Annotated in this window: 113 protein-coding genes and 4 tRNA genes (2 of these 117 only partly in view); 88 read left to right on the forward strand and 29 right to left on the reverse strand. The window is 43.5% G+C overall.

Features of this window, described 5'->3' with window-relative positions; all coding sequences use genetic code 11:
- The 4 genes from gldA to dnaN all read left to right on the forward strand — a co-directional run.
- Positions 1-293 carry the final stretch of a gliding motility-associated ABC transporter ATP-binding subunit GldA gene (gldA, locus tag G460_RS0116355; protein WP_026956377.1) on the forward strand. 613 nt of this gene lie to the left of the window's left edge, so 293 of the gene's 906 nt are visible here — the last part of the coding sequence; the start codon falls outside the window, past its left edge; it ends in the stop codon at positions 291-293.
- The gene (gldF, locus tag G460_RS0116360) at positions 290-1009 is read left to right on the forward strand and encodes a gliding motility-associated ABC transporter permease subunit GldF (protein ID WP_026956378.1); all 720 of its coding nucleotides are present in this window, start codon (positions 290-292) and stop codon (positions 1007-1009) included. Before gldA ends, gldF begins: the two co-directional genes overlap by 4 nt.
- Positions 1006-2694 carry a gliding motility-associated ABC transporter substrate-binding protein GldG gene (gldG, locus tag G460_RS0116365; protein WP_035464554.1) on the forward strand — a complete coding sequence of 563 codons (1689 nt, stop codon included), beginning with the start codon at positions 1006-1008 and terminating at the stop codon, positions 2692-2694. Before gldF ends, gldG begins: the two co-directional genes overlap by 4 nt.
- A 191-nt stretch (positions 2695-2885) precedes the next feature.
- On the forward strand, positions 2886-4010 hold the full coding sequence (gene dnaN / locus G460_RS0116370; RefSeq protein ID WP_026956380.1) for a DNA polymerase III subunit beta: 1125 nt from the start codon (positions 2886-2888) through the stop codon (positions 4008-4010).
- Positions 4011-4164: 154 nt separating this feature from the next.
- Here the strand turns inward: dnaN and G460_RS0116375 are convergent, their stop codons facing one another.
- From G460_RS0116375 to G460_RS0116385, 3 genes are all read right to left on the reverse strand, one after another.
- Entirely contained in the window at positions 4165-4689 is a 525-nt protein-coding gene (locus G460_RS0116375) for a hypothetical protein (RefSeq protein WP_026956381.1), read from the reverse strand.
- A 132-nt stretch (positions 4690-4821) separates the two neighbouring features.
- Positions 4822-5046: a VF530 family protein gene (locus G460_RS0116380; protein WP_026956382.1), complete on the reverse strand. Its 225-nt coding sequence runs from the start codon at positions 5044-5046 to the stop codon at positions 4822-4824.
- 42 nt (positions 5047-5088) lie between these two features.
- Positions 5089-5487, reverse strand: a complete 399-nt coding sequence (locus G460_RS0116385; protein WP_026956383.1) for a VOC family protein — start codon at positions 5485-5487, stop codon at positions 5089-5091.
- A gap of 65 nt (positions 5488-5552) precedes the next feature.
- Between G460_RS0116385 and G460_RS0116390 the strand changes: the two genes are divergently transcribed.
- A complete protein-coding gene (locus tag G460_RS0116390; protein WP_026956384.1) occupies positions 5553-6710 on the forward strand; it encodes a DUF4221 family protein in 1158 nt (385 codons plus the stop codon).
- A 41-nt stretch (positions 6711-6751) separates the two neighbouring features.
- On the opposite strand, the gene G460_RS0116395 is transcribed toward G460_RS0116390, so the two are convergent.
- From G460_RS0116395 to G460_RS22015, 4 genes are all read right to left on the reverse strand, one after another.
- Positions 6752-8548, reverse strand: a complete 1797-nt coding sequence (locus tag G460_RS0116395; RefSeq protein ID WP_026956385.1) for a serine hydrolase — start codon at positions 8546-8548, stop codon at positions 6752-6754.
- An 11-nt stretch (positions 8549-8559) separates the two neighbouring features.
- Complete coding sequence (locus tag G460_RS0116400) at positions 8560-8922, reverse strand: glyoxalase/bleomycin resistance/extradiol dioxygenase family protein (RefSeq protein ID WP_026956386.1); 363 nt, start codon at positions 8920-8922, stop codon at positions 8560-8562.
- 1 nt (position 8923) lies between these two features.
- On the reverse strand, positions 8924-9871 hold the full coding sequence (locus G460_RS0116405; protein ID WP_026956387.1) for a TIM barrel protein: 948 nt from the start codon (positions 9869-9871) through the stop codon (positions 8924-8926).
- Between the two features lie 157 nt (positions 9872-10028).
- The gene (locus tag G460_RS22015) at positions 10029-11543 is read right to left on the reverse strand and encodes a Gfo/Idh/MocA family protein (protein WP_035464558.1); all 1515 of its coding nucleotides are present in this window, start codon (positions 11541-11543) and stop codon (positions 10029-10031) included.
- Between the two features lie 125 nt (positions 11544-11668).
- On the opposite strand from G460_RS22015, the gene G460_RS22020 reads away from it, so the two are divergent.
- Entirely contained in the window at positions 11669-13324 is a 1656-nt protein-coding gene (locus G460_RS22020; protein WP_245578745.1) for a sulfatase family protein, read from the forward strand.
- Positions 13325-13411: 87 nt separating this feature from the next.
- Positions 13412-14509 (forward strand): alpha/beta hydrolase family protein, encoded by a 1098-nt coding sequence (locus G460_RS0116420; RefSeq protein WP_245578746.1) that lies wholly within the window; start codon positions 13412-13414, stop codon positions 14507-14509.
- Here the strand turns inward: G460_RS0116420 and G460_RS22025 are convergent.
- Positions 14501-15301, reverse strand: coding sequence for a glycoside hydrolase family 25 protein (locus G460_RS22025; RefSeq protein WP_051316083.1), 801 nt, complete (start codon positions 15299-15301; stop codon positions 14501-14503). The two genes, G460_RS0116420 and G460_RS22025, sit on opposite strands and share 9 nt — an antisense overlap.
- Positions 15302-15516: 215 nt before the next feature.
- On the opposite strand from G460_RS22025, the gene pyrF reads away from it, so the two are divergent.
- The 7 genes from pyrF (at position 15517) to G460_RS0116465 (ending at position 25925) form a co-directional block, all read left to right on the forward strand.
- Complete coding sequence (gene pyrF / locus G460_RS0116430; RefSeq protein ID WP_026956389.1) at positions 15517-16335, forward strand: orotidine-5'-phosphate decarboxylase; 819 nt, start codon at positions 15517-15519, stop codon at positions 16333-16335.
- 522 nt (positions 16336-16857) lie between these two features.
- Positions 16858-20265 (forward strand): SusC/RagA family TonB-linked outer membrane protein, encoded by a 3408-nt coding sequence (locus tag G460_RS0116440; protein WP_084421377.1) that lies wholly within the window; start codon positions 16858-16860, stop codon positions 20263-20265.
- Positions 20266-20293: 28 nt separating this feature from the next.
- Positions 20294-21877: a SusD/RagB family nutrient-binding outer membrane lipoprotein gene (locus G460_RS0116445; RefSeq protein ID WP_026956391.1), complete on the forward strand. Its 1584-nt coding sequence runs from the start codon at positions 20294-20296 to the stop codon at positions 21875-21877.
- Positions 21878-22002: 125 nt separating this feature from the next.
- On the forward strand, positions 22003-23298 hold the full coding sequence (locus G460_RS0116450; protein ID WP_026956392.1) for a DUF2851 family protein: 1296 nt from the start codon (positions 22003-22005) through the stop codon (positions 23296-23298).
- Positions 23299-23353: 55 nt separating this feature from the next.
- Positions 23354-23989 (forward strand): NeuD/PglB/VioB family sugar acetyltransferase, encoded by a 636-nt coding sequence (locus G460_RS0116455; RefSeq protein ID WP_026956393.1) that lies wholly within the window; start codon positions 23354-23356, stop codon positions 23987-23989.
- Positions 23990-24082: 93 nt separating this feature from the next.
- Entirely contained in the window at positions 24083-25078 is a 996-nt protein-coding gene (trhO, locus tag G460_RS0116460) for an oxygen-dependent tRNA uridine(34) hydroxylase TrhO (RefSeq protein ID WP_026956394.1), read from the forward strand.
- Positions 25056-25925, forward strand: coding sequence for a nucleoside phosphorylase (locus G460_RS0116465; protein WP_026956395.1), 870 nt, complete (start codon positions 25056-25058; stop codon positions 25923-25925). Before trhO ends, G460_RS0116465 begins: the two co-directional genes overlap by 23 nt.
- A 6-nt stretch (positions 25926-25931) precedes the next feature.
- Here G460_RS0116465 and G460_RS0116470 read toward each other — a convergent pair whose 3' ends face one another.
- From G460_RS0116470 to G460_RS22030, 3 genes are all read right to left on the reverse strand, one after another.
- Complete coding sequence (locus G460_RS0116470) at positions 25932-26207, reverse strand: hypothetical protein (protein ID WP_026956396.1); 276 nt, start codon at positions 26205-26207, stop codon at positions 25932-25934.
- Between the two features lie 85 nt (positions 26208-26292).
- Positions 26293-26928: a response regulator gene (locus G460_RS0116475; RefSeq protein WP_026956397.1), complete on the reverse strand. Its 636-nt coding sequence runs from the start codon at positions 26926-26928 to the stop codon at positions 26293-26295.
- The gene (locus G460_RS22030; protein WP_169817524.1) at positions 26921-28852 is read right to left on the reverse strand and encodes an ATP-binding protein; all 1932 of its coding nucleotides are present in this window, start codon (positions 28850-28852) and stop codon (positions 26921-26923) included. Before G460_RS22030 ends, G460_RS0116475 begins: the two co-directional genes overlap by 8 nt.
- A gap of 321 nt (positions 28853-29173) precedes the next feature.
- On the opposite strand from G460_RS22030, the gene G460_RS0116485 reads away from it, so the two are divergent.
- From G460_RS0116485 to G460_RS0116495, 3 genes are read left to right on the forward strand one after another with little or no spacing between them, the layout of a single operon-like run.
- Positions 29174-31609, forward strand: coding sequence for a TonB-dependent receptor (locus G460_RS0116485; protein WP_026956398.1), 2436 nt, complete (start codon positions 29174-29176; stop codon positions 31607-31609).
- 42 nt (positions 31610-31651) lie between these two features.
- A complete protein-coding gene (locus tag G460_RS0116490; protein ID WP_026956399.1) occupies positions 31652-32368 on the forward strand; it encodes a DNA alkylation repair protein in 717 nt (238 codons plus the stop codon).
- The gene (locus G460_RS0116495; protein ID WP_026956400.1) at positions 32365-32781 is read left to right on the forward strand and encodes a hypothetical protein; all 417 of its coding nucleotides are present in this window, start codon (positions 32365-32367) and stop codon (positions 32779-32781) included. Before G460_RS0116490 ends, G460_RS0116495 begins: the two co-directional genes overlap by 4 nt.
- 329 nt (positions 32782-33110) lie before the next feature.
- On the opposite strand, the gene G460_RS0116505 is transcribed toward G460_RS0116495, so the two are convergent.
- Both G460_RS0116505 and G460_RS0116510 read right to left on the reverse strand, forming a co-directional pair.
- Positions 33111-33338, reverse strand: coding sequence for a hypothetical protein (locus tag G460_RS0116505; RefSeq protein WP_026956402.1), 228 nt, complete (start codon positions 33336-33338; stop codon positions 33111-33113).
- Positions 33339-33502: 164 nt separating this feature from the next.
- Positions 33503-35416, reverse strand: coding sequence for an ABC-F family ATP-binding cassette domain-containing protein (locus G460_RS0116510; protein WP_026956403.1), 1914 nt, complete (start codon positions 35414-35416; stop codon positions 33503-33505).
- Between the two features lie 131 nt (positions 35417-35547).
- Here G460_RS0116510 and xerD point away from each other — a divergent pair, with 131 nt between their 5' ends.
- Complete coding sequence (gene xerD / locus G460_RS0116515; RefSeq protein WP_026956404.1) at positions 35548-36459, forward strand: site-specific tyrosine recombinase XerD; 912 nt, start codon at positions 35548-35550, stop codon at positions 36457-36459.
- Between the two features lie 173 nt (positions 36460-36632).
- Here xerD and G460_RS0116520 read toward each other — a convergent pair whose 3' ends face one another.
- The gene (locus G460_RS0116520) at positions 36633-37778 is read right to left on the reverse strand and encodes an acyl-CoA dehydrogenase family protein (RefSeq protein WP_026956405.1); all 1146 of its coding nucleotides are present in this window, start codon (positions 37776-37778) and stop codon (positions 36633-36635) included.
- Between the two features lie 196 nt (positions 37779-37974).
- Between G460_RS0116520 and G460_RS0116525 the strand changes: the two genes are divergently transcribed.
- Together G460_RS0116525 and G460_RS0116530 are read left to right on the forward strand one after the other, a co-directional pair.
- Positions 37975-39900 (forward strand): tetratricopeptide repeat-containing sensor histidine kinase, encoded by a 1926-nt coding sequence (locus tag G460_RS0116525; RefSeq protein ID WP_026956406.1) that lies wholly within the window; start codon positions 37975-37977, stop codon positions 39898-39900.
- A 90-nt stretch (positions 39901-39990) separates the two neighbouring features.
- A complete protein-coding gene (locus G460_RS0116530) occupies positions 39991-40320 on the forward strand; it encodes a hypothetical protein (RefSeq protein ID WP_026956407.1) in 330 nt (109 codons plus the stop codon).
- Here G460_RS0116530 and G460_RS0116535 read toward each other — a convergent pair.
- The 5 genes from G460_RS0116535 to G460_RS0116555 form a co-directional block, all read right to left on the reverse strand.
- Positions 40290-42407, reverse strand: coding sequence for an outer membrane protein assembly factor BamB family protein (locus G460_RS0116535; RefSeq protein WP_026956408.1), 2118 nt, complete (start codon positions 42405-42407; stop codon positions 40290-40292). The genes G460_RS0116530 and G460_RS0116535 overlap by 31 nt on opposite strands.
- 51 nt (positions 42408-42458) lie before the next feature.
- A complete protein-coding gene (locus G460_RS0116540; protein WP_026956409.1) occupies positions 42459-43292 on the reverse strand; it encodes a Rossmann-fold NAD(P)-binding domain-containing protein in 834 nt (277 codons plus the stop codon).
- Positions 43293-43335: 43 nt separating this feature from the next.
- On the reverse strand, positions 43336-43959 hold the full coding sequence (locus tag G460_RS0116545; RefSeq protein WP_026956410.1) for a sterol desaturase family protein: 624 nt from the start codon (positions 43957-43959) through the stop codon (positions 43336-43338).
- A gap of 102 nt (positions 43960-44061) precedes the next feature.
- Positions 44062-45198 (reverse strand): N-acetyl-alpha-D-glucosaminyl L-malate synthase BshA, encoded by a 1137-nt coding sequence (bshA, locus tag G460_RS0116550; RefSeq protein ID WP_026956411.1) that lies wholly within the window; start codon positions 45196-45198, stop codon positions 44062-44064.
- A gap of 163 nt (positions 45199-45361) precedes the next feature.
- On the reverse strand, positions 45362-48316 hold the full coding sequence (locus G460_RS0116555) for a serine hydrolase domain-containing protein (protein ID WP_026956412.1): 2955 nt from the start codon (positions 48314-48316) through the stop codon (positions 45362-45364).
- Positions 48317-48582: 266 nt separating this feature from the next.
- Here G460_RS0116555 and G460_RS0116565 point away from each other — a divergent pair, with 266 nt between their 5' ends.
- Genes G460_RS0116565 through G460_RS0116580 form a run of 4 tightly spaced genes read left to right on the forward strand, consistent with a single transcriptional unit; the run spans position 48583 to position 52576 of the window.
- The gene (locus G460_RS0116565) at positions 48583-48987 is read left to right on the forward strand and encodes a hypothetical protein (RefSeq protein ID WP_026956413.1); all 405 of its coding nucleotides are present in this window, start codon (positions 48583-48585) and stop codon (positions 48985-48987) included.
- Positions 48984-50855: a DNA mismatch repair endonuclease MutL gene (gene mutL, locus G460_RS0116570; protein WP_026956414.1), complete on the forward strand. Its 1872-nt coding sequence runs from the start codon at positions 48984-48986 to the stop codon at positions 50853-50855. The genes G460_RS0116565 and mutL overlap by 4 nt, the downstream gene beginning before the upstream one ends.
- Positions 50848-51639 (forward strand): rhomboid family intramembrane serine protease, encoded by a 792-nt coding sequence (locus tag G460_RS0116575; RefSeq protein WP_026956415.1) that lies wholly within the window; start codon positions 50848-50850, stop codon positions 51637-51639. Before mutL ends, G460_RS0116575 begins: the two co-directional genes overlap by 8 nt.
- Before the next feature lies 1 nt (position 51640).
- Positions 51641-52576, forward strand: coding sequence for a rhomboid family protein (locus tag G460_RS0116580; protein ID WP_026956416.1), 936 nt, complete (start codon positions 51641-51643; stop codon positions 52574-52576).
- On the opposite strand, the gene G460_RS0116585 is transcribed toward G460_RS0116580, so the two are convergent.
- Entirely contained in the window at positions 52577-53053 is a 477-nt protein-coding gene (locus tag G460_RS0116585; RefSeq protein ID WP_051316085.1) for an outer membrane beta-barrel protein, read from the reverse strand. It abuts the gene before it with no gap.
- Positions 53054-53336: 283 nt separating this feature from the next.
- Positions 53337-54404, reverse strand: a complete 1068-nt coding sequence (rlmN, locus tag G460_RS0116590) for a dual-specificity RNA methyltransferase RlmN (RefSeq protein WP_026956418.1) — start codon at positions 54402-54404, stop codon at positions 53337-53339.
- A gap of 152 nt (positions 54405-54556) precedes the next feature.
- Between rlmN and aroQ the strand changes: the two genes are divergently transcribed.
- The 5 genes from aroQ to rnhA all read left to right on the forward strand — a co-directional run bounded on the left by aroQ (position 54557) and on the right by rnhA (position 57878).
- Entirely contained in the window at positions 54557-54970 is a 414-nt protein-coding gene (gene aroQ / locus G460_RS0116595) for a type II 3-dehydroquinate dehydratase (RefSeq protein WP_026956419.1), read from the forward strand.
- Positions 54971-54980: 10 nt separating this feature from the next.
- Positions 54981-56036 carry an aminotransferase class V-fold PLP-dependent enzyme gene (locus G460_RS0116600; protein ID WP_026956420.1) on the forward strand — a complete coding sequence of 352 codons (1056 nt, stop codon included), beginning with the start codon at positions 54981-54983 and terminating at the stop codon, positions 56034-56036.
- Positions 56014-56730, forward strand: a complete 717-nt coding sequence (locus G460_RS0116605) for a hypothetical protein (protein ID WP_026956421.1) — start codon at positions 56014-56016, stop codon at positions 56728-56730. The genes G460_RS0116600 and G460_RS0116605 overlap by 23 nt, the downstream gene beginning before the upstream one ends.
- A gap of 80 nt (positions 56731-56810) precedes the next feature.
- Positions 56811-57392, forward strand: a complete 582-nt coding sequence (locus G460_RS0116610) for a MarC family protein (RefSeq protein ID WP_026956422.1) — start codon at positions 56811-56813, stop codon at positions 57390-57392.
- A gap of 33 nt (positions 57393-57425) precedes the next feature.
- Entirely contained in the window at positions 57426-57878 is a 453-nt protein-coding gene (gene rnhA / locus G460_RS0116615) for a ribonuclease HI (RefSeq protein ID WP_026956423.1), read from the forward strand.
- A gap of 57 nt (positions 57879-57935) precedes the next feature.
- On the opposite strand, the gene G460_RS0116620 is transcribed toward rnhA, so the two are convergent.
- From G460_RS0116620 to G460_RS22035, 4 genes are all read right to left on the reverse strand, one after another.
- On the reverse strand, positions 57936-59303 hold the full coding sequence (locus tag G460_RS0116620) for a glycoside hydrolase family 28 protein (RefSeq protein WP_026956424.1): 1368 nt from the start codon (positions 59301-59303) through the stop codon (positions 57936-57938).
- 83 nt (positions 59304-59386) lie between these two features.
- The gene (locus tag G460_RS0116625) at positions 59387-60508 is read right to left on the reverse strand and encodes a sugar phosphate isomerase/epimerase family protein (protein WP_026956425.1); all 1122 of its coding nucleotides are present in this window, start codon (positions 60506-60508) and stop codon (positions 59387-59389) included.
- A 49-nt stretch (positions 60509-60557) separates the two neighbouring features.
- Positions 60558-61901 carry a vanadium-dependent haloperoxidase gene (locus G460_RS0116630; protein ID WP_026956426.1) on the reverse strand — a complete coding sequence of 448 codons (1344 nt, stop codon included), beginning with the start codon at positions 61899-61901 and terminating at the stop codon, positions 60558-60560.
- 197 nt (positions 61902-62098) lie between these two features.
- Positions 62099-65410 carry a VCBS repeat-containing protein gene (locus tag G460_RS22035; protein WP_035464562.1) on the reverse strand — a complete coding sequence of 1104 codons (3312 nt, stop codon included), beginning with the start codon at positions 65408-65410 and terminating at the stop codon, positions 62099-62101.
- 201 nt (positions 65411-65611) lie between these two features.
- Between G460_RS22035 and G460_RS0116640 the strand changes: the two genes are divergently transcribed.
- Both G460_RS0116640 and G460_RS0116645 read left to right on the forward strand, forming a co-directional pair.
- A complete protein-coding gene (locus G460_RS0116640) occupies positions 65612-68260 on the forward strand; it encodes a DUF5686 and carboxypeptidase regulatory-like domain-containing protein (RefSeq protein ID WP_026956427.1) in 2649 nt (882 codons plus the stop codon).
- 72 nt (positions 68261-68332) lie between these two features.
- Positions 68333-69748 (forward strand): cellulase family glycosylhydrolase, encoded by a 1416-nt coding sequence (locus G460_RS0116645; RefSeq protein ID WP_026956428.1) that lies wholly within the window; start codon positions 68333-68335, stop codon positions 69746-69748.
- An 83-nt stretch (positions 69749-69831) separates the two neighbouring features.
- Here the strand turns inward: G460_RS0116645 and frr are convergent, their stop codons facing one another.
- From frr to G460_RS0116660, 3 genes are all read right to left on the reverse strand, one after another.
- The gene (frr, locus tag G460_RS0116650) at positions 69832-70392 is read right to left on the reverse strand and encodes a ribosome recycling factor (RefSeq protein ID WP_026956429.1); all 561 of its coding nucleotides are present in this window, start codon (positions 70390-70392) and stop codon (positions 69832-69834) included.
- 10 nt (positions 70393-70402) lie between these two features.
- Positions 70403-71113 (reverse strand): UMP kinase, encoded by a 711-nt coding sequence (pyrH, locus tag G460_RS0116655; RefSeq protein ID WP_026956430.1) that lies wholly within the window; start codon positions 71111-71113, stop codon positions 70403-70405.
- Between the two features lie 132 nt (positions 71114-71245).
- Entirely contained in the window at positions 71246-71740 is a 495-nt protein-coding gene (locus G460_RS0116660) for an acyl-CoA carboxylase biotin carboxyl carrier protein subunit (protein ID WP_026956431.1), read from the reverse strand.
- Positions 71741-71814: 74 nt separating this feature from the next.
- Here G460_RS0116660 and G460_RS0116665 point away from each other — a divergent pair, with 74 nt between their 5' ends.
- From G460_RS0116665 to cysM, 54 genes are all read left to right on the forward strand, one after another.
- Complete coding sequence (locus G460_RS0116665; RefSeq protein WP_026956432.1) at positions 71815-74439, forward strand: M1 family metallopeptidase; 2625 nt, start codon at positions 71815-71817, stop codon at positions 74437-74439.
- Positions 74440-74587: 148 nt separating this feature from the next.
- A tRNA-Tyr gene (locus tag G460_RS0116670) sits at positions 74588-74670 on the forward strand.
- 110 nt (positions 74671-74780) lie between these two features.
- A tRNA-Gly gene (locus G460_RS0116675) sits at positions 74781-74853 on the forward strand.
- 32 nt (positions 74854-74885) lie between these two features.
- A tRNA-Thr gene (locus G460_RS0116680) sits at positions 74886-74957 on the forward strand.
- Between the two features lie 60 nt (positions 74958-75017).
- Positions 75018-76205, forward strand: coding sequence for an elongation factor Tu (gene tuf, locus G460_RS0116685; RefSeq protein WP_026956433.1), 1188 nt, complete (start codon positions 75018-75020; stop codon positions 76203-76205).
- A 113-nt stretch (positions 76206-76318) separates the two neighbouring features.
- Positions 76319-76389: transfer RNA gene (locus tag G460_RS0116690), tRNA-Trp, on the forward strand.
- Between the two features lie 18 nt (positions 76390-76407).
- Positions 76408-76596: a preprotein translocase subunit SecE gene (gene secE / locus G460_RS0116695; protein WP_026956434.1), complete on the forward strand. Its 189-nt coding sequence runs from the start codon at positions 76408-76410 to the stop codon at positions 76594-76596.
- 18 nt (positions 76597-76614) lie between these two features.
- The gene (nusG, locus tag G460_RS0116700; RefSeq protein ID WP_026956435.1) at positions 76615-77172 is read left to right on the forward strand and encodes a transcription termination/antitermination protein NusG; all 558 of its coding nucleotides are present in this window, start codon (positions 76615-76617) and stop codon (positions 77170-77172) included.
- Between the two features lie 3 nt (positions 77173-77175).
- Positions 77176-77619: a 50S ribosomal protein L11 gene (rplK, locus tag G460_RS0116705; protein ID WP_026956436.1), complete on the forward strand. Its 444-nt coding sequence runs from the start codon at positions 77176-77178 to the stop codon at positions 77617-77619.
- 10 nt (positions 77620-77629) lie between these two features.
- On the forward strand, positions 77630-78328 hold the full coding sequence (gene rplA / locus G460_RS0116710) for a 50S ribosomal protein L1 (protein ID WP_026956437.1): 699 nt from the start codon (positions 77630-77632) through the stop codon (positions 78326-78328).
- Positions 78329-78330: 2 nt separating this feature from the next.
- Positions 78331-78870, forward strand: coding sequence for a 50S ribosomal protein L10 (gene rplJ, locus G460_RS0116715; protein WP_026956438.1), 540 nt, complete (start codon positions 78331-78333; stop codon positions 78868-78870).
- Between the two features lie 47 nt (positions 78871-78917).
- The gene (rplL, locus tag G460_RS0116720; RefSeq protein WP_026956439.1) at positions 78918-79301 is read left to right on the forward strand and encodes a 50S ribosomal protein L7/L12; all 384 of its coding nucleotides are present in this window, start codon (positions 78918-78920) and stop codon (positions 79299-79301) included.
- Between the two features lie 156 nt (positions 79302-79457).
- Positions 79458-83333, forward strand: a complete 3876-nt coding sequence (gene rpoB, locus G460_RS0116725; RefSeq protein ID WP_026956440.1) for a DNA-directed RNA polymerase subunit beta — start codon at positions 79458-79460, stop codon at positions 83331-83333.
- Between the two features lie 52 nt (positions 83334-83385).
- Positions 83386-87693, forward strand: coding sequence for a DNA-directed RNA polymerase subunit beta' (rpoC, locus tag G460_RS0116730; protein ID WP_026956441.1), 4308 nt, complete (start codon positions 83386-83388; stop codon positions 87691-87693).
- Between the two features lie 63 nt (positions 87694-87756).
- Entirely contained in the window at positions 87757-88080 is a 324-nt protein-coding gene (locus G460_RS0116735; RefSeq protein ID WP_026956442.1) for a DUF3467 domain-containing protein, read from the forward strand.
- A 98-nt stretch (positions 88081-88178) separates the two neighbouring features.
- Complete coding sequence (gene rpsL, locus G460_RS0116740; RefSeq protein WP_026956443.1) at positions 88179-88565, forward strand: 30S ribosomal protein S12; 387 nt, start codon at positions 88179-88181, stop codon at positions 88563-88565.
- A gap of 20 nt (positions 88566-88585) precedes the next feature.
- Positions 88586-89053: a 30S ribosomal protein S7 gene (gene rpsG, locus G460_RS0116745; protein WP_026956444.1), complete on the forward strand. Its 468-nt coding sequence runs from the start codon at positions 88586-88588 to the stop codon at positions 89051-89053.
- 5 nt (positions 89054-89058) lie between these two features.
- Positions 89059-91182: an elongation factor G gene (fusA, locus tag G460_RS0116750; RefSeq protein WP_026956445.1), complete on the forward strand. Its 2124-nt coding sequence runs from the start codon at positions 89059-89061 to the stop codon at positions 91180-91182.
- A 12-nt stretch (positions 91183-91194) separates the two neighbouring features.
- The gene (gene rpsJ / locus G460_RS0116755; RefSeq protein ID WP_024284766.1) at positions 91195-91500 is read left to right on the forward strand and encodes a 30S ribosomal protein S10; all 306 of its coding nucleotides are present in this window, start codon (positions 91195-91197) and stop codon (positions 91498-91500) included.
- Positions 91501-91748: 248 nt separating this feature from the next.
- Positions 91749-92381: a 50S ribosomal protein L3 gene (gene rplC / locus G460_RS0116760; protein ID WP_026956446.1), complete on the forward strand. Its 633-nt coding sequence runs from the start codon at positions 91749-91751 to the stop codon at positions 92379-92381.
- 3 nt (positions 92382-92384) lie between these two features.
- Positions 92385-93014, forward strand: a complete 630-nt coding sequence (rplD, locus tag G460_RS0116765) for a 50S ribosomal protein L4 (protein WP_026956447.1) — start codon at positions 92385-92387, stop codon at positions 93012-93014.
- Between the two features lie 4 nt (positions 93015-93018).
- Positions 93019-93306: a 50S ribosomal protein L23 gene (gene rplW / locus G460_RS0116770; protein WP_026956448.1), complete on the forward strand. Its 288-nt coding sequence runs from the start codon at positions 93019-93021 to the stop codon at positions 93304-93306.
- 13 nt (positions 93307-93319) lie between these two features.
- The gene (rplB, locus tag G460_RS0116775) at positions 93320-94144 is read left to right on the forward strand and encodes a 50S ribosomal protein L2 (protein ID WP_026956449.1); all 825 of its coding nucleotides are present in this window, start codon (positions 93320-93322) and stop codon (positions 94142-94144) included.
- A gap of 2 nt (positions 94145-94146) precedes the next feature.
- A complete protein-coding gene (rpsS, locus tag G460_RS0116780; protein ID WP_026956450.1) occupies positions 94147-94425 on the forward strand; it encodes a 30S ribosomal protein S19 in 279 nt (92 codons plus the stop codon).
- Between the two features lie 2 nt (positions 94426-94427).
- A complete protein-coding gene (rplV, locus tag G460_RS0116785) occupies positions 94428-94820 on the forward strand; it encodes a 50S ribosomal protein L22 (protein WP_026956451.1) in 393 nt (130 codons plus the stop codon).
- A 9-nt stretch (positions 94821-94829) separates the two neighbouring features.
- Complete coding sequence (gene rpsC, locus G460_RS0116790; RefSeq protein ID WP_026956452.1) at positions 94830-95561, forward strand: 30S ribosomal protein S3; 732 nt, start codon at positions 94830-94832, stop codon at positions 95559-95561.
- A gap of 23 nt (positions 95562-95584) precedes the next feature.
- Entirely contained in the window at positions 95585-96004 is a 420-nt protein-coding gene (rplP, locus tag G460_RS0116795; protein ID WP_026956453.1) for a 50S ribosomal protein L16, read from the forward strand.
- A 9-nt stretch (positions 96005-96013) separates the two neighbouring features.
- Positions 96014-96196 (forward strand): 50S ribosomal protein L29, encoded by a 183-nt coding sequence (rpmC, locus tag G460_RS0116800; protein WP_026956454.1) that lies wholly within the window; start codon positions 96014-96016, stop codon positions 96194-96196.
- Between the two features lie 18 nt (positions 96197-96214).
- Positions 96215-96478, forward strand: coding sequence for a 30S ribosomal protein S17 (gene rpsQ / locus G460_RS0116805; protein ID WP_026956455.1), 264 nt, complete (start codon positions 96215-96217; stop codon positions 96476-96478).
- A 2-nt stretch (positions 96479-96480) separates the two neighbouring features.
- A complete protein-coding gene (gene rplN, locus G460_RS0116810; protein ID WP_026956456.1) occupies positions 96481-96849 on the forward strand; it encodes a 50S ribosomal protein L14 in 369 nt (122 codons plus the stop codon).
- A 2-nt stretch (positions 96850-96851) separates the two neighbouring features.
- A complete protein-coding gene (rplX, locus tag G460_RS0116815) occupies positions 96852-97196 on the forward strand; it encodes a 50S ribosomal protein L24 (RefSeq protein ID WP_026956457.1) in 345 nt (114 codons plus the stop codon).
- A complete protein-coding gene (rplE, locus tag G460_RS0116820) occupies positions 97189-97749 on the forward strand; it encodes a 50S ribosomal protein L5 (RefSeq protein WP_026956458.1) in 561 nt (186 codons plus the stop codon). Before rplX ends, rplE begins: the two co-directional genes overlap by 8 nt.
- Positions 97750-97751: 2 nt before the next feature.
- Positions 97752-98021 carry a 30S ribosomal protein S14 gene (gene rpsN / locus G460_RS0116825; RefSeq protein WP_026956459.1) on the forward strand — a complete coding sequence of 90 codons (270 nt, stop codon included), beginning with the start codon at positions 97752-97754 and terminating at the stop codon, positions 98019-98021.
- Between the two features lie 81 nt (positions 98022-98102).
- On the forward strand, positions 98103-98498 hold the full coding sequence (rpsH, locus tag G460_RS0116830) for a 30S ribosomal protein S8 (RefSeq protein WP_026956460.1): 396 nt from the start codon (positions 98103-98105) through the stop codon (positions 98496-98498).
- A gap of 9 nt (positions 98499-98507) precedes the next feature.
- Positions 98508-99065, forward strand: a complete 558-nt coding sequence (rplF, locus tag G460_RS0116835) for a 50S ribosomal protein L6 (RefSeq protein ID WP_026956461.1) — start codon at positions 98508-98510, stop codon at positions 99063-99065.
- Positions 99066-99071: 6 nt separating this feature from the next.
- A complete protein-coding gene (rplR, locus tag G460_RS0116840) occupies positions 99072-99422 on the forward strand; it encodes a 50S ribosomal protein L18 (RefSeq protein WP_026956462.1) in 351 nt (116 codons plus the stop codon).
- Between the two features lie 5 nt (positions 99423-99427).
- Positions 99428-99946 (forward strand): 30S ribosomal protein S5, encoded by a 519-nt coding sequence (gene rpsE, locus G460_RS0116845; RefSeq protein ID WP_026956463.1) that lies wholly within the window; start codon positions 99428-99430, stop codon positions 99944-99946.
- Between the two features lie 5 nt (positions 99947-99951).
- Positions 99952-100131, forward strand: a complete 180-nt coding sequence (gene rpmD, locus G460_RS0116850; RefSeq protein WP_026956464.1) for a 50S ribosomal protein L30 — start codon at positions 99952-99954, stop codon at positions 100129-100131.
- A 2-nt stretch (positions 100132-100133) separates the two neighbouring features.
- Positions 100134-100580, forward strand: coding sequence for a 50S ribosomal protein L15 (gene rplO / locus G460_RS0116855; protein WP_026956465.1), 447 nt, complete (start codon positions 100134-100136; stop codon positions 100578-100580).
- Positions 100581-100584: 4 nt separating this feature from the next.
- Positions 100585-101904: a preprotein translocase subunit SecY gene (gene secY, locus G460_RS0116860; RefSeq protein ID WP_026956466.1), complete on the forward strand. Its 1320-nt coding sequence runs from the start codon at positions 100585-100587 to the stop codon at positions 101902-101904.
- Position 101905: 1 nt separating this feature from the next.
- The gene (gene map, locus G460_RS0116865) at positions 101906-102679 is read left to right on the forward strand and encodes a type I methionyl aminopeptidase (RefSeq protein WP_026956467.1); all 774 of its coding nucleotides are present in this window, start codon (positions 101906-101908) and stop codon (positions 102677-102679) included.
- A 1-nt stretch (position 102680) separates the two neighbouring features.
- Complete coding sequence (gene infA, locus G460_RS0116870) at positions 102681-102899, forward strand: translation initiation factor IF-1 (protein ID WP_026956468.1); 219 nt, start codon at positions 102681-102683, stop codon at positions 102897-102899.
- A 6-nt stretch (positions 102900-102905) separates the two neighbouring features.
- Positions 102906-103022 (forward strand): type B 50S ribosomal protein L36, encoded by a 117-nt coding sequence (gene ykgO, locus G460_RS23085; protein ID WP_081701372.1) that lies wholly within the window; start codon positions 102906-102908, stop codon positions 103020-103022.
- Between the two features lie 2 nt (positions 103023-103024).
- Complete coding sequence (gene rpsM, locus G460_RS0116875) at positions 103025-103402, forward strand: 30S ribosomal protein S13 (protein ID WP_008202997.1); 378 nt, start codon at positions 103025-103027, stop codon at positions 103400-103402.
- 15 nt (positions 103403-103417) lie between these two features.
- Positions 103418-103816, forward strand: a complete 399-nt coding sequence (rpsK, locus tag G460_RS0116880) for a 30S ribosomal protein S11 (protein ID WP_026956469.1) — start codon at positions 103418-103420, stop codon at positions 103814-103816.
- An 18-nt stretch (positions 103817-103834) separates the two neighbouring features.
- Complete coding sequence (gene rpsD, locus G460_RS0116885) at positions 103835-104440, forward strand: 30S ribosomal protein S4 (RefSeq protein ID WP_026956470.1); 606 nt, start codon at positions 103835-103837, stop codon at positions 104438-104440.
- A gap of 39 nt (positions 104441-104479) precedes the next feature.
- Positions 104480-105469, forward strand: coding sequence for a DNA-directed RNA polymerase subunit alpha (locus G460_RS0116890; RefSeq protein ID WP_026956471.1), 990 nt, complete (start codon positions 104480-104482; stop codon positions 105467-105469).
- A 5-nt stretch (positions 105470-105474) separates the two neighbouring features.
- Positions 105475-106005 carry a 50S ribosomal protein L17 gene (rplQ, locus tag G460_RS0116895; RefSeq protein WP_026956472.1) on the forward strand — a complete coding sequence of 177 codons (531 nt, stop codon included), beginning with the start codon at positions 105475-105477 and terminating at the stop codon, positions 106003-106005.
- 116 nt (positions 106006-106121) lie between these two features.
- Positions 106122-107219, forward strand: coding sequence for a glutamine-hydrolyzing carbamoyl-phosphate synthase small subunit (gene carA, locus G460_RS0116900; RefSeq protein WP_026956473.1), 1098 nt, complete (start codon positions 106122-106124; stop codon positions 107217-107219).
- Positions 107220-107240: 21 nt separating this feature from the next.
- On the forward strand, positions 107241-108524 hold the full coding sequence (gene eno, locus G460_RS0116905) for a phosphopyruvate hydratase (protein ID WP_026956474.1): 1284 nt from the start codon (positions 107241-107243) through the stop codon (positions 108522-108524).
- Positions 108525-108684: 160 nt separating this feature from the next.
- A complete protein-coding gene (locus tag G460_RS0116910; protein ID WP_026956475.1) occupies positions 108685-108972 on the forward strand; it encodes an FtsB family cell division protein in 288 nt (95 codons plus the stop codon).
- Positions 108953-109504: a hypothetical protein gene (locus tag G460_RS0116915; protein ID WP_026956476.1), complete on the forward strand. Its 552-nt coding sequence runs from the start codon at positions 108953-108955 to the stop codon at positions 109502-109504. The genes G460_RS0116910 and G460_RS0116915 overlap by 20 nt, the downstream gene beginning before the upstream one ends.
- A 20-nt stretch (positions 109505-109524) precedes the next feature.
- Positions 109525-110370, forward strand: coding sequence for a serine O-acetyltransferase (locus tag G460_RS0116920; RefSeq protein ID WP_026956477.1), 846 nt, complete (start codon positions 109525-109527; stop codon positions 110368-110370).
- Entirely contained in the window at positions 110357-111235 is an 879-nt protein-coding gene (cysM, locus tag G460_RS0116925; RefSeq protein ID WP_026956478.1) for a cysteine synthase CysM, read from the forward strand. Before G460_RS0116920 ends, cysM begins: the two co-directional genes overlap by 14 nt.
- Before the next feature lie 90 nt (positions 111236-111325).
- Here cysM and G460_RS0116930 read toward each other — a convergent pair whose 3' ends face one another.
- Positions 111326-112237, reverse strand: a complete 912-nt coding sequence (locus tag G460_RS0116930) for a sugar phosphate isomerase/epimerase family protein (RefSeq protein WP_026956479.1) — start codon at positions 112235-112237, stop codon at positions 111326-111328.
- A 111-nt stretch (positions 112238-112348) separates the two neighbouring features.
- Between G460_RS0116930 and G460_RS22725 the strand changes: the two genes are divergently transcribed.
- The 3 genes from G460_RS22725 to G460_RS22045 form a co-directional block, all read left to right on the forward strand.
- Positions 112349-113068 (forward strand): hypothetical protein, encoded by a 720-nt coding sequence (locus G460_RS22725; RefSeq protein ID WP_051316086.1) that lies wholly within the window; start codon positions 112349-112351, stop codon positions 113066-113068.
- Positions 113046-114224, forward strand: coding sequence for a DUF4249 domain-containing protein (locus G460_RS0116940; RefSeq protein ID WP_026956480.1), 1179 nt, complete (start codon positions 113046-113048; stop codon positions 114222-114224). Before G460_RS22725 ends, G460_RS0116940 begins: the two co-directional genes overlap by 23 nt.
- A 108-nt stretch (positions 114225-114332) precedes the next feature.
- Positions 114333-114505, forward strand: the 5' portion of a protein-coding gene (locus tag G460_RS22045) for a hypothetical protein (RefSeq protein ID WP_157366947.1). Its footprint extends 535 nt past the window's final position; 173 of the gene's 708 nt are visible here — the first part of the coding sequence; it begins with the start codon at positions 114333-114335; its stop codon lies beyond the right edge, outside the window.

Here is a 114505-nt window from a genome sequence, read left to right on the forward strand (position 1 = left end):
TTAATCAGGGCAAGGTAAAGGAAGTGGCTTCACTCGAGGACTTGCAAAGTCGAGGAAGTCTAAGTCAATTGAGTCTGGAGACAGAAGAAGACTTGGATTTGACTTGGTTTGAGAGTTTGGGTGAAGTGCAGTTTGGGACAAAAGGTAAAAGTCATGTGCTGATCCGGGTAGAAGATGCTGGGAAGGCCCGGAAGGCTGTGTTGCAGGTACTCCAGGCCCGACAGCTCAATCTGATTTCTCTTCAGCAAAGCAAAAGAAATTTGGAAGACCTTTTTAGAGAAATTACCCAATGAAAAGCCTGTTCCTCAAAGAAATCAACGCCTTCTTTGGTAATCTTTTGGGTTACCTGATTTTGGCGCTTTTTCTAGTGGCGATTGGATTGATTGTTTGGGTTTTTCCTGAATCCAGTGTATTGGATTATGGATATGCGGATTTGGAGCCGCTGTTTACCTATACGCCTTACGTCTTTACATTTTTGATTCCGGCCTTGTCCATGAGGGCCATCTCAGAAGAAAAAAGAACTCAAACTTGGGAGTTGCTTCAGACGTCTCCGCTTTCTTTGTTGGAGATCGTGCTGGCAAAATACTTAGCCTTGCTGGTTTTGGTTCTATTGGCTTTGCTCCCCACCTTATTATACTACTTCAGTATCCTCCAGCTCGGCGATCCGATAGGGAATCTGGATCAGGCAGGTTTTTTTGGCAGTTGGATTGGTTTGCTGATGATAGGAGCTGTCTTCGGTGCTGTCGGAATTTTCTGCTCCTCTCTGACATCTCAACAGGTGGTAGCTTTCGTGCTCGGAGTGTTTTTTTGTTTCGTATTGTACGTAGGATTCACAGCTTTGGCAGATTTGCAGCTGGGGGATGTTTCCTACTGGATAGAAGAGTTGAGCTTGAGTTATCATTATACCAATCTTAGCCGAGGGGTGGTAGATTCCTCAGATGTGTTTTTTATGCTGGGGATGATCTGGTTGTTTCTGGGGCTGTCGATTTTAGTATTGAGAAAAAAATGAAAAACTTCTCAAACCATATCGTCAAGTCACTGGGACTTCTTTTTGGAGGACTACTTCTCTTTGCAGTTTTGGCGCAAGTTCTTCATTTCCGAATAGATCTGACTGAAGAAAAACGCTATTCGCTTCATCCAGCTACAGAAGAAGTGCTATCGGGACTTGAGGAACCGATTCATGTGGAGATATTGCTGATGGGGGAAAATCTCCCCGGAGGCATGAGACGCTTGCAGCGCTCTATTGAGGAGACCGTCCGGACATTTAATTCCTATAGTCCAGAGAAGATTACGTATTCTTACTTCGATCCCTTGAGTTTGCCTGAATCAGAGCAGCAGGAGTTTGTCGTGCAGCTGACTGACTATGGAATCAATCCTACCAATCTCTATGTGAGACAAACCGGTGGGCAGCAGGCTCAATTGATTTTTCCTGGAATTTTGGTCTACAATCAGGATTTTGAGACAGGAGCATTGATCCTCAAAGGTGAGAAGGGAATGGGAGAAGATGAGATTTTGAACCAATCCATCGAAAATCTGGAGTTTGAGCTGAGCAATGCAATCCGAAAATTGACCAGAAAAAATACCGGGGCGATCGCCATGCTGATCGGCCATGAAGAGATGAGTGAGGACGAAGGCTATGGAGTAGTGGAGGCTTTGGATGGGGATTTTGAGATATTCAAAGTGCCATTGGAGCAAGCTAGAACTGTTGCTGATCTTGTCAATTTTGAGACAATCCTAATTCAGGGGCCGAGGGCCTCGTATACAGAGAGGGAGGTCTACCTGCTGGATCAGTATGTCATGCAAGGTGGCAATCTGGTTGTGCTGAGTGACGGCGTAGCGGTAGATGTAGAGCTGGCAGGAGGTGAAGGGACACTAGCCATGCCTTATGATAATGGGTTGGAAAATCTGCTTTTCAAATATGGTGTGCGAGTCAATAAGGATTTGATCCAAGATCTGAATTTCGGGTACTACCCGGTGATGGGAGGTAATTTTGGGAATCAGGAACAAATCGTGCCGATGCCTTGGCCGTTTTATTTCCAGTCTAGTCAAATGCAGCATCATCCGATCACTAGGGGACTGGATGTGGTCTATTTTAGATTTGCCAGTAGTCTGGATACCGTGATGGCTCCGGGAGTTAGCAAGACTCCTCTGTTGTTTACCTCCCGACTTTCCAGGCAACTGAATGCGCCTGTTCGTGTCGCTTTTAGTGATATGGAGCAGGAGCCAAACACGCAGCTATATGATCAGCCCAATTTGCCTTTGGGTTATTTATTGGAAGGTGAATTTACTTCCCTTTATAAAAACCGTTTTCTGCCTGATGGATTTTCCCAAGAAGAATTCAGAGAGTCTGGGACAGGTCGCGTAGTGGTTTTCGGTGATGGAGAGCTTTTCCAAAGTCAAAAAGATCCACGATCGGGGGCTATATTGACTTTAGGTGAGGATCCCTTCAATCAGTTGATTTTTGCAAATAAACTCTTGCTTCGCAATCTGATGCAGTACTTACAAAATCCCGATGGAATCATCGCGAGTAGAACGAGGACTTTTCAGATCAGGCTGCTGAACAAAGCGAAAATAGCTGAACAAAAAACATTTTGGCAAGGCCTAAATGTCCTCGGTCCTGTAGCTGTGATTTTGGGATTGGGAGCCTTGATCTCGGGGGCTAGAGCCAGACGATTTTCGAAGAAAACTAAATAGCCCGAAATTGGATTTTTAGGACCAATAATTTTCCATTATTCCAATTTGCGGCGGTTCTAATTCGATTTTATTTATAAATTTACCCCCATTCCAAAAAGTAAAAACAAATAAGCCCTAGGATATGCAATCGATCTAGACGCTTTGTCTCTTGAAAGATTTCATATGGCCTTCATAAAACAAATCTTAAGCACATGAAATTTATTGTTTCCTCTTCTGCACTTTTAAAGCAGCTATCGGCGATCAATGGTGTGGTGACTACCAATCCAGTGGTGCCTATTTTGGAGAACTTTCTTTTCGAAATCAAAGAAAGTATCCTGACTATTACCGCTTCGGATTTGCAGACTTCGATGATTACCGAAATCAATGTAGAGGCGAAAGAAGACGGAAATATTGCTGTGCCTGCGCGTATTTTGATCGAGACTTTGAAAAACCTTCCGGAGCAGCCGGTGACGTTCAGCATCGATCATGACACCTATGCGGTGGAGATTTCTTCAGATAATGGGCGCTATAGATTGGCAGGTGAAAACGCTACAGATTTCCCTAAAATCCCAACCGTCAGCAATGCGACTACTGTGGATATGTCTACAGAGGTACTTTCCAGCGCAGTGTCCAATACCATCTTTGCGACCAGCTCAGATGAACTGAGACCAGCGATGACCGGGGTTTATATTAATTTGAGTGATACAAACACTACTTTCGTGGCAACTGACGGACATCGTTTGATCAGATACAGAAGAGTAGATGTGGCTTCTTCCAGCCCAGCTAGTTTGATTATCCCTAGAAAAGCTTTGAATCTGTTGAAATCCACATTGCCGTCTGAAAACGTATCAGTCAGCGTGGAGTTTAACCAGTCCAATGCCTATTTCAAGTTTAACAACATCAAGATGATCTGTCGTCTGATCGATGAGAGGTTCCCGGACTACGAAAACGTGATTCCAGTGGAAAATCCAAACATCATGACTATTGATCGTCAGGATCTATTGAGCTCGCTGCGTCGTATCGCGATCTATGCCAATAAGACTACGCATCAGGTGAGATTGAAATTGACCGGTTCTGAGTTGATGATTTCTGCTGAAGATCTGGACTTCTCCAATGAAGCAAATGAGAGATTGTCTTGCGAGCATGATGGAGAAGATATCGAAATCGGATTCAATGCGAAGTTCTTGGTAGAAATGTTGAACAACCTTTCTTGCAAAGAAGTAAGCTTGAAGTTTTCTGCTCCAAATAGAGCGGGATTGATTTTGCCAGCTGAGCAGGATGAAAACGAGGATATCTTGATGCTCGTGATGCCTGTAATGCTCAACAACTACGTATAACACAAACCACCTATAAACAATCGAAGCCCAGGTCATCTGATCTGGGTTTTTTATTGGAAACTCTCCAAGGGTTCAGAACCCTTGGAGGGTTCCTTCAAATTTCGGCTTGTTTATTCTCGTTTTAGGGGGTAAGTCTCAGCGCTCTCTAACCTTACTAAAATCTAAAAAATGCCCCGATTTCATAGCCTACAGAATAGGGCGTGCCAACATCATCTGGAATCTGTGCGTCAGGACTGATATTCTTATAGGACTCACTTAGCCTTATATCAAGTCCGACATCTCCAAAAATGCCTATTTGCTTCGTGATATTAAATTCTCTGCCCACATGGAGGTAATAATATCCCCGCAGTGTTTTGTAATTAGTGGCAGGAGTTACCTGATAGGTAATTGCATTTCTGACATACCATGGTCTTCTGTTGCTAAGGGTAGATGAACCTGCGAAATGGTAGAGAAAATCCACTTGAAAAGAAGTCGAGTTGGAAACTCTATCTTTTTTGCCAATTCCTGGCCAAAATGCCAATCCAAATTGAGATTGGTTTTCTTGGTATCTGGCCCCCAGTTTCCATGAAGTTTTTTTATCGATTCCTCCACGGACTGTCCATTTTGGACTTTCTTGGGCTTGAGAAATAGTAGCTAAAAAGACAAAGCAAAAAAGGGAAATAAAAAATGCCAGTTTCATATTGATAATATACTAGGTATTTTTTTTTCCTAGCTGGTCGGCTTCTTCGGAAGTCGATTTATTTTTCAGTCATGTGGAAACCAGTTAAGGTTCCAATGGATGAAAAAAGGTGATTAATCTTTGATCCGTAGGTTATTTCGAATCCCTCAACATTTTGAGATACAGGCCTTCTACTCGTTCTCTGGCCCAGGGAGTTTTTCTCAAGAAAGTGAGGCTGGACTTGATTGACGGGTTGTGGGTAAAGCAACGAATGGTAATTCGCTCACCGAGCTCCTCCCAGCCATAGTGCGCAACTAATTGTTCCAAAATAGTGTCCAGACGTAAGCCGTGAAGAGGGTTGTTAGGTTGGTGCTCCATAGAGCTTTAAAATTAGGCAAATTTCCTGAGTACTGAGACTGACTATTGCTTAGAGTGAATGGGCTCTATCAAATCCCACAAATTCCCGTATAAATCCTTAAAAACAGAGACGGTCCCATACTCTTCATGGGCAGGTTCTCGGATAAACTCCACACCTCGGGAAGTGAATTTTTCATAATCTCGATAGAAATCATCCGTGTATAAAAACAGGAATACTCTTCCACCGGCCTGAAAACCGACCTGCTTTACTTGGGTTTCATTGGCTGCTTTGGCCAATAGCAGATGACAAGCTGATCCCGGAGGAGCTATTCTCACCCATCTTTTGGTTTCGCTTAGCTGAGTATCTTCCAGGAGTTCAAAGTCCAAAATCTGCGTATAGTAAGTGATGGCTTCATCATAATCTTTAACCAAAAGAGCGATTTGTCCGAGCTGTTGTTTCATTTGTATTGACTAGGAGGATTTTTTTGAAAAAGATTTTATAGTTTACAAGAAACCTTTTCCATTCAATGTCAAAGCTATCGATTCCATTGCTATGTGCACTTTTTATTGTTGGACTTTTTGCCTGTCAGTCAGAGAAAAATGATAGTTCCACCGAGACAAAGACATGGGAATTAGTACCCAGTGGGGAGAAAATTGAAATTGAACTGGATAGCTTGACTGCCAATGTTGCTCTGGCTATGGTATACTATGATGGAGGGGACAGCCCTTTGCTATTCAATGTCAACTCGGACAAAAATGCTCTGCAGATCTATGATGTCGATGCAGGCAAGCTACAGAAGGAGTTGGTGTTCGAAGCAGAAGGCCCAAATGGAGTGCGAGTTGGCTTCTTCCATGTACATAATTTGGACAGTATTTTTATTTTCCCTGAGTGGAGCCAAAAGTTGATTTTGGTAGATAGCGAGGGGCAAATCAAAAATAGAATCGACTATGAATTGCCAGAGAATGTATCAGCTCTTTTTCTCCATAATACTTATTACGTTTCGCCTCCAAAGGTTGTAGATGGGCAATTAATAGCAAAGGCCAGAGGAACAAAACCTCCAATGGATTATTCTCAAAGTGAACTGGATGATCTTCCTGTTTTAGTATCGATTGACCTGACTTCTAAAGAGGTCACTTCTCTCCCATACCATTTTCCGACCGATTATTTCAGTCAGGGTATTAAGATGATGGAAGTGAGTATTGTGCAGGAGCTACATAGGACTGTTTTTTCTTTTGCAGGGGATCATGCGTTGTATTTTTCGGACTCTGGCAATTTGACAAAGAAGGACGGGCCTAGCGCTTTTTTAGATGCCACTCTCCCGGTGTTGCCACAGGATGTGGACGGAAGGATTTTTGCCGAATATGCCTTGACGAAATCCAGATATAGTGATCTGATCAAAGATCCCTACCGTAATGTTCTCTATCGCTTTGCTTTCCCTACAGAGCCAGTCCAGTCTGAAGAGGAATTGAGAGCCTTGAGAGAAAATCCAAGATCCTTTATCTTGATGGTTTTTGATGAAAACTTAGAGTTATTGACTGAAAAGAAGTTTGACGCAGGAACTTACTATCCGAGCAATTCTTTTGTGGGAGAAAAGGGTTTGTATTTGTCCACCAGTAATTCCCAAAATCCTGAGATCAAAGAAGATTGGATGGCTTTTGAATTGATAGAGCTAGTTGGGAAGTGAGCTGTTTCAGCTTTCTGATTTTAGCCTTCTGATTTTTCTAATTATTCTTTTCTTTCACCTCGGAATGTCCCATTTGGCTGGATAAAATTGACAGCGAATATATCTCCATCTTTCTCTTCAAACTTGATCTTAAATCCTTCCAGAGCTTTGAGGTTAAACTCATGCCCACCTAAATAGACCAATTCGTATTCGGGCTGTCCTGGGACAAAAGCATACAATTTTTCCTCCTTGATGTAGATTTTGACTTCCTGAACTCCCATCAGAAGGTAAGCCCCCTCATATTTTTTCAGATCATCTTCGCTGACTTCCACGGTTTTGGGAGTTCGCTTAAACTCGATAGGGTCCAGTGCCGGTTCGAATGCTGCCTTCAACCCTGAAATATCCCCCGTCATATTGCTGACAAACTGGAATTTGAAAGGATTGTCCAAGTTAGGTTCTCCCTGATATACCAAAATCATATCAAAGACATCGTAATGCTGATGTTTTAAAAAACCGCCATGTAGTCCCGTCTGAACGAAGAGCGTGTCATTTTTGAGTTCGATTTCCATCTTTCCATAGCCCGGATGCTCATAAGAACCGGTGTAGTCAAAGAGAATATGCGAAGGCTTGGTATTGGAAATAGCCGTAGAATCTGCTTGTTCTTTGGCTTTTGCCTGAGCCTCTCGCGCTTCGCTCATTCTTTTTACAGTCTCTTCGAGCCACTTGCCATCTTCCAATTCCAGCATGTAATCTGCCACGATATTTCGGACTACTCCCGGCAGAGCTGATCCATTTTGATTGGTTAGTACCATGATGCCGAGACTATCTGTGGGAAAGAAAGAAGCGGAAGCCGAAAATCCATCAATATTGCCACCATGCTCGACTCGGTAATGTCCGCGATAGGAGGAAAGGAACCAGCCATATCCGTAATTGGAGAAATGAGCGTCTGGATGTTCTTTGGAAGGTGTGCCTGAGGAAACGACCATTTGGGCGCTCATCGCTTCTTTGACATAGTCTTCGGGGATGATTTGTTCGTTCTTGAACTTGCCTCCATTGATCCAAGTGATGAGCCAGTTGGACATCTCTGTGACGCTGGAATTGATCGCGCCGGCAGGACCCATGGCGGCGATGTTATAGTAATCCATTTTGCTGGTTTTCCCTTCCAGATCGACGGAATAGCCAAAGGATTTGTCTCCGTCTTTCTCCATGTCAGGAATCCGGAAATTGCTTCGGGTCATTCCCAGTTTGTCAAAAAACAGTTCTTGCACATTTTCCTCCCAACTTTTCCCTGTCAGTCTTGCACCGATCTCTCCCTGAAGGAAAAACATCCAGTTGTTGTAATACCATTGTTGGCGAAGTCCGGTGAAAGGAGCTTGATGGGCGATTCGCTCGATCAATGCTGCTCGGGATTCCGAAGGGAACATAAACCAAGAAAGATCATGTCGCGGCATCCCTGTGCGGTGTGCCATAAGGTCTTTGACAATGATTTGCTCGTTCATCCAGTTTTCTTTGAAGCGAAGCTCAGGGATATATTTTCCGGGTCTCTCATCAAAGTCGATTTTATCATCTTTTCTCAGGACTCCCAAGACTGCAGATGTGAAAGCCTTGGAAGATGATCCGATGGCAAAAAGGGTGTTTTCAGTGACGGGAACTTGATTTTCGTAGTCTTTGAATCCAAAACCTTTGGCGAAAAGGATTTTGTCCTGATCCACAATAGCCACAGCAAAACCGGGTGCTTTGAGCTCGACACGTGCTTGTTCGAGTTTTGCTTCGAGTTCTTTGAGTGATTTGTTGTTGCTCTGTGCATTTGCAGAAATGCTGGTCAAAATTGTAAAGAGGAAAACATAAAAGTTTCTCATAGATGGTTTAGTTAGATTGTTTCGACAAAAAAGATTGCGTTGTTATTTAAATCGTAAAGACCGAATTCGTTAGTCCCCCAAGGAGTGTTGAGTCGAAGTTTTTCCGCTCCAATACTTCCATTTACTACCAAAGATTCAAAATAAGGATGGATGTTATTGACTAATATTCTGACTACGGATCCACCAAGTAAAGGGTCTTCTGGAGTGTCAGCATGCCATTGAAGATGAAGTGTCAGGGATTCAAGTTGAATCCCTGCATACATATCATCTCCGAATAATTTATGAAATCCCAAAGTTTTCTGATACCAGTCCAAATCCCTAGCAATATTTTGAGAGGGCAAAACCGGGATGGTATTCAAAAACTCTGTTTTCAAATCACCTTTCATTTTCCAGCGTCATCCGGACATTTTCCAGGTTTCTGCGAATCTCCTCAATGCTTTCCCATTCACGACCGTCTTCGCCATGCTCTATGCCGACATAGCCATGATAGCCATGAGCCAAGACGATTTTCATCATTCGGGTGTAGTCGAGCGGATGCTCTTTTCCATGATCATCCCAGACCACTGGTTTCAAGGAGACTCCCTTAGCTTTTGGCATGAGTTCGTCTACACCTCGGTAGCTATCGTAGCTGAGTATTTGATCGCCTTCGGCATGCATTCTGAAGTTGCCAAAATCTGGCAAAGTGCCTGCTCTAGGATGGGCTGTTTCTTTGATGAGTTCGGCGAGCCACTTTCCATTGGAAGAGTAGCCTCCGTGGTTTTCGATGATGACATTGATGTCATAATCATGGGCGAATTCGCAGATTCTTCTCAAAGTCGAGCTACAGACATCGATGGCTTCTTTTTCCAATTTTGCATCTTGGCTAAATGGTACAGCAGTATAGGCATTGATGCGAATGGAATGACAACCCAGGAAGTTGGCCGCCTCAACCCATTTTTTATGGTTTTCGACAGTCTGCTGTCTTTCTTCGGGTTTGGCAGCGCCTAGTTGACCCTCTCCATCTACCATGATCAAGACTTGGGTGACTCCTTCACCGTCTGCTCGAGTTTTCATCTCCTGAAGATAGGCTTTGTCTTGGGCCTTGTCTTTGAAAAATTGATTGACATATTCTACAGCATCTATGTTATGTTTCTTGGTCTCAGTGATGAAGTCCAAATGGGTCAATTTTCCGGCAAAAAGCGGTCGAAAAAGTGACCATTCTGCTAGGGAGATTTTGTATAGCGGATCTGCATTCCCTTTTCCAAATGAAAATTGGGGTAATCCCAGGCCGATGGCAGCTGCTGCCAGGCCTGAGTTTTTGAGAAAACTTCTTCTTGTTGACATAGGGTTTAGGTTAATGGTTAAAAATTGGTTGTTATTTTATTTCAATTCAAGGAAACTCAGCTTTTAGGTATTTAGAGAGAAGTGGAATTTCAGATTTCTCACTTTAGCCTTCATCTTTCAAAGATCTGCTTACGGATCGCTGAAACTGCCTACTCAATTAAATCTCCCACCCAGCACGATACTCTCTTGTAAGGTACTGGTTGGCGGTCTCATCATTGGTGATTTTAATCAGATTTGCGTCAAAGTCTACTTTCTTGCCCGCACGAAGAGCGATTGCTCCTAAATTGATCGTGTCTGTGATACAAGTGGCTCTTGTGAAGCTTCCTGGAGTCTGCTTCTTTTCAAGCATGGATTCTACCCAAGAATCAGTCTTTCTTTCTACTTCTCTGGAGTTGATTCTTTCTGAATCTCTACCTGCCATCATTTTTGACTCGGGAAGCAAAACTGGGTCTTCTCCTCGGAAACCTCCCAAAATTTTGCCTTTGGTCCCTACGATCATTAACCCTTCTTCGGGAGTGTCTTTTCCATCCAGTTCCAGCTCTTCTGGAGCAAAAGGCTTCATGCCTCCATCGTACCAAAAAAGGTCAAAAGCTGGAAGATTCGCCTGCTCGGGGAAATTCCATTTGATCGTGCAGCTTGCAGGGAAGGCAACATCATTTTTGACCCACTGATACACCTGATTGATTTCCTCCCGAGTAGTAGTGCCAAAAGCTCTTGCCGAAACCGGACTCTGGTCGATGCCAAGTGTTTCAAAAAGCGGAAAAAGACTATAATGCCCCATATCTGCGACCGAACCACCCCCGAATTCATACCATCCTCGGAAGACATTGTGTGTGTAGTTTTTGTGATAAGGCATGTCTGGTACTGGACCTAGCCATAGATCCCAATTGAATCCATCCGGAATAGACATAGGAGGGCTTGGTCTTTTGGTCCATTGCTGCCAAACGGGGCGATAGGACCAGTTGTGGATTTCTTTGAGTTCGCCGATGAGCCCCGCATCCATCCAAGCTTTGATTTGTCGGTATTCTGGCCGGTCTGACCAGGCGAGCAAGTGTGTGACTACTCCACTTGATTGGGCCTTTTCGATCACTTTTCTTCCTTCGAGTAGTCTATTGGAAATGGGCTTGTGAGTGACTACGTACATTTTTTGATCCATAGCTGCCAAAGCGATGGGAGCATGGGTATGGTCAGGAGTCATGATTTTGACAGCATCGATGCCTGATTCTTTGGCTATAAGCTCTCGAAAGTCCTCATAGCTTTTGCAGCCTTTGTAGCTTCCTGATACGCTATTTTGGGCATAGTATTTTTCTACATATTCCTGACCGACATCTCTGCCTCCGGGGATTCCCGGCTTGCCCTCCCACCAGGAGTCGTCGCCGATCGTTTGACGGATGGAGTCCCTGATGCCATAAGGTGACCAATCAATATAATCTGTAGAAAATTTATTGGAGTCACAGACTGCGACCACTCGGACTTTTGGGTTTTGCAAAAGTCCTCCCATTTCTCTCAGGCCCTGAGTTCCGCAACCGATGTTGGCTACAGCTAATTGGTCAGAGGGAGGAATTTTTCCTAGTCCAGCGATGACATGGGATGGGACGATGGTGAAGGAAGCGGCAAAAGTGGCGGCTGAGGATAAAAATTCTCTTCGGTTGAGTTTATCCGGAGGATTCATAGAATAGTTTGGGTTTTGTATAGAATTGAAGTTAAGCAGGATGGTTCAGTAAAACAATATTTGTTATTTTAATGCGGAATGATTCATTTATTCTGAAATTACCATTTTTAAACCCGATCTATCCCATGATGCCCCGAATAAATCCAGTGATTGTTTTTTGTGTGCTGATCTTCAGTGTTTTTTTGTTTGGCTGTCAGGGAAAAGAAGAGGAAGCACCGCAGTCTATTGACTTTCCGACTCGTCCCAATATCGTTTGGATAGTATGCGAAGATATGTCTCCGGAGCACTTGGAGAGCTATGGGGGTACAGGAGGAAAGACTCCTTTCTTGAATCAATTGGCTGCCGAATCTCTGCAATATGAAAATGCTTTTTCCACAGCGGGAGTTTGTGCGCCGAGTAGAGCAGCTTTGATCACCGGAGCCTATCAAACATCTATCGGAGCCATGCATATGCGAACCACGGGTATGTCAGAGTCTGCCAAAGATGCCTATCCTCCGGGCTACAAAAACTATTCTGCCATCTTGCCCGAAGGGATGTTTCCCTATCCGATTTATCTCCGGCAAGCGGGCTATTATGTGACCAATAATTCCAAGGAAGACTATCAGTTTAAAACTCCCGTGATGATGTGGGATGATAGTAGTCCTAGAGCTCATTGGAGAAATCGAACTAATCCGGATCAGCCTTTTTTCTCTATTTTCAATTTTACCACCACCCATGAGTCTCAGGTGTGGGCCAGAGAGGGAAAGGACAGCTTGCTTGTGGATCCAAAAGATGTAGTTGTACCGCCAATTTATCCGGATGATTCATTGACACGAAGGACATTAGCGCGATTTATTACCAATGTGATGCGAATGGATCAGCAAGTCGGGGAGGTGATCGCTCAGCTGAAGGAAGACGGCTTGTATGACAATACCATCATTTTCTTTTATTCCGATCATGGGGATGGGATGCCTTATTTCAAAAGAGAAGTTTACGATCGTGGACTCAAAGTACCCTTACTGGTCAAAGCTCCATGGCTGGAAGCTGGGTCAACAACCGAGGAACTGGTGAGTTTTGTGGATTTTGGTCCGACGGTACTTTCATTGGCCGGAATCCAGATACCTGAGACGATGCAAGGTCAAGCATTTTTGGGGGCTCAAAAGGCGAACCCCAGAAAATATGTCTATGCTGCAAGGGATCGCATGGATTCGGAATACGATCGAGTGAGGGCGGTTTCGGATGGTCGCTTCAAATACATCCGAAATTACATGCCGGAGAAGCCCAACTATCAAAACATCCGCTATCGGCTACAAAACCCTTTGATGGGGCACTTGCTGAATTTGCATGAAAAGGGCTTGCTGACTCCTGAGCAGGAGCGTTGGTTTGATGAGTCCAAACCCGAGGAAGAATTGTATGATACCCAATCAGACCCTTGGGAGTTTGTCAATGTAGCCGAAGACCCAGAATATGAGGAAAAGTTGCTTGAAATGCGCATGGCAATGGACGAGTGGATGATCCAATTTGGAGATAAGGGTAGCCTGAATGAAGTGGAAATGGTCCAGGATTGGTGGGGAGGTGAAGATTCCGCTCCTGTCACTGCAATGCCAGAAGTAAGTTTTCAAAATGGAAAAGTAAGCTTGAGTTCAGAAACTACAAGTTCGCTGTTTGGGTATAGAAAATCCACGAAAGACCCTTGGCAAATCTATAGTCAGCCATTCAAATGGAATGCTGGAGATTCTCTTTATGTCAATGCCCATCGGATAGGATATGGTCCTAGCGATATTTCACTCATAGTCCAATAAACGCCAACTTTTATGAAAACCTTGCTCAAGTCAATCTTTCCAATTCTGATTTTTTTGATTTCAACATTAGCTTTTTGCCAGGAATCCATGCTCTGTCAAGGCGCCTATTGGGAAGAGGACGAAGCAAATGCTTTTATGAAAGAATGGGCGAGCATGTGGACGACTCAGGCGGATTGGGAAAAAAGAGCGGACATAATTCGCGAGGGAATCGTCAAGGGGATGAAGCTCAAGCAAATGCCTGAAAGAACTCAGGAATTCAATCCAATCATCCATAGTGCCAGAGAAATGGATGGCTATATCGTGGAAAATATTGCCATAGAGAGTTTTCCCGGCTTTTTTATCACTGGCAACATTTATAGGCCTTTGAAAAAAGAGCCTTTTCAGCGAAGTCCGGCGATCTTAAGTCCACATGGGCATGGAGAGGATAAGCGCTTTTGGGAGGATGTCCAACATAGGGCGGCGGTTTTGGCACGGATGGGAGCGATTGTTTTTGTATATGATATGGTAGGATATGCCGACTCCAAGCAAGTGACGCACAAGATGCCGATCGCTTTGACCTTGCAGACTTACAATTCCATACGCGTATTGGATTATTTGACATCAAGAGATGATGTAGATCCGGAGCAGATAGGAGTGACAGGTGGTTCGGGAGGGGGAACACAGACTTTTTTGATCACGGCTCTGGATTCTCGAGTCAAAGTGTCGATTCCTACAGTGATGGTTTCGGCCTATTTCTTCGGTGGATGTGTCTGCGAAAGCGGAATGCCGATTCACAAAAGTGAGCACCATCAAACCAACAATGTAGAAATAGCAGCTTTGGCAGCTCCGAGACCAATGCTATTGATTTCCGATGGTGGGGACTGGACTAAGAATACTCCGAGAATTGAGTTCCCGTATATCCAGCGGGTTTATGCGGCCTACGGCGCCGAGAGCAAAGCCGATAATGTTCACTTGCCAAACGAAAGACATGATTATGGCTACAACAAGCGGACTGCGGCTTATAATTTCTTTGGACACTATCTGGACATCAATCCTAGCAGAGTTCCCTATAAAAATGGATACGATGAAAGCTTTGTGACGATCCTGACACCGGATCAATTAAGAGTTTTTGACGCTGACCATCCGATTCCATCACATGCTTTACAAGGGGATGAGGCGGTGATCAATTACTTGAACTTAAGGTAAAAGCATTTGCTCCAAATCGGTTTGGTCACCTCGCCAGATATTGAGATCGATCTTTTCCTTGATTCCAGCCAATTTTCCCTTCTCAGAAAACTGCCAAATGAGCCATCCATCTGTTTGTGGCTCGCGGATCAAATTGTAGTTAGCCACCCAAATGGGGTAACGATCAAAGCCCTGATCGTGCAGCACCTCCCAGAAAAAGCGATCTCCGGTATAGATGATCGGTTTCACGCCATAGTGCTCTTCTACGATTCTTAGCCAGTTTTTCAAGCCTTCTCGTAACTTGTCTCTGGACTGGATAGTGCTGTGTTTTTCTATGTCTAGGACTGGAATCAAATCGCCTGATCTGAGTTTTGCGGCCTTGATAAAGTTCTCGGCTTGTTTGGCGCTGTTTTCATTGGGACGATAGTAATGATAGGCTCCTCTTTTCACAGGCAACGCTTGAAAGCCCTCCCAATTTTGCTGAAACCGGCGATCGACTCCATCATCCCCCATAGTTGCTCGAACAAAAACAAACTCAACTGGATGCTCTTCAAGCTGAAGTTGCAGACCGGCAAAATCAATTTTCCCTTGATACTCGGATACATCTATCCCCAAAATACCTCCAGGGAAATTTCGAAAGGCATGTTGGACCTTGAGTTCTTCGGTCAGACTAGGGGAGCTTCTGAGGTATGAGCTAAGGTGAAAGCGAATATCCTTTGAGAATCGCACGACCATAGTAATAGAGCCTAGGACAGCGAGCCCTATGACTACTAAAGGAAGAGTCCAGTTTTTAGATTTTTTCTTACGGGGCATTGCAGGGACAAAAATGGATATTTTTTCTTTTCAATGATGAGGGTAAATTGCTCTATTCCTATGGAATTGAGTTCTAGTTTCTTCCTCTGGGTGCTTATTGGCTTAGCTTCAGCGCAATGATGGTTACTGGCTTTCATAGGCAGTTTCCAGAATTTTCACTTCCGGCTAAATGGAACTTAACCTGAATGTTTACCTTTGTTGAAAATCCCATTTCAATGAATAGAGCAGAGCTGTTTTCCCAAATCCAGAAAAAATCTTCGTTTTTATGTGTAGGACTTGATCCGGATTTGACCAAAATTCCAGCTCATTTGATGAAAGAAGAGGATCCAATTTTTTCTTTCTGCAAGCAAATCATTGAGCAAACCGCAGATTTTGCGGTAGCATATAAGCCAAACATTGCATTTTTTGAAGCACTTGGGCCGAAGGGCTGGGAGACATTGCAGAAGGTCCTGGAGGTAATACCAAGTGATATTTTCACTATTGCTGATGCCAAAAGAGGAGACATCGGGAATACTTCCAAGCTATACGCCAAGGCATTTTTTGAGACAATGGATTTTGATTCGATTACGGTGGCTCCCTATATGGGTGAGGATTCAGTGACGCCTTTCTTGGAATTTGAAAACAAGTGGGTCATTCTGTTGGCTTTGACATCCAATGCAGGATCTCAGGATTTTCAGCTGATCCAAGATGCTCAGGGGAAACCACTCTACCAAGCTGTTTTGGAAAAAAGCCAAGAATGGGGAAGTCCTGACAATCTGATGTATGTCGTGGGAGCGACGCGTGGCGAACTTATAGGAGAAGTAAGAAAGACTGCTCCGGAACATTTCTTCTTAGTGCCAGGTGTGGGGGCTCAGGGTGGGAGTTTGGAAGAAGTGGCCCGTTATGGCATGAACTCCACCTGTGGCCTATTGGTCAATTCCAGTAGGGGGATCATCTACGCTTCTTCTGATAAGGACTTCGCGGCTGTGGCCCGTCAGGAATCTCAGAAGCTGCAAGAAGCCATGAAAGAATTGCTAGAGCGGTACCTTGGCTAAAGTGATTTTTTATATTTCTTAGTATTTTCTTTGAGTTCCTTCTTGAAATTTTTTATTCAGAAATCCACCGCACAGCCCGCTCACTTTTCAAAGCTGATAGGACTTTTGGTCCAAACATATCCTATTGTTGGAATTATACGGACTGCTTTATATAGTCTAAAAAGTATTATTAAAACATTAATTATTGACGTTTACGAAACATTCTAATCATCTAGTTTGAGAAATTGAGAGGGTTTTCTTAATAAAACCCTAAAGAATGTCTCTTTTAAAGGCCTACTTAAATACTTGTGCTTTTGACCTAAATCAATTTGAGAGTCAAAGGCTTATAGGTGTTTTTGCTAAAGTAACTCGTTAAACTTCTTTAAAATTTTTATTTTAAATCTCTTTGATTAATCAAATTTTTATTCGTCTTTAGGGCTATTGTCCTAGAATATTTTGAATCTCTTGGGCATTATTCAAAATTCCTAATTCATTAAAAGTTAAAACCCAAAGGCCAGAAAAAAGTAAAAACCCACTCTGAAAATGAAGAAACATTTACACAAACCATGGAAGCCAAAGCTTCTAAGTGGAAGTAAAAGCAGTCTTTTCTTACTTCCAGGTCTCTTCTTAGGGACATTTATTCAAGCGGAAGCCGCGCTTGAGCCTTCCAAACTTACTCCTGTAGGGATGGAAGTAGCAGCTTATCAGCAAGCAGACATTACTGTTACGGGTACTGTTGTAGACGTCAACGGAATGGCACTACCTGGTGCGACGGTGACTGTGCAAGGAACTAATAAGGGAACCGTAACAGACATCGATGGAAAGTACACTATCTCAGCACCAGAGAATGCTGTTTTGGTATTTTCTTATTTAGGTTTCGAGCCGCAATCGATTGAGGTTGGTTCTAGAAGTGTTATCGATATCACTTTGGAAGAGCAGGCTTCGGATCTGGATGAATTCGTGGTTTCTGCATTTGGTATGGAAAAGGCTCAGAAAAAACTGGGTTACGCCACTACTACCATTAAGGCTGACGAACTAATTAAAGTAGGTACTCCAAACGTGGCAACTGCACTTTATGGTAAAGCTCCAGGTGTAAGAATCCAGTCTGGTGCAGGTGGTGCCACCTCAGCAGTGAATATCACGATTCGTGGTCTTAACTCCATCACAGGAAACACCCAGCCCTTGATCATTATGGATGGGGTGCCTATCCGAAATGAAAACGTAACCAATAACAATTATTGGGGTGATCAGCGCTTGAGAGGGAATGGTCTCTTGGATATCAACCCAGAAGATATTGCCAACATTTCCATCTTGAAAGGTGCGTCTGCAGCGGCTCTTTATGGGTCTGAAGCAGTAAACGGGGTCGTTTTGATCACGACCAAAAAAGGAAACTCAGGTAAAAAAGGATTTAGCGTCGACTTCAGTGCAAACGTCGCTAGAGACGAGATCGCCTACCTTCCTCGCTATCAAAACGTAAGAGGCCCAGGTGCTCCTATCCACGTTTCTAACTTGGGACAGGATGATGATGGGTTTTTTACCTATGATGATGGAGTCAAAGGATTGGCAAATACATCGCTTAACTTCGGTCCAGAATTTGACGGCCAGCCAGTTAGAGCTTGGGATGGTGAGATCAGACCTTATGTAGCTCAAGAAGATAACTATGCGGCATTGTTCAACAATCCAATGAGTTCTTCTATCAACGTAGCCGTTGCCAACAATTCTGAGTTTGCAGATTTCAGATTCTCATTGACTCGTCAGGATAACGAAGCCTTGAGTTTGAATTCCAAAAACAACAAGAACATCGCCAACTTGAATGCATCTTTCAGAATCTCTAAAAAGTGGACGACCGATGTGATGGTGAACTATATTAACCAAAATACCAAAAACAGACCCTATTCCATCGACCGTATGATCAATAACTTCGGTGGTATGATGACTCGATTTGACAATGGTGCTTGGTACTTGGATAATTATCAGACTAGTCGTGGATACAAATATGTAGTGGGTCAAAACACCCAAAGTTTGACTCCGGATGAAAACATCATTTACAATGGCTTCATGGATGCCATCGGTGACTATGTATGGAGAGTCAACAAGCATAACCTGAATGAGACTTCTAATCGTGTGATCAGTGTATTGACCAATACCTACAAAATCACCGACGACTTATCCTTGAGAGGTAGAATTTCCACCGACTTCACGAACAGATACTCTGAAGACAAGAGAGCAACTGAAAGACCTTTGGCTTTTGGTAACTCTGGGATGTTCAGCATGAATAATGAGACTTTCAACATCCTCTATGGTGACGTGTTTTTGACCTATACCAAGAGCTTGGCAGAAGATATTTCTATTAGTGCAATGGCCGGTTATACTGGTACCAAAGAAACTAGAAGAGAACTATTCACTAGAACCAATGGTGGTTTGAGCAGTGAAAATCTATTCGATTTGATTGCCTCTAATCAGCAAGTAGTCAGTAATGCTACCAGAACCAACAGAGTGATCGATGCAATGGTAGGTACAGCAAACTTTGATTACAAAGGCTTCTGGTTCTTGGAAGGAACGATCCGTAGAGACCGTACTTCTACCATGAACCCTGAAAACAATTCATTTGTATATCCTTCAGTGAATACCAGTTTGGCAATCTCTGAAATGGTAGAACTACCTCAGTTCATCACCTTCGCTAAATTGAGAGGTTCTTGGGGGATTGTAGGTAACTATCCAAGCCTATACAGAGCAAATATTGCTTACACTCAAAACACCTTGGACGGAGTATTGTACACTGTGATGCCTAATGAGTTTGGAAATGACGGAATCAGACCAGAGCAGAAGCATGAGTTTGAAGTTGGCTTGGACGCAAGATTTTTCAACAGCAGATTAGGCTTAGATCTATCTTATTACAATGCACAGATTCGTGACCAAATTCTACCATTGACTTTGCCAAACACTAGTGGTGCATCATCTGTATTGACAAACATCGGTACGTTGAGAAACAAAGGGATAGAGCTTTCTTTGAATGCGACTATCATGCAGAGCAGCAATTTCATGTGGGATATGACCTTGAACTTGGCTAGAAACATGAACACTGTTGAGAAATTGGCAAATGATGCTACTGAATTGCTTCATGCTGACTATGATGGAGGTGCTGCCCAATTGAGATCTGTGGTAGGTCGTCCAATGGGAGATTTGTATGCTCACCCGATCGAAACAGATGCAAACGGAAACAACATTGTACAGCCTAACGGTTTGTATAAAATCGATGCAAATAACTGGAAAAGAGTAGGTAACTATAATCCGGATGCTGTAGGTGGTTTGATGAACAACCTTTCCTATAAAAACTTCACATTCTCTGCGATGATGGATTTCCAAATCGGTGGTTCTGTGATGCCAACTGGTATCAACTGGATGACAAGCCGTGGTTTGACTGAGGAAAGTTTGAAGTATAGAAACGAGGAGTCCGGTGGTCTTGCTTACTACCGTGTGACTGGTGAAGATGGTATCACTAGAGGAGTGCAAGTAGATCACTCTACCACTGCTGGACCAAATGGTGAGGCTGTTTACCATGACGGGATGCTAATGGACGGTGTGACTGCTGATGGTCAACCAAACACCAATGTGATCTCTCAGGCATTGTACTACAATGCTACCTATAACTGGGGTGGTCCTCAATACTCTCAGTCTCGATATGAATTATATATCCAAGACAACACTTATTTGAAAATGAGAGAATTGTCATTTGGATATACACTTCCTCAAAGCTTCTCTGAGAGAATCGGTGCTAGCAATGTGAACGTTTCAGTATTCGGTAGAAACTTGTTCTTCCTTTATAGAAACATCAAAGATCTAGATCCTGAGGTATTGACTGCTGGATCCAACTGGATGCAGACCATTACCAGTGCGGGTACCAACCCAGCTACTAGAACCATTGGTTTTATGCTAAGAGCTAAATTCTAATTGAGGACCCAACTAATCCAATAAGAAAATGAAATTTAAAAGTTTATATATAGGTGCAATTGTAGCCGCTTCATTGGTGAGCTGTACCGAATCAGACTTTGCAGATAACTATACAGATCCAGCTAAAGTCGCTGAAACTACCGTCGGGAAGCAGTTCACAGGTATGATCTATTCATTCAGGAATTATGTGCTTCCTACGTACGATGACTACTTTATCGGGCAAAGAATTACCAATAACCGATATACTCAAGCGATCGGCTGGGTAAATGTTGAAAACCAATACGTGCCTGGTTCTGAGGCGATCAATAGAAGATGGCGTGCTTTCTATGAGACATTGGCGCAGTATAGAGAGATCGAAAAAATCTTCGAAGGTCTATCTGAAGTTGCCGCTGCAGATCAACGAATCTACATGATCGCTGCGAAAACGTTTCTATACGATCAAGCTCAGAAGGAGATAGATTATCATGGCGATATTCCTTTTACTCAGGCGGCTATGTTGAGCCAAAATGGAGGAGATTATCAGAGTTCTTATGCTCCTTATGACGATGCTGAGACACTATACACCATGATGTTGGACGAGTTGGCTGCTATGGCTGATGAGATGAATACTATGACTGTGAATCCTGGTGTTTTGGCTGAGTTTGAAATCCAAGATGTAATCAATGACGGTGATTTGACGCTTTGGAAAAAGTACATCAACTCTGTGAGACTTCGTATGTTGACTCGAGTAAGTGGTACTAGTACATTCTCTGCAAGAGCTACTGCAGAAATCGGCGATATTCTGTCCAATCCAGCTACTTACCCAGTAGTGACTTCCATCGAGGACTTCATTGCTTGGGATGGTTACACGGCAGGTACTTGGATGCAAGCAAATTCATTCCAGACTGGTTTGGAAGATTGGGATGGAAATATTGCAGGAAAGGTCATTTTGGATCATATGCTAGATAATGAAGACCCACGTTTGACTTTTGTGTTTGAGCCAGGGCTAGAGGCAGAGCCGGGTCAATATATGGGCTTGGATCCACTTCTGAATGCTTCTGCGCAGAATGAGTTGGTACTTGCCGGTACCTTGAGTATCTACAATAGATCTACTTTGTCTAGGAACCAAAATTTCCCTGGAATTATCATCTCTGCTTCGGAAGTTAACTTCCTTGCTGCTGAATATTATCTGAAAACTGGACAGAATGCCATGGCGCAGGCTGCTTATGAGACTGGGATTTTCAATTCAGTTGATCAATATGTGTATCTGAGAAGCATTTCGAATAATGGAGATTCACCTGATCCTGTCGTTCCGACTTTGGCAGACTTTGAATCCTATTTGGAGAAAGACGGTGTTTCTTGGACTGCTGCTACTTCTACGGATGAAAAACTGAAATTGATCGCAGAACAAAAATGGTTGCACTTCAATGTGATCCAGCCAAATGAAAACTGGGCTGAATTGAGAAGATTGGATCTAGTAGATCTAGAATTCTGGACTGATCAATCCAATCAGCAGAGCCAGCCTCCTTACAGATGGGTGTATCCAAGTTCTGAAATCACCTATAACAGCACAAACTACGCTGCTGTACAGTCTGAGGATGTTTTGACCAATAAAATATTCTGGGCAAAATAAGTCCTGCAGAAAATAGATAGAGTATGAAAGCCGCATTCCATTTTGGGTGCGGCTTTTTTCATTATTACCCTACTTGAATATGTTTTCCCGAATGTGTAAATTCCACAAGCAATGTTCTTTTTCACATGGACTTCAGGGAAGATTTTTTACAACTGGTGTGGAAGTATCAATATTTTGAAAAGAGAGATCTCCAAACCACCAATGGACTGAGACTTCAGGTACTTAATCCTGGATTTCACAATCAAGGCGAAGGTCCTGACTTTAGGGACGCTTCGTTGGAAATAGACGGAATAGTTTTTCACGGCCATGTGGAAGTACACCGGCTCGCTTCTGAGTGGAAGCAGCACGAGCATGAAGCCAATCCTGCCTACAATTCCGTGATCCTGCATGTCGTTTGGAAAAATGATCGTCCGGTCTATAGAAATGATCATACATCCATGCCAACTTTGGAGTTCAATGGAAGGATATTTTTGGAAGTGTGGAGGAGATATGAACAGCTTTTGGATTTCAGATCAGAGCTGCCTTGCGCTCATGCCTTGAGTCAAGTGCCGGAGATTATCCGGTTTTCTGCGTTGGAAAAGGCGCTTGTGGAGCGACTGCACTCCAAATCGGAATCTGTTTTGAACCTGCTTGAGCTCACTCAGGGTGATTGGGAGGAGACTGCCTATCGATGGCTTTTTGTGAGTTTTGGCTTTCGCATCAATAGTCAACCCATGGGAGAGCTCGCATCTCAGATTCCCTATAAAATTTTGCAAAAACATCGGACATCGCTACCTACCTTAGAAGCTATGTTGTTTGGTTTGGCGGGTTTGCTGCCCGAGGAGAGTAGTGAGCCATATGTCGGTCATTTGATTCGGGAATATCAATTTTATCAGAAAAAATACCGCTGGGAGCAAAAGCTCTTGAGGCAGCATTGGAATTTTATGGGGGTGCGTCCCAGTGCTTTTCCCACTATTCGGATTGCTCAGTTGGCCTCCATCCTCTCTCAAGCTCCCAGCTTGTTGCAGTCCATATTAGAAGACAGTCGGGATTTTCAGAGTTTTAAAAAAGTGCTGCAAATACCGACCTCTGATTATTGGAAGTACCATTATACTTTTGGTAAAGCTTCTGAGCGGATGACTTCGAAAGGTGTCTCCGGCCCCAGCTTGAATTTGTTGATTATCAACTTTGCAATGCCTTTGTGGTATGCTTACGGGCATTATTTCCAAAATCCGGATTGGAAGGAGCGCTGTTTTGATCTATTGCAAGGGATAGCATCGGAAAAGAATTTTATCACCCAAAAGTTTGAAAAGTGCGGCTGGACTCCACAAAATGCCTTTGACTCTCAAGGTATGATCGGACTCTATCGGGGCTATTGTGAGCCCAAAAGGTGTCTTTCCTGCAAGGTGGCTCAGAGTCTGATCAGGAGCGAAAGCAAATGAAGTTTGGGTATGCACATGAATTCTCCTAATTTTGCAGACCGAATCAGAAAAGACTATGGAAAAACCGGTAATTATTCTGGGTGCCAAGGGGATTGCCCACCCCGCATTGGAAATTTTCAACAGCAACAAAGTCATCGTGTATGGTTTTTTGGAGGAAGATGAAAGTCTCCATGGAAGCGAAATCAATACAGTATCTGTATTGGGCAATCCAGAGGACGACGGTTTTCTCAAACTGATCGGTAAAAAGACAGAAGCTTTCGTAGCAGTAGATGACAATAAGTACAGAAAGTTTCTGGTAGAACTGCTTAATGAAAGAAGAAAGGTGCAGCCGATCAATGCTGTTCATCACACGGCCTACATTTCTACAGATGCTACTATCGGTCATGGCAATTTCATCAATGCCAAAGTGAGCTTAGGTCCTGGCGTGGAAGTAGGACAGCACTGCATCCTGCACACCGGAGCGATAGTGGATCACAAGGTAAAGCTTGGAGATTTCGTCCAAGTCGGTGCCGGAACCATCATCAATGCTGAAGTAGATGTGAAAGAAGGCGCATTTATTGGTTCTGGTGTGACGATCGTATCCGGAGTGACTATTGGGAAAAATGCCCGAATAGGAGCCGGCTCAGTCGTGATCAGTTCTGTGGGAGACAATGAAACCGTGTTTGGAAACCCCGCTGCGAAAGTGAAATAGAGCTTTTACAACTGAAATAGTTTAGATCTAATTCATAAATCAAAATTCATAAATCATCAATCTCTAACACCCTGCCGAAACAGGGCGACAGTTATGGAAGAAAACAAAGAGTACAACATCCTGCTCTATTATTGCTACGCAAAAATCGAAAATGCGGAAGCGTATCGGGAAGAGCATCACTTGTTTTGTGTAGAAAATAACATTCGAGGCCGAATCATCATCTCCGATGAAGGACTCAATGGTACCGTCTCTGGTCTGAAAGACGACTGCGAGAAGTACATGGCGTTTATTCAGGGAGACCCTAGGTTTGCGAAAACAGAATTTAAGATTGATAAGCATGACAAACATGCCTTCACTAAGATTCATGTCAGATACAAGCCGGAAATCGTTCATTCTTCCTTGAGGCATTTGGATCCGAATGTACGGACTGGTAAGCACCTAGAGCCAGAGGAATTTAAAGCGCTAAAAGATCAGGAAGATGTAGTCATCCTTGACGTTAGATCCAATTACGAACATGAATTGGGGCATTTCAAAAATGCCTTGACCTTAGATATTGACAACTTCCGTGATTTTCCGGAAAAGGTAAAAGAGCTTGAGCATCTCAAAAACAAGAAAGTATTGACCTACTGTACCGGTGGGATCAAATGCGAAAAAGCATCTGCATTTCTACTGGAGCAGGGCTTTGAAGATGTCTACCAGCTGCATGGAGGAATCATCAAATATGGCATGGAAGCCGGTGGAGAGGACTTCGAGGGCAAATGCTATGTCTTTGACAATCGTATCGCGGTCGATGTCAACAAGGTAAACCCTAGCGTGGTTTCCAAATGTCACGTATGCGGGACCCCCTCTGACCGTATGGTCAACTGTGCCAATTCTACGTGCAACATCCATGTGGCGATTTGCGAGGATTGTGGCTGGGAGCTGGAAGGAGCCTGCTCACCGGAATGCAAAGAGCATCCTGAGAAAAGACCTTATGACGGTACTGGGTATTATCAGAAAAATACCAACGGCTATAATCCTTACAAAGGCTTGTATCGCGAATCCAATAAAGAAACCAAAACGGTCCATGAGCCAGCAACGAATTCCTGAGTCAGAGTTGATTCTCAATCCTGACGGAAGTATCTACCACTTACACTTGAAGCCAGAACATCTGGCTTCAGTGGTTTTTACGGTAGGTGATCCGGACCGTGTTCCTATGGTCTCCCGCTATTTTGACCAAATCGATTTTCAGACAAGGAAAAGGGAGTTTGTAACCCACACAGGAAGGAAAAATGGTCAGCGCGTGACTGTCATGAGTACGGGCATGGGCACAGATAATATTGAGATCTTGATGACAGAATTGGACGCTTTGGTTAATGTGAATTTGGAAAGTAGAATCCCGAAGAAGCAAACTACTTCCTTGCAGATCATCCGCCTAGGAACCTCAGGTAGTATGCAGGAAAGTATTCCTGTAGGATCTATTCTCGCTTCAGAGGCCGCTGTAGGTATGGACACGCTGATGAGCTACTATCCTGAGTTGGATACGGAGCAGCTGCTCGCTTCAGCAATCCAAACGGAACTGGGATTGCCATTTGCACCCTATCAAGTGCCGGCTTCTGATAGGTTGATAAGACAATTGGATCAGACTTTTTTGAAAGGGATTACACTCACTTGTCCTGGATTTTATGCTCCTCAGGGCAGAGAGGTCCGTCTACGTCCACGGTTTGACTCGATGATTGAGCGACTGGCCGGCATTGAGGTAAATGGCAGAAAGTTGACCAATTTTGAGATGGAGACGGCTGGATACTATGCAATGGGCAAACTTCTGGGACATGAGATGCTCAGTCTCAATGCGATTGTAGCCAATAGACCTTTGGGGCAATTTGATAAAGAAGCTGAAAAAACCGTGGACCGCATGATCCGCGCAGCTATCGAAGTTTTTGTTGCCAAAAAATAATCACCCTTACGCTAAATAGTGTTTGTCGAAAAGGTTTTGCTCCATTTTCAACTTTTCAAATTCTTTGTAATCGATATCCTGAAGCAGCTTGACGAGGAATTCCGCGCATTCCTGTTTGCATAGATACACTCCAAAAAGCTGTTCAGGTTTGTTGACCAAAAAAGTACGGCCACTATCAAATAATTTCACCAAGTCAGCCCAAGTGCCAATAACCAAGAGCTGATCCTTGTTTTGAATCGTCTGGATAATTCTGAAATTTCCAAAAGTGCTTGAGATTTTCATTTAGTTAGGGCTTACGTTAGTTCAAATCTAGGACTGTCCACATCTTTCCGCAATACGTGGTTCCACGTATTTTTGAGTAGAGGTTTTATCCGATCAGGTCTTTATTCTTCTGGGCCCAAATCAATAAAGAGTTGGATTTTTTCTCCAAATCCAGTTTGGAAACCATGTTTGAGCGGTGTTTTTCGACTGTTCGCTCTGAAATAAAAAGCTTCTCGGCGATTTCTTTTGAGGAGAATCCGGTAGAGATCAGCCTGAGAATTTTCTTTTCAGAGGGAGTGAGTTGAGATTTTTGCTCTCCTTTGAGGGGGGCATGTTTTCCTTGTAGGATTTTCTCGCTATAAAAAGTACCTCCCGCCAATATAGTTTCAATTGCTTGAGAGAGGTCATTCAGTGCAAAATCCTTGAGAATATATCCGGCTAAATTGAGATCCTTGGCTTGGTTTAATAGAAACAGTTCATTGTGCAAGGTCAGCAAGATAAACTTGGTAGAGATGTTTTCTTCCTGACAGGCTTCAGCCACTTCCAGCCCTGTCAATCCCGGCATTTCCAAGTCCAGTACCGCAAGTTGGGGGGATTGTGCTTTGATTTGCTCAAGCGTTTCTTTCCCATTGGCATAGGCTCCGATCACTTGGAGTCCTAGGTCCGATAGGAAATCTGCCAAGCCCTTGAGCAGAATAGGATGGTCGTCGGCGATGATGACCTGAATAGCTGCATTAGACATCGATTAAAAATTTTAAGGTAGTCCCTTTTCCTTTTTCGGTGATAATATTCATTATTCCCGAAATGGCAGCTGTCCTTTCCTTGAGGGTTTTCAAGCCTAAGCTTTGGAAGTCGTTGAATTTTTCAGAAAAATCAAACCCTTTTCCATTGTCTGCAATAGAAAGAGTCAGCTTATTTTGGGTAGTTTTTAAGGTCAATTTGAGTGCGTCAGCCTCAGCGTGCTTCAAAATATTATTGATCGCTTCTTGGGTGATGCGATAGAGCTGCAGCTCTTTTTCTTTGGATATCTTCCCTTTGCAATCTTCTATCTCAGCACTGACAAAAATATCTGTCTCCCGATCTATTTGATCTAGCATCTCCTGAATGGCCTGAGAAAGTCCGAGCTTCTCCAGCTGCATCGGATGCAGGGATCTGGCTATAGAGCGTAGTTCATTGATGGCTGTGTCGAGCATCTCTCCGGCATTTTCAGGCTGGTTGAGAGTGACTTTGTTTTTGATCAGAAGCAGACTTTGACCCAAGCCATCATGGAGATCCTTGGATATTCTTTTTCGTTCTTCTTCTTGCGTTTTGAGAAGCTCGCGGGAGAAAGCTTCCTGAAGTTGTTTCTCCTTTTTACTGGATTTGAGCCGCACTAGTAAAAATCCAAATCCCGCCAGTGTCACCATGCCAAACAGAGCAGCTGAAAATAGAGTGGTCTTTTGGCGAGATTCTTTCTGTACAGACTCTAGCTCTACTGTTTTTTCCAGCACTTCTTTCTCTCTCTTTTCAGTCTCATAGAGCGTTTGGTAATAAGCAAAGCTGGTATTTTGATTGGCATTGAAGATAGAGTCTTGATAGGTTTCGCGCATGCGAGCGTAGTCCAGTGCTAAACCCGGCTTGCCTGATTTTTCATAGATCTCCTCCAGCAGATGATAGCACCTGAGCAGGTGATCCATATTTCGGCTTTGTTGGGCTTGAGCAAGTGCTTGCTGACTGATAGTAAGAGCCGATTCTAAGTTGCCTTTTGAAAGCTCCAGTTGAGCTTTGGCAGCCAAGTAGGAAGGGTGGTTTTCATTGAACTCAGAAACTTGCTGCATCAGCTGCTCACCTCTACCAAAGTAAATCTCTGCACTGTCCAGCGGACCATGAATGCCATAAAAGCTCGAAATGGCAAATTGGATATTGGGCAAGAGATATGGCATGATCTCTCCAGTGTGTCTCAGCGAGTCAGCCAAAAGCAAAGCTTTGATCTGCTCATTACTTCTTCCTTCTTTTCGGAGATCATTGGAGCGGTTGTAGAGTTGGGTCACCATGATTTCTACCTGCCCTTGCTCGCGTGCTACTTCCAAAAGCGTCTGGCGAAGCGAGTCAGCTTCCTTGTAGATACCGTATTTGCTGAAAAGAATGGCAGTGCCAGCCCGGACATGATTGACAAATTCCTCATCTCCCAATATCTCATAGATGTCCTGAGCGGCATGGTAGTCTTCCATGGCGGGGATGAATTCTCCGGTATAGTCATGCGCTTGACCTCTAAAAAAATATGCGTCTGCTATGTAGATCGAATCTTCGTCAGAAAACTCCCCGATTGCCTCTGAATAAGACAGGATAGCAGAGTCGAAATCATTGAGGTTGAAATAAGCTCCGGCGAGTTTGAGATACAGGTTGCCACTTAGCTCAGTACTTTCTATATCTGGAACGAATTCGATAGCACGTTGGAGCAGATTTTTCTTGAGGATATCTGTGTCAAAGTCAGGACTTGGCAGGTGGAAAAAATCGATAGTAAGATCTCCGAGTTTTTGAAACTGATGTGTAGAATCATAAAGTCCTATTAATCTTTTGGTTTGTGCAAAACGTAGGGAATCATCAAGATCTTTTTGGGATAAAAGCTCTTCAAGAGGATGAATTTGAGATTCAAAATCTTGCCCGAATGCAAATTTTGAGTCCAAAACACATAAAAAAAACGTCAGCAGAAAAAAGTAAAAAATGCTGACCCAAGGGTGTCGAGTTGGCATAATCAAATATAAGCATTAAGTCACAGGGAATAGCAGTTTGGGAGGGGATTCTGCCACATAATTCCCACTAAAACAGCATTTTGCCTATTCATCTGGCTCTAAATCCAGTAATGGGATATTTGAGTTTTTTTGAAACATGTGAGCCCTTAGGATAGTTTAAAATATAGGAACTCATTGAAAATGAATCTCTTGCGAAATGAATGTTCGGGTTCTGTTCTTTTTAATAAACCTAATAACCAACCAAAAAATCTTAGTATGTCTAAATTTTACGCAATTTCTGGTTTTCTCTTTTTGATGCTTGCAGGGACAGTATCTGCTCAGCAGGTCAATCTGAAAGGGAAAGTGCTAGATGGTACTGACAATCGCCCATTGGAATTTGCCAATATCGCTCTGCTTAGTCTTCCCGATTCGGCGGTGGTGACTGGAGGGATGACGGATCTGGATGGTAATTTTGTCTTTGAAGCAGAGTCTGGAGCGTATGTGTTTCGGGTGGGATTTATTGGATATGAAAGCTATTTCGAGAGGATTACACTTGGAGAGAGAAGCCAGATGAATTTTGGGACGATCAAGCTTCAGCCGGATTCTCAAAACCTGGAAGAAGTTGTCGTAGAAGGAGTGACTTCCATGTTTGAGTCAGATATCGATAAGCGTACTTACAATGTGGAAAATAGTATCGTGTCTCAAGGGCAGACTGCCGCTCAATTGCTTTCGACTTTGCCTTCGATCCAGGTGGATGATGAAGGCGGGATCACGATGAGGGGTAGCGGAAATATTCTGATTTACATCAATGGCCGGCCCTCCAACCTTTCTGGTGATGATACGGAGAGTATTTTGGCACAGTTTCCTGCTAACAGTATCCAATCGGTCGAATTGATCACCAATCCTAGTTCTCGGTACGATGCTACCGGTGTGGGAGGGATTATCAATATTGTTTTGAAGAAGAATGAAAAGCTTGGTTTCAATGGCCAAGTGGATGCTTCTATCGGTACCCGAGAGAAATACCAAGGCGGGATTAATTTGAATTATGGCACAGATAAGGCCAATTATTTTTTGTCATACAACTACCAAAACAGAAGGCAAATCGAACAGGGAGAAGGAACTCGGACGACTGATCTTGAAGGGTTTTCGCCTACATTAAGCCAAGTGCAGGATGGGTATGAGTTGGAAAAAACCCATCTGATCCGTACAGGAGTCGATTATTCGATTTCGCCCAAAGGGATGTTGGGGGTTTATTTCCAGGGAAATTTTGACGATGAAATCGAGTATGCAGATATCGATCAGAAGAATCTGAGTTTGACGGGAAGTCTGGATTCCAGCTTTGTGAGAACCAATGAGGAGATGAGCAAAAGCTCCAATCTAGAAGGAGGAATCAATTATACGTTGAACTTGGATAGTTTGGGACAGCGACTTTACACTTCACTTTCTTATGCCTATGATGACAGAAGTCAGGAGGAATACTACGAGCAGATGTTTCTCACTTCCGAAGGGGCGAGTGATCCGGATAAGCGATTGATCCAGACCAATGACCGGCCGAGGGAAAGCAATTTGGTGGTGTTTCAGATGGATTATGAAAAACCATTTGAATCAGGTGCAGCTATCGAAACTGGCCTGAAAGGCACTTTTGGTAACTGGATTTGGAGCCAGAGATTTTCACAAGGGGATCTGTCCAATGATTTTATCCCTACGGAAGTGGATACTTTGACTGATTCCTTCGATTTTACCGAAAATGTCTATGCAGCCTATTTCACTTACAAAAACAAAAAAGGGAAGTTTGGCTATCAGGCTGGACTGAGAGCGGAATACACCGAAACTCTGGGAGAGACAGTCCGCAATCAGGAAAGCATTCCCAATGATTACTTCAATCTGTTCCCCAGTCTCTTTTTAAGCTACACTTTGGGACAGGAAAATGAATTGACAGCCAACTATACCCGCAGGATTTCCAGACCGAGTATTTGGGATTTGGCTCCCATCTATCGGGTGCGTGATCAATACAATCTGAGCATCGGGAATCCTTATCTGCAGCCGGAATATACAGACAGCTATGAGTTGGGCTATATGAAAGGCTGGACAAGATACTTGCTCAACGCCACGGTCTATCACCGCTATAGCACCAATGTGGAAACGCGGATTACCCGGATCACTGATGATAATGTAGCCATCCAAAGCAGGGAAAATGCCGATACACGCTCTGCGACAGGGTTTGAGCTGGTCAATCAGGTTCAAGTCACCAATAATTTTGATGCGACGCTGACGGGCAATTTCTTCTATTCTGAGGTGAATGGAGAAAATATCGAAGGCGGATTTAGCAATGAGAATTTTAGCTGGACGCTGAGCTTTTTGGGGAATTGGCTGATCCCGAAATGGTTTAGTGTGCAGGCTCAGGGGAACTATCGTGGCCCAATCGTACTACCTCAGGGGCAGATCGAGCCCCAATGGAGTCTGAATATGGGCGTCAGAAAAGATGTATTTAATGGAAAGGGAACTGTCAGTCTCAATGTCAGCGATATCTTCAATACACGTAATTTCCGAATCACCACAGAAGATGCCCGATTTACCCAATACAGGAAATTCCAAAGAGAGACTCGGGTAGGCACGCTGTCATTTACTTATAGATTTGGCGGCTTTAAAGAAAAGAAAGATGAGCGGGGATCCAGACGCGAAGGTGGCGATGATATGGGAGATGACTTTTGAGAAAGAGGCTGGTTGATTGACCAGCCTTTTTTATTTTTGGGTATGAGTGCACTGACTGAGCAAATTATCGAAGCCCTGAAGGATAAAGCTATCCCTGAGAAAGCAGCTTTTTTTCCTAGATTTTTCAAATCCGGTCCAGGAGAGTACGGGGAAGGGGATCAGTTTTTGGGGGTGAAAGTGCCGGATCAGCGCAAGGTGGCCAAGCAGTTTTTCAAGGAAATCAGATTAGATGAACTGTCTGAACTGCTGAAAAGCCCGCTTCATGAAGTGAGGCTTACGAGTTTGATTGCATTGGTCTATCGCTATCAAAAGACTAAGAAAGAGGAGGAGCGAAAGGAACTCGTGGACTTCTACCTGGCTCATTTGCCCTATGTGAACAACTGGGATTTGGTGGATACTTCCTGCCACGCCATTTTGGGAGCTTATTATTTGGACAAGGAAAAGGGCCTGTTCTATGACTTGGCAGAGAAAGATCATCTCTGGAGTCAGCGGATTGCGATGGTGAGTTCCTACTATTGGATCAAAAGAGGAGAGTTTGCCGATGCTTTGGCTTTGGCAGAAAAACTCAAAGATCATCCACACGACCTGATGCACAAGGCTGTAGGCTGGATGCTTCGGGAAATTGGGAATCAGGATTTTGAGGCGGAGTTTGAGTTCCTTAAGAATCACTACCATAGCCTACCCAGAACTGCCTTGCGCTATGCAATCGAGAAGTTTCCGGAAGATTTGAGGCAGGATTTTTTGAAGGGGAATATATGAGGAAAAGTCTGCTATTGTTGATGGTTATTTTATGTGGTTTTTCTTGCTCTAAAAAGAAAGAAACTGTCTTTTCCAACCACGAAGAATTAAATGGGCCAATTACAATTCTCTACCCAAGAACAATTAAAAAGAGTGAAGAATTTGTAGCTAAAATGTTCAGTAATGACCCGAAAAGGAAACTGGTGAATGCAGTAGTTAATTGTAGTGATTTTACAAAAATCAATTCCGAGACATTCAAAATTCAGGGCTGTTCTAAAGAGTTGCTTATTAAAAATGACACGGTTTATTTAGCATTTCAGCCAACTGCAACAGGTGATTTTATTTTTAAAAATGTGAATTTAATTTCGACTATAATTTCTGAAAGCGATATTCAGTTTCATGAAGTGGAATTAAAGTATAAGGTGATAGAATAGGTCACTAAGGCTTCTTTTCTATTGACTCTAAAATGGCCTTAATGAATTGATCAGTCACATTTTCTTTTTCAGATTTGTCATAGATAGAGAGTAGATAAATACTGCTTTTTTCAATTTTGACCCAAGTAATTATCCTGCCTCCACCGCTTTTTCCTCTAGATTTACTTTTGATTGCGAAGCGTATCTTATAACAATTCTTATAGATCTCTACTCCAGAGCTTGGGTTTTGAAGTAGTTGTTTGCTCAATAATTCTAAATCGGACCGAAGGGAAGGATATTTTTTATTCAGTTTTTTAAGTTCCCTTAAAAAATTATCGGTAGGAATTAGCTTAAAGCTCATCCATCAATTCATCGAAACTCGAAAAACTCTTCGCTATTTTTTTACCCGAATCAATCAATTGGGCTTCTTTGTACCCCTCAACTACTTTGTTGGCTCTATCTAAGGCTTTTAGAGTGATATTTTTTGATGAGCTGAAATTTACATTCAAAGTCTTGAGGAATTCCTTTATCACTTTGGAGGTTTCTGAATTTTCCGATTCAATTACTATAGTTTCCATGAGAATTTTGAATTACCTGATTGAAGATAAGGGATTAAACGGATATCTAACACTGATGTCCGTCTTTGCTTGAATTAACGTGGTAGTTTAGCTAAGAAATTGGAATTAAATACATAAGAGGAGAATTCAATCTTCCGTCTTCTAGCTTCAGTCCTATATTCAATTTACCCCTCAATCCCCTCCAGTTCACTCAATTCTAGCCAGACCATTTCAAGTTCTTCCAGTTCATAATCTATCTCAGCGATTCGATTAGAAAGCTTTAAAAGTTCTTCGTGATCCTCAATCCCAGCTGAAATTTGAGCCGTGATTTTTTCCTTTTCACTTTCCAGTTTGGCAATGAATTCATTGGTCTTTTTGAATTCCTGCTTTTGCTTGTAGCTGGCTTTGGCTTTTGAGGAGGAATCCGTAGAGATACTTTTTGTTTCCTGCACTTCAATATTTGGTTCTGAAGTCTTGATACTTGGCTCTAGGCTCTTGCTACTGTTTTCCTTTTCCCATTCTCTGAAATCCGTATAATTGCCAGGGAAATCACGGATGACTCCTTCTCCCTCAAACACAAACAAATGCTCGACCAGCCTATCCATAAAGTATCGATCGTGTGACACGATAATCAAACAGCCCGGGAAGGTGTCCAGAAACTCCTCCAGAATATTCAGCGTCATGAGATCTAGGTCATTGGTAGGTTCATCAAGGATCAGAAAATTAGGATTCTTGATCAGCACCATCAGCAACTGAAGTCTTCTCCGCTCTCCACCGCTCATTTTTCCTATGGGAGTAAATTGCTGTTTGGGTGGAAAACCAAATTGATTCAGGAATTGACCAACGGTGATAGTCTGCCCCTTATTGAGAGTCACGACCTCCGCTACTTCTTTGACCACATCGATCAGTCGCTTTTCTTCATCAAATCGATCTTCTTCTTGGCGATAATAGCCAAATAGCGTTGTCTGCCCTTGAGTGACTTTGCCCTGATCTGGATTGATCAGGCCAGTGATCATTTGCAGAAAAGTCGTCTTACCTGCCCCATTGGGGCCGACGATTCCGATTCTGTCTTTCTTTTTGAAAATATAAGAGAAGTCTTCGACGAGTTTTTTCTCGCCATAAGACTTAGAGATTTTGTCAATCTCCAGGATTTTATTGCCAAGGCGCTGGGTCGAAACAGACAATTCAATATCTCGCTCCTCTCGCTTGGTAAAGGCTTTTTCTTTGGTTTCTTCGAAAGCATCTACCCGATACTTGGCTTTGGTACCCCTTGCTTTTGGTTGACGTCTGATCCAGTCCAGTTCTTTTTTGTAGAGATTCTTTGCCTTCTCGATTTCTATGTCCTCGATTTGCATTCTTTCGGCTTTTTTGTCGAGAAAATAGCCGTAGTTGCCGAGGTATCGATGGATTTTGCCCTGATCGAGTTCGAGTATCTCATTGGTGACTTTTTCCAAAAAGTATCGGTCGTGCGTCACCATGAAAATGGATAGATTGGCTTTGGAAAGGTAGTCTTCCAGCCATTCGATGGTTTCTAGGTCGAGATGGTTGGTTGGCTCATCAAGTAGGAGCAGGTCCGGTTTTTCCAAAATGGCTTTCGCCAAGGCGACACGCTTCCGCTGTCCACCGGAGAGATTGCCCACAGGCAGATCCGTATCGTGGAGGCCGAGTTTTCCCAAAATCTCCTTGACTTGATATTCAAAATCCCAGGCTTGATGCGCATCCATCTGCTCAAAGAGTCGGGCCATTTTGTCGGAGTTGTCTATACCCCGCTCAGAATCCAGCATGGCCTTGTGGTAGTCTTCGATCACCCGAAGTACTTCCGAATTACTTTGATCAAAAATCGTCTGGTAGATGCTCAGGTTGGCTTCGAATACTGGATTTTGATGCACGTAGGCAATTTTGACGGCATTGTTTAGTGCGACTTGTCCCGTATCAGGGATCTCCAAACCCATGATGATTTTCATCAAGGTGGATTTCCCGGCACCATTGATGCCTACCAGGGCGATTTTTTGTCCTTGGGAGATTCCAAAGGAAATATTTGAAAAAAGCTTGCGTTCCCCGAAAGCCTTACTGAGATTTTCAACCGAAAGGTAATTCATGGGGCAAAAGTACATGAATTACCGTCTTTTCACTTTGTATCAATCTAGGTATTATTCAAAAAGTTACTCATGATGCAAAACACTTTGATCTAGGGAGCATAACTTAGACTTAAGTTTGCAAACTTAGCGATATGGAAAAAACTTGGGAATCCTACATCCGACAATTTCGTCATTACCTTAAGCTGGAGCGGGCTTTGAGTGAGAATTCCATCGAGGCCTATTGTAGGGACGTGGGGAAGCTTAGAGATTTTTTCCTGTCGAATCATCCAGAAACAAGTCCCTTGGAAGCCAGTGTGGATCAGATCCGGGCTTTTGTGATGACTTTGGGGAAATTGGAGATTTCGGATTTTACCCTTGCTCGGATTATTTCTGGCATCAAGGCTTTTTACAAGTTTCTGATATATGAAGAACTGATCCAGCAAGACCCCGCTCAGCTTTTGGAGGCTCCTAGGCTAGGGAGAAAACTCCCGGATACCTTAAGTTATCATGAGATCAATCAGATTTTGGAGGGAATTCCGCTCGGTGAGCCTCAGGGACATCGCAACAGGGCAATGTTGGAGCTACTTTATAGCAGTGGCTTGAGGGTGTCAGAACTGATAGGGCTAAAGAAAAGTCAGGTTTTTGAAGATGTTGGCTTCTTGCGGGTCGTGGGGAAAGGAAACAAAGAAAGGCTTGTGCCAGTGGGCAAAGACGCCTTGAAATATCTTCAGATCTATCTCCAGGAAGTGCGGTCTCACTTGGACATAGTTCCGGGAAATGAGGAATATATTTTCTTAAACAGAAGAGGAAAGCAGCTCAGCCGCGTGATGGTCTTCAAGATTATCAAAGAGGAAGTGAAGCGTGCCGGAATCGAAAAAAATGTCAGCCCGCACACCTTTCGACATTCTTTTGCGACGCATCTGATCGAAGGTGGAGCGGATCTTCGGGCTGTGCAGGAAATGCTAGGCCATGAAAGTATCAACACCACAGAAATCTACACCCATTTGGACCGAGATTACTTAAGGCAGGTTTTGACTGATTTCCATCCGGGTAATAAACAATAAGGGCCAATCTCAAAGCTGGCCCCTATTGAAGTATATTTTTTGTAATCAATCCAGAATTAAATGGAAATGGCTAAAAGGAAGCTTTGAGGCTTTCGTCTAGGCTGCTCCTGTCTTCCGGCTCCATAATCAAAGGGAATTTGGGTGGTGGTGCAAAGGCTGAAATGCAGATTTTTTCACTTCTTCAAAACCTCCCTTGCAATCACAATCTTTTGGATCTCGGATGTTCCCTCCCCGATCGTACAGAGTTTGGCATCCCGATAGTATTTTTCGACAGGATAGTCCTTTGTAAATCCATAGCCTCCAAAAATCTGAACAGCTTCATTGGATACTGATACGGCAACTTCAGATGCGTAATACTTGGCTTGAGCCCCTTCTAGCGTAACTGTTTTGCCTTGGTTTTTCAAGCTGGCTGCCTTGAAAATCATCAATTTGGCAGCTTCCACTTGAGTTGCCATGTCGGCCAATTTGAAGGAAATCCCCTGAAATTTGCTGATGGATTGCCCGAATTGCTGACGCTCTTTTGAGTATTGGATGGATGCTTCCAATGCCCCTTCGGCAATCCCTAGTGATAAAGCGGCGATCGAAATCCTGCCTCCATCTAGTACTTTCATGGATTGGATAAAGCCATCTCCGACCTTCCCCAAAACCTGACTTTCGTGCACTTTGCAGTCTTCGAAAATCATCTCGGCCGTCTCTGAGGCACGCATCCCGAGTTTGTCTTCTTTTCTGCCTCCTTTGAATCCAGGAGTTCCTTTTTCGACAATGAAAGCGGTCATGCCATGCGAATCACCCACCTCGCCTGTACGGGCTATGACTACTGCTACGTCTCCAGAATAGCCATGCGTGATAAAGTTTTTTGCCCCGTTGAGGATGAAATATTCTCCCTCTCTTGTAGCCACAGTTTTCATATTGGCTGCATCCGACCCCGTATTTGGCTCGGTTAGGCCCCATGCGCCCAACCATTTACAGGTGGCGAGTTTGGGTAGATATTTTTGCTTTTGTTCTTCCGTACCAAAAGCCAAAATATGCCCCGTACAGAGGGAATTGTGTGCGGCCATGGATAGTCCTACTGAGGGATCCAGTTTTGAAAGTTCTGCGATGGCGGTGACATATTCATCATAGCCAAAACCGGCACCACCATACTCAGTCGGAACGAGCACTCCCATGAGTCCCAGTTCTCCCAATTTTTGAAACAGCTCTTTCGGGAAAAATTGCTCATCATCCCACTTTTTGCGGAAGGGAGTGATTTCCTTGGCGCCGAAGTCGCGGATCATGTCAGCGATCATTCGCTGGTTTTCATTGTGGTTAAAATCAAGCATAATCTTTGGGTTTATTCTGTCTTGTATCTAACTCCAAGATTCATAATTAGTTTGGGTTGAGCAATAGGTCTTTCAAAAAAGCCTTCCTGCCAACCTAGTTTCTTCTTCCCAGATCGACTCTGGACGGTTTTGTGCTGCATTTTTGTTTATATTTCTCTCCGAATGCCACTTCGATTTTACTGATCACCTTTTTCTTATGACTATCAGAGTTCCCTTTTTATTAGTTCTTTGTCTCTGTGCCGGTGCAGCGATTGCTCAGACTCCGAGACAAATAGTAGATAGTTTGCTGATTCGTATCCAAGAAGATCTGGATGCTCAGCAACTGGCCCAGATGTACGGAGAGCTTGGTTGGCAGTATGCCGCCATCAACCTAGATTCTGCAGTTTACTATGGTGAGAAAGCAGTCGAAAAAGCCCAACAAATCGATGATCCCAAGCTTTTGGCCCAATCCTATAGTGATCTGGGAGGAGGGCTTTTGCAAAAAGGAGAATTGGATCGGGCAAGAGAGATGTATCTGAAGACACTTGAAATCCGCCAGGAGATCGGAGATTCTCTAGGGATGGCTAAGATGTATAACAATCTTGGGTTTATCTATCAGCGGAAATATGAGTCGGATTCGGCAATCCAGTTTTTTCTTCAGGCCTTGCCGATTTTCGAAGCCAATCAGGATCTTCTCAATGTAGCTTCAATCAAAAACAATATTGGGGTGATCTACCAGAACATGCCTGACTATGAAAAAGCCATTCAGTATTATCAAGAAGCGGTGGCCATCAGGGAAGCTGTTGGGGAGACCAAATCCTTGATCGGGACCTACACCAATCTTGGAAGCTGCTATAAGTATTTAAATCAATATGAGCTGGCAGAGGAGTATTATCAAAAAGCGATTTCAACTTCTATAGCAACAGGTGATCGGCTCAATCTTGTCATTTCGTATCGTTCGTATGCGTTTTTCTTACAAGAAAAGGGCGATATGAAGCAGCTTGAGGATATTTCGAGAAGAGGGATCCAAGTAGCTGAAGAAGTCAATGCTCTGTATGAATTGGCGACGCTACAGCTCAATCTCGGAATAGCGCTTCAGGCGCAGGGAAAATCTCAGGAAGCCAGGCCTTTGCTTCTTCGAGCAGCTAGCAGTTTCATAGAGCAGGGCTCTGATGATGATGCATTGGTAGCTTATCTGGAAATGATTCCTCTCTATGCGTCTTTGGGCATGCCTGACAGCGCAAGATATTATTCTAATCGCTATCAGGAATTTCTTCGGAATAAGTTTCAAAAAGAATCAAGAGAGCGTACAGCAGAGCTTGAGACGAAATATCAAACCGAACTGAAAGATAGTCAGATAGCGGAGCAGGAGCTGGAGATCCGGAATAAAAACCTGATGCTCTTTGGCTCCTTGGGATTGGCTCTCGTCTTGGCGATTGTGGGCTATCTCCTGTATGCGCAGCAGAAATTGAAAAATACCCAATTGCGCCAAGAAGCTGAATTGAAAGCTGCTTTGGTACAGATCGATACTCAAAGGAAGCTGGATGAGCAGCGTACACTTATAGCCAGAGATCTTCATGATAATATCGGAGCTCAGTTGACTTTTATTATTTCATCGATAGAAAACCTGAAGTATTTTCAGCCGATTCAAGAGCAACTCAGCAAAAAATACGACAGCATTACCTCATTTACCAAGCAGACTATCACCGAGCTGCGCGATACAATCTGGGCGATGAATAGTGGTGCAGTGACTTGGGAGAGTTTGATCCAGCGTGTCCAAGGTTTTTTACGTCAGGCCAAGGAATCTTCAGGGATAGAAATCCAGCTAGACGTATCCTCTCAACTGAATCAGCAGGGGACTTTGCCTTCTTCCGAAAGTATTCAGATACTTCGGATCATTCAGGAAGCTGTGCAGAATGCCGTGAAATATTCCAATGCAAACCATGTGGAGGTTTTGTTTGCAAATCAGCTATCAAAACTCTCCTTGCAAATTTCAGATGATGGAGTTGGCTTTGACGAACAGGAAATTGTGCCAGGACATGGTCTTTTGAATATGAAGAAAAGAGCGGAAGAATTAGGCGGAGAACTCAAGATCCAATCGACTCCGGGAAAGGGCACAAAAGTGATTCTGCTATTGAATTGAAATCCCGATAAATAGGCTTTTTGCCGTATTCCATTCACTAGTCGGAAAGGCTAGCTTTGAGAAAATGCCAGAAAGGTGTAATTCTCAGCTATGCACGCTCTTTTCACTAGTGATTTTGTTTTGGGACTATTGACTGCCTTGGTCCTCTTAGGCTTATTGGCGATGCATCTATTGGTGATTCGTGAGTATCTCAATCAGCGGAAAATTCATCGAAAGTGGCTCGTGGAGCTTGAAAATCTTAGGAAAAAAGAAGAGGAAAGATCACAGGCCATGGACCAGGGGAATGGTTCGCTACAAGAGATTCGGGGAAATACTCAGGAAAAGCTCGATATTATCAAGCTTCAAGTAGAAGCGATGGAGCTCATAGAAAAGAAGAAGTCATCTGGCGATCAGGATCCAGGAAGAGCAAATGCAACATAGGAATCTCCACTTTTTGTGCCTTTTCCACCACCGCAGGCGATGACGAGATATTGCTTTTCGTCGGCTTCATAGATAGCTGGAGTTGCGTGACCCGATGCAGGCAGGGAGGCCTCCCAGAGTTTTTCACCGGTCAGCTTATCGAATGCTCGAATCTTTTCATCTTTTGTCGCAGCGATAAATAGCAAACCTCCGGCGGTGACGACTGGCCCTCCGTAATTTTCCGTTCCCGTAGGAGCAAAACCCATTGCCGAAAGCGAATCAATCTCACCCAGCGGGATTTGCCATTTCTTGAGGCCTGTTTGCATATCTATAGCAGTCAATAGGCCCCAAGGTGGATTGGAGCCATACAGCCCTTCTTTGGTCAGAAGTTTTTTGTACCCATTCATATAGTATCGGGGGTTGAGTGGAGCATTTTCTCCCTCAATTTCCTGTTTGTCTCCTTCTGTGGATTTTCCCAATAAGAAATCTACCAGCACCTTTCTATTTTCAGAAGAGATATGATCAAAAGCTGGCATGGCACCTCTTCCTTTGGTGATCAATCTTTCCAAAGAATCTGAATTGTATTTGGATCCGATTTCCAATAGTGAAGGAATCGTTGGCGGCACTCCTTTTCTCTCCAGCCCATGACAGTTGCCGCAATAATTGGTGTAAACTGCCTGACCTACATTATCAAATTCTGAATTTGGCTTCATCTCGATCAGCCAAGGGATTTGGTTGGCATTGACATAGAAGAGTTGGGTCTCAGGGTCGAAAGCCGCTCCGCCCCATTCTCCACCGCCGTCCATCCCTGGAAAAAGAACGATCGGTTGTTCAGCATTGGGAGCTAGCCAGCTGTCGCCAATAAGAACATCTGTAAGTTGGTTTTGAATGTCTTCCTTCCATTCAGGCTTGAGATTGAGGATGTCTTTTTCCTCAAAGACCATGTTCATAAATGGTTCTGGAAGACTGGGGATCGGTTGGGTAGGAGAACTGTATTCACCGGGTAAGGTGCTTTGGCTGACTAGTTTTTCTTCAATCGGCCAGATAGGCTCTCCTGTCTCCCGATCAAAAACATAAGTCATTCCCTGTTTAGAAATTTGAGCGACTGCATCCACCCATTTTCCGTCTTTTTGAATGCTGATGAGATTGGGGTTGGCAGGGAAGTCTCGATCCCAGACATCGTGATGAACAGCCTGAAAATGCCAGATTCTTTGGCCTGTCTTCGCATCTAGAGCGATCAGGGAATTGGCAAAAAGATTGTCTCCTTTGCGATAGCCTCCCCAAAAATCATAGGTGGCTGATCCGGTAGGAATATAGACAATCCCTCGCTCGTAGTCCAGAGTCATGCCAGCCCAGTTATTTGCGCCGCCGATTTGAGAGATAAATTCAGGATCCCACGTTTCGTAGCCAAATTCACCCTCATGGGGAATCGTATGGAAAATCCACTCTTGCTCGCCTGTCAAAATATTGTATGCCCTGATATGACCGGGTGCCGCATCGAGTCCTTCGGAAAGGCGCATTCCGATGATCAATACATCTTCGAAAACTACTCCTGGAGCATTGGCAACTATCAGAAAGTCTTCCCTATTGGGATCAAGTCCTTTCCGAAGGTCAATTTTTCCATTTTCACCAAAAGTCCGGATAGGCTCACCAGTCAAGGCGTCTACCGCCATCATCCAATTTCCTGCTCCGAAAAGAATTCGTTTGTCTTTTCCTCTTTCCCAATAGCTTACTCCCCGGTTGGTACCTGCCCAGGAGTTTTCTCCGCCAAGTATCTCAAAGGGGTCAAATCTCCAGATTTCTTTGCCGCTTCCTGCATCCAGAGCAAAAACGTCTAAACCAGGCGTAGTGGCATAGAGAAGACCATTTTTGACGATGGGTTGGCACTGAATCTGGGAGCGCTCGGTGGCATCCCCAGTTTGATAAGTCCAAGCCACCTGCAGTTGGGATACATTGGATCGGTTGATTTGATCTAGCGAGGAATAGCGGGAAGCATCGGCTGGACCACCGTAGTGAGACCAGTCTGTATAATCTATGCTTTCGGAGTTGGGTTGACAGGAAAAACAACAAATGAGGAAGGCGGAAAAAAAGAGGAGAAGTCGATTCATGGGTAAATTGCTGGCCCAGAATATCGACATTTCTCCTCATTTTTAAAATTGTCAGCTGGCTGAATATGGGAAATCCAAAGGGTTGGGATAATCGAATTGAAATCCCTTGTTCAAGATTTTTTGGGGAGAAATTAGCCGCTGATCCTTTTCTTTTTCGGGAGCAAAGCTGATCGGAAGAGGGATTCCAAGATCTTCGGAATTCCTAGCATAAACTTCCTTTCGCTGTGGATGATGAGGAGCGACACCATTGAAGGTCTCGTTCCAGAGATCATTTTCAATAATAAACTGCATCATTCGGGCAGCGTCCTGCCGGTAGATAAAGTTGACCCGGGTATGTCCGATGACATTTTCTTTTCCAGAAAAATACCTGCCTGGGATGCGCTCATCCCCCAAAAGACCTCCAAATCGAAGGACGGTCAGCTTGCATTCCAAGTTGCTTTTGAGGTATTCTTCAGCTTTCCAAAGGGAGAGATTCCCAGAGTTTTCTTCATTTACCAATTGGTTTTCATCGTATTCTCCCTCGATGCTCCGTTCCGGATAGACACCGGTGCTACTGATGTAGAGTACCTTTTGGATCTGTGAATTATTGATGAGATCCTTGAGGAATTTCAATTGCTCGAGATACTTCTCGTCACCATCGTGCCGACTTCTAGGGGGGATATTGACGACCAAAACTTCGGATTGGAAGAGGGCCTGAAAGCCTGATCCTTTGGGATATGGGTCCAAGGAGAATTCAAAAGCTTCAATTCCGTCCTTTTTTATAGCAAGAGCCTTTTCTTCTGTAGTGCAACTGCCTTTGACATGATGCCCGTTCGCTAAGAGTAATTTGCCAAGTGGCAGTCCTATCCAGCCTAGTCCCACGATGCTGATTGCTTTTTTTTCCATATAGCTATAAAAAAACCTCCCGTTGAGAGGAGGTTGGTTTGAATTAATCTTTTTTTGGCAAGGTGCCTAGAATGAAATCCCAAAGCGGAGTACTTACTCCAAAAGCGGTGTCAGGATCCTTGTAATGGTGGATTGCATGGTTGACCCAAAGAATTTTGAACATGTTTTTAGGAGGATTAAATGCATGCACAATGTAATGGACTCCCAAATAGGAAGCATAGCCGATCAGAAAACCTGGCAAGAAGTAGAGGCAATAATCCCCCATGATCAGATTGAATACCAAGTAAAATATTGCAGCATAAGCAGCACTCACAAAAGGAGGCATCGCCAATCGGTCTTTGTCTCGCGGATAATCATGGTGAACTCCGTGCACGGTGTACTGTAGCTTGTCTTTGACAGGAGTATTGGGCTCCATGTGAAAGAAATGCTTATGCATCATGTATTCCACGAATGTAAAAGAAATGTAGCCTGCCAATAGGATCAAAAGTCCGGTAACAAGAGGGATGGATGTCTCCAGCGCGTAGTAGAATGAAACTCCTGAAAGCACCAAAAACATGATGATAGGAACCAAAATATGTGTTCTGGAGATCTTTTCTAATAATGGATTTTCAAACATTTTGGCCGAACCAAAATTGTCGGGTTTATCCAGTCTGCCAATCTTTTTCATACTAATTCCTGATTTTATCCCTGCACTAGGGCACAAAGTTGATGCAAAAATAACCCAGAACATACTTTTCTGCATTGATTTTCGTCATAAAACTCGATTTTTTTAAACCTTCGCCAGTGCGTTTTCTATGGTTTTTTGGTAATAATTGACATACAAAGGCAATATCTGCGAGATGTCAAACTCCTTGGCTCGAGCCAAAGCATTGGCTTTAAATTGCGGTAAATTGGCGTCATTCAAGATGGTCAGCGCCTTGTTTTTCATTTCTTGAATATCCCCGACTTCACATACAAATCCCGTAGATCCGTTCACGTTCAACTCAGGAATACCACCGGCATTGGAGGTCAAAATAGGGACTTCGCATGCCATCGCTTCCAGGGCAGCCAGACCGAATGATTCTTTTTCGGAGGGCATCACAAACAAATCTGCTACGGAGAGCACTTCTTCCACGGCTTCGAGTTTTCCGAGGAAACGCACATCATCGCAAGTGCCCAGTTCCCGGCAGAGTCTTTCCATTTTGTCTCTTTCTGGGCCATCACCTACCAGAAGTAGCTTGGCTGGGATCTCACGGCGCACTTCATCAAAGACACGAATCACATCTTCTACCCGCTTGACTTTACGGAAATTGGATGTATGAACCATCAATTTTTCACCCTGAGGACAGATCGCCAATTTGAAATGCTCTTTCTTTTGCTTCTTAAAGCGATCTAGGTCAATAAAATTCGGAATGACTTCAATCTCTCTCTTGATATCAAAATGCCGATACGTTTCTTTTTTCAAATCTTCTGAGACGGCCGTGACGCCATCTGACTGATTGATGGAAAAAGTGACTACCGGCTCGTAGCTCGGATCTTTGCCTACCAGTGTGATATCTGTCCCGTGCAGCGTGGTGACGACAGGGATGTGGATTCCTTGCTCTTTGAGAATCTGGCGGGCCATGTAGGCTGCTGATGCATGGGGAATCGCGTAGTGTACGTGCAAAAGGTCCAATTTTTCATATTTCACTACAGAAACCATCTTACTGGCCAAGGCGAGTTCGTAGGGGGCGTGTTCAAAAAGCGGATAGCTTTTGATATCTACTTCGTGATAGAAAAGGTTTTCACTAAAAAAGTCTAGACGCGTTGGCTGGCGATAGGTAATGAAGTGGATTTCATGTCCGATTTTCGCCAATCCTTTGCCTAGCTCAGTGGCTACTACACCACTCCCACCAAAGGTAGGATAACAAACGATTCCGATTTTCATAGTCTTGGGGCGGCCTGTTGGGCTATTTGCCTATAAACACGCAGCTACCTTTAATTTGTTCAAATAAATGATAAATAATCCAAATAGAGGTCGGAATCAACTGGTTTTCAGTGTGAATAGATGGGTTGATTTCAGATAATAATTAACTCAAATGAATCATACTTTACTTTTTGGCCATGGCCTGATAGATGATGTCATGGATGTCGGTACGGATTCCTTCCCGCAGCAATTTTGTGTTTTCAGCCTCTGGATATACTCTATTGGACAAAAAGACATAGATCAACTCATTCTCAGGATCTGCCCACACACATGTCCCCGTAAAGCCCGTATGGCCAAATGTGGATTTGGGAGCTAGCTTTCCAGCTGAGCCTCCTTTATCTTTTTCGGGTTCGGGCTTGTCCCATCCCCATCCGCGGCGACTCTGATTGGACTGCCGCTTGGTGAAGTCCTTGATCGTTTCAGGGTCCAAAAGGGAGACATCTCCATAATAGCCTCCATTGAGCATCATCTGCATCATCACGGCCAAGTCATTGGCTTTACCAAATAGGCCTGCATGGCCCGCCACTCCTCCAAACATGGCGGCTCCAGGATCATGCACATAGCCATGCACTTGTCTTTTGCGGAAGGCGACGTCATTTTCGGTAGGAGCGATATTGTCCAAGGACATTTTTTCAAAAGGATTGAAAGTCATGGTCTCCAACCCTAGCGGTTTATAGAAGTTTTGTTCCAAAAATTCATTCAGAGGCTGATTGACCACGCGTTCTACGACTCCTTGCATAAAGTACATAGTCAGATCTGAGTAAACATAGGAGTTTCTCCCTCCTTTTTTGGGGAGCAAATCAGACTTGACAGTCCAGCTCCAGATGCTGTCCCGGAGCCCGTCGATGGCGTACATGTCATTGGAAACTGGCCGCGAAAATCCCGGAGCGGAAGAGGGTTTGTAGTAGTCTCCTCTCCATTGACCGGATTGGACTGTCTTTACATAATGCGGAATGTAAGCTTTAAGCCCTGCTTCATGAGCCATGACGTCTTTGAGCTGTAGATTGGCCTTGTTGGTGCCTCGTAGCTCAGGGAGGTAGTCACCCAATGTTTTATTCATATCCAGTTCTCCCCGACTTTCCAAGAACATGACTGCTTGGGTAGTTGCCAATACTTTGGTGATGGATGCGAGATCATAGACGGTTTCAGAATTGACCTTGGGGCTGGACTTGTATTCTAACTGACCGTAGGATCTCTCGAAAACTACTTTGCCGTTTTTTACCACAAGGACATTGGCTCCCGGGGTTGCTTGGATTCTGATCGCTTTTTCGGCTACTGCATCGATTTGATCCAGAATTTCCCCATTCAGTCCTACACTTTCTGGGCTTCCGTAAGACAATCTTTTGAGGCCTTCGAGATATCCGCCTACTCCGAATCTATACTGCTGACTGACAGAGACAGGAAGTATGCCCATGCCTGGTCTACCTCCAAAGAGCACCTGAGGAGCAATGTTTTGTGTGAGATCGTTGTTTTCAAAGGCAAAAACCACATGCCCCAACCCATCGAGAAATTTGGATGCGTAGGCATTGCCAAATAAGACAGTCACTACTTTCTGTCTTTCTTCCAACTTTCTGAGGAGGTCTATATCTCCTGGGGCTATCCCAAATGCTCTGCGGGGACTATTGGTGACGCCCATCAATCCTACAACCACTACATCATAATCTTCCAGTTTTTTGATCAAGTTGTAGTGAGAAGATTCACTACCGGCTTTGTCGATTTCGAAATGATCAAACCCTGCATATTTTCCTAAGCTTTTCTGGAATTCCTTGCCATCTCCACCTATGGTCAAGCTTGCAAATTTTTTAAGATCAAGATCTTTGAAGGGAAGTAGCTCTCCCTTATTGGAGGCGACGGTGATAGCTTCTGCATAGAGTTGCTCTCGGATTGCGTCAGTTTTGGAAGAATTGAGGCGATCAATAAGTCCGTGTGTCTTAATGGGTCGGTACTGGTTGAGGCCTACTTTGTATTTTGCTTTCAGTATTTTTTTGACTCTTCGGCTGACTTCTTCTTCAGAGATTCTTCCATCAGCGATAGCTTGTTTTATCAGCGCCTTAGCTTTGGGTACATCCTGCGAATAGAGGAGCACGTCATTGCCAGCCAATAGAGCTTTGACATCGACTTCTCCGGGGGCATTGGTAGAGGCGACGCCTTTCATGTTCAAAGCATCGGTAAAGATGAGTCCTTGGAAATTCATCCGTTTTTGTAGCAGATCGGTAACTACCTTTTTGCTGAGACTCGTAGGCGTTTTTCCGGTGTTGTCAAGGCTGGGGATGTTCAGGTGAGCCACCATGACCGACATGAGTTCCTCCTTGAAAAGTTCTTGGTAAGGATACAAGTCAATATCCCAGATTCTCTGTTCGGGATGGTTGATGACCGGGAGGGAATAGTGACTGTCAGACTCTGTGTCACCATGACCTGGAAAATGTTTGGCATTGGCGATCACCCCATGATCTTGCAAGCCTTTCATATAGGCGACAGCATGAGCGGCAACTGCTTTTTTGTTTTCTCCAAAAGCCCGATAGCCGATTACTGGGTTGTCAGGATTGGAATTGACATCCACGACTGGCGCAAAGTTGATATGCATGCCCAGTTCCTTAAACTGCCGGGCCATCTCCGTGCCCATGTCATAAATAAGGTCCGTATTCTGAATGGCTCCCAAAGTCATAGCTTTGGGAAAATCAGCAATAGAGTCCAGTCTCATACTGATGCCCCATTCGGCATCCATAGCTATAAAAAGCGGGGTTTTAGAGAGTGCCTGATAGTAATTGGTCAATCTAGCTTGTCTATCTGGGCCTCCCTGGAAAAATATCAGACCGCCGAGATTTTCGTTTTTGACCAAGGTGCTGATCTCGTCGATATGGCGCTGGTCTTTGTTGGAATATGCTGCGACCATAAAAAGCTGTCCCAGTCGCTCATCCAAAGTGAGATTTTGAAATACAGAATCTACCCAGTTGTTTTGATCGGTTTTGTCTTTGGAGACCAAGGGGTCTTCGACCAAAACAGCATTGTCCATTCTTCCAGAAACGAAGGATAATGCAATGCAGCAGAGGATGAAAACTCCGGTAAGCTTTTGACTCATGCTCGAGTTAATTTTTAATCTTTAACTTTTAAAATAAATTTGTGCTGTAGGCCATGCAAATTGCCATCTAATTCAACGTCCACTTGCCCACTTTAGCCTATCTATAGTACTTTCCCAAGCTATATAAATTGAAGATAGGAAAGAAAGGGGAACATTAGACCTGTTTTGGGGTTAAAATTGGTATAAATTTGATTGTCGGCAGTATCTGAATTGAGGGCTTCCAAAGGAGCCGAATTGGCCGACAGCATTAATAGACACCTAAATCGATGAAATTTCCATCCATATTCCGTACTTCCAATCCGGCTCGCTTTGAAGTCAAGCCCAGATACTATGACCCGGTCAAGGAGGAGCTCAAGGAGAGAACTGCCCGGATCCAAAAGGAATTGGAAGCGGAAGGGAAATTGGGAGATGTCAGTGAAGAGGATAGACTCAGACACTACGAGTCTGGAATCAGAGGGGCGTTTGCCCAGCATCAGGGTATCAAAGCGAGAGAGGGAAGCATCATGACTTCCACGGCGATGATCCGGACCTTGATTTTCTTGTTTTTGGTGGCTGGACTGGCTGGGTATATCTACTTGGGTCCAGTGATATTTGAATACTTGCTTTACCTTGGATTGCTTGTCGTATCAGTTTATTATTTCTTCAAGCTCAAACCCAAGTCCCGTCAATGAATGATTTGATCCAGCTTTTACCAGATGCTATTGCCAATCAAATAGCAGCTGGAGAAGTCGTACAAAGACCTGCCTCAGCTCTCAAAGAACTCCTCGAAAATGCGATCGACGCAGGAGCTACCAAAATCCAAGTAGTCGTCAAAGAATCCGGGAAGCAACTCATCCAAGTCATCGACAATGGCAAAGGGATGTCTGCTACCGATGCACGGATGAGCTTCGAAAGACACGCTACTTCCAAAATTCGCAACAGCGCAGATTTATTCTCTATCCGCACCTTTGGCTTCCGGGGAGAAGCGCTGGCTTCTATAGCGGCGGTCGCTCAAGTGGAAATGAAAACCCGGCAAAGTACCGAAGAGCTCGGCACCTTGATCCAAATCGAGGGATCGGAGGTCAAAAAGCAAGAGCCTGTGGCCACGACTCCAGGAACTTCCATTTCCATGAAAAACCTATTTTTCAATGTGCCGGCTCGGAGAAATTTTTTGAAGTCCAATCCTGTGGAAATGCGTCATATCGTGGAGGAATTTCAACGTGTGGCACTCGCCTATTCTGAGATCGGATTTACGCTGATGCAAAATGACATGGAGGTGTATAATCTTTTTCCCGGCAAACTCAGTCAGCGGATTGTAGGCTTATTTGGCAAAAACTACCAAAGTCAACTCGTTCCATGTGAGGAACTCACCCCGCATATCAATGTCAAAGGATATATCGGCAAGCCCGAGTCGGCTAAGAAGACCCGGGGCGAACAGTTCTTTTTCGTCAATAATCGCTACATCAAAAGCTCTTATCTCAATCATGCCGTAAGTACAGCTTTTGAAAACCTCATACAGCCAGATCAGCATCCTTTTTATGTGCTCTTTTTGGAAATAGATCCTTCTCATATCGATATCAACGTCCATCCGACGAAAACCGAAATCAAATTTGATGATGAGCGTACAGTCTATGCGGTGATCCGTGCTGCAGTCAAGCAGGCATTGGGAGCTCATCATGTGGTGCCGGCGCTGGATTTCAGTGTGGATGTTAATTTCACAGAGACCTGGACTAATGATGAAAGTAAAAAAGCAGATGTAGACCGAGAGTATAGCTATAAGACTTTCAATACTCCGGAATTCAAGAAGGCAAGTACTTCGGGTTGGGAGCGGCTTTTTGAAGGGAATGATGCGGGGATCAGGCCAGAAAGAACTGCACTTCCTGATGTCGATCGCGACGAGGAAGAAGCTGAGGTCCTGACTTTTTCCAGCCGGGCCAATCCAGAGGATAGTTCGACCGTATTTTCCCGGCCTGCAGAGACAGAAAATACTGGAACGACTTTTCAGGTCGAATTAAACTATATTGTCGCACAGATGTCCACCGGGCTATTGATCCTGGATCAGCAAGCGTCTCATGAGCGTATCCTGTATGAGCGCTATCTGAGACAGCTGAAAGTCGCTCAAGGACCTTCGCAGCAATGCCTTTTTCCTCCAGTTGTCCAGCTCAGTCCTGGTGACTACGAACTGGTCATGGGCGTGATCACGGAGCTCCAAAGTTTGGGTTTTATGCTAGCTGAGTTTGGCAATAATTCGATTTTGGTGCAGGGAGTACCGGCAGACATCCAGGTGAAAAATGAAAAAGAGCTTTTTGAAGGCCTGATCGAGCAGTTCAAAAACTTCAAAAACGAGCTTTCTTTGGATAATCGAGAAAATCTAGCCCGTTCTCTGGCTAGGAAGTCATCGTTGAAAAGGGGACAGAAATTGAATGCCCAAGAAATGGAAACGTTGGTAGGGCAGCTTTTTGCCTGCCAAAACCCAAATTTTGGCTTGGGGGGGAACAAAACCTTTGTAAAATTGGATTTATCCAGCATCCACTCATTCTTCGGAAAATCGCATGTTTAGAAATATCACACCAGTTGTTCAGAATTTGCTCCTGATAAATGTTGTCTTGTTTATCGTGAGTGCATTTATTTTTCCTTCGCTCAATCAATTGTTTGCGCTTTACTATATCGATAGCCGGTATTTTATGCCATTTCAGTTTTTGACCTACATGTTTATGCATGCAGATTTTTGGCACTTGTTCAGCAATATGTTTGGGCTTTTGATATTCGGGCCATTGCTTGAGCAGTTTTTGGGGCCAAAGAAATTATTGACACTCTGGATGATCTGTGGCGTAGGATCTGGAGTGCTGTATTCTGGGTACAATGTCTATCGGATGAATAATTTGGAGACTAAAGTGGAGGCTTTCCAGGCCAATCCTGATCCAGAATATTTCAATAAGATCGTCACCGAAAATAGAGGTTTCTTTGAGCGCGCAGTTTACGATTTCGTGGATGATTTCAGTAGAAATCCTCAAGATCCTGCCAAAATTGATCGGGCCAATCAGACCCTGCAAGCGATCTTGGAGATTCAATCCAATATTCCAATGGTAGGAGCATCAGGGGCTTTATTTGGGATTTTGATTGCCTTTGCGATGCTTTTCCCGAACACCCAGTTGTTTTTGCTTTTTCCACCTATGCCTGTGAAAGCAAAATATTTAGTGCTTTTTTATGGCCTTTACACAATTTACAACGTTCTGATCAATAACCCGCTGGACAATGTCGCCCACTTTGCCCACTTGAGTGGACTGATCATAGGAGGAGCACTAGTCTATAAGTGGAAGAAAGACCGAAACAGTTTTTATTGATATGTACGGAAATTTTTGGGATAACCTAAAAAACGCGTTTACGCAGACCAACAACAGCCTCTATAAGCTGATCGCCATCAATATCTTGGTTTGGCTGGTATTGTTAGTGGCGCGAGTTTTTATGACTATCGGGGGATTTGGAGATGTATACTCTTCTTTGATCTCTTATCTGATGATGCCGGCAGCGCTGCCTAAGTTGGCCATGCAGCCCTGGAGTATTTTCACCTATATGTTTTTGCATGAGGGATTTCTCCATATTCTTTTCAATATGCTCTTTCTGTTCTGGTTTGGACAGTTGATCCATCAATATCTGGGCAGTCGCAAATTGACCAATCTCTATATTTTGGGAGGTTTGGCAGGAGCACTATTCTATATGCTTATCTATAATTTGGCGCCGTATTTTAGTGATTCGGTCCATAGCTCGATGATGCTTGGAGCCAGTGCGGGGGTGTTTGCGATTGTGGTCGGAGCAGCTACTTTGACTCCGAATACGACCTTTTTTCTGATGTTTCTCGGGCCGGTCAAGATCAAGTATATCGCTATATTCTATGTGCTTCTTTCCTTTGCCAATTCTGCCGGAGCCAATGCGGGAGGAGAATTAGCACATTTGGGAGGGGCTTTGTTGGGTTATTTTTATATCACTCAGCTACGCAGAGGAGTGGACTTGGGGGTGCCGGTCCAGAAAGTAGGGATTTTCTTTGAGGATCTTTTCAAACGAAATCCATCCAAAGTCAAAGTGAGCTATCGCAAAGCTAAAACCAAATCAGGTGGAGGCTTCAGTTCATTCACCAAATCTGCAGAAACCAAAAAGACCACCATCGGTGATGATGCCAGTCAGGAAGAAATAGACCGGATTTTGGACAAAATAGCAGATCGTGGCTATGAGGCTTTGACCAAGGACGAAAAGAGAAAGCTGTTTGAGTTCAGTAAAAAATAATCAAAGAGGAAAGGCCAATCCAAATCGGAATCCGGCTTCCCGAGGTGTCTGACTCTGAAATCTAAATTCGGTATTGAGTCCCACCCAGTCCACCAGTCGGATATACGTCCCCACTCCAATATTTGCCCCCTTATAGGATTGTCTCACTCCCGGATCTCCCGGTTGGGTGTTTTGCCAGCTTTGGCTGTAGCCTGCTAGAAAAAACAGTTGGGAAGGTCCATCGGAAATATAATAGCGAAGATCCATGCTGAAATTGCTGCCTTTGCCTACATCCGGCTGAAGAAATGTGAAGCTGGGCATGATGGCGAAATTGTCAACAAAGAAAAATTCGACTCCACCACCGTATCCAAAATTTTTCCATCGGAGGCCATAAGTGCCATGGGCGTGAAATCGGGAATTCCCCTGCTCCAAGGACTGGGCATGTAATCCGGTCGTCATTCCCACTACAATTAAAAGAATCGCTAAAGCCTTTTTCATTTTCCAAAAATTTGATTGAATAGAAAAATTAGGAGGCTTTGACGAACAAAACAAGTGCTAATCCAAAATCAGAGAAAGCTTTGCTTGAAAAATAGGGAAGAAATCAGAAACCCTAGTCTTAAACTCACATTATGCAATAGAAAGCTGCTGCAGACTCAAATTGCTTCAATATCAGACGCTGTGCTTCACTTTTCGCTTTCCCGATAGCGATGCTATGAACTCTAAAGCGGCTGATTTTCTTGCATTTGGATCCCGTACTACGAATCCAAATGCAAAATCCAGGTTAAACTTTTGACAAGTCTCCAACTTCATTTTTATTGGCCAACTGGCCGCAAGCAGCATCAATATCTTGGCCACGGGATTTTCTGACTTTGGCGACGATTCCTTGGGACTCCAATACTCGGACATACATGTCGACAGAGGCCTGGCTAGCTTGTCTAAATTCTCCCTCGTCGATAGGGTTGTATTGGATGATGTTGACCTTAGAAGGGATGAGTTTGCAGAATTTGGCTAGAGCCAGCGCATGTCTTTCATCGTCATTGACCCCATCCCAAATCACATATTCATACGTGACTTTTCTTTTGGTTTTTTTATACCAGTATTTCAATGCCTCGCCGAGATCCTCTAGGGGACTTTTATCATTGATCGGCATGAGGCGAGAGCGAGTCTCGTTGATGGCGGAGTGAAGAGAAATAGCCAAGTTGAACTTGACTTCATCATCGGCCATCTTGATGATCATTTTGGGAATACCTACGGTAGACAGAGTGATCCTACGGGCGGCCATTCCTAAGCCATCGGGAGAAGTGATTTTGTCGATGGCCTCGATCACATTATTGTAGTTGAGGAGAGGTTCTCCCATGCCCATAAAGACAATATTGGTCAAAGGTCTCTGGAAGTAAGTGTCGGCTTCTTCTTTGATAGCGACTACTTGATCATAGATCTCATCTGGATTGAGGTTTCGCATACGCTTCAGACGCGCGGTCGCACAAAAATTGCAATCCAAGCTACAGCCTACCTGAGAAGAAACACAAGCTGTGATCCGCTTGGAAGTAGGGATCAGTACAGACTCGACGATTTTGTCATCGTATAGTTTTACGGCATTTTTGATCGTACCATCCGTAGAGTGCTGCATGAGATCCACTAAGATATGGTTGATGGAAAAATGGGCTTTGAGCATTTCCCTGGTCGAAAGGGAGATATTGCTCATGTCGTCAAAATTTTTCAGAGATTTATTCCAAAGCCATTCATATACTTGCTTGGCACGGAACTTCTTCTCTCCATGCGAAAGAAAAAACTCTTCCAACTCACTCAAACTGAGTTTTCTGATATCTCTTTTTTGAACTTCTTCCATGCTGCAAAGCTACAAAGTCCCAAGGAAAAACACGTGTTTCGAAGAGCACCGAAAAATAAATCCCGAGCTCAGCGCAGAATAAACCTGAAAATCTGCTCCTACTTTTTAACTTTGAACCAGAATTCTTTCCAGCTCGAAAACCGAAGAAAATTTTGAAAATTCTAATTATCAATGGTCCTAACTTGAACCTTTTGGGCAAAAGAGAGCCAGATGTGTACGGTGATACTTCTTTTGAAGCGTATTTCGAAACCCTGAAATCACTCTTCCCTCAGATCGAAATTGAATATTACCAAAGCAATGTCGAAGGTGAACTGATCAACAAAATTCATGAGGTTGGGTTTTCTTTTGACGCCATTTTGCTTAATGCCGGAGGCTATACCCATACTTCCGTGGCTATTTCTGATGCGATTGCTGGAGTGACCACGCCTGTATTGGAGGTACACATCTCCAATATTTACAAGCGGGAGGAGTTTCGTCACAAAAGCATCATTTCCAAATCCTGTGTCGGAATGATTTCAGGCCTGGGGCTGAAAGGCTACGAACTGGGAATTCGCTATTTTCTTTAATCAAACAACTATGATCACATTTGCAGCCGGACCATCCAAGGTCTATGATGCCTTGCCTACTTATCTTCAGGAGGCGTATCAAGAAGGTATCCTGAGTGCCAACCACCGCAGTGCCAAGTTTATGAATCTCTATCAGGAGACAGAGCAGCTGATGCGTGAGAAGTTGCACATGCCGGAGGATTACAAATTGCTTTTCACTTCTTCTGCCACCGAAAACTGGGAGATCATCACCCAGTCCATCGTAGAGAAGGCGAGTTTTCATATTTATTCAGGTTCATTTGGGAAAAAATGGGTCACCTTTGCTTCTCATATCAATCCGGCAACTGGCGGACTGAAGCTTGCTGCCAATGAGACCGTCGATGTGCCGAGTCTGGAAATCGGGGAAGAGTTTGATGTGATAGGAATCACCCAAAATGAAACTTCCAATGCTTCCCAAGTGAGAATGGAATACTTGGAAGAAATCAGAGAAAAATATCCAGAAAAACTCATCGCTGTTGATACCACTTCGTCCATGGCTGGGATTGACTTGAAATTTGAACTGGCTGATATCTGGTACGCTTCGGTGCAGAAATGCTTTGGCTTGCCGGCAGGCTTGGGGATATTGATCCTTTCTCCAAGAGCTATCGAGCAGACCAATCGCAAAGGTGAAAGTGGGAGATACAATAGTCTGAGCTTTATCCTTGAAAATGCAGCCGGATATCAGACACACTATACTCCCAATGTCCTCGGGATTTATCTGATGAATCGAGTTTTGAAGGATATCCCGGAGATTCAGTTTATAGATGAGCGACTGAGAGAAAGAATGCTCAAGCTGGAGACTTGCATCGCCAATACCAAAGCTTTCCGTCTTTTGGTTGACAAGGAGGAGGCTAGAAGTACGACTGTCTTGGCGGTGAGCGGCACAGAAGAGACGATCACTGCGGTGAAAAAAGAAGCAGAAAAGCATGGAATGCAGCTTGGAAGTGGCTACGGGCCACTGAAACCGACCTCTTTCCGTATCGCTAATTTCCCGGCGATAACTGATCCGGAACTGGATAAATTGATTGAGTTTTTGCGAAACTATTGAAATAAATAGAACAGCAAAACTATTGATTTACAATGGTTTTGCTGTTCTATTTTGGAGGTTGGAGCAAAAATCAAATTGTGAAAAAGTAGTAGTTGCCATGCTTTACCAACTCCCTATTGGGACTGCATTAGTTTTAATTCTTTTAGATTTGGTTCTGATCGCTCTATCCTATGGATCTAGTCGAATTCGTAAAGTGATCTTCAGGAGAGGATGCTATATCGTTCTTCTATTATTGTTTGGAGCTGGTTTGTTGGTCAAGTCGGCGGGAATATCCCCAGGGGCAATTGCCTCCAGCCCGAATGAACTATCATTCCAAAGTAATGGGCCGATTGGGACTTTTTATCTTGCTAGAGTTATTTCTGATGGCTATTTGATTTTCTGGAAAGAAAACACCGAAAGTGATGACCGGACTTTGGTGATTGAAATGGAGGGGATATATCCAGATCGACTTAGAATTTTAAAAGAGATTGATGGCCAATTCAAAGAGCTTCGACCCAACCTGCCTAGTTGTGGAGATACCTACGAGCCTATTCATCTAGATGTGTCTGATTCCAAATTCATTGAACTAACAAGCGAAGGAGAAGAATCGCTTAAACAGATATGGAAATGGAACCTGGCGAATTATTTATCAACGTTCGTCTCGATTCTTTTTATAATTTCTTTCCTCTGGCTAACGATTGTAAGAAAAGGGTAACGAGTTAATTCTTTTCGTTTTCACAATTTCCTAAAGCAAAGAGTGTGGAAAGCAAATATAATTTGGCGTAGCTTTGTGGCATGATCGACTTCAAGCAAATCCTTTCAGTGTCTTTGATCCTATTTTCGGTGATCGATATTTTGGGATCTATTCCTATTATTATCAACCTCCGCAAAAAGGCTGGGCATATCCAATCAGAAAAAGCAACTTTGGCTGCCGGCTTGTTGATGATTTTGTTTTTGCTGGCAGGGAAATCCATTTTGGGACTGTTTGGAATCGGCGTAGAAGACTTTGCGATAGCTGGTGCTTTGATCATTTTCGCTTTGGGAGCTGAGATGATTTTGGGAATTGAAATTTTCAAGCCAGATCCAGATGCTTCTTCCGGAGCTTCGATTGTTCCGATTGCTTTTCCACTCATCGCTGGTGCCGGTACACTTACGACTATTTTGACACTGAAAGCTGAATTTGCCCAAGTGAATATCGCGATCGGGATCGTCTTGAATTTGATATTTGTGTATGCTGTTTTGAAAAGCACGACATGGCTGGAGCGCAAACTCGGGAAGACAGGTTTGGATGTATTGAGAAGGATTTTTGGGATCATCCTTCTTTCCATTGCAGTGAAAATTTTCAAAACGAATGCCTTCCCCATTGAGATTGGATAAAGCTCTCCCGAGAATATTCCCTTTCTTTGTGCCATGATTACCATTTACACCGATGGAGCCGCCAAAGGCAATCCCGGGCCGGGAGGATATGGAGCTGTGTTGAAGTTTGGCAAGCATCGCAAGGAGCTTTCTGAGGGCTTTCGACTGACTACGAACAACCGCATGGAATTGCTCGCTGTGATCCGTGCACTGCAAGCTTTGAATACAGATGAATTTCCGGTGACGATCTATTCTGATAGCAAGTACGTGGTGGATGCCATCGAAAAAGGTTGGCTGTGGGGCTGGCAAAAAAAGCGATTCAAGGATAAGAAAAACCCTGACCTCTGGTTGCGCTATATTCCCCTTCATCTGAAATACAAACCCAAATTTGTTTGGGTGAAAGGCCATGCTGGAAATATAGAAAATGAGCGCTGTGACCAGTTGGCAGTCGCAGCGGCAGAAGGTTTTGACCTGAAAGAAGATCAGGGGTATGAGGAGAATCGGTGAGAAGTTTACTTTAGAAGCAAATAAAAGTTTAGGCTGTTATCCGAAGTGAATTTTTCATTAATCCATTTTGAAATTCACCACATTCTCATGGATCAATTTTTCTCCTCGCAAAGAATCATACTGGACATTGCTGAGCTGAATGTTTTCTACAGGTAATTCCGGATCTGCCAAGATTCTGGATACGAATTCAACATTTCCCGCTTTTACATTTTCTAAATAAATGTTTTTGATGGGAGTCAGTCTTCTCTCATAGGTTGGCACCAAGTCTCTCCATTGGTAAAGCACGTCGGTTTCTATTCCTAAAATCCCTAAATCAATTCTGCCGGATTTGATGTTTTTCAGGTAAATATTAGACACGTTGCCACCTCTTCTTTCATTTGTTTTGATGAAGAGCAGATGATTCAATTTAGCCCCCTCTTCAACGGTGCAGTTTTCCATGAAGACATTTTCTACTCCTCCCGATAGCTCACTTCCTATGGCCAGGAGTTGATGTCCATTTTTGACGAGAGAATTTCGGATCACGAGATTTTTTGTGGGTGTATTCAGCCTCCAGGCATCTTGGTTTCTGCCTGATTTGACTGCGATGGCATCATCTCCTTGATCAAATACACAGTCTTCGATCAAAATGTTTTGACTCATTTCTGGGTCTACCCCGTCATTATTGTGCCCATGTGCAAAGACCTTCACATCTCGGATGACGATATCTTTGGAAAGAAATGGATGAATCACCCAAAAGGGGCTATTTGTGATGGTCACTCCTTCGAGAAGGATATTTTTGCTTCTGTTGAACTGGATAAATTGTGGGCGAAAGTTCGCTTCATCCCCTACCATTTGCCGCTCCTGGACAGGCACGCCTTCTGAGGCCATCGTATACAATTTTTTCAGGGCCTGCATATGTGCATCTGGACGTGCAAACCAAACTTCCCAAATGTCCATTTGGGCTTTCAATTCACCTTCGCCTGTGATGGCTATATTTTCGCATTCAAAAGCATATATCAGGGGAGAATAATTGAAACATTCCATTCCCTCCCAAGTGCTCTGAACGGCAGGTAAATAGTCTTCTGGATTGCCGGAAAAAAGTAAAGTAGCCCCTTTTTCAAGATGTAAATTGACATGGCTTTTGAAGTGGATTTTACCAGTAGGCCATTCTCCAGGGGGAATGATCACCGTACCACCACCTAGGGAATTGGCTTTTGAAATCGCCTCTGAAATAGCATTGGACGTAGCTTTCTGATCTTTTGGGTCGGCTCCGAAATCAACGATATTCAGTTTTTCTGTCTTAGAAAAATCAGGATAGGAAATAGGAGGCATTTCAAAAGGTGCTTCTACCTGAATCTGCTGAAGTGAAACTGGCTCATGTCGCTGAGTGCAGCCAAAACCACAAATAAGAAGCAGAACAATCAAAAGCGTTACTTGTCTTGGCATAGTCTAATCAGTTTGATTGCTAGTTCGTCAATTATATCTATAAACTGTCCTTGTCTTACTTGCTCGATGAGATTTTGGAAGATTTATAAATCGTCCATCTTCACAAGCGGAAGAGGCTTCCGATTTACCTCCAAAAGTGGCTTGTATTCTGACTCCGGATAAGTCCACCCTTCCTCTCCCAATTCATAAAGCAAAGGAGCAAGGTTTTGCACGGCAGCTTTACAGCCTTGTACGATGGCTCCCATCTTACCAGTCTGCTTCGATAAGACGGCTTCATTCTCGATTTCAAAGGCACCCGAAAATCCCTTTTCTTTCAGAATGTTGACAAAAGCTCTCCAGTCCATGCTGTCTCCTAATCCGAAACCCGGTAAGGTGGCTTCGTAGTGATGTCTGTCCCAAGGATTCGTACTTGATGGAATTCCTGCTTCTTTCGCCCAAGAATCCGGGATCTGATGCATGGGATACATATTTCCCCAAAAAGGGTTCGGATTGTTTCGGGTTGACTTGACATGAATTCTCTTGAGTCGATCCATATCCGTGTTTTTTATTACTTCAACAGGATCTGTGTGCTGCCAAATGTCGTGGGATGGATCATAGATTTCTCCATGATTTTTGGCAGGGATGAGCTGGTACATCAGTTTTCTGGCAGCCAAAACTCCCGGTAGATTATTGAAGGTGCCGAAGTGTCCAGAACTTCTCCAGCCTTCCATCGGGCAGTTTTCATACAGTACGGTCACTCCCAAATCAGCCGCATAGTTGATGATCGGAGTGAATATCCGCTGATATTCAAGTAAGTTCTTTTCAAATCCACCTTCTTCATTGCCCAGCTCATGATTGTATCCCACGAAGGTGCCTACCTTGACATCATTTTCATCTCCACCGAGATAATAGGCCATCTGAATTAGGCGGAGGAGATGGTTTTGGTTTTTGATTCGCTGGGCGGGATCTCCTCCGATGAGATTGTCAAAAGCACCGATAGATAGGCGCAATTCTGCTCCATTGAATTTCTCGATCAGGACTTTTGCCTGTTCCGGACCAAAGTTTTCATAGTCCAAGTGCGTCGCAACAAAGTCATCTCGTGTTCCATCCTTGCGAAAGACACAAAGATCCAGTCCTTGCACATTGATTTCTTTCGCTTTTTCTAGGATTTGATCGAGACTTAGCTGATCAAAAGCCGAAGTCATGATCCAGATGGGATTCGACATGCTTAAAGTATTTTGGTTCAAAAAAAACAGCCCTTTTGGGCTGCTTAAATTACTTGTTTTCTGCTAGGTTTTTGGACTTGGTGCTGACTTTGGTCCAAATCAACTCTCCTACTTTTCTTCCCTGCCATACGCCTTCATTGATAGCAGGCATGTAGTGGATCCCTCCGTAAAAGCGAGAAATGGCTGCTTCTGAAGAGGCGTCAAAAAAGGAATCAAACTCCCGGACAGGAAGGCCATAGTTGACTTCCGAGCTATCCACAAAATGAAAGTCTTCACCAAATAGCTGTGTCAAGGTAAAGGCAGCTGATGTAGAAGCTACGCTATGTCCACTGGTGTGTTCGGGGAAGGGAGGTGTTTGCAAAACCGGAACCCACTCTTCATCAATGTGCTGATTGATATATGTTTCAGGGCGAATAAGCTTGCTTCGGTATTTTTCATCCCAACATGCTACAAAAGCATCGTGCAATGAAATACCTGTTAGGACAAAGGCTTCCGCCGTCTTTTTCCAATCTGCATCGGCAGTTTTGGCGGCTATAGATGCAATGCTCATCCAATGGCCTCCTGGGGTGATCTTTTTCTCCGCAAACATGACATGTCCCTTGACATTCATCTTGTAAGGATTGCAGTCCCAAAACATCGCAATGTCCAATTCTTCTTTGCCTGCTTGGATGACTGCTTCGTAGACAGCCTTGGCCTCTTTGTAGAATTCCGAACCTGGCTCCGTGGAAAAAGCTGGGGGAGGAGAGACTTTGAATTGCGCTGCAGAGTCGATGGCAAATGTTCTGATCTTGTTCCAATGAGGCTCGATGCCCTCCATGTAGGCAGGGGGAGTAGGCTCCCAAGTTCCTGGCTGGCCAGTCACTGTGTATTTCGGAAAAGACCGGCTTTGGTGATAATTATCCTTGGAAGAGTAAGCTTTGACAGCAGCAGCTACTTCTTCGCCAAAGGCAACTGAAGCTTCAAAGACATCCTCAGGAATTCCTTTTTCTCTAAGTTCTTCAAAAATCTTATCGCGGTGGGCATTGACCATATCTTCCGAAAATATCAATCCAGTTCCCATTTTGTAATAGGCCGCCAAAGAGGCCAAAGGTGGGTAGACTTTCTCTGATGGCTGAAAGCTGACCGATTCGGATCCATTCAATTGGCCCAAAAGAGACTGATAGGCAGGATCGGTAGCGGCTGCGACCTCATAGGCTGCCAAGGAAGCGTAAGAATAGATCCGTGCAGCTACTGGTGGAGAAAAAATATCATGGATGATGACTTCAGTAATTCTGTTTTGGGCTTGCGTGAGATAGCTTCCGTCGGTAATTGCCTGACTGTAATCTTTGGGTTTTTGGCAGGCAAAAACAAGTAGAACTAGAGCTGCGCCAAGCAGCTGATTGAATCGGAACATTGGGTTTAAAACTTTATTGGAACCTTGAATTTAGGAAATGAGGCGTGGAGACTCAAGTAATGTCTGAGATTGGTGGCGTGTGATTGTCAAAAATATGTGAAATTCCTTCCTTTCCAAAAGAATGAGCGGGAGGCTGTAGTCCGGACAAAATAGATAGCTCGGATGCCAGGTCTTCGAAAATCAACAAGCGGAGAAATTTAGTCTGGTTTCTTTATCCTCCATATTTCCGCTATGTCATTGTTTTTGATGACTAAAAGTTGCTGAGGATTTAGCATTTTAAAACTGCGGATGTCCCCATGAAGCTGCAATCCATGAGCGGAATTGGGAACGTACTCAAAAGACCCATCTCCATTTCCTAGCAAAATATCTCCGTAGCTGGCATCGGATTTCCCGATTTCAGGTTGGACACCCAAGAGATTTCCTCCTAAGATCAGATCCAATATGCCATCCTCGTTGAGGTCCAAAGTCTGGATCGCAAATATCCAGGAGCGCTGTGCCATTCTTGGGAATGCTTTCCACTCAAACACATCATTTCCCTGATTCATCAAAACACCGGATGCGAATTGGTTAACCTCATTGACCAAGGCAAGCTCGATCTCTGATGGATCAAAAATTTGATCTAAGGTCTGATTGTTATAGTTGGAATAGCGAATGTACTTCTTGCGAATACTCGGGATTTGCTTTTCCAAATCATGCTTGAGCGTATATGGGATCTTGACATCACCCCGGTTCTCGACAAAAAGCTGCTCCAAACTCCCGTTTTGGTCAAAATCATGAAAATACATCTGAATTCTTACATCTTCCTGAACCTTGAATCGGCTATTCAGCCCCTGATTTCCCAAAATGATATCTGGAAGACCATTCCCGTCCAAGTCCGCTATAGCCATGGATCTATACCATCCTTTGAGATTTGCATGGGTGGAAATAGTTGATTTTTGAAGTTTTCCTCCAGTATTTTTGAAAAATGTAGGTTCCATCCAGTCTCCTGTCGCAATTACATCTTCGAGACCATCCGCATTCCAGTCTACCACAGCCAATGTGGTGATCATGCCCAGCTCGGCGAAGTCTGGTGCCATTTGACTCGTCTGCTCAGATAGATTTCCTTTTCCGTCATTGATCCAGATTTGGACTGAGGCCAAGGCTCCGTTGGCTTCGGGAATCAGCCTTTCAGCAACGATCAGATCTAAATAGCCATCTTTATTGAGATCAATGGACTTCACGGATGAGGTGGGAGTGCGCTTATTCGGGAAGTTGTCTGCTTTTTTAAATTCTCCGTTGCCTTGATTGAGGTAGACCCTATCCCGATAAAAGGGTGAGTTTGCGGGGTATTCATTACCTCCAGATGCTACTACCAAATCCAAAGCGCCGTCCTGATTGAGATCGATCAATAATGCATCACTATCCTCATACAAAGAATCACTGGCTATCTCTGCCTGGGCAAAAGGTCGGAAGTTGTCCGAATTTGTTCCCAGAAATAGTTGCGATGAAAATCCTGCTGATCCCCCGAGAAACAAATCTTCGAGACCATCTCCATTGATGTCTCCTTTGGCTACTGCTGGGCCCTCACTAGAGAGCATGTGGTAGGTCAATCTGTCTCTATCAAAATCTACAAAATTGTTTTCCTGATGTCGAATGAGTGTGCTTCCTGAGTTTTCTTTTTCAAATTGGAATTCTGTAGCGTGTTTGTCAGGAAAGAAATCTTTGAAATTAGGATCAGAATCGCTCCAAGAGAGCTCGATGAGCTGATCGGCAGGGACATCATTGAGGATACTTCCGGATCCATCAGGCCAGGTGATCTGGATTTTGTCTATAAGGCTTGTCGCTCCTAGACCAAAGGTAAGTTTGGGATCCACAGAGGACTGAAAACCTCGATTGGGCATCTGCTCAAGGTAGAGAGTTTGACCGCCCGCTTCCAGCAAAATTTGGCTCCCTATGGCTGCAGTGTTTTGATTTTTTCCGATCAACTTGATCTGGGCAAAATGGTTTTCTGGGAAAAAGATTCTGCTGTTGTTTTTGAAAATCTGTGCCAGAGCATTTGCATTGTTGACGACTAGATCTAGTGCACCGTCATTGTTGAGATCTCCGTAAGCTGCCCCGTTGGAATGTCCTTTTTTCCCAAATCCCCACTCCTCAGCTTTGTTTTGAAAGTTCAGGTCTCCTGAGTTTTTAAAAGCAAAATTGGCGACAGGATTGATCGGGATAGGATCGATCAAGGCTTGGTAGTCGATCCCTTGCTGAGTGATAATTTTGATTTTGGTCTCTTCATTGTCTATGAAATTGAGATAATCCTGATCCGTGATATCCTGATAGATGCCATTGGCAACAAAAAGGTCTTTGAGCCCATCATTGTCCATGTCAAAAATCAATCCTCCCCAGCTCCAGTCTGTGGCCTCTACATTTGCCAGCCGGCCCATTTCACTGAAAGTTCCGTCCCCATTGTTGATATGGAGCATATTTCGCGAAAATTGATAATGATACCCATGGGTTTTGTTGAACTGAAACCTATCCCAATTGTCGAAGTTTGTCACTTGTTTGAGTCGCTGAGGACTGGCTGGAAGCATATCCGAGACAAAAATATCCAGCCAACCGTCGCCATTGATATCTGCGATATCGGCTCCCATCGAAGAAGCAGAGATAGATCTCATGGCAGATTCTAAAGATTCGGTAAAGGTGCCATCCTGGTTGTTGAGATAGAGATAGTCCTTTTCAAAAAAATCATTGGAAATAAAGATGTCTGGCCAAGTGTCATGATTGACATCACCCACACTCACTCCCAGTCCAAAACCGATGATAGATCCATAAATTCCTGCTTCCTCGCTGACGTCGACAAAACGATTTCCTTCGTTTCTAAATAGCTTGTCGCCACCTACCGCATCGCGCTGTGGCCTTTCATTTTGCATTTTGTTAAAGCTGCCGATGGCTTGGTAGCTATTATTGAGAAGGTAGACATCCAGATCGCCATCTTTGTCATAGTCAAAAAAAACTGCGTGAGTCGAAAGCCCCTGGTCGGCAAGCCCATAGGCTTCTGCTTGCTCCAGAAAAGTACCATCTCCCTGATTGATGAAAAGTTCGTTTTGCTTATTGTCCCCTTGAATATCACCTGAGTTGCAGACATAAATATCTAGCCATCCATCTCCATTGATATCGGCCATAGCTACTCCTGTGCTCCAGGCTTGACTTCCTTGGACCCCTGCTTGGTCTGTAATGTCCTCAAAGCGGAAATCACCCCGATTGATATAGAGTTTGTTTTCTGTCAAATTTGCCGTCAGGTAGATGTCCAGCAGTCCATCATTGTTCACATCTCCAAGTGCGACACCGCCTCCATTATAGAAATTCCGATACGTGAAAATATTGAAGCTTTCGTCATGACTGAGCATGTTGCTAAAATCCATTCCGGAATGATCCGCTGAAATTTCTTCAAAAAGTGTAGGCTCATTCTCTGCCGGATCTGAGGTCTGACAAGCAATGAGTCCAAGTAAAAGAGATAAATAAAAACAGCAGTTTTTCATAAGAAATCCTCCCGGCAAGCATTCCAAACTTCTCCGGCTTATAGGGGATTAGCTGTCTAAGGTGCTAGGATTTGGGCAATTTCACAAGGCAATTTTTACTCAGACAAGCCGATTGCTAATTTCTCCTAAATATTCTTAACTCACTGGCCGTTTGCAAAATTGCTTTGCTCAGATGCTTATATTTAAGTTTTCCAAAAAGGTATGGTAAGAACAGTACAGCTTTTTTCAATTCTATTTTTACTCTTTCATTTTGCGGGTATTCAGGCTGCGGTGGCTCAGGGTATTCGGGGAAAGATCACCAACAAAGATGGAGAGGCTTTACCTTTTGCCTCTGTCTACATCCGGAATACCGGAGATGGAGCTCCTACCAACGAAGAAGGACACTTTGAGCTTCGCCTCAAAAAGGGAATTTATGATGTGCTATTTCAGTATCTGGGATACAAATCGGTCATCGAAACAATCGTGGTTGAGAATGATTGGGTGGAATTCAACGTGCAGTTGGAACCTCAAGTATACACCCTGAGTGAGGTGGAGGTGAGAGCTGGGGCTGAAGATCCTGCTCTGACGATCATGCGTAAGGCCATCACCAAAGCCAAATATCATCGCTTGCAGCTGCAGTCTTACTCGATGACAGTCTATCTCAAAGGGACTGGGCAATTAACAGATGCGCCTTTTTTTCTGAGAAAAACGCTCGAAAAAGATGGCTTGAATCTCAATGAGGCCTATACTTCTGAGTCTGTTTCCAGAATTACCTTTACCCAGCCAGACAAAGTGGAAGAGAAGGTCATCTCCATCCGGACCAATGGAGACAATCAGGCAACTTCTCCCGCACCCTACATTCAGACGAGTTTTTATCAGGAGAAAATCAATGATATCATCACACCGCTTTCACGGGCTGCTTTTACGTATTATAAGTTTCGATTTGAAGGAAGCTTCTTTGATCAGGGTGTCCTGGTCAACAAGATCAAGGTCACTCCCAGATCCCGAGGGGAGAGGGTTTTTGAAGGATATATTTACATCATCGAAGATCTCTGGGCGATTCATAGTTTGGACTTGAAAACCTCCCTGCTCGGGTTTCAGATAGAGGCGACACAGCAGTATGCGCCGGTAGCCGAAAATGTCTGGATGCCATTCACTCATACGTATAAGTTTGGCGGGAAATTCTTCGGGTTTGAAGGGGAGTTTAACTACCTCGGCTCTACCAATGAATATGAAGTGACGCTCAATCCAGATCTGGTACAGCCTCCGACGCTGATAGATGAAAAGGTCGAAGAAGTTCCCGAGGAAGTACTCGCAGAGAGCAAGTCAGATCTTTCTTCCTTTGAAAAGTTGGCTTCTGAGGAGCCCAAAACCCGCAAAGAATATCGAAAGCTGCTGAATGAATACGAGAAGGAGATGATTCAGGAGCAAAAGCAACCGGAGGTAGTGACAGAACGCTATTACAGCGTAGACTCTCTAGCCAAAAAACGCGATCTGAGCTATTGGGATAGCATCCGTCCTGTGCCTCTGACTCGGAAAGAAATAGAAGGGTATCAACGGGATGACAGTGTGGCTACTGTGGAGGCCGCAAAAATGAGCGAGGTGGACTCCGTAGCCAAGAAGGCAAGAAGAAAGTACAAGCCATTGGACTTTTTGAACGGTGCAAGTTACAGTTTTGGGAAAGGTGTTTCACTGGGGTTCAGGCAGAACTGGACCAAGATTTCCTTTAATACTGTTGAAGGGGCAAAAGTGGGGATGGGACTTTTTTATAGGAAGTATCAAGAGACGAAACTGGCAGACAGCGTGAGTCTGGATCGAAGGAGTTTTCAGATAGAACCTGAGTTGCGCTATGGATTTTCGAGTAAGCGGTTTTATGGAAAAATAGATTTTCGATGGTCTCATACCTTGCCGATTTCCGGGGAAACTTGGGGCTTGGAAGCGGGTCGATATATCTATCAGTTCAATGGAGGCGAGCCTATCAACGAGCAAGTCAATGCGCTATACTCGTTGTTTTTCAGGCAGAATTACATGAAGCTTTATGAGCAGGATTTTGTGAAGCTGTATTGGGCACAGCGGATCAACTATGGCCTGACTTATCGCGCCAATCTGACTCTGGCAGACCGCAGACAGCTTTTCAATGAGTCGAATTATAGTTTTTATAATAAGCCTGAGAGAGAATATACCGCAAATCAACCCACAAATGTAGAGGCTGCTGACATGGATTTTCAAAATCATCAGATTGCTAAATTGCATATCGGGGTGGATTGGAGGCCAGGCATCCGCTATGGTATCCGGAATGGTCGTAAATACCCTATCTCAGATCGGGCTCCTCTGATCAAAGCAGGATATACCAAGGCCATCCCGGCGGTTAGAAATCAAGAAAATGCTTCAGACTTTGATCATCTGGAGTTGGGGATTGAGCATGATTTTAGTTTTGGTGTTAGTGGTGAGCTGGACTTCAATATAAGTGGGGGAGTGTTTCTGACTAATGACCAGGTGTATTTCCCGGATTATCAGCATTTTGGAGGTAATCGAACCATCTTTTCCAATTTTGGTCCAGCCTCCAATTACCGATTTATGGACTATTACAAGTATAGCACGAGTTCTTCCTACATTTCCGGGATTTTTCATTACCAATTCAGGAAATTCTTATTGACTCAGCTTCCGATGTTGCGCTTTTCTGGGGTGAGAGAAAACATTTTCTTAAACTATCTCAAAACAGAAAATTCGCCTCATTATGTCGAAGTCGGCTATTCGTTGGACAATCTGTTTAGAATTTTCAGAGTGGAGATAGGGGCTGGCTTCGAAAACGGCGAATACCTGAGAGGCGGGGCGCGTTTTGGTGTGGCTACTTTTATCCAAATTCAATAAAGCAACATTTGAGGCCCTACTTGTTAACATTTCATATACCTCCTAGATTTCTAGCTGGGTTAGATTTGGGGTATGAAAAACCCATTGAACCTAACCCTTAGATTTTTGTTGTGCCTGGTGCTCTTTTCCTGTGGAGGAAATGAAGACCCCGAGCCAATTTACTTGTCAATCGATCCAGAGATCATTCAGGCAGATGGCCTGGGCGAAACTTTCTCTGTTGCTATTCAGTCAAATGCAGCTTGGCAGGCAAATACTACGTCCGATTGGGTGCTATTAGATCAAGCTCAAGGGAGTGGGGATGGGAGTTTGCAGTTCACACTTGAGCCCAATCCCACTTCTACTTCGCGAGAGGCGACCGTCCGTATTTCTGTTACGGGACTTTTGAAAAATCTTAGCATTACCCAAGCGGGGTCTGAAGCGCCTAGGCCGGATTTTTACATTCCGGCAGATCCGACAGGAATGAGAGATATGAGCAGCTTGGAACTCAGTCAAATGATGGGAGCGGGTTGGAACCTAGGAAACTCCCTCGAAGCCATCGGAGGAGAAACCGCTTGGGGTAATCCAGTGGTGACGGCGTCCCTGATAGCTCAAATTAAAAACCTAGGTTTTCAGTCGATTCGTATTCCTGTGGCCTGGAGCAAATTGGTCAATGAGGAAAGCTACGAAATTGATCCGGCGTGGATCAGTCGAGTAGAGGAAGTAGTGAAGTATGCATTAGATCAGGATCTCTTTGTTGTGCTCAATAATCACTGGGATGGCGGATGGATGCAGCCAACTTTTGAAGAGCAGGACGAAGCAAATGAGCGACTGGAGCAGCTATGGATTCAGGTGGCTTTGCGATTTAGAGATTATGATGATCGATTGCTTTTTGCAGGATCCAATGAGGTCTTGGTGGAGGGGAATTATGGAAACCCAAGTGCTGAAAATCTGGCAGTCCAAAACGGTTTCAATCAGATTTTTGTAAATACGGTGCGCTCTACTGGGGGGAGGAATGCTTATCGACATCTTGTGGTCCAATCTTACAATACTGTGGTGGATTATGCGATTGATCATTTCTTGATTCCCGAAGATGAGATAGAAGGAAGGCTCATGCTTGAGACCCATTATTATGATCCTTGGGAATTTGCTCTGCGGGATGATGATCTTATCACTCAGTGGGGCTCAGCTGCTATCGACCCAGATAAAAAAGCGATTTGGGGAAATGAAGACTATGCGGATACACAATTTGGAAGACTGAAAAGTAAATTTATCGACCAAGGTATTCCTGTGATCATGGGAGAATTTGGGGCAGTATCCAAGCCTTCCGATCCAGCTAATCATTCCAATAGAAAGCATTATTTGGATTACTTGAGCATCAAGATGAAAGAAAACGGGATCGTACCTTTTTATTGGGACAATGGTTTTGCGGGGGAATATGGATTTGCTTTGATTGATAGAAGTACCGAATCCGTTATCCATCAGGATTTGATTGAGGTGCTAGTCAAATAAACTCGACGGGGTTCTTAAAGACAAAAGCCAGCTCAGAATCTCTCTGGGCTGGCTTTTGTATGATGATAGATTTGAAATCTTCCTCAGACTTTCATGATTTCAGCTTCCTTCTTGGCGAGCAATTCATCCATTTTGACCGTATACTGGTCTGTCAATTTTTGGACTTTCTCTTCAGCTGTTTTGATTTCATCCTCAGATGCACCGTCTTTCTGAAGTTTTTTCAGGGAGTCATTGGTGTCTTTTCGGACATTTCTGACGGAGATTTTGCCGTGTTCACAATCATTTTTGGCCTGCTTGACCAAGTTGATACGACGCTCTTCTGTGAGGGTAGGGATGGTCAAGATGATGATTTCTCCATTGTTTTGTGGAGCCAGTCCCAAATCTGAATTGATAATGGCTTTTTCGATCTCTCCGATGAGGGTTCTCTCAAATGGTTTGATTGCCAATGTTCTTGCATCCGGAGTGGTCACCGATGAAACCTGATTGATAGGTGTCGGAGCGCCATAGTAAGGCACCATGATACCGTCTACCAAATTGGGCATGGCCTTGCCAGCTCGGATTTTCAACAATTCTGCGGCTGTGTGCTCTACCGCTTTTTGCATTAGCTCTTTGGCTTCATCCAGAAATAATTCGATCTCTTCCATGTTGCTTCAATTATAATGTGGTGATCAAAGTACCGACTTCCTCACCCTGAACCAATTTGCTCAAGTTGCCGGCTTTGTTCATATCAAATACGATAATAGGTAGATTGTTTTCCTGACAAAGGGTAAATGCTGTCATATCCATGACATTTAGGTTTTTCTCGTATACTTCGGAGAAAGAGATTGTCTGGTATTTGGTTGCTGTTTTGTCTTTTTCCGGATCTGCGGTGTAGACGCCATCTACTCGAGTGCCTTTCAATACGACGTCTGCCTCTGTCTCGATAGCTCTCAAGCTAGCTGTAGAGTCGGTGGTGAAATAGGGATTGCCTATACCGGCTCCAAAGATGACGATTCTTCCTTTTTCTAGGTGGCGAATGGCCCTTCTGCGGATAAATGGCTCACAGACGCTCTCGATCTTGATGCCCGACATCAATCGGGTGTAAAGTCCTGCCTGCTCCAAAGCACTCTGAAGTGCCATGGCATTGATCAAGGTAGCGAGCATGCCCATGTAGTCGCCCTGGACACGGTCTATGCCGGATTTTTCGGCTTGCACCCCTCTAAAAATATTTCCTCCTCCGATCACAATGGCGATTTCCACCCCCATTTCTTTCACTTTCTTGATCTCTTGGGTGTATTGCTGAAGACGATTTGGATCGATTCCATAATTCTTTTCACCCATCAAGGCCTCTCCACTTAGCTTGAGGAGGATACGTTTGTATTTCATTGTTTTTACTTTTAAAAAGGATGCCGTCGGTCAGGCGGATCAAAATAACCGGACAAATATAATTTCTTCCTTTCAGAATGCTAGCCAAAATCGAACCGAATCTGGATTTTGTTCATTTTTCGACAGGTGACTTTAGAATTTGATCAGAACCTGATTTTTTTCAACACTTTGATTGAGGGAGACTTTGACTTCTTTGACGATTCCTTCACCGGGGGATTTGATGGTGTTTTCCATTTTCATGGCTTCTAATATGACCAGCGTGTCCCCTTTTTTGACTTCGTCACCTACCTTGACAGGAAGGTCCAGTATCAATCCAGGCATCGGAGCTTTGATGTCTTGTAGCTGGGCGGAATCTTCTTGTGTCATTCCCAATTCTTCTAGAAGAAGGTCAAACCTATCTTTGAGCTGCAGATTCACTAATTTTTGATTGAGTTTGATCTGAAGGGACTTAGTAGCCGCATCGACAGATACCAGCTCGGCTTCTAGTGACTGATGCTGGTAGATCAGATGGATTTTTCGTTCGGAAATCCATTGGATATCCCAGTCCAGCTTTTTGCCGTTTACTTGAAGTTCTTTCTCGGTTTTTTCGACCGAATAAGTCTTTTCATTAATGATTACTGAAAACATTCCTGCTATTTTGAGCCTTTGAATCTCTTTTTGGTACCCAACCAGAAAGCATATTCCTTCCAAATATCCAATAAATGCTTACTCTGCCAAATTCTCTTTCTCAAAAGTCCCTGTTATTTTTCTTCTTAGGATGCTTGGGACTACTTGCAGCCTGCAAATCAGCCGTGCCCGTACCGGAGACTCCTCCAGCGTTGCCTAGCCAAAGTGCGCCAGTAAAAAGTAGTACGAGTGATTCACTCGCATACCTCCAGCTTCTTCGTGAGAAACAAGCAGACCTAAATGCGTATCAGCCTAGTAGGAAAAGGTACATGGATATCCTGCATACCGAGCTTGATTTGAGTTTTGACTATGGTCGATCAGCTGTTGAGGGGCAAGCGCTGCTTAGCTTAAAACCCTATGTCAAGCCTGTGAAAACAGTGGTTTTGGACGCTAAAGATTTTGAATTGGGGGAGATCAAAGGGAAAGTGAATGGAGAGGAGTTTAAGCCTGGGTATGCCTATGATGAAAAGCAATTGACTATTTATTTGCCAGCGGAACTCGAGGTGGAGGACACTCTTTCTTTGTCTATTCGCTACACTGCATTTCCAGACCGTAATGCAGGAAAAGGAGGGACCGCTATTACAGATACCAAAGGACTGTATTTCATAGATCCTATGGATACGATTGCTTCCAAGCCGCGTATGATTTGGACTCAGGGAGAGACTTCATTTAATTCCAAATGGTTTCCTACGATCGATTCACCCAATGAGAGATTTACACAAAAAATTCATCTATCTGTGGCAGATAGTCTGGTGACGATTAGTAATGGTCTTTTGACTGCCCAAGAAGACTTGGGAAATGGATTCCGCAAAGACACTTGGGAGCTGACCACTCCCCATGCGCCTTACTTGGCTGCAGTGGTGGTTGGGGACTTTGGAAAGATAGAAGATCAGCATAGGGAAATTCCTTTGGGCTACTATGTAGAAAAAGGATATGAGAAAGGGGCACAGCGAGTCTTTCAGCATACTCCAGAAATGATGGAATATTTCGAAGAGCTATTAGGGGTCAGTTTTCCTTGGCCAAAGTATGATCAGATTGTAGTCAGAGACTTTGTCTCAGGTGCGATGGAAAATACCACCGCGTCGATTTTCATGGAAGAGTTGCGATTGACAGAGCGGGAGGCGATTGATTCGGAGTGGGATTATATCATTGCCCATGAGTTATTTCATCAGTGGTTTGGGGACTATGTGACTACTGAGTCATGGGCTAATTTGACATTGAATGAAGCTTTTGCCAACTATAGTGAATATCTCTGGAACGAGTACAAGTATGGAGTCGATGAGGCCAAACTCAAATTGACAGCTGAGCGAGATACTTATTTCCAGGAAGCTGAGGCAAAACAAGTTGATTTGATCCGGTACCATTATGATGACCCTGAGGAAATGTTTGATGCCCATAGCTATTCCAAAGGGGGCTTGATACTGCATATGCTCCGCGGTTATTTAGGGGATTCCGTGTTTTTTGAAAGTTTGAATTATTATCTCACCGAACATGCGCTGTCTGCGGTAGAAGTACACGATCTCAGATTGGCGTTTGAAAAGGTTTCTGGAGAAGACCTAAACTGGTTTTTTGACCAGTGGTTTTTGGACAAGGGGCACCCTCAGGTCAGGTTTGAAGTGGATTATTCCGTTCCGGAAAATATCCTAATTAGTGCGTGGCAGGAGCAAGATGTACGCAGTTCCCCACTTTATCGATTGCCCTTTGAAGTGAGTTGGTATGAAAACGGGCAGCGAAAATCAAAGGAATTTATACTTGATCAGGCTTTTCAGCAGTTTGCCTTGGAAAATCAAGCTCCACTTCGACAAGTCTATATCGATGAAGGACAGGATTTGTTGTTCGTGAAAAAAATGGATCTTACCCCATCGTATATGAGTGAGCAGTGGAACGAGTCAGAGATTGGGGTGGCAAGATATGAGGCTTTGGATAGTTTGATGGCATGGGAGGCAGAAGAATATGTGCTAGAACTTTTGCCGCAGGCATTGCATGATGATTTTTGGTCTATCAGGGAAAAAGCACTTCAAGCCGTCCAAAGTCATCCCGAGTGGGTGATGACCAATCCTGAGCTGGAAGATCAGATCTATGAGCTGGCAGAGTCTGATGCCAAAAATTCTGTGCGAGCAGGAGCTATTGACGCCTTGGGAGCTATAGATCCTGATAAATATCATAATGCTTTTCAGCGATACGCTGAGGATTCGTCTTATTTGATCGTGAGCTCTGCTCTGATGGGCCTGATGTCTCAGAGCGAGGGGATGGTTGATTCTACTTTTATAGAAAAGTTTGCTGGGGAAAATAATTTTAGGGTAGTGATTCCAGTTGCAGAATATTATCTCAATGAGGGAGTGTCTGGTAAGGGAGATTGGTTTAGGCAAAAGGCAACAAGGTTAAGTGGAGAGGGGCTCTACTATTTTTTGGGCTATTATGCTGAATACTTTGTGCAGCATCCCGAAGAGGGAGAAAAACAGGCGCTGACATATTTACTAAATCTGATGGAGCATAGTAGTCAAAGTTATGTGCGGTTGGGAGCTTTTCAGGGATTGATGGGGTATGCAGATGATGAGGAGATCTTGGGCAAAATCAGAGATATTGCTGCGCTGGAAGCAGATGAAAATGTAAAAAGTTACTTTGAGTATTTCTTGCAGGCCTTTGATGTAGAAAATTAATTGGTTGATTTTGAATATTTTGAGAGAATTGTGATAAAAATATTGGTAAAATTTATTTCCACGTTTTGATACTTTCCGAAAAGCCTCTAATTTTGCCATCCGTTAAGACAGACAGTAAGGGAAACCAAGCAGAATCTTAGCGCTAGTTGGGGGAATACCAAAGCGGCCAACTGGGACGGACTGTAAATCCGTTGACTTATGTCTTCACAGGTTCGAATCCTGTTTCCCCCACAGATTGCCTGAATGTGAAATTTTTTTTTAGTTTTGCAAGGCAAAGAGAAAATCGGCTTTGCCGGGTCAGTAGGAAGGATATTGATTCTGAATCTGACAAAAGAATAAAAGCGGGAGTAGCTCAGTTGGTAGAGCGGCAGCCTTCCAAGCTGCAGGTCGCGGGTTCGAGCCTCGTCTCCCGCTCTATGCTTTTCTCTGAAAAGCATCGGGCAAAAGCCGACGTAGCTCAGGGGTAGAGTACTTCCTTGGTAAGGAAGGGGTCACGGGTTCAAATCCCGTCGTTGGCTCATATCGGCTTTAAAATAAATCTAAACATATCTTTAAACTTAAACTGAGGATTTTCACGCATGGCAAAAGCAACATTCGACCGTTCCAAGCCGCACGTTAATATCGGTACGATTGGACACGTAGACCATGGTAAAACCACTTTGACTGCTGCTATTACTACTGTATTGGCTTCAAAGGGTCTATCTGAATTAAGAGATTTCTCTTCCATTGACAACGCTCCGGAAGAAAAAGAAAGAGGTATTACTATCAATACTTCACACGTAGAATATCAAACTGACAAGAGACACTATGCTCACGTGGATTGTCCTGGTCACGCTGACTACGTTAAAAACATGGTAACTGGTGCTGCTCAGATGGACGGTGCTATCCTAGTAGTAGCTGCTACTGACGGACCAATGCCACAAACTAGAGAGCACATCCTTTTGGCTCGTCAGGTAGGTGTACCTGCACTAGTTGTATTCATGAACAAAGTAGATATGGTTGACGATCCTGAGCTTCTTGAGCTTGTGGAAATGGAAATCAGAGAATTGCTTTCTTTCTATGAATTCGACGGTGACAACATCCCAGTAATCGCTGGTTCTGCACTTGGTGCATTGAACGGTGAAGAGAAGTGGGTAGAAACTGTAATGGAATTGATGGGCTCAGTAGATGAGTACATTCCTCTTCCAGAGCGTGCTGTAGATAAAGATTTCTTGATGCCTGTAGAGGACGTATTCTCCATCACTGGACGTGGTACTGTAGCTACTGGTCGTATCGAGAGAGGTGTAATCAATTCTGGTGATCCTGTGGATATCATCGGTATGGGTGCTGAAGGCTTGAAGTCTACAGTGACTGGTGTAGAGATGTTCCGTAAGATCCTAGATAGAGGTGAAGCTGGTGATAACGTAGGTCTATTGCTTAGAGGTATCGAAAAAGCGCAAATCAAGCGTGGTATGATTATCTGTAAGCCAGGTTCTGTGAAGCCTCACGCTCACTTCAAAGCTGAAGTTTACGTACTTTCTAAAGAAGAAGGTGGACGTCACACTCCATTCTTCAACAAGTACAGACCTCAGTTCTACCTTAGAACTACAGACGTAACTGGTGAGATCAAACTTCCAGAAAACGTAGAAATGGTTATGCCTGGTGATAACGTAACTATCGAAGTTAACTTGTTGAATGCAGTTGCATTGGAAAAAGGTCTTCGATTCGCTATCCGTGAGGGTGGTAGAACAGTAGGTGCCGGTCAGGTAACTGAAATTCTAGACTAATCATCTGAGAATAATTGAAAATATAATGCGATCCTGAAGTTTTTTGGGATCGCATTTGTTTCTTTATCCAGTAATATCTAATTTTGCGTTCCCATTAGCGGGACGATTGATACACGGGCATAGTTCAATGGCAGAATAGCGGTCTCCAAAACCGTTGATGGGAGTTCGAATCTCTCTGCCCGTGCAAGAAAGTAATAGTACTATGAATCTTAAAAGCTTTGTCCTCGAATCGTATGATGAGATGAAGAACAAGGTCACTTGGCCTAAGTTCTCATTTCTTCAAAATTCAGCAGTATTGGTGTTAGTAGCCTCCTTGATCTTTGCGCTATTTATTGGTGTGGTGGATTTGGGATTCGAAAACATCATGACATGGTTTTATGATTTATTCTAATTGAACTGACATTACAGAATGGCTGAACATAAGTGGTACGTACTCAGGGTAGTAGCTGGGCAGGAAAAAAAGACAAAAACCTACTTGGATAATGAGATTTCAAGACAAGGGATTGATGAGTTTATTCCTGAAGTACTGATACCTTCCGAGAAGGTATATGAGATGCGTAATGGCAAAAAACGTGTTCGTGAAAGAAACTTCTTTCCAGGATACGTTTTGGTCAATGCAGATCTCTCTAATGGTGAAGCCAATCACGTAATAACAAGCATTCCGGGAGTAATCGGATTTCTTGGATCAAACCAGGGGGGAGCTTCCAAAACCCCTGAACCGTTACGCCAATCAGAAGTCAACCGTATCTTAGGAAAGGTTGAGGAGATTGATGAGTTTGCCGAGAAGCTGGATACACCATATATAGTCGGAGAGTCCATTAAAGTAATGGATGGGCCTTTCAGTGGATTTACCGGGACAATTGAGGAGATATTTGAGGATAAGAAGAAATTGAACGTAATGGTCAAAATCTTCGGCCGAAATACTCCTGTAGAATTAAACTTTATACAAGTAGAAAAACAAGACTAAGCAATGGCTAAGGAAATCACTGGTTATTTAAAACTGCAAGTGAAAGGTGGCCAGGCAAATCCGTCACCTCCAGTAGGTCCAGCTCTTGGTTCCAAGGGTTTGAACATCATGGAGTTCTGTAAGCAATACAATGCACGTACCCAGGATAAAATGGGTCAGACGTTGCCAGTATTGATTACTATCTACTCAGATAAGTCTTTTGACTTTGTAGTGAAAACTCCTCCAGCTGCAAACATGCTGTTGGAAGCTGCAAAATTGAAGGGTGGTTCTGCTGAGCCTAACCGTAAGAAGGTAGGATCAGTTACCTGGGATCAGGTAAAGGAGATCGCGGAAGTGAAAATGCCTGACTTGAATGCCTTTAAAGTGGAATCTGCTATGAAAATGGTAGCGGGTACCGCTCGAAGCATGGGAATCACAGTATCTGGTAAAGCCCCTTGGGAAGAATAAAAATACAACAATGGCTAAGTTAACAAAAAAGCAAAAAGAAGCTCTTTCTAAGTACGACCCAAGCCAAGTGTACTCCCTGGAGGCTGCTTCTTCTATCGTGAAGGAAATCACTGCTACTAAATTTGACGCTTCTGTGGACGTGGATGTACGCCTAGGTGTAGACCCTCGTAAAGCAGATCAAATGGTCAGAGGTATCGTAGCTCTTCCTCACGGAACAGGTAAGGACACCAAAGTATTGGTGCTTTGTACTCCTGACAAAGAAGCCGAAGCTAAAGAAGCAGGTGCAGATTACGTTGGATTGGACGACTACATTGCCAAAATCGAGGGTGGATGGACTGACATTGATGTCATCATCACGATGCCTAACGTCATGGCAAAGGTAGGTAGATTGGGTAGAGTATTAGGTCCTAGAGGCTTGATGCCAAATCCAAAAGCAGGTACAGTTACTTTAGAAGTAGGAAAAGCTGTCAAAGAAGTGAAAGCCGGTAAAATCGATTTCAAAGTAGATAAATTTGGAATCATTCACGCTGGTGTTGGAAAATCTTCTTTCACTCCTCAGCAAATTGAGGAAAATGTGAAGGAGTTGATTTTGACCATTTCTAAGTTGAAGCCAGCTTCCTCTAAAGGAACATATTTCAAAAGTATTCACATATCCAGTACAATGTCTCCTGGTATCGCAGTAGACAAGGGTAGTATTCAAGGTATATAATCATGACTAGAGACGAAAAGAAAGAGATAATCGACGGTCTTACCGAGAAATTTAGAGAAAACCCTTTCTTCTACATCACCGATGCAGCAGGATTCTCTGTAGCTGAGGTAAATGCTTTCAGAAGAACTTGTTTTGAAAAAGGCGTGGAGTACAAAGTGTACAAAAACACCTTGATCAAGAAAGCTCTAGAAAATCTGGATGCAGATTTTGCTCAGTTGGATGATACTTTGAAAGGTTTCTCTGGAATTATATTCTCCAAAGAGACTAGTAACCTTCCAGCTAAAGTATTGCTGGATTTCAGAAAAAAAATAGGTAAAAAAGAGACTAGACCAGTATTCAAAGGTGCTTCTATTGATTCCGATATCTTCATCGGTGAAGCAAACCTAGAAATGCTATCTAAACTTAAATCTAAGCAAGAGCTTTTGGGTGACCTACTCGGATTGCTACAATCTCCTGCTATGAACCTTATCTCTGCATTGCAAAGTGGTCAGAGCAACATCACTGGTGTGCTTAAGGCCCTTGAAGCTAGAGAAGAAAAATAATACTTCAATTCAATCAAAAATCAAGAAAAATTTAAATTTATAATACAATGGCAGATCTTACACAACTTGCAGATCAGTTGGTTAACTTGACTGTAAAAGAGGTTAAAGAATTGACAGATATCCTTAAGGATCAGTACGGAATCGAACCAGCTGCTGCTGCAGTAGCAGTTGCAGGTCCTGCTGCTGGTGGAGCTGACGGTGGAGCTGCAGAAGAAGAGAAGTCTTCTTTTGACGTGATCTTGAAAGCTGCTGGTGGACAGAAGCTTGCAGTAGTGAAACTTGTTAAAGAATTGACTGGTCTTGGCTTGAAAGAAGCAAAAGAACTAGTTGACGGAGCTCCTAAAGCTTTGAAAGAAGGTATCGCTAAAGACGAAGCTGAAGCTTTGAAAAAGTCTCTAGAAGAAGCTGGTGCAGAAGTAGAGATCAAATAATTTGGCCAAATCCAAACCAAATGGTTTAGGTTTAGCCCTAAGACCTGACTACTAAAGTCAGGTCTTTTCCTGTTTATGCACAGGTAAAAAATTGCATTATTCCAAGCGAAACTTGTCGCATTTCGTTATTTAATTTCACTATAAACATACACTACCTTGGCTATCAAGAATCAAACCGAAAGGAAAAGTTTCTCCTCCATTAAGGTGGTCAAAGACTATCCGGATTTTCTCGATATTCAGCTCCAGTCTTTCAAAGACTTTTTCCAGTTGGATACTCCTGCAGAGAAGCGCCGGGCAGATGGGCTGTTTAAGGTTTTCTCCGAAAATTTCCCTATCTCTGATTCCAGAGAAAATTTCACTTTGGAATTTATCGACTATGCCGTAGATCCACCGAAATATAGTGTGGGTGAGTGCATAGATCGAGGTTTGACCTACTCTGTCCCTTTGAAAGCAAAGCTTAGATTGCTTTGCCACGATGAGGACAATGAGGATTTTGAAACGATCGAACAAGAGGTTTTCCTAGGCAACTTGCCTTATATGACCGAAAAAGGTTCATTCGTCATTAATGGTGCAGAGCGTGTGATTGTATCCCAATTGCACAGATCACCAGGTGTATTTTTTGCTCAAAGTAAGCACACCAATGGTACGAAGCTGTACTCCGCACGTATCATTCCTTTCAAAGGTTCTTGGATCGAATTTGCTACAGACATTAATAATGTGATGTATGCCTATATCGATCGTAAGAAAAAATTCCCGGTAACTACACTGCTTCGAGCGATAGGTTATGGATCAGATAAGGATATCCTTGATCTATTTGGTCTCTCTGAAGAAGTATCGGCTACCAAAACTGCACTCAAAAAAGCTTCTGGCCGTAAGCTGGCAGCAAGAGTGCTAAGAACCTGGGTAGAAGACTTTGTAGATGAAGATACTGGTGAGGTAGTATCCATCGACCGAAATGAAGTATTGCTTGAGCGTGATACAGTCTTGACGGACGAGGATATCGAAATGATCTTGGATTCCGGCTCCAAATCCATCATTCTCCATAGAGAAGATGTGAATGTGGCCGATTACTCTATTATCTACAATACCCTACAAAAAGATAACTCCAACTCGGAAAAAGAAGCAGTAGAAGTAATCTACCGTCAATTGAGAAATACAGAAGCTCCTGATGAAGCGACTGCTCGTGAGGTAATTCATTCTCTTTTCTTCTCTGACAAGAGATATGACCTAGGAGAAGTAGGTAGATATAGAATCAACAAAAAGCTAGGTCTTGATATCGAGTCTGAAAAGATTGTATTGACTAAGCAAGATATTATCTCTATTGTGAAGTATTTGATCGGTTTGATCAACTCCAAAGCAGTAGTCGATGATATCGATCACTTGTCCAATAGAAGGGTAAGAACTGTAGGTGAGCAGCTATATAGCCAGTTCGGTGTAGGTTTGGCCAGAATGGCTAGAACGATCCGTGAGCGTATGAACGTACGTGACAACGAGGACTTCAAGCCTGTTGACTTGATCAACGCTCGTACTCTTTCCTCAGTGATCAACTCCTTCTTTGGTACCAATCAGCTTTCTCAGTTTATGGATCAAACCAATCCATTGGCAGAGTTGACTCACAAGAGAAGACTTTCTGCATTGGGTCCAGGTGGTCTTTCCAGAGAAAGAGCAGGTTTCGAGGTACGTGACGTTCACTATACTCACTATGGTCGTCTTTGTACTATTGAGACTCCTGAAGGTCCAAACATTGGTTTGATTTCATCTCTATGTGTTCATGCGAAAGTGAACTCTATGGGATTCTTGGAGACTCCGTATAGAAAAGTAGAAGAGGGTAAAGTGGGAATGAAGTCTGAGGACATCGTATTCTTGACGGCTGAGGAAGAAGATAACCATAACATCGCTCAGGCAAATGCTCCTTTGGATGAAAAAGGTGGTTTTGTCAATGAAAAAGTAAAAGCAAGATTCGAAGGTGACTTCCCAGTGTTGGAACCATCTGAAATCAGCTACATGGACGTCGCTCCAAACCAGATTGTATCCGTAGCAGCATCCTTGATTCCTTTCTTGGAGCATGATGATGCCAACCGTGCATTGATGGGATCCAACATGCAGCGTCAAGCAGTTCCTTTGTTGAAGGCTGAGGCACCTATAGTAGGTACAGGTCTGGAAGGCAAAGCAGCTATCGATTCTCGCTCTTTGATCATTGCGGAAGCAGATGGTGTGATTGACTTTGTAGATGCGAAGAAGGTCACAGTGAAGTATGACTTGACAGACGATGAACTGTTGGTAAACTTCACTGATGAATATAAAACATACGACCTGATCAAGTTTAGAAGAACCAACCAGGACACCACGATCAATTTGACACCACTCGTCCTCAAAGGACAAAGAGTAGTCAAAGGTCAGGTCTTGGTAGAAGGTTATTCAACCAACGATGGAGAACTTGCTTTGGGTAAAAACCTTCGAGTGGCTTACATGCCATGGCAAGGATACAACTTTGAGGATGCGATTGTAATCTCCGAAAGAGTAGTCCGTGAAGATATCTTTACTTCCATTCACGTGGAAGAATTCCAGTTGGAAGTAAGAGATACCAAGCGTGGTGAGGAAGAATTGACCTCCGAGATCCCGAATGTGTCCGAAGATGCGGTCAAGCATCTAGACGAAAACGGTATCATCGCAGTGGGTGCAGAAGTAAAAGAAGGTGATATCATCATCGGTAAAATCACTCCAAAAGGTGAGACTGATCCGACTCCTGAAGAAAAGCTCTTGAGAGCCATCTTTGGCGACAAGGCCGGTGATGTGAAAGATGCATCTTTGAAAGCTTCTCCTTCCTTGAATGGTGTGGTGATTGAAACCAAACTATTCTCCAGACCAAAAAAGGACAAAGAAAACAGAGCTAAAGCGAAAGCTGAAGTAGAAAAGCTAAAAGCGAAATACTCCAAAGATCTATTGGGCATCAGAGCTAGAATGATCAACAAATTGGTGACTTTGCTTGATGGCAAGACTTCTCAAGGTGTGAAGCATAAATTTGGTGATGAGATCATCTCCAAAGGAATGAAGTTCAACCACAAAAACATTGAGAATAACCTTTTCCCTGCTAAGAACCCTTACAGAGATGAGTCTAACTACAATGTACCTGAAGAAGCTAATCTGATTTCAGATATCATCTTGGATGACTGGACTGACGATGCACACATCAATGATTTGATCGTGAAGTTGGTAAAGAACTACACCAACTCTAGAAATGAGATCTCCGGTCTATTTAAAAGAGATCGTTTCACTCTTGAAGTAGGGGACGAATTGCCAGCCGGTATCGTACAGCTAGCCAAAGTTTACATCGCTAAGAAACGTAAGTTGAAAGTAGGTGATAAAATGGCGGGTCGTCACGGTAACAAAGGTATCGTGGCCAGAATCGTAAGAGATGAAGACATGCCATTCTTGGAAGACGGAACTCCTATGGATATCGTGTTGAATCCACTTGGTGTACCTTCCCGAATGAACATCGGACAGATCTTCGAAACTGTATTGGCTTGGGCTGGTCACAAAATGGGTAAAAAATATGCCACTCCTATCTTCGACGGTGCTTCTATGGAAGAAGTTTCTGCTGAATTGGAATTGGCAGGATTGCCGGCATACGGTAGAACATACCTTTACGATGGCTTGTCAGGTGTGAGATTTGATCAGCCGGTGACTGTAGGTATCGCTTATATGCTGAAACTAGGTCACTTGGTGGATGACAAGATGCACGCAAGATCTATCGGACCATACTCCTTGATCACACAGCAACCTTTGGGTGGTAAAGCTCAGTTTGGTGGTCAGAGATTTGGAGAGATGGAAGTGTGGGCATTGGAGGCATTCGGTGCATCACATGTACTTCAGGAGATCCTGACAGTGAAATCTGATGACGTAATCGGTAGAGCGAAGGCTTATGAGTCTATCGTGAAGGGAGAAAACCTTCCTAAACCTAACATTCCTGAATCCTTCAATGTATTGGTTCATGAGTTGAGAGGTTTGGCTCTTGAAATTACCCTAGATTAATTTGGCTCTTTAGGGCAGGTCACACTGCCCTTCACATATCTTTCAAAAAACTATGGCGTTCAGAAAAAACAAAAAACTCAACAATGACTTTTCGAGAGTTACCATCAGTTTGGCTTCCCCAGAATCTATTCTGGATAGCTCAAACGGAGAGGTGACCCAGCCAGAGACTATCAATTATAGAACTTACAAGCCTGAAATGGGCGGTTTGTTCTGTGAGAGAATCTTTGGTCCAGTGAAAGACTGGGAGTGTCATTGTGGTAAATACAAGCGCATCAGATATAAAGGCATTATCTGCGACCGTTGTGGCGTAGAGGTGACCGAAAAGAAAGTACGTCGTGAGCGTATGGGGCACATCGAATTGGTGGTTCCTGTAGCCCATATTTGGTACTTTAAATCTCTTCCTAACAAGATTGGTTACTTGTTGGGTCTTCCTACCAAAAAGTTGGACCAAATCGTTTATTACGAGCGATATGCAGTGGTTCAGCCTGGTATCAAAGCTGAAGATGGCATCCAATACCTTGACTTCTTGACTGAAGACGAGTACTTGGATATCATGGATAAGCTTCCTAAAGAAAACCATATGCTCGATGACGATGATCCTAATAAGTTCATCGCCAAAATGGGAGCTGAAGCATTGGAGATGTTGTTGGCAAGATTGGATTTGGACGATCTTTCTTACTCTCTTCGTCACCAAGCTGCAACTGATACTTCTCAGCAGAGAAAAGCAGAAGCTTTGAAGCGTCTGAAGGTAGTAGAAGCATTCCGTGACGCAAGAACCAGAATCGAAAACCGCCCTGAGTGGATGGTAGTTCGTATGGTTCCTGTGATTCCACCAGAATTGCGTCCATTGGTTCCTTTGGATGGAGGTCGTTTCGCGACTTCTGATTTGAATGACCTTTATAGAAGAGTAATTATCAGAAACAACCGTCTGAAGAGATTGATCGATATCAAAGCTCCAGAGGTGATTTTGAGAAACGAGAAGCGTATGCTACAGGAAGCTGTAGATTCACTTTTCGATAACTCCAGAAAAGTAAATGCGGTAAGATCAGATGGTAACCGTGCCTTGAAATCTCTTTCTGACATGTTGAAAGGGAAGCAAGGTCGTTTCCGTCAAAACTTGCTCGGTAAGCGTGTGGATTACTCCGGCCGTTCTGTGATCGTCGTAGGTCCTGAATTGAAGCTTCACGAGTGTGGTCTTCCTAAAAATATGGCGGCAGAGCTTTTCAAACCATTTATCATCAGAAAACTGATCGAAAGAGGTATAGTAAAGACAGTAAAATCCGCTAAGAAAATTGTGGATCGTAAAGATCCAGTGGTTTGGGATATCTTGGAAAACGTATTGAAAGGACACCCTGTTCTTCTTAACCGTGCTCCTACTCTTCACAGATTGGGTATCCAGGCTTTCCAACCGAAATTGATCGAAGGAAAAGCTATCCAGCTTCACCCATTGGTTTGTACTGCATTCAACGCCGATTTTGACGGTGACCAGATGGCGGTTCACGTACCGCTTGGACATGAGGCGATCTTGGAAGCTTCTACTTTGATGCTTTCTGCTCACAACATCCTTAACCCTGCGAACGGTGCTCCGATTACAGTTCCTTCTCAAGACATGGTTTTGGGTCTTTACTATGTGACCAAAGGCAAAAAATCTACTCCTGAAGAGCCAGTTGCTGGTGAGGGGATGACATTCTACAGCCGCGAGGAAGTAATCATCGCGATGAACGAAGGACAGGTTTCTAAGCATGCGAACATCAAGTGTAAGGTGAACGTACGTGGCGAAGACGGTGAAATCAAAGAAGAAATCATCGAAACTGTAGCTGGTAGATTGATCTTCAACCAGTTTGTACCTGAGGAAGTAGGATATGTGAATGAGTTGCTGACTAAAAAGAAATTGCAGCAGATCATTGCCAAAGTAGTGAAGGTATGTGGTATTGCACGTACTGCTCAGTTCTTGGATGATATCAAGCATCTAGGATTCCAGATGGCATACCAAGGTGGTTTGTCTATGGGATTGAATGACGTAATCATCCCAGAAGAGAAAGAACCAATGATCGCCAAAGCGAAAGAAGAGGTAGATCAGGTTTGGAACAACTACTTGATGGGTCTGATCACAGACAACGAAAGATATAACCAGGTGATCGACATCTGGACTCGTACCAACTCTCATTTGACTAATAATCTAATGAAGAAGATGGAAGAGGATAAGCAAGGATTCAATGCAATCTACATGATGATGCACTCCGGAGCTCGTGGTTCCAGAGAACAAATTCGTCAGTTGGGAGGTATGAGAGGTCTGATGGCTAAGCCTCAGAAAAACTTGCAAGGTTCCGTAGGTGAGATTATCGAAAACCCAATTCTTTCCAACTTTAAAGAAGGTCTGGATGTATTGGAATACTTTATCTCTACACACGGTGCTCGTAAAGGTCTTGCAGATACAGCCTTGAAAACTGCCGATGCGGGTTACTTGACTCGTCGTCTGGTAGACGTAGCTCAGGATATGATCGTGACCGAAGAGGATTGCGGTACATTGAGAGGCTTGGTTGTACAGCCATTGAAAGACAATGACGAGATCGTTGAGCCACTTTCTGAAAGAATCTTGGGTAGAGTTTCTGTTCACGATGTGTATGATCCAGTTTCGGATGAATTGATCGTGCCAGCAGGAATTGAGATCGATGATGAGATTGCTAAGCGAGTAGATGACTCTGCCGTTGAGGAAGTCGAAATCAGATCTGTATTGACCTGTGAGACTAGAAGAGGTGTTTGTTCTAAATGTTACGGACGTAACTTGGCAACAGGTAAAATGGTACAAGCAGGTGAATCTGTGGGTGTAATCGCCGCACAGTCCATCGGTGAGCCAGGTACTCAGTTGACATTGAGAACGTTCCACGTAGGTGGTACAGCATCCAACATGGCCGTAGAGGCTAGTATCAATGCCAAATTTGAAGGTACAGTTGAGTTCGACGAAGAGTTGAGATTCATCGAGTCTACCAACAAAGATGGTGAGCCAGTGACTATCGTAATGGGTAGATCTGGTGAGATCAAAATCAACGATAAATCCGGTAAGACTTTGGTGACCAACCACGTGCCTTACGGAGCTTTGTTGAATGTCAAAGACGGACAGAAAATCGGAAAAGGAGACTCTCTATGTACGTGGGATCCATACAATGCCGTGATCTTGTCTGAATTTGATGGAAAGATCGACTTCGAATCTATCGTAGAAGGTATCACATTCAAAGAAGTAGCGGATGATCAGACTGGTTTCCGTGAGAAAGTAATCATTGATACGAAAGACAGAACCAAGAACCCTGCTATCGTTGTAGATTATGGAGATGATTCCAAAGGCTATAACATTCCAGTAGGAGCTCACTTGGCTGTTGAGATTGGCGATAAAGTAAAAGCTGGTCAAATCTTGGTGAAAATCCCTAGATCAGTAGGTAAGACTCGAGATATTACTGGTGGTCTTCCACGAGTTACTGAATTGTTCGAGGCTCGTAACCCATCCAACCCGGCTGTGGTTTCTGAAATCGACGGTGTGGTGACTTACGGTGGTATCAAGCGTGGTAACAGAGAAATCATCATCGAATCCAAAGATGGCGTGATCAAGAAATACATGGTATCTCTTTCTAAGCACATCTTGGTTCAGGAGAATGACTTCATCCGTGCAGGAGAGCCACTTTCTGATGGAGCGATCACTCCAAATGATATCTTGTCTATCAAAGGGCCAACGGCCGTTCAGGAATACCTAGTAAATGAAATTCAGGAAGTTTACCGACTTCAAGGTGTAAAAATCAACGATAAGCACATCGAGGTGATCGTATCTCAAATGATGCAGAAAGTTGAGATCTTGGATGCTGGTGATACAGGCTTCTTGCAAGGTCAAGTAGTAGATAAGTGGGCATTCCGTGAGGAAAATGACAACATCTTGGATAAGAAAGTAGTCAATGATGCCGGAGACTCTTCTACCTTGAAGCCAGGGATGATTATTTCTGCAAGAAGATTGAGAGATGAAAATTCCAGCTTGAAGCGTAAGGATCTGAAATTGGTACAGGTGAGAGATGCAGAGACTGCGGTTTCTAAGCCAACTCTTCAAGGTATCACTGCAGCTTCCTTGGGTACCGAATCCTTTATCTCTGCAGCTTCCTTCCAGGAAACTACCAAAGTGCTTTCCGAAGCAGCGATCAGAGGTAAGAGAGATGAACTACTCGGATTGAAAGAAAACGTGATCGTAGGACATCTAATCCCTGCCGGTACCGGACAGAGAAGTTTCCAAAATGTGATCGTAGGATCTCAAGAAGAATACGAAAAACTCTCTGAAACAATGGAAAAGTCAGCTCGTAAATCAAGCGAAGCTATTCTATAATCAGTAGTGAATTAATATCGAAAAGGCCTGTATCCGTACAGGCCTTTTTTAATCCCAAATACCATGAATGACGATCAAGGAAATAAAAAACCTGAGCAGCAGATCAATGTCGAGCTTTCTGAAGAAGTGGCAGAAGGTGTCTATTCCAATTTGGCGATGATAGCCCATTCCAATTCCGAATTTGTCATCGATTTTATCCGTCTCATGCCAGGAGTGCCCAAGGCGAAAGTGAAGTCCAGAATTATCGTTACGCCAGAGCATGCCAAGAGGCTATTGGCAGCTTTGAAAGATAATGTGGAAAAGTATGAAGCCGCCTTTGGCAAAATCAATCAGAGTAATGAAGGTCCTCAGTTTCCGATGTCCTTTGGGACGCCAGGAGAAGCGTAACAAAAATATAACTACTTAATTTTGTTACTCTTATTACTTTCATTACCTTTGCAGTCCAAAATTTAACAGTTTACAGGAAAACTAAATTTTATCAGTTAATGCCTACTATTCAACAGTTAGTAAGAAAAGGTAGAACAACGCTGGAAACCAAATCTAAATCAAGAGCTTTGGACGCATGTCCTCAGCGAAGAGGGGTTTGTACCAGAGTGTACACTACTACCCCTAAGAAACCTAACTCAGCTATGAGAAAGGTTGCCAGGGTGAGATTGACAAATGGAAAAGAAGTGAATGCTTACATTCCAGGTGAAGGTCACAATCTACAAGAGCACTCTATCGTATTGATCAGAGGTGGTCGTGTGAAAGATCTACCAGGTGTAAGATATCACATCATCCGCGGTGCATTGGATACTGCCGGAGTAAAAGACCGTAAGCAAGGTCGCTCCAAGTACGGTGCTAAGAGACCTAAGGCGGGAGCCAAAAAGTAATCAAAAACATTTAAGAAAAAATGAGAAAAGCGAAACCAAAGAAGAGATATATTCTTCCTGATCCCAAGTTCAACGATACCTTGGTGACTAAGTTTGTAAACAGTCTGATGTATGACGGGAAGAAGAGTATTGCTTACACCATTTTCTACGATGCTGTCGAGAAAGTAGAATCTAAGGTGGGTGAGAATGGTCTTGAGGTTTGGAAAAAAGCGCTTAACAATATTGCTCCATCCGTAGAGGTGAAGAGTCGTAGAGTTGGTGGTGCTACATTCCAAGTTCCAATGGAAGTCAGACCAGAGAGAAAGATGGCCCTTGGAATCAAGTGGATGATCACCTACGCTCGTAAAAGAGGTGAGAAGACCATGATGGATAGACTTGCCGGCGAAATCATCGCTGCAGCCAAAGGTGAAGGTGCTGCTGTGAAAAAGAAAGATGATACGCACAGAATGGCAGAAGCCAACAAAGCATTCTCTCACTTTAGATTTTAATTAGGATGGCTAAAAGAGACTTAAAATATACCAGAAACATCGGTATCGCTGCTCACATTGATGCCGGTAAAACTACTACCACAGAGCGTATTCTTTTTTATTCTGGTGTATCTCACAAAATCGGTGAGGTTCACGATGGTGCAGCTACCATGGACTGGATGGCCCAGGAGCAAGAAAGAGGTATCACCATTACCTCTGCTGCAACCACCGTATTCTGGAACTACAGAGATCAAAAATATCAGATCAACATCATCGATACTCCTGGACACGTTGACTTTACCGTAGAGGTAAACCGTTCCCTTCGAGTATTGGATGGCTTGGTTTTCCTGTTCAGTGCTGTGGACGGTGTAGAGCCGCAGTCTGAGACCAACTGGCGTTTGGCTGATAACTATAAAGTAGCCCGTATCGGATTTGTCAACAAGATGGACCGTGCCGGTGCTAATTTCCTTGAGGTTTGTAAGCAAGTGAAAGAAATGCTAGGCAGCTACGCAGTGCCTTTGCAGATCCCTATCGGAGCTGAAGACAAATTCAAGGGAGTTGTTGACTTGATCAACAACAGAGGTATTGTTTGGAACGAAGAGGATATGGGGATGACCTACGAGGTGGTGCCTATTCCTGAAGACTTGAAAGAAGAAGTAGAGCAGTGGAGAGAGCATTTGCTTGAAGCTGTCGCTGAATACGACGAGTCTTTGATGGAGAAATACTTCGAAGATCCAGATTCTATCACAGAAGAAGAAATCTTGACTGCGTTGAGACAAGCTACCATCGACATGAAAATCGTGCCAATGGTATGTGGTTCTTCTTTCAAAAACAAAGGTGTACAAACCATGCTTGACTTGGTGATGGAATTGCTTCCTTCTCCAATGGACAAGGACAATATCATCGCTCATGACTTGAACGACGAGGAGAAAGATGTAGTGATCGCTCCAAACGAAGACGAGCCATTTGCAGGTTTGGCATTCAAAATCGCAACTGACCCATTCGTAGGTAGATTGTGTTTCGTAAGAGCTTACTCAGGTGTGCTTGAGTCTGGTTCTTATATCTTCAATAGCCGTTCTGGAAATAAGGAGCGTATCTCCCGAGTATTCCAGATGCACGCAAATAAGCAGAACCAAATCGAAGCTTTGAGAGCTGGTGATATCGGCGCGGTAGTTGGATTTAAAGACATCAAAACAGGGGATACTCTTTGTGCTGAAAACCGTAAGGTAGTTCTTGAATCCATGATCTTCCCTGAGCCAGTAATCGGATATGCGATCGAGCCTAAAACTCAGGCTGACGTAGATAAGCTAGGTATGGCCATTGCCAAATTGGTAGAAGAAGATCCAACTCTTCAAGTAAATACTGATCACGAAACTGGTCAGACTATCTTGAGAGGTATGGGTGAGCTTCACTTGGATATCATCATCGATCGATTGAAGCGTGAGTTCAAAGTAGAAATCAACCAAGGTGCACCTCAGGTGGCTTACAAAGAAGCATTGTTTGGTTCTGTTGAGCACAAAGAGGTTTATAAGAAGCAGTCTGGTGGTAAAGGTAAGTTTGCGGATATCGTATTCGAACTTGGACCAAAAGAAGCTGATCCAGAAACTGGTGAAATCAAACCTGGACTTGACTTCGTCAATGGTATCGTGGGTGGTGTGATTCCTAAAGAATTCATCCCTGCTATCCAGAAAGGTTTCGCAGAATCTATGAAAAATGGACCTTTGGCAGGATATCCTGTAGAGTCTATGAAAGTTAGATTGTTCCACGGATCTTTCCACGATGTCGATTCAGATGCACTTTCTTTCGAATTAGCTGCGAGAATCGGTTTCAAAGAAGCTGCTAAGAAGTGTAAACCACAATTGCTAGAGCCGATTATGTCTGTAGACGTGGTGACTCCTGATGAGTACACTGGTCCTATCACTGGTGACTTGAACAGAAGAAGAGGTTTGATGAAAGGAATGGATACCAAAGGTACTTCATCCGTAATCAAAGCCGCTGTGCCTTTGTCTGAGTTGTTTGGATATATTACCGATTTGAGAACCATCTCTTCCGGTAGAGCTACAGCATCTTTGACATTCTCTCACTATGAGCCTGTGCCTAACAACATAGCAGAGGGAGTAATTGCTAACGTAAAAGGTCAGAAAGACTAATCAATATTTGCGATGAATCAGAAAATCAGAATAAAACTAAAATCATACGATCATAGCCTGGTGGACAAGTCATCAGAGAAGATCGTGAAAGCTGTAAAAGCGACTGGTGCTGTGGTAGTAGGACCTATTCCATTGCCAACTAAGAAAGAAAAGTTTACCGTGTTGAAATCCCCACACGTAAACAAGAAAGCTAGAGACCAGTATCAGCTTTGTACTTACAAGCGATTGGTAGATATCTACTCTAACTCCTCTAAAACTGTGGATGCATTGATGAAAATCGAGCTTCCAAGTGGAGTAGACGTAGAGATCAAGGTTTGACAAAACCTGAAATTTCATATATCAAAAGGCCTGCATTTTACTGCAGGTCTTTTGTTTTTGGGAGCAGTCGAGTCGATTGCACTCAAACCACAGTCCTTTTGACTCCGATTTCCGGTGAAATATTTGCTAAATGTTTGAAAATATAGGAGTTGGGATTTGTTGTAGAATTTTATTTCAGTAACTTTGCAGTCCTTAAAAAGGGCCCAAGCGCATAAACGCTTGTGGATTATCAAATTATCTTAAAAAAGATGTCTGGTATTATAGGTAAAAAAGTAGGAATGACTAGCATTTTCAGTGCCGATGGGCGTAACGTCGCATGCACGCTAATAGAAGCTGGTCCTTGCGTAGTGACGCAAGTAAAAAACGTTGAAACAGACGGGTACAACGCAGTGCAGTTGGCTTATGGTGAGCGAAAGGAGAAGAACACTCCTAAGCCATTGATCGGTCATTTTAAAAAGGCCGGCACCACGCCGAAGCACAAAGTTGTTGAGTTCCGTGATTTCCGGGTCGAATTTGAAGGCCAGGTAGATCTAGGAGCTACGGTGAAGGCCGGTGAAGTATTTATTGAAGGTGACTTTGTGGATGCTATCGGTACTTCTAAAGGTAAAGGCTTCCAAGGTGTAGTGAAGCGTCATGGTTTTGGTGGTGTGGGTGGACAAACTCACGGTCAGCACAACAGACAAAGACACCCAGGTTCCATTGGTGCTTGTTCTTGGCCATCCCGAGTATTCAAGGGTATGAGAATGGCTGGTAGAACTGGCGGTGATCGTGTGAAAGTATTGAACCTTAGAATTTTGAAGGTTTATCCTGAGCAAAATCTCTTGCTAGTATCCGGCTCAGTACCAGGTCCAAAAAATTCTTATGTAATTCTAGAGAAGTAAGCCATGGAATTAGCAGTAATCAATCAAAAAGGAGAAGACACCGGAAGAAAGGTGCAATTGTCTGACGAGATCTTTGCGATCGAGCCAAATGACAATGCCATCTATCTGGATGTGAAGCAGTACCTCGCAAATCAGAGACAAGGTACTCATAAGTCTAAAGAAAGAAATGAAATAGCTGGGTCTACTAAAAAGATCAAAAAGCAAAAAGGTACCGGTGGTGCCAGAGCTGGATCTTTGAAGTCTCCACTTTTCAGAGGCGGAGGTAGAGTGTTCGGTCCGAGACCAAGAAACTACTCCTTCAAATTGAACAAGAAAGTAAAACAACTTGCTAGAAAATCTGCACTTTCTTACAAAGTGAAAGATAACAGCTTGTCAGTATTGGAAAATGTATCTTTTGATTCTCCAAAGACAAAAGCGTATCTGGCATTGCTTAATGGATTGGCGCTTTCCGATAAGAAGACGCTGTTGGTTCTTCCCGAAGACAACAAAAACGTTTACCTATCCAGCAGAAACCTTCCTAAAGCGAAAGTTGTCACTGTAAATGATGTAAATACTTATCAGCTTCTACACGCAGACCATTTAGTGCTTTGCGAAGGATCTGTAAGTAAGTTGGAAACCATTTTATCGAAATAAGACAATGGATATTCTAAAGCAGCCTTTGATTACAGAGAAGATTTCTGCCATGAACGAAAAAGGCGTTTATGGATTCATCGTAGAGAAAACTGCGAAGAAACCAGAAATCAAAAATGCTGTAGAAAAAGCATACGGTGTGAAAGTGGTATCAGTACGTACCATGAGATATGCTGCGAAGCATAAGACAAGATACACCAAGACAAGAATCGTATCAGGCTTCACCAACGCTTTCAAAAAAGCGATCGTGCAAGTAGCTGATGGAGAGGTAATTGATTTTTACGGAGAAATTTAATTGAATCAATATCATGGCAATTAAAAAGTTGAAGCCTGTAACTCCAGGAACAAGATTCAGAGTGGCTCCTGCTTTTGACGAGATTACAGCGTCAAAACCAGAAAAGTCCCTTCTTGCTCCTATCAAGAAATCAGGCGGTAGAAATAATGAAGGCAAAATGACCGCTCGCTATATGGGTGGTGGTCACAAGAGAAGACTACGTATCGTAGACTTCAAGAGAAATAAATTTGGAGTACCTGCTACCGTAAAGGCAATCGAGTATGATCCAAATAGAACGGCACGTCTAGCCCTACTTTATTACGCTGACGGAGCTAAAGCCTACATTATCGCCCCGGAAGGTTTGCAAGTAGGACAAACAGTGATTTCCGGCGAGCAAGTTGCTCCTGAAGTGGGTAACGCAATGCACATGTCTAGCATCCCAATGGGTACAATCGTACACTGTATTGAGATGAAGCCTGGCAAAGGTGCTGCAATGGTAAGAAGTGCTGGTGGATATGCACAGATCGTAGCTCGAGAGGGTAAGTATGTGACCATCAAGCTTCCATCCGGAGAGATGAGACTCGTTTTGGGTAACTGTATGGCGACTATTGGTACTGTATCCAATGGAGATCATATGAATGTGGTATTGGGTAAAGCCGGTCGTAAGAGATGGCTAGGAGTGAGACCTCGTACAAGAGGTGTAGCTATGAACCCAGTCGATCACCCAATGGGTGGTGGTGAAGGTAGATCTTCTGGAGGTCATCCAAGATCCCGTAAGGGTCTTTTGGCTAAAGGTAAGAAAACCAGATCGCCTAAAAAGTATTCAAACAAGTTCATCGTTAGCAAAAGATCTAAATAATTATGGCACGTTCATTAAAAAAAGGTCCTTATATCGAGCATCACTTGGTAAAGAAAGTGGACGCTCAGAACGAATCCGGAAAGAAATCTGTCATCAAGACTTGGTCAAGAAGATCTATGATTTCTCCAGATTTCGTAGGACATACCTTCGCTGTGCATAACGGAAACAAGTTTATCCCGGTATTTGTAACAGACAACATGGTAGGTCACAAGCTAGGTGAATTTGCTCCTACCAGGAATTTCAGAGGCCACATTGCCAAAAAAGATAAAGGAAAGAGATAATCATGGAAGCAGTAGCAAGATTAAACAACGTTCCTACCTCTCCACGCAAAATGCGTCTTGTAGCTGACTTGGTCAGAGGCAAGAGAGTGGGATTGGCATTGAGCATATTGAAGTTTACTCCAAATCATGGATCCATGAAATTGGAAAAACTTCTTCTTTCTGCGGTAGCCAACTGGCAAGCTAAAAACCCAGATGCAAAGCTTGAAGATGCTGATCTGTATGTGAAAACCATCATGGTGGACGAAGGCAGATCTCTCAAGAGATTGAGACCTGCTCCTCAAGGTCGTGGTCACAGAATCCGCAAGAGATCCAATCATGTAACACTCGTAGTTGATGCATTTAACTCTGTAGAAGTTACCGCTGATGTAGTAGAAACAAACGAAAAGGCAAATTAAGAAGAGACTATGGGACAAAAGATCAACCCAATAGGATTTAGACTTGGTGTAGTCAAAGGCTGGGATTCCAACTGGTATGGTGGGAAAGACTTTGCCGAAAAACTTCACGAGGATCAAAAAATCCGTAAGTACGTCCTTGCCAGAATTCCTAAGGGTGGGATTGCTAAGGTGATCATTGAGCGTACGCTTAAGAGAATCACACTTACCATTCATACCGCTCGTCCAGGTGTAGTTATTGGTAAAGGTGGAGCCGAAGTAGACAAGCTTAAAGAAGAGCTTAAAAAACTTACCAGCAAAGACATTCAAATCAACATCTTTGAAATCAAGAGACCTGAATTGGATGCCAAACTAGTAGGTGAGTCTATCGCTCAGCAGCTACAGGCTAGAATTTCCTTCAGAAGAGCGATGAAACAAGCTATCGCAGCATCCATGAGAGTGGGCGCAGAAGGAATCAAAGTAAAACTTTCTGGTCGATTGGGCGGCGCCGAAATGGCCCGTTCTGAAATGTACAAAGAAGGAAGAATTCCTCTTCACACATTGAGAGCCGACATCGATTATGCGATCTCCGAAGCTTTGACAGTATACGGAATCATCGGTATCAAAGTATGGATCTTCAAAGGTGAAGTGTACGGAAAGAGAGACTTGTCTCCTAACCAAGGTGCAGCAAACGAGCCGAAAGGCGGAAGAAATGCAGGCCCTAAGAGAGACGGTGGACCAAGACGCAGAAAAAGAAATAACTAATTTTCACCGATAAGTGAGAAATCATGTTACAGCCGAAAAGAACTAAATATAGAAAAATGCAGAAGGGCCGTGTCAAAGGCATTGCACAAAGAGGGCATACGCTCGCTTTTGGCAACTTTGGCATCAAGTCCCTAGAAGCAGGATGGATCACCTCTCGTCAGATCGAGGCAGCTCGTATCGCCATGACTAGAGCGATGAAGAGAGAAGGACAGGTTTGGATCAGAATTTTCCCTGACAAGCCTATCACTAAGAAGCCTGCTGAAGTACGTATGGGTAAAGGTAAAGGTGCTCCAGAATATTGGGTAGCCGTGATCAAGCCAGGAACCATCCTATTCGAAGCGACCGGTGTCTCTATCGAGACTGCCAAAGAGGCTTTGAGATTGGCTCAGCAGAAACTTCCTGTCAGCACCAAATTTACTGTTCGTAGAGACTACGCAGAATAATTAGGAACTATGAAAAATACAGAGATCCAATCACTTTCCGCAAGTGAAATCGCTGAGAGAATCAGCGCCGAGAAAACGAACCTGAGCAAGCTTCAGTTTGCTCACTCAATTTCTCCTATCGAGAATCCTAACAGAATCCGTGAGACCAAGCGTCTGATCGCAAGATTGAAGACTGCATTGGCTGCGAAATAATAGCTAACAGAAAAGAAAATGGCTACGATCGAAAGAAATCTTCGTAAAGAAAGAATTGGTAAAGTCGTCAGCAACAAGATGGACAAGTCCATCACTGTAGCCGTGGAAAGAAGAGTAAAACACGGAATCTACGGTAAATTCGTTGCCAAGACTACCAAATTTATGGCTCATGACGAGAAGAACGAATGCAACACTGGTGACATTGTCAAAATCAGTGAAACTCGTCCGCTGAGTAAGAACAAGCGTTGGAGATTAGTTGAAATTATTGAAAGGGCTAAGTAATCATGATACAGCAAGAATCCAGACTAAGTGTGGCGGACAACTCCGGTGCCAAAGAGGTATTGGTCATCCGCGTATTGGGAGGAACTAAAAAGCGATATGCTTCTATCGGTGATAAAGTAGTCGTGACTGTTAAGTCAGCCCTATCTTCCAGCAACATGAAAAAAGGTACCGTCTCTAGAGCGGTAATCGTACGTACCAAAAAAGAAGTAAGACGTAAAGACGGATCTTACATCCGATTTGAAGACAACGCTGCTGTCTTGTTGAACAACAACGATGAGCCTCGTGGCACTCGTATCTTTGGCCCAGTAGCTAGAGAATTGAGAGAGAAGCAGTTTATGAAAATCGTTTCTTTGGCTCCAGAAGTATTGTAATCATGGAAAGAAAATTCAACAAGCAGCAAAAGCTGCATATCAAAACCGGAGACACCGTGAAGGTGATCGCAGGTGATGACAAAGGAAAAACAGGGAAAGTTCTTTCTGTAGATACCGCTAAAAACAGAGCTTTTGTAGAAGGCATCAACATCGTGACCAAACACGTGAAGCCTACTGCAGCGAAGCCTCAAGGTGGAATCGAAAAGAAAGAAGCTCCAGTACATATCAGTAACCTGATGCTTGTAGATCCTAAATCTGGTGAAGCTACCAGAACTGGACGCAAAGCAGGTGACAATGGTAAACTTGTAAGATACTCTAAGAAAACAGGGGAGGTGATCAATGGCTAATCCTAGAATTAAAGAAAAGTATGTGAACGATATCGTTCCTGCTTTGAAAGAGAAATTCCAATACTCTTCAGTAATGCAGGTTCCTAAATTGTCCAAAATCGTTTTGAACAAAGGGATCGGTGCTGCCGTGGCTGACAAGAAATTGGTAGACCAAGGTGTAGAAGAACTAGGGCTGATTACTGGTCAGAGAGCTGTCGCTACCATAGCTAAGACTTCTGTTTCCAACTTTAAGTTGAGAGAAGGAATGCCTATCGGAGCAAAAGTGACCCTAAGAGGATCTAAAATGTATGAGTTTTTGGATAGATTGATGACAGTAGCTCTACCACGTGTACGTGACTTCAAAGGAATCTCCGATAAAGGATTTGACGGAAGAGGAAACTACACTTTGGGTGTGACTGAGCAAATCATCTTCCCAGAGATCTCTATCGAAAAAGTAAACAGAATTTCAGGTATGGATATCACTTTTGTGACCACTGCAAATTCTGACGAAGAAAGCTTCGCGTTGTTGAAGGCTTTCGGAATGCCGTTCGTTAATAAAAATAATCAAGAATAATCATGGCAAGAGAGTCCATCAAAGCTCGTGAGAGAAAAAGAGAACGTCTGGTAGCCAAGTATGCCAAAAAAAGAGCCGAGCTGAAAGCTGCAGGTGACTATGAGGCCCTTGACAAATTGCCTAAGAACGCTTCTCCGGTAAGACTTCACAACAGATGTAAGCTAACCGGTCGTCCAAAAGGCTACATGAGAAAGTTTGGTATCAACAGGGTAACCTTCCGTGAAATGGCCTCTGCAGGCAAAATTCCGGGAGTGACTAAGTCCAGCTGGTAAAATAACGACAGTAGTTTTTATTTAAAAAATCAATTCGTAACTTTGCACGCCCAAAACGGGTGGAGCTAGACTATATATACCATGACTGATCCAATAGCTGATTATCTAACCAGATTGAGAAATGCCATCAAGGCAACTCATAGAATCGTAGAGATACCTGCTTCTAACATCAAGAAGGAGATCACCAAAGTATTGCATGACAAAGGATACATCCAGAACTATAAGTTTGAGGAAAATGGTCCACAGGGTACTATCAAAATCGCTTTGAAGTATAACCCTACTACCAAGCAAAATGCAATCGTGAGCCTTCAGCGTGTCAGTACGCCAGGTTTGAGAAAATATGTGAAACATACCGAGCTACCAAGAGTCATCAATGGCCTAGGTGTGGCGATCGTTTCGACCTCCAAAGGGGTAATGACTGACAAAGAAGCCCGCACCGAAGGCATCGGGGGCGAAGTACTTTGCTACGTATATTAATTTACTATCATGTCAAGAATAGGTAAAAAACCAATAAATCTACCCAGCGGTGTTACTGTAGACGTTGCCACAAAAGGTGTGGTAACTGTTAAAGGTCCAAAGGGTACACTCAGCCAGGATATTCATCCTGACATTGAGGTGAAAGTGGAGGATAATGAAGTAGTCCTATCTAGACCTACCGACTCCAAAAGACACAAGTCCATGCACGGATTGTACAGAGCTCTTGTCAACAATATGGTGACTGGTGTATCTGAAGGATTCAAGAAGGAATTGGAACTAGTGGGTGTGGGTTATAAGGCTGCCAATCAAGGACAAGTGCTTGAGCTTTCCTTAGGTTACTCTCACAACATTTTCTTTGCACTTCCAAATGAAGTAGCTGTGAAAACAGAAACTCCAAAAGGAAAGAACCCAATCATTACTTTGGAGGCTATCGACAAAGAACTGATTGGACAAGTAGCTGCCAAAATCAAATCTCTTCGTAAGATCGAACCTTACAAAGGGAAAGGTGTACGCTTCGTTGGTGAACAAATTAGACGTAAGGCTGGTAAAACTGCCGGTAAAAAATAATAGGTTATGGCATTTAATAAGAATTCCAGAAGACTTAGAATCAAGCAGGGTATCCGAAGAAAGATCTCTGGTACCGATTCCAGACCGCGTTTGTCCGTATTCAAAAGTAATACTGGCATCTATGCCCAGTTGGTGGATGACCTCAAAGGTCATACATTGGCTCAGGCATCTTCCAAAGAATTGGGAGCGAAAGAAAACATCAACGTATCTGTCTCTAAAGAAGTGGGCAAAAAGCTTGCAGAAAGAGCCGTTGCCAATGGTGTTAGCGAGGTAGTATTTGACAGAAATGGCTACTTGTTTCACGGGAAAGTGAAAGCTTTGGCAGATGGTGCCAGAGAGGGAGGCCTTAAATTTTAATCGACATGTCTCAACTAAGAAAAAAGCCGATTAGGGCTACAGATACTGAACTGAAAGAAAAAGTAGTAGCGATCAACCGCGTGGCCAAAGTGGTCAAAGGTGGTAGGAGATTCTCTTTTTCTGCGATTGTAGTAGTAGGAGATGGCAATGGTGTCGTAGGCTACGGATTGGGTAAAGCCAATGAAGTGACCGATGCGATCACCAAAGGTATCGAAGATGCTAAAAAGAACCTGGTAAAAGTACCAGTATTGAAAGGAACTATCCCTCACGAGCAAATTGGTAAATTTGGTGGTGGGTTCGTTTTGATCAAGCCTGCTGCTGCGGGTACCGGTGTAATCGCCGGTGGTGCAATGCGTGCTGTGTTGGAATCTGCAGGTGTGACAGACGTTTTGGCTAAGTCCAAAGGGTCTTCTAACCCTCACAACGTAGTGAAAGCGACTATCGATGCATTGATGCAATTGAGAGATGCGATCTCTGTTTCTCAGCAGAGAGGTGTGAAAATGTCTAAAGTTTTTAATGGATAATCATCATGGCTAAGATCAAAATCACACAAACCAAATCTGTAATTGATAGACCAAAAGATCAAAAAGCCACTATCACTGCTTTGGGTCTTGGAAAAATCAACAAATCTGTAGAAGTGGAAGAAACTCCTCAGATTGCTGGTATGGTCAAAAAAGTGAATCACCTTGTAAAAGTAGAGGAAGCTTAATTATGAAACTGCATACATTACAACCAGCCGAAGGATCTACCAAAAACCGTAAGCGTATTGGTCGTGGTCCTGGATCCGGTAGAGGTGGTACTTCTACCAGAGGTCATAAAGGAGCTAAATCAAGATCCGGTTACAAGACTAAATTGGGATTTGAAGGTGGTCAGATGCCACTTCAAAGAAGAGTTCCTAAATTTGGCTTCAAAAGCTTGAACAGAGTTGAGTTCAAACCGGTAAATTTGGATACCTTGCAAAACCTTGCCGCAACTTACAATCTTGAGACCATTGATTTGGATGCTTTCGTAGCTCACGGAATCGCTTCCAAGAATGATAAAATCAAGATTTTGGGCGGAGGTGAATTGAGTTCCAAAGTAGCAGTAACCGCTCACAACTTCTCTGCCAGCGCTATAGCTGCCATTGAAAAAGCGGGTGGTTCGGTAAACAAGATTTAATTAAATGAAAAAGTTTATTTCGACAGTTAAGAATATTTTCTCTATCGAAGATCTTCGAGTAAGAATCCTGAATACAGTCGGTTTTCTGATTATTTTCAGATTAGGTTCTTTCATCGTGCTTCCCGGAGTGGATCCATCCAAGTTGACTGGAGCTCCCGAGGGGATTTTCGGCTTGATCGATACTTTCCTAGGTGGTGCATTTAGCAATGCATCCATCTTTGGCTTGGGTATCATGCCTTATATTTCTGCTTCCATCGTGTTGCAGCTGTTGACTGTCGGAGTACCCTACTTTCAAAAAATGCAAAAGGAAGGGGAATCTGGTCGTAAAAGAATCAATCAGATAACCCGTGTACTTACTATTTTGATCACTATCGCGCAGGGTATCGGTTATGTGACTGCTACTATCTTGCCTACTGGTGCAGTGATGGTGAGTACTTCCTTGTTCATGTTTAGTTCTCTCGTATTGCTTTCTGCCGGTACCATGTTCTGTATGTGGTTGGGAGAGAAGATTACTGAGAAAGGTATCGGTAACGGTATCTCTATGCTAATCATGATCGGGATCATCTCCCGCTTTCCAGGAGCTATTATTGCTGAAGTGGTAGAGAAAGGATCCGGTGGACTATTGCTATTGCTTATTGAAGCAGCGGTATTGTTCTTTGTAGTAGTCGGTGTAGTAGCATTGACAGAAGCAACTAGAAGAATCCCTGTTCAGTATGCCAAGCAAGTAGTTGGAGGCAAAGTATACGGTGGACAGCGTCAGTACATTCCTATCAAAGTGAATGCATCTGGTGTTATGCCGATTATCTTTGCTCAATCATTGATGTTCGTCCCTGCACTGATCGCTCAGATCTGGGCTAGTGACAATGACATCGCCAACTATATAGGTACAACCTTTTCTGACTTTACATCTTGGCAGTATAACCTGTTGTTTGCAGCTATGATCATCATCTTTACTTTCTTCTACACAGCTATCACTGTGAATCCTGAGCAAATCGCTGAGGATATGAAGAGAAACGGAGGATTTGTACCGGGTATCAAGCCTGGTGCGCCTACTGCAGACTTTATTGATGGAATTATTTCTCGAATCACTTTGCCTGGTTCTGTCCTTTTGGCAGCTGTGGCAATCCTTCCAGCTTTGGCTATCATTGCAGGAGTGGGTGGTGAATTTGCGCAATTCTATGGTGGTACTTCCCTATTGATTATGGTAGGTGTGATCATGGATACGCTCCGTCAAATTGAAAGTTATCTTTTGATGAGACATTACGAAGGAATGATGAAGTCTGGTAATATGAAGAATAACCCTTCTAATTACCAAGTAGCTTAAGATGATTCATTACAAGACCTCTGAAGAGGTTCAGAAAATAAAAGAAAGTGCTGACATTTTGGCCAAGGCCCATGGGGAAGTGGCCAAACATGTCAAGGTAGGGGTAAAGACCTCTCACCTCGATAAAATTGCTGAAGAGTTTATACGGGATCATGGCGCTGTACCTTCCTTTAAAGGATACAACGGATTCCCAGCTTCACTCTGTATTTCTGTGAACGAAGTTGTCGTTCATGGATTTCCCAGCGAATATGAATTGAAAGATGGCGATATAATCTCAGTAGATTGTGGAGTCTTTCACCAAGGTTTTCATAGCGATTCCGCTTATACTTACCCTGTCGGTGAAGTTTCCACTCTTGTACTGAATTTACTTAAAGCCACCCGAGATTCACTTTACTTGGGAATTGAGAAAGCAATTTTTGGCAATCGTATTGGAGACATCGGACATGCTATCCAGAAATTTGTCGAAGCGAAAGGTTACACTGTAGTCAGAGAGCTGGTAGGACATGGTCTGGGTAGAAACTTACATGAATCCCCCGAAGTACCCAATTACGGCAAAAGAGGTAGTGGTCCTCTGTTAAAGACAGGGATGGTAATTGCGATTGAGCCTATGATCAATCTTGGATCGAGAAACATCGTCCAAGAAAGGGATGGTTGGACTATCAGGACGTCCGATAGAAAGCCTTCCGCTCATTATGAGCATACAATTGCAATTTTCGAAGATAGAACTGAGGTCTTGACCTCACACAAGTACATAGAAGAGAATTTTAAATTCTAATATGGCAAAACAGACATCAATAGAGCAAGACGGAACCATTATAGAGGCGTTGTCAAACGCGATGTTCAAAGTGGAACTGGAAAATGGACATCAATTGATCGCTCATATTTCCGGTAAAATGAGGATGAATTACATCAAGATCCTTCCCGGAGATCGTGTCAAGTTAGAGCTTTCTCCCTATGACTTGACCAAAGGCAGAATAGTATATCGATATAAATAAGCTGATATGAAAGTTAGAGCATCTATCAAAAAGAGAAGTGCTGACTGTAAAGTAATCAGAAGAAAAGGAAAACTTTACGTCATCAATAAGAAGAATCCTAAGTTTAAACAAAGACAAGGTTAATCATGGCTAGAATTGCAGGTGTAGACATACCAGACAATAAGCGAGGCGAAATCGGGCTTACCTATATCTTCGGAATTGGAAGAAGCTCCGCCAAGGCGATCCTGAGCAAAGCCGGTATCTCCTTCGACAAAAAAGCAGGTGAGTGGGACGATGATGAGTCCACCGCTATCCGTAATATTATTGCCGAAGAATTCAGAACCGAAGGTGTCCTGAAGTCAGAGATCCAATTGAACATCAAGCGACTAATGGACATTGGTTGCTACAGAGGTTTGAGACACAGAAAAGGACTTCCAGTTCGTGGTCAGCATACCAAGAACAACGCCAGAACAAGGAAGGGTAAGAGAAAGACTGTTGCTAACAAGAAGAAGGCGACTAAATAAAACCTGAATTAGATTATGGCTCAGAAAAGAAACGATAAAGCTAAAGGTAAGAAAAGAGTAGTAAAGGTAGAAGCTGTAGGTCAGGCACACATCAAAGCCTCCTTCAACAATATCATTATCTCTATTACCAATAATGCGGGACAAGTAATCTCTTGGGCTTCTGCCGGTAAAATGGGTTTCAGAGGTTCTAAGAAAAATACTCCTTACGCTGCACAGATGGCCGCTCAAAACTGCGGACAAGTTGCTTACGACTTAGGTTTGAGAAAAATCGAAGTATTTGTAAAAGGTCCAGGTGCTGGTCGTGAATCTGCGATCAGAACTTTGCAAAATGTGGGATTGGATGTGACTACCATCGTAGACGTGACTCCACTTCCTCACAATGGTTGCCGTCCGCCTAAGCGTAGAAGAGTTTAATCCTAAAATTGTAAAGAAATGGCTAGATATAGAGGTCCTAAAGCAAAGATCGCCCGTAAATTTGGCGAAGCTATCGAAGGGCATAGCAAAGCGCTTCAAAAGAAAAACTACCCTCCAGGACAGCACGGTCGTGGTAGAAGAAAGAAGCAATCTGAATATGCAATCCAGCTTGCTGAAAAGCAAAAAGCAAAATACATCTATGGTGTATTGGAGAGACAATTTGCCAAAATGTTTGATATCGCTTCCAGAAAGCAAGGTATCACTGGTGAAAACCTTCTTCAGTTGCTAGAAGCTAGATTGGACAACACCGTCTATAGAATGGGAATCTCCCCAACTAGAAGAGGTGCGAGACAATTGGTTTCTCACAAGCATATTCTTGTAAACGGTGAAGTAGTGAACATCCCTTCTTACATCATGAAGCCAGGTGATGTGGTTTCTGTAAGAGAGCGTTCCAAATCTTTGGAAGCTATTACTAATAGCTTAGCTGGTAGAGGTGCCAACAAATATTCCTGGTTAGAGTGGGATGGTGCTTCCTTGTCCGGCAAATTCGTCAGTGTGCCTTCTAGAGATGATATTCCAGAAAATATCAAGGAGCAGCTCATCGTCGAACTTTACTCTAAGTAATATTTACTATTTTCAGCTTTTAAACAAAGAACAAGATATATGTCCATACTAGCATTTCAAATGCCCGAAAAAGTGGTAATGGAAAAAGCCGATGACTTCCATGGCTTGTTTACCTTCAAACCGCTAGAAAAAGGCTATGGAGTTACTATCGGTAACGCCCTGAGAAGAATTTTGCTTTCATCCTTGGAGGGCTATGCCATTACTTCTATCAAAATACCAGGAGTAGTGCATGAGTTTTCTACCATTGAAGGAGTAGTGGAGGATGTGACTGACGTTATTTTGAACCTAAAGCAAGTGAGATTCAAGAAAGTGCACGAAGCATTTGATGGAAAAATCACCGTTGAGGTCAAAAATCAGTCTGTATTCACTGCCGGGGACATTGCCAAGTTCACTTCTTCCTTTGAGGTCTTGAATCCAGATCTTGTGATCTGTCACCTCGATGAAGCGACCAATTTCGAAATCGAATTGGTGGTGGAAAAAGGAAGAGGATACTTACCAGCTGAAGAATCCAAACCAAAAGAGCAGGTATTTGGCCAAATCGCCATCGACGCCATCTTCACACCTATCAAGAATGTGAAATATAGCGTAGAAAATACCCGTGTGGAGCAAAAAACTGACTTCGAAAAATTGATCTTGGAAGTGACTACCGATGGATCTATCCATCCTGAGAAAGCACTTCAGGAATCAGCTAAGATTTTGATTCAGCACTTCATGTTGTTCTCTGACCAGACGATGGTCCTAGACTCTACTGGAGTAGCCGAGCCAGAGCCGATCGATGAAGAATTCCTTCACATGAGAAAATTGTTGAAGACTTCTCTTTCTGATCTTGATCTTTCCGTACGTGCTTTCAATTGTTTGAAAGCTGCTGACGTGAAGACCTTGGGAGACCTAGCCAAGTTGGAAATTTCTGACATGATGAAATTCAGAAACTTTGGTAAAAAGTCTCTTGCAGAGCTAGAGCAGTTGATTCAAGAAAAAGGCCTGACCTTTGGAATGGATATTTCAAAGTATAAACTTGATGAAGAATAAATAAAATGAGACACGGTAAGAAATTTAACCACCTTGGGAGAAAGGCTGCTCATAGGAAAGCAATGCTTTCTAACATGGCTACTTCGCTGATTCTTCATAAGCGTATCTCTACTACGCTTGCCAAGGCAAAGGAATTGAAGAAATACGTAGAACCTCTGATCACCAGAGCTAAGGAAGATACTACTCACAATAGACGTGTGGCTTTCTCTTACTTGAAAAACAAAGAAGCAATCGTTGCTTTGTTTGGTGAAGTAATCGCAAAAGCTGCTACTCGTCCAGGCGGATACACTCGTATCATCAAAACTGGTTTCAGATTGGGTGACAATGCAGAGATGTGTATCATCGAATTGGTAGACTTCAACGAATTGATGTTGAAAGATGCTAAGCCTGCTAAGAAAACTACCAGAAGATCCAGAAGAAGCACTGCTAAAACTGAAGATGCTCCTGCAGCTCCTGCTGCTGAGGCTAAATCAGAAGAGCCTAAAGCTCCAGAAGCTTCCGCTGATTCTACAGATGCAGAAACTGAAGAAAAATAATTTGATCTTCTATTTAAATATTAAAAAGGATTGGGCTTTGGTTCAATCCTTTTTTTATACCCGGACATTCCTCCTCCTCCCAATAAATATTTAACTTTGGGACAATTATCGTAAAAATGATCAAACAAAAAGCAACCCTACTTCTAGCAGACGGAACCGTCTTTTATGGTTCATTGATTGGAAACCCCGGTACCAATGGGGGTGAAATTTGTTTCAACACCGGTATGACTGGCTATCAGGAAATCTACACGGATCCTTCCTATACTGGTCAAGTCATCGTGACTACCACTTCCCACATTGGTAATTATGGTGTGCACAATGAGGAAATCGAATCAGATCATCCTACTATCGGCGGCATTGTAGTCAACAGTTTTTCTGAAGTTTACTCCCGTTTGGACGGACACGGTTCCCTACAGGAGTATTTGGAAAAGTATCAAATCACCGGCATCGCTGATATTGATACAAGGAAACTCGTGAGACATATCCGCTCGCAAGGTGCGATGAATGCCATTATCAGTTCCGAATTTGAAGGAGATCTTGATGGATTGAAAGCCGAATTGGAGAAGCTACCTGATATGAACGGACTGGAGCTTTCTTCTCAAGTATGTACGCAAGAGCCTTATTACATAGGAGATGAGTCTTCCCCTATCAAAGTGGCTTGCCTGGACTTCGGTATCAAAAAGAATATCCTTAGAAACTTGGCCTCCAGAGGAGTTTACTGCAAAGTATTTCCTGCCAAGACACAGCTTGCTGAAATGGAAGCTTGGGCTCCCAATGCCTATTTCCTTTCCAATGGACCTGGTGATCCAGCTGTGATGGACTATGCAGTCGCTACTGTGAAAGACATCTTAGAGACTGGTAAGCCAGTATTCGGGATTTGTCTAGGGCACCAGCTTCTTGCTGAGGCAGTCGGCATCTCCACCTATAAGATGCACCACGGTCACAGAGGGATCAATCACCCGATCAAAAATATGATCACTGGTAAAAGTGAAATTACCTCTCAAAACCATGGTTTCAACATCGTCAGAGAAGATACCGAGAGTCATCCTGAGGTAGAAATCACGCATGTTCACCTCAATGACAACACCGTAGCAGGAATCAAACTGAGGAACAAACCGGCATTTTCCGTACAGTATCACCCTGAGTCTTCTCCTGGTCCGCATGACTCGCGCTACCTTTTTGATGACTTTATTGCCTTGATAAACCAAAACTAATTTTAATAAACCTTTTAGACTATGACGTTGATCCAATCAATTCATGCAAGACAAATCCTCGATTCCAGAGGAAACCCTACCGTAGAAGTAGATGTGGTAACTGAAAACGGTGCTTTTGGCCGTGCTGCAGTACCTAGTGGTGCTTCTACTGGTGTCAATGAAGCCGTAGAACTCCGTGATGGAGACAAAAGCAAATATTTGGGCAAGGGCGTCCTGAAAGCCGTAGCCAATGTCAATGATCTAATCGCTCCTGAATTGGTAGGTCTTGACGTAACTGAGCAAAACCTAATCGATCAGATCATGATCGACTTGGATGGGACCTCTACTAAAAGCAAATTGGGTGCAAATGCCATCTTAGGTGTTTCTTTGGCAGTAGCCAAGGCAGCAGCGATGGAGTCTGGCCAACCATTGTACAGATACGTAGGCGGTGTAAATGCCAATACTCTTCCAGTCCCTATGATGAATATCATCAACGGTGGATCTCACTCTGATGCTCCGATTGCTTTCCAGGAATTCATGATCCGTCCAGTAGGTGCACCTAGCTTCTCTGAGGCAATTCGTATGGGAACTGAAGTGTTCCATAGCTTGAAGAAGATCCTTCACGACAAAGGATTGAGTACTGCAGTAGGTGATGAAGGTGGTTTTGCACCTAATTTCTCTGGTGGTACAGAAGAAGCTTTAGCTTGTGTATTGGAGGCGATTGAGAAGGCTGGATATAAAGCAGGTGATGATGTGACTATTGCATTGGATTGTGCTTCTTCTGAGTTCTTTGTTGATGGTAACTACGATTACAAGAAATTCGAAGGTGATACTGGCGTGATCAGAAGCAGAGCTGAGCAAGTTGATTACTTGGCTTCTTTGACTGAAAAATATCCAATCGACTCTATCGAAGACGGTTGTGCTGAGGAAGATTGGGAAGGATGGGCAATGCTGACTGCCAAAATCGGCGACAAAGTCCAGCTAGTAGGAGATGATCTTTTCGTGACCAATGTGAAATTCTTGCAAAGAGGTATCGAAGAGAAGTCTGCTAACTCTATCCTGATTAAAGTAAACCAAATCGGTACCTTGACAGAAACCATCAATGCAGTAAACTTGGCTCACAAGGCTGGTTTCACAGCAGTGATGTCCCATAGATCTGGTGAAACTGAAGATTCTACCATCGCTGATTTGGCGGTAGCGTTGAATACTGGACAGATCAAAACAGGATCTGCTTCTCGCTCTGACCGTATGGCCAAATACAACCAATTGCTTCGCATCGAAGAGCAACTAGGTGAGTCAGCTGTATTCAAAGGTAGCTTGAAGTAAAAGCTCTTTAGAAATAGGAAAAACTATGGATCCCTAGCCTATTCCAGGCTGGGGATTTTTTTGAATTATGCAATCAATAGACACCTTCAAAAAGGAATAAGATACTTACTCGACACTTTTTGCACCATTTTTGTATTTTCGATATCTATTCCTGATTCTTATGAAGCAACTACTCAAACTTGGTGGAAATTTTTATGGGCTTGCCACTGTGTTTTTCCTCGCCTGGATGATGTTTATCGATTCCAATAATATCATCAATCAATTCAAACTGAGTCAAAAACTCAATAAACTGGAGGATCAAAAAGAGTTTTTTCAAGAGCGAAAAGTCAAAATCATGGCCGAAAGGCAAGAATTGATGAGCAATCCCGAACTTTTGGAAAAGTTTGCCCGTGAAAAATACTTGATGAAAAAAGAAACTGAAGATTTGTATGTGGTCGTCAAAAAGTAAACTTTTTACTCTTACGCTTGGATTGGCCGTGCTTCTGACCTTTGAGGTACAGGCTCAGCGCGAGCTTTATTCCGATTCTACTTCGTTCAAGGATAGACTTTATTTCGGAGGGAATTTCGGAATGCAGTTTGGGACAGTGACACTGATAGATTTTTCCCCATTGGCAGGGGTGATGATCACTCCTAAGTACTCAGCAGGTTTGGGGCTGACTTACCAATATTTCAAAGATAGACGCTATTACGGAGGAGAATCTTCCTCTTATGGTTGGCGTGCCTTCAATCGCTATAATGTTTTGCCCAATGTCTTCCTTCATGGGGAATTTGAGTCTATTAATTTTGATAATTACAATCTAGGGACAGAGCAATTTGAAAGAATCTGGTCCAATGCACTATTCCTTGGAGGAGGTTACTTTGCACCATTTGGTGGAGGACGAGGCGGAGCCAATTTTACCTTTCTCTACAATGTGCTCCATGATAATCTTCGCTCACCCTATGGTGAACCTTATGTAATCCGTGTGGGTTTTGTGATGTAAAGACCCTAAACCCATTGTAGATGGATTCCCTGATTGATAAACTTTTCAAAGCACATACACAATGCCCAGATTGCCCATCCCCTCAAGCTATTCAGCGTTTTTTCGAGGAATTGGTGAGTATTCTTTTTCCTGAATTTAATTCTGAGAGAATCCGGGAAAAAGAGGAAATCCAAGGAAGGTTGGAGGAACTGAAATTTACCTTTACAGCGATATTGGATAGAAATCCTCAATTGCATGAAGGCACAGGGAAAGAATTAGCCGATCGCTTTTTTGACTCGCTGGAGCGAATATTTGATTGGCTTCAGCTCGATGTTGAAGCGATGTTTGCGGGAGATCCAGCAGCCAAATCGCGTACTGAAGTTATCCGCTCCTATCCTGGTTTTTTTGCTATCGCAGCTTATCGGATCGCTCACGAGCTACATCGATTGGGGATCAAATTGATTCCGCGTATGATTACCGAGTTTGCACATAGTCGTACCGGTGTGGATATCCATCCGGGGGCCAGCATTGGTCGCTATTTTTGCATAGATCATGGGACTGGAGTGGTAATCGGTGAGACCTGCGTGATCGGTGAGCATGTAAAAGTCTATCAGGGAGTAACGCTAGGAGCTCTTAGTGTGGATAAAGCAGATGCCGATCTCAAACGCCATCCGACCATCGAAGATGAGGTAATTATTTATTCAGGCGCGACGATTTTGGGTGGAAAGACACTGATCGGAAAAGGCAGTATTATCGGTGGCAATGTTTGGCTGACTCGTTCCGTGCCAGCTGGGTCCAAAGTTTATTACCAATCTCAGATGTATCATGCAGGGACAGAGGTGACGGACCGATATATCTTTAAAAACGACCAAAATGAAGCTATTTGAATTGATAGGGAATACTCCTCTTGTAGAGCTGGAGCATATCCCCACCAATCCCGGAGTAAAGATTTTTTGCAAAATGGAAGGGCAAAATCCAGGCGGTAGCGTCAAAGATAGAGCTGCTTATAATATGTTGCGGTCAGGACTTGAGCGTGGCGATATACATCCCGGAGATAAATTGGTCGAAGCGACAAGTGGTAATACAGGTATTGCTTTGGCAATGGTGGCTAAAGTACTTGGTTTGGATATGACTCTGATCATGCCGGACAATTCTACTCGTGAAAGAGTTCTATCGATGGAGGCCTATGGTTCAAAAGTGATCCTAACGCCTGCTGCACAAAGCATTGAATATTCCAGAACTTTGGCAGAGCAAATGCGGGATGAAGAAGGCTACTTTATGCTGGACCAGTTTGCCAATCCTGACAATTACATGGCACATTATCATACCACAGGCCCAGAAATCTGGGAAGATACTGATGGGAATATCACACATTTCGTGTCTGCCATGGGGACTACAGGGACGATCATGGGAGTGTCCAAATACCTCAAGGAGAGAAATTCTGATATTCAAATCGTAGGCACGCAGCCAACGGATGGCTCCAGTATTCCAGGAATCAGGAGATGGTCGCCAGATTTTTTACCCAAAATTTTTGATCCAAGTCGAGTAGATCAGGTCATCGACGTGAGTCAAGAACAGGCGACAGAGATGACTCGCCGCATGGCTCGGGAGGAGGGAATCCTCGCAGGAATGAGTAGTGGTGGTGCGCTCTTTGCAGCAATTGAACTCTCCAAAACCCTTAAAGAAGGCCTTATCGTCTGCATTACTTGCGATCGCGGAGACCGCTATTTGAGTTCTGATTTATTTGGGTGAATAAGTTCAGTATTGTTGGAAGTGTGCGATTCTCAATGCCCACTGCTTTAGTTGTGTGTGGGCAAGGATTGAAATCCAACACTCCCTATCTCAAAAAAACTGCTTCATCTTAGCCAAGCCAGTTTGAGCGACTACATCGGCATCCATGCGGTAAAGGCTGGGATTGAATAGCTCCAAGGATAAATACTTTTCGCCACCCATAGTGGTCAGTGTCTCTACCACTTCTCCAATAGGAGCTACGCCATCTCCAGGATAGATTCGATGCTTATCTTCTTGCTGTTCTCTCGGAAGTGTATCAGCAAAATCATTGAGATGAAATACCTCGATGGCATTGCCATTGATCAGTTTCAGTCCTTCAAAGCCTGACCCTCCACGAAAGAGATGATAGATGTCAGGCAAAAGTCTGGCATCCGCATCATTGGCCATGGCAGCTACGGCCAATGCTTGACCAAGTTGATGAAAAGGCGGAAAGGCTCCCCAAAACTCCAATTGCGGCATACAGCCTGTCTTTCTTCCCAGTTCCAAAAGCCTAGCATATTTTTCTCCCGCCTCAAATAGATCCACGGGAGCCTCTGCACCGATGGCCGGAGCTGCTACTCTAACGCAGCCAATTTCAGCAAGCTGATTCATTTCTACCTCGATTTGCTCAAATCCCTGTTTGCTTTTCGCAGGATCCTGGGCCATCCAAGTGGCAAAGCCAATAGCATTGATAGCTTCAATTCCTGCATCCCGTAGCTCCTGTTTGAGATTGCTCAAGCTTTTGCCCGATTCCAAATACTGGTTGAGTTCCATGATCCAAAGCTCTATTCCGTCATACCCGGCCCGCGCGGCGACTTCGATCATTTGTGAAAGCGAAAGCTTTTGACCGCGAATGGTGCTTGTATTGAGTGAAAACTTAAACTGAGAAGGTGCTTTTTCTTTCGCTTGCGCAAAAGCTAAAGGAGAACCGGCGAGAGCAGAGGAAAGAGCGAGGGTTTTGAGAGCTTTTCTACGGGTGGTCATGATGGGATTAGGTTGGATGGATATTTTTTCCTTTCAAATCGAAAACTTGCCTTTCTAAACATAATTCGAAAAAAGTCGTTTTCAAATGTTCATTCGCGTGTATTTTTACCCATGGTTAAAATCATTTTTTATCTGGGACTTCTGGTGCTATCCATGGGGTCCGTTCTAGGCCAACAGTTGGCAAGTACTAGTGGCAATCTGGAGCAGTATAAAGAAGAACTTCCTTTTTTTCAAGAACTGATTACAGGAGGACAGTATCAGGATCCGCCATCCAATTATGATGGGGATCCTTTCTATCTAAGTAAAACATTTGAGCTAGGAGGACTGCGAATCAACCAAATTTACTACCCAGAGGTCTATTTGCTCTATGATATCCGCTATGATCAGGTGCTCACGATCCATCCTGTTTTTTCAGAAAAGCTTTTGATCAATCCTGAAAAAATCAATGAATTCAGGCTGAATGATGGGAGTGTTTTTCAAAAATTGGATGGAAATGAATCTTATTCTCATCACAAAAAGGGATTTTACCAAGTGCTAGAAGAAGGTCGCTTTACATTGGTTTCCAAGCATTATAAAGCGGTGAAAAAATCCACTGAGATCGGAAAGACGATGGGAAGCTATGAAGAGTTTGAGGATTTTTTTCTGGTGGATACCGAGGGATTTCATCCAATTAAAACAAAAAAACAGGCTATCAAACACCTCAGGGTGTCCAAAAAACTGGTTCGGGAGAAGTTGACCAAAAACAAAATTTATTTCAATCAAAACAAAGAGCTCTTTTTAAAGGAGCTCGTATCAGTAGCCAATCAGCATGCGTCGAGTATTCAGGAATAATGAGTTGAGAGTATGGGCTTTGCTAGGCAGTCTAGTGCTAGTAGGAGCTTGCAAGGAAGTATATGATCCGGAGTTATCTGCTACGGAAGAGAGGATTTTGGTAGTGGAGGGGTATCTCGATACGGATGGAGTGCCGAGTGAGTTGAGCTTGAGTTATACAGTGGGTACGCAAGAGGAAGTGGAGACGTTTCCGGCTGTGACAGGGGCTAGAGTGCACCTTGAAAGCTCCTCAGGGCAGCGGTATGAATTAAGTGAGTTGGGTCAGGGGAAGTATGGATTTGCCAAGGATATTCCAGAAAATGAAGTGTATAATCTCAAGATCCAGCTGATTAATGGGTATAGCTATACCTCTGAAGAGCTCAAGCCTTTGGCAAGTACCGATATTTTGGATATTGGATTTGAAAAAAGTGAAGAAGGAGTAGAGATTTTTATTACTACCCAAGGAAATGAGCAAGTGGATAATTTTCTCTGGACATATGAGGAAACTTGGGCATTCAAGCCTCCTTTTCCCAACAATGTCAAATATGATATTGAAAGCAAAAATGTCGTAGAAAGAAGCCCGGAAGAGAAAATGGATCTTTGCTATTTGTCTATTCCCAATTCGGATTTGGTGTTGGAGTCTTCTTCGCGATTTGAAGACAATTTGGTTTTCAAGCAACGTATCAGAGAGATCGCTCCGGGAGATGAGCGACTGACCGAGCGCTATAGTATATTGGTGACCCAAAAAGCACTGACCCCCAATGGCGCAGAGTTTTGGGAGATTTTGAGGAGAAATACAGATGATATCGGGACGATATTCAGCCCACTGCCGACACAGATTCGTGGCAATATGGTTCATGACCAAGATCCCGATACTCCAGTGATAGGACACGTTGGCTTGGGAAAAGTCAGTCAGAAAAGGCTTTTCATTGACATCACAGAGGTGTACCCTTGGCAAGCGGATGTCCCCGAATATTTTGGGTGCAGTACTGGTTTAGATACGGTATTTGTTCAGGACTATGAGCAGGAGTTTCGCTTTTCCAATAAATACCCGACTTATCCGATCTATAATCAAAATGGCCTAGAGCCGATCGGTTATCTCTACTCCACTGAGATCTGTGTGGACTGTAGGCTGAGAGGTACGAATGTCATGCCGGACTTTTGGGAAGTGCGGTGAGATGAAAGGCATTGATAGTGAAGTCGATGAACATATACTAAGATGAAGCATAGCTGTATTATTTTGTAAATGGTCACAAGTAGTCAAAGGAGATTTGTATTTTACATCATGTGGAAAATTGGCTTTTCTGGTGTATTGCTGTTACTGATTCCTTTGGGGGCAAAGGCACAGGTAGTCTCAGATTCGCTGCAATATTTGGCGAGTTACAAGGAGGAGATTCCCTACTTTCAGGAGCTGATCACTGGGGGGCAGTATGAGGAAGTGGCGAAGACGATAGAGGG

Source organism: Algoriphagus vanfongensis DSM 17529 (genome assembly GCF_000429465.1).
Lineage (GTDB): Bacteria > Bacteroidota > Bacteroidia > Cytophagales > Cyclobacteriaceae > Algoriphagus > Algoriphagus vanfongensis.

What these genes read in the sequence shown, in the direction of transcription:
- gldF (WP_026956378.1), top strand. Translation starts at nt 290, where the DNA reads ATGAAAAGCCTGTTCCTCAAAGAAATCAACGCCTTCTTTGGTAATCTT.
- gldG (WP_035464554.1), top strand. Translation starts at nt 1,006, where the DNA reads ATGAAAAACTTCTCAAACCATATCGTCAAGTCACTGGGACTTCTTTTT.
- dnaN (WP_026956380.1), top strand. Translation starts at nt 2,886, where the DNA reads ATGAAATTTATTGTTTCCTCTTCTGCACTTTTAAAGCAGCTATCGGCG.
- G460_RS0116375 (WP_026956381.1), bottom strand. Translation starts at nt 4,689, where the DNA reads ATGAAACTGGCATTTTTTATTTCCCTTTTTTGCTTTGTCTTTTTAGCT.
- G460_RS0116380 (WP_026956382.1), bottom strand. Translation starts at nt 5,046, where the DNA reads ATGGAGCACCAACCTAACAACCCTCTTCACGGCTTACGTCTGGACACT.
- G460_RS0116385 (WP_026956383.1), bottom strand. Translation starts at nt 5,487, where the DNA reads ATGAAACAACAGCTCGGACAAATCGCTCTTTTGGTTAAAGATTATGAT.
- G460_RS0116390 (WP_026956384.1), top strand. Translation starts at nt 5,553, where the DNA reads ATGTCAAAGCTATCGATTCCATTGCTATGTGCACTTTTTATTGTTGGA.
- G460_RS0116395 (WP_026956385.1), bottom strand. Translation starts at nt 8,548, where the DNA reads ATGAGAAACTTTTATGTTTTCCTCTTTACAATTTTGACCAGCATTTCT.
- G460_RS0116405 (WP_026956387.1), bottom strand. Translation starts at nt 9,871, where the DNA reads ATGTCAACAAGAAGAAGTTTTCTCAAAAACTCAGGCCTGGCAGCAGCT.
- G460_RS22015 (WP_035464558.1), bottom strand. Translation starts at nt 11,543, where the DNA reads ATGAATCCTCCGGATAAACTCAACCGAAGAGAATTTTTATCCTCAGCC.
- G460_RS22020 (WP_245578745.1), top strand. Translation starts at nt 11,669, where the DNA reads ATGATGCCCCGAATAAATCCAGTGATTGTTTTTTGTGTGCTGATCTTC.
- G460_RS0116420 (WP_245578746.1), top strand. Translation starts at nt 13,412, where the DNA reads ATGCTCTGTCAAGGCGCCTATTGGGAAGAGGACGAAGCAAATGCTTTT.
- G460_RS22025 (WP_051316083.1), bottom strand. Translation starts at nt 15,301, where the DNA reads ATGCCCCGTAAGAAAAAATCTAAAAACTGGACTCTTCCTTTAGTAGTC.
- pyrF (WP_026956389.1), top strand. Translation starts at nt 15,517, where the DNA reads ATGAATAGAGCAGAGCTGTTTTCCCAAATCCAGAAAAAATCTTCGTTT.
- G460_RS0116440 (WP_084421377.1), top strand. Translation starts at nt 16,858, where the DNA reads ATGAAGAAACATTTACACAAACCATGGAAGCCAAAGCTTCTAAGTGGA.
- G460_RS0116445 (WP_026956391.1), top strand. Translation starts at nt 20,294, where the DNA reads ATGAAATTTAAAAGTTTATATATAGGTGCAATTGTAGCCGCTTCATTG.
- G460_RS0116450 (WP_026956392.1), top strand. Translation starts at nt 22,003, where the DNA reads ATGGACTTCAGGGAAGATTTTTTACAACTGGTGTGGAAGTATCAATAT.
- G460_RS0116455 (WP_026956393.1), top strand. Translation starts at nt 23,354, where the DNA reads ATGGAAAAACCGGTAATTATTCTGGGTGCCAAGGGGATTGCCCACCCC.
- trhO (WP_026956394.1), top strand. Translation starts at nt 24,083, where the DNA reads ATGGAAGAAAACAAAGAGTACAACATCCTGCTCTATTATTGCTACGCA.
- G460_RS0116465 (WP_026956395.1), top strand. Translation starts at nt 25,056, where the DNA reads ATGAGCCAGCAACGAATTCCTGAGTCAGAGTTGATTCTCAATCCTGAC.
- G460_RS0116470 (WP_026956396.1), bottom strand. Translation starts at nt 26,207, where the DNA reads ATGAAAATCTCAAGCACTTTTGGAAATTTCAGAATTATCCAGACGATT.
- G460_RS0116475 (WP_026956397.1), bottom strand. Translation starts at nt 26,928, where the DNA reads ATGTCTAATGCAGCTATTCAGGTCATCATCGCCGACGACCATCCTATT.
- G460_RS0116485 (WP_026956398.1), top strand. Translation starts at nt 29,174, where the DNA reads ATGTCTAAATTTTACGCAATTTCTGGTTTTCTCTTTTTGATGCTTGCA.
- G460_RS0116490 (WP_026956399.1), top strand. Translation starts at nt 31,652, where the DNA reads ATGAGTGCACTGACTGAGCAAATTATCGAAGCCCTGAAGGATAAAGCT.
- G460_RS0116495 (WP_026956400.1), top strand. Translation starts at nt 32,365, where the DNA reads ATGAGGAAAAGTCTGCTATTGTTGATGGTTATTTTATGTGGTTTTTCT.
- G460_RS0116505 (WP_026956402.1), bottom strand. Translation starts at nt 33,338, where the DNA reads ATGGAAACTATAGTAATTGAATCGGAAAATTCAGAAACCTCCAAAGTG.
- G460_RS0116510 (WP_026956403.1), bottom strand. Translation starts at nt 35,416, where the DNA reads ATGAATTACCTTTCGGTTGAAAATCTCAGTAAGGCTTTCGGGGAACGC.
- xerD (WP_026956404.1), top strand. Translation starts at nt 35,548, where the DNA reads ATGGAAAAAACTTGGGAATCCTACATCCGACAATTTCGTCATTACCTT.
- G460_RS0116520 (WP_026956405.1), bottom strand. Translation starts at nt 37,778, where the DNA reads ATGCTTGATTTTAACCACAATGAAAACCAGCGAATGATCGCTGACATG.
- G460_RS0116525 (WP_026956406.1), top strand. Translation starts at nt 37,975, where the DNA reads ATGACTATCAGAGTTCCCTTTTTATTAGTTCTTTGTCTCTGTGCCGGT.
- G460_RS0116530 (WP_026956407.1), top strand. Translation starts at nt 39,991, where the DNA reads ATGCACGCTCTTTTCACTAGTGATTTTGTTTTGGGACTATTGACTGCC.
- G460_RS0116535 (WP_026956408.1), bottom strand. Translation starts at nt 42,407, where the DNA reads ATGAATCGACTTCTCCTCTTTTTTTCCGCCTTCCTCATTTGTTGTTTT.
- G460_RS0116540 (WP_026956409.1), bottom strand. Translation starts at nt 43,292, where the DNA reads ATGGAAAAAAAAGCAATCAGCATCGTGGGACTAGGCTGGATAGGACTG.
- G460_RS0116545 (WP_026956410.1), bottom strand. Translation starts at nt 43,959, where the DNA reads ATGAAAAAGATTGGCAGACTGGATAAACCCGACAATTTTGGTTCGGCC.
- bshA (WP_026956411.1), bottom strand. Translation starts at nt 45,198, where the DNA reads ATGAAAATCGGAATCGTTTGTTATCCTACCTTTGGTGGGAGTGGTGTA.
- G460_RS0116555 (WP_026956412.1), bottom strand. Translation starts at nt 48,316, where the DNA reads ATGAGTCAAAAGCTTACCGGAGTTTTCATCCTCTGCTGCATTGCATTA.
- G460_RS0116565 (WP_026956413.1), top strand. Translation starts at nt 48,583, where the DNA reads ATGAAATTTCCATCCATATTCCGTACTTCCAATCCGGCTCGCTTTGAA.
- mutL (WP_026956414.1), top strand. Translation starts at nt 48,984, where the DNA reads ATGAATGATTTGATCCAGCTTTTACCAGATGCTATTGCCAATCAAATA.
- G460_RS0116575 (WP_026956415.1), top strand. Translation starts at nt 50,848, where the DNA reads ATGTTTAGAAATATCACACCAGTTGTTCAGAATTTGCTCCTGATAAAT.
- G460_RS0116580 (WP_026956416.1), top strand. Translation starts at nt 51,641, where the DNA reads ATGTACGGAAATTTTTGGGATAACCTAAAAAACGCGTTTACGCAGACC.
- G460_RS0116585 (WP_051316085.1), bottom strand. Translation starts at nt 53,053, where the DNA reads ATGAAAAAGGCTTTAGCGATTCTTTTAATTGTAGTGGGAATGACGACC.
- rlmN (WP_026956418.1), bottom strand. Translation starts at nt 54,404, where the DNA reads ATGGAAGAAGTTCAAAAAAGAGATATCAGAAAACTCAGTTTGAGTGAG.
- G460_RS0116600 (WP_026956420.1), top strand. Translation starts at nt 54,981, where the DNA reads ATGATCACATTTGCAGCCGGACCATCCAAGGTCTATGATGCCTTGCCT.
- G460_RS0116610 (WP_026956422.1), top strand. Translation starts at nt 56,811, where the DNA reads ATGATCGACTTCAAGCAAATCCTTTCAGTGTCTTTGATCCTATTTTCG.
- rnhA (WP_026956423.1), top strand. Translation starts at nt 57,426, where the DNA reads ATGATTACCATTTACACCGATGGAGCCGCCAAAGGCAATCCCGGGCCG.
- G460_RS0116620 (WP_026956424.1), bottom strand. Translation starts at nt 59,303, where the DNA reads ATGCCAAGACAAGTAACGCTTTTGATTGTTCTGCTTCTTATTTGTGGT.
- G460_RS0116625 (WP_026956425.1), bottom strand. Translation starts at nt 60,508, where the DNA reads ATGTCGAATCCCATCTGGATCATGACTTCGGCTTTTGATCAGCTAAGT.
- G460_RS0116630 (WP_026956426.1), bottom strand. Translation starts at nt 61,901, where the DNA reads ATGTTCCGATTCAATCAGCTGCTTGGCGCAGCTCTAGTTCTACTTGTT.
- G460_RS22035 (WP_035464562.1), bottom strand. Translation starts at nt 65,410, where the DNA reads ATGAAAAACTGCTGTTTTTATTTATCTCTTTTACTTGGACTCATTGCT.
- G460_RS0116640 (WP_026956427.1), top strand. Translation starts at nt 65,612, where the DNA reads ATGGTAAGAACAGTACAGCTTTTTTCAATTCTATTTTTACTCTTTCAT.
- G460_RS0116645 (WP_026956428.1), top strand. Translation starts at nt 68,333, where the DNA reads ATGAAAAACCCATTGAACCTAACCCTTAGATTTTTGTTGTGCCTGGTG.
- frr (WP_026956429.1), bottom strand. Translation starts at nt 70,392, where the DNA reads ATGGAAGAGATCGAATTATTTCTGGATGAAGCCAAAGAGCTAATGCAA.
- pyrH (WP_026956430.1), bottom strand. Translation starts at nt 71,113, where the DNA reads ATGAAATACAAACGTATCCTCCTCAAGCTAAGTGGAGAGGCCTTGATG.
- G460_RS0116660 (WP_026956431.1), bottom strand. Translation starts at nt 71,740, where the DNA reads ATGTTTTCAGTAATCATTAATGAAAAGACTTATTCGGTCGAAAAAACC.
- G460_RS0116665 (WP_026956432.1), top strand. Translation starts at nt 71,815, where the DNA reads ATGCTTACTCTGCCAAATTCTCTTTCTCAAAAGTCCCTGTTATTTTTC.
- tuf (WP_026956433.1), top strand. Translation starts at nt 75,018, where the DNA reads ATGGCAAAAGCAACATTCGACCGTTCCAAGCCGCACGTTAATATCGGT.
- secE (WP_026956434.1), top strand. Translation starts at nt 76,408, where the DNA reads ATGAATCTTAAAAGCTTTGTCCTCGAATCGTATGATGAGATGAAGAAC.
- nusG (WP_026956435.1), top strand. Translation starts at nt 76,615, where the DNA reads ATGGCTGAACATAAGTGGTACGTACTCAGGGTAGTAGCTGGGCAGGAA.
- rplK (WP_026956436.1), top strand. Translation starts at nt 77,176, where the DNA reads ATGGCTAAGGAAATCACTGGTTATTTAAAACTGCAAGTGAAAGGTGGC.
- rplA (WP_026956437.1), top strand. Translation starts at nt 77,630, where the DNA reads ATGGCTAAGTTAACAAAAAAGCAAAAAGAAGCTCTTTCTAAGTACGAC.
- rplJ (WP_026956438.1), top strand. Translation starts at nt 78,331, where the DNA reads ATGACTAGAGACGAAAAGAAAGAGATAATCGACGGTCTTACCGAGAAA.
- rplL (WP_026956439.1), top strand. Translation starts at nt 78,918, where the DNA reads ATGGCAGATCTTACACAACTTGCAGATCAGTTGGTTAACTTGACTGTA.
- rpoC (WP_026956441.1), top strand. Translation starts at nt 83,386, where the DNA reads ATGGCGTTCAGAAAAAACAAAAAACTCAACAATGACTTTTCGAGAGTT.
- G460_RS0116735 (WP_026956442.1), top strand. Translation starts at nt 87,757, where the DNA reads ATGAATGACGATCAAGGAAATAAAAAACCTGAGCAGCAGATCAATGTC.
- rpsL (WP_026956443.1), top strand. Translation starts at nt 88,179, where the DNA reads ATGCCTACTATTCAACAGTTAGTAAGAAAAGGTAGAACAACGCTGGAA.
- rpsG (WP_026956444.1), top strand. Translation starts at nt 88,586, where the DNA reads ATGAGAAAAGCGAAACCAAAGAAGAGATATATTCTTCCTGATCCCAAG.
- fusA (WP_026956445.1), top strand. Translation starts at nt 89,059, where the DNA reads ATGGCTAAAAGAGACTTAAAATATACCAGAAACATCGGTATCGCTGCT.
- rpsJ (WP_024284766.1), top strand. Translation starts at nt 91,195, where the DNA reads ATGAATCAGAAAATCAGAATAAAACTAAAATCATACGATCATAGCCTG.
- rplC (WP_026956446.1), top strand. Translation starts at nt 91,749, where the DNA reads ATGTCTGGTATTATAGGTAAAAAAGTAGGAATGACTAGCATTTTCAGT.
- rplD (WP_026956447.1), top strand. Translation starts at nt 92,385, where the DNA reads ATGGAATTAGCAGTAATCAATCAAAAAGGAGAAGACACCGGAAGAAAG.
- rplW (WP_026956448.1), top strand. Translation starts at nt 93,019, where the DNA reads ATGGATATTCTAAAGCAGCCTTTGATTACAGAGAAGATTTCTGCCATG.
- rplB (WP_026956449.1), top strand. Translation starts at nt 93,320, where the DNA reads ATGGCAATTAAAAAGTTGAAGCCTGTAACTCCAGGAACAAGATTCAGA.
- rpsS (WP_026956450.1), top strand. Translation starts at nt 94,147, where the DNA reads ATGGCACGTTCATTAAAAAAAGGTCCTTATATCGAGCATCACTTGGTA.
- rplV (WP_026956451.1), top strand. Translation starts at nt 94,428, where the DNA reads ATGGAAGCAGTAGCAAGATTAAACAACGTTCCTACCTCTCCACGCAAA.
- rpsC (WP_026956452.1), top strand. Translation starts at nt 94,830, where the DNA reads ATGGGACAAAAGATCAACCCAATAGGATTTAGACTTGGTGTAGTCAAA.
- rplP (WP_026956453.1), top strand. Translation starts at nt 95,585, where the DNA reads ATGTTACAGCCGAAAAGAACTAAATATAGAAAAATGCAGAAGGGCCGT.
- rpmC (WP_026956454.1), top strand. Translation starts at nt 96,014, where the DNA reads ATGAAAAATACAGAGATCCAATCACTTTCCGCAAGTGAAATCGCTGAG.
- rpsQ (WP_026956455.1), top strand. Translation starts at nt 96,215, where the DNA reads ATGGCTACGATCGAAAGAAATCTTCGTAAAGAAAGAATTGGTAAAGTC.
- rplN (WP_026956456.1), top strand. Translation starts at nt 96,481, where the DNA reads ATGATACAGCAAGAATCCAGACTAAGTGTGGCGGACAACTCCGGTGCC.
- rplX (WP_026956457.1), top strand. Translation starts at nt 96,852, where the DNA reads ATGGAAAGAAAATTCAACAAGCAGCAAAAGCTGCATATCAAAACCGGA.
- rplE (WP_026956458.1), top strand. Translation starts at nt 97,189, where the DNA reads ATGGCTAATCCTAGAATTAAAGAAAAGTATGTGAACGATATCGTTCCT.
- rpsN (WP_026956459.1), top strand. Translation starts at nt 97,752, where the DNA reads ATGGCAAGAGAGTCCATCAAAGCTCGTGAGAGAAAAAGAGAACGTCTG.
- rpsH (WP_026956460.1), top strand. Translation starts at nt 98,103, where the DNA reads ATGACTGATCCAATAGCTGATTATCTAACCAGATTGAGAAATGCCATC.
- rplF (WP_026956461.1), top strand. Translation starts at nt 98,508, where the DNA reads ATGTCAAGAATAGGTAAAAAACCAATAAATCTACCCAGCGGTGTTACT.
- rplR (WP_026956462.1), top strand. Translation starts at nt 99,072, where the DNA reads ATGGCATTTAATAAGAATTCCAGAAGACTTAGAATCAAGCAGGGTATC.
- rpsE (WP_026956463.1), top strand. Translation starts at nt 99,428, where the DNA reads ATGTCTCAACTAAGAAAAAAGCCGATTAGGGCTACAGATACTGAACTG.
- rpmD (WP_026956464.1), top strand. Translation starts at nt 99,952, where the DNA reads ATGGCTAAGATCAAAATCACACAAACCAAATCTGTAATTGATAGACCA.
- rplO (WP_026956465.1), top strand. Translation starts at nt 100,134, where the DNA reads ATGAAACTGCATACATTACAACCAGCCGAAGGATCTACCAAAAACCGT.
- secY (WP_026956466.1), top strand. Translation starts at nt 100,585, where the DNA reads ATGAAAAAGTTTATTTCGACAGTTAAGAATATTTTCTCTATCGAAGAT.
- map (WP_026956467.1), top strand. Translation starts at nt 101,906, where the DNA reads ATGATTCATTACAAGACCTCTGAAGAGGTTCAGAAAATAAAAGAAAGT.
- infA (WP_026956468.1), top strand. Translation starts at nt 102,681, where the DNA reads ATGGCAAAACAGACATCAATAGAGCAAGACGGAACCATTATAGAGGCG.
- ykgO (WP_081701372.1), top strand. Translation starts at nt 102,906, where the DNA reads ATGAAAGTTAGAGCATCTATCAAAAAGAGAAGTGCTGACTGTAAAGTA.
- rpsM (WP_008202997.1), top strand. Translation starts at nt 103,025, where the DNA reads ATGGCTAGAATTGCAGGTGTAGACATACCAGACAATAAGCGAGGCGAA.
- rpsK (WP_026956469.1), top strand. Translation starts at nt 103,418, where the DNA reads ATGGCTCAGAAAAGAAACGATAAAGCTAAAGGTAAGAAAAGAGTAGTA.
- rpsD (WP_026956470.1), top strand. Translation starts at nt 103,835, where the DNA reads ATGGCTAGATATAGAGGTCCTAAAGCAAAGATCGCCCGTAAATTTGGC.
- G460_RS0116890 (WP_026956471.1), top strand. Translation starts at nt 104,480, where the DNA reads ATGTCCATACTAGCATTTCAAATGCCCGAAAAAGTGGTAATGGAAAAA.
- rplQ (WP_026956472.1), top strand. Translation starts at nt 105,475, where the DNA reads ATGAGACACGGTAAGAAATTTAACCACCTTGGGAGAAAGGCTGCTCAT.
- carA (WP_026956473.1), top strand. Translation starts at nt 106,122, where the DNA reads ATGATCAAACAAAAAGCAACCCTACTTCTAGCAGACGGAACCGTCTTT.
- eno (WP_026956474.1), top strand. Translation starts at nt 107,241, where the DNA reads ATGACGTTGATCCAATCAATTCATGCAAGACAAATCCTCGATTCCAGA.
- G460_RS0116910 (WP_026956475.1), top strand. Translation starts at nt 108,685, where the DNA reads ATGAAGCAACTACTCAAACTTGGTGGAAATTTTTATGGGCTTGCCACT.
- G460_RS0116915 (WP_026956476.1), top strand. Translation starts at nt 108,953, where the DNA reads ATGTGGTCGTCAAAAAGTAAACTTTTTACTCTTACGCTTGGATTGGCC.
- G460_RS0116920 (WP_026956477.1), top strand. Translation starts at nt 109,525, where the DNA reads ATGGATTCCCTGATTGATAAACTTTTCAAAGCACATACACAATGCCCA.
- cysM (WP_026956478.1), top strand. Translation starts at nt 110,357, where the DNA reads ATGAAGCTATTTGAATTGATAGGGAATACTCCTCTTGTAGAGCTGGAG.
- G460_RS0116930 (WP_026956479.1), bottom strand. Translation starts at nt 112,237, where the DNA reads ATGACCACCCGTAGAAAAGCTCTCAAAACCCTCGCTCTTTCCTCTGCT.
- G460_RS22725 (WP_051316086.1), top strand. Translation starts at nt 112,349, where the DNA reads ATGGTTAAAATCATTTTTTATCTGGGACTTCTGGTGCTATCCATGGGG.
- G460_RS0116940 (WP_026956480.1), top strand. Translation starts at nt 113,046, where the DNA reads ATGCGTCGAGTATTCAGGAATAATGAGTTGAGAGTATGGGCTTTGCTA.